Origin of the sequence: Pseudomonas sp., assembly GCF_050739935.1 — a bacterium.
Taxonomy (GTDB): Bacteria; Pseudomonadota; Gammaproteobacteria; order Pseudomonadales; family Pseudomonadaceae; genus Aquipseudomonas.
The window spans coordinates 1-111594 of the sequence record NZ_JBOICF010000013.1 but is presented as its reverse complement, the minus strand read 5'-3'; the positions used below and the strand labels follow the sequence as shown (position 1 = coordinate 111594).

The window sequence follows — 111594 nt, the reverse complement described above, 5'->3', positions numbered from 1 at the left end:
AGTGGAAAAAGCGCGCTCTGGGAGCGGTTTTCACCTTGGATATAGCGCATAAGAAAAATGCCCGTATCTTGCGATACGAGCATTTTCTTCAACCGGCCAACAGATTGCTAGGTTTTCACACAGTCTGATTAGCGCCTTTTCGAAGAAAGTCCGTTACTGAGTCAGCGCTTGTCCTTGCGCTTCTTCTCGGCCTTCTTGTGGTGCGACATCAAGCGACGCTTCTTGTTGACCTGGCGGTCGGTGAGCGTGTTCTTGTTGCCTTCGTATGGGTTGTCGCCGCCCTTGAACTCGATGCGGATCGGCGTACCGACCAGCTTGAGCACGCGACGGTAGGTGTTCTCCAGGTAACGCACGTACGACTTCGGTACTTTCTCGACCTGGTTGCCGTGGATCACGATCAGCGGCGGGTTGGCACCGCCCAGGTGGGCGTAACGCAGCTTGATCCGGCGGCTGTTGACCATCGGCGGCTGGTGCTCGGTGACGGCGTCTTCGAGGATTTGCGTCAGACGGCTGGTTGGCCAGCGCGTCACGGCCGACTTGAACGAGTTCTGCACCGATTGATACAGGTTGCCGACACCCGTGCCATGGAGTGCCGAAATGAAGTGAATGTCGGCGAAGTCGACGAAGAACAACCGGCGTTCCAGCTCGGTCTTCACATAGTCGCGCTCGCTCGGCACCATGCCATCCCACTTGTTCAGGGCGATGACCAGCGCGCGACCGGCTTCCAGGGCGAAGCCCAGCAGGTTGAGGTCATGGTCGACCACACCCTCACGGGCATCCATCACGAAGATCACTACGTTGGCGTCTTTGATCGCCTGCAGCGTTTTGACCACGGAGAATTTTTCGACTTCCTCGTGGATCTTGCCGCGCTTGCGCACACCGGCGGTGTCGATCAGCGTGTACTTCTCGTCGTTACGCTCGAACGGGATGTAGATGCTGTCGCGAGTGGTGCCGGGCTGATCGTAGACGATGACGCGGTCTTCACCGAGCATGCGGTTGACCAGGGTCGACTTGCCGACGTTCGGACGACCGATGATGGCGATCTTGATGCCGTCTTTTTCGCTCGGGCCGGGAATGCGCTTGGCTTCCTCGCCTTCGGCAACGTCTTCCTCTTCGCCTTCCTGCACTTCGTCAGCGTCTTTCGGGAATTCGCTCAGGGCGATTTCCAGCATCTGCGTGATGCCACGACCGTGAGCACCGGCGACCGGGATGGCATCGCCCATGCCCAGTGGCGCGAACTCGGCGCGTGCCATGTCAGGGTCGATGTTATCAACCTTGTTGGCGACCACGTACGAGGTCTTGTTGCGCTTGCGCAGGTGCTCGCCAATCATTTGGTCGGCGGCAGTGAAGCCCGCCTTGGCGTCTACCAGAAACAGCACGACATCGGCTTCTTCAATGGCCAACAGGGACTGCTCGGCCATCTTTTCGTCCATGCCATGTTCATCACCGGAAATACCGCCGGTGTCGATCAGGATGTAGGTACGCCCTTGCCACTTGGCCTCACCGTATTGGCGATCACGGGTCAGACCGGACAAGTCGCCGACGATGGCGTCGCGAGTCCTGGTCAGGCGATTGAACAAGGTGGACTTGCCGACGTTCGGTCGACCCACCAGGGCGATTACGGGAACCATGCGGCTCTCCACTTCGTTATTTCAGAAAATACAAAAGCCGCTGCAAGGCAGCGGCCGGAGTTCGGAGCGGCACCCGGAGTGCCGCAAGCCCCGTCAGAGCGGGGCTGCCAGAGGTACGCCGTCGAGCGGTTTCCTCAAGCATAGACAGCCATCACTTGATCGTCAGGGCTTCCAGCTTGCCGCTGTTACCGAAGACGTAAATGGTGTTGCCCGACACCAGAGGGCGTGCGCGCAGGCCATCGCTGTCGATTTTTTCACGGCCAACGAAGTGACCGTCGACTTGGCTGAGCAGATGCAGATAGCCTTCCATGTCACCCACAGCTACGTAGCTGGAGAACACTTCCGGCGAACCCAGCTGACGGCGAGCCAGCGAGTCATTGCTCCACAGCGCGGTGGACGAACGCTCGTCGACGCCCTCCACGGTGCCGCTGGCCAGCGAAACGTAGACGCTGCCAAAGCCCTGGGCGACACCCGAATAGCTCGACGCATCACGCTGCCACAAGACACGACCGCTCTGCAGTTCCAGGCCCGCGACGCGGCCTTGATAGGTCGCGACGTACAACGTGCTGCCGGACAACAGCAGACCGCCGTCGATATCGACTACACGATCCAGCTCCGAGCGACCTTGTGGAATCGCTACACGCTGCTCCCAGACTGGCACGCCGTTGGTGGTGTCCAGAGCCACGACCTTACCGGTCGACAGGCCGGCGACGGCCAGTTGACTGGTCACGATCGGCGCACCAGTGCCACGCAGCGTCAGTACCGCAGGACTGCTTTCGTAGATCCAGCGCTGATTGCCGGTGGCGGCATCGTAACCGATAACCTTGTCGTCCTGTGTCTGGGCAACGACCACATCGCCATTGGTGGCCGGCGCGGAGAGCACTTCGCTGGTCGCCTTGGCCTTCCATTTCTGCTCGCCGGTCGCTTCGTCGAGAACGATCACTTCGCCGCGCAGCGTGCCGACCATGACCATGCCGAACCCTACGCCAACAGCGCCGGAAACAGGTTGCTCGAGCTCTTTCTTCCAGACCACGTCGCCGTTTTCGCGGTTGATCGCCATGACCAGACCGCTGGCGTCGGCAGCGTAGATGTTCTCGCCGTCGATGGCCGGAACCAGCATGTTGTAGATGTCACCCTGGCCGTCGCCGACCGAGCGGCTCCACAGCTTCTGCAGGACTACTTCTTCTTTGAAGTCGGTCAGCTCGGCCGGAGGCAATTCCTTTTTGCTGTTGCTGCTGCAACCCGCGGCCAGAATGGCCAGAGCCAGCAATGCTGCATGTTTCCAACGAATCACGTCACGCATCCCCTTTCGCCAGATCGTCGAGCTTCATTTGCAGACCACCCACTGCCGATTGCTCGGACAGCGCGGCCTTGGCCTTCTTGTATGCAGCGTAGGCATCATCGGTACGACCCAGCTGAACCAGCAGGTCGCCACGCAATTCTTCACGAGCGGCTTCGAAAGACTTGTCGACCTGGCCGTCGAGCAGCTTCAGTGCGTCTTCGGCCTTGTTCTGGGCCGCGAGCACGCGAGCGAGACGCTGACGGGCGATTTCGCCAAGGGTCGGGTTGACCGGCTTGTCGCTGACGGCTTTGAGTTCATTTGCAGCGTCATCCAGCTTGCCGGTTTCGACCGCGACCTTGGCCACGAACAGGCTGCCGTACTGAGCGTAGGCAGTGCCACCGAAATCGCTTTTCAGTTTGCCGGCGATTTCGGCCACCCGGCCAGCATCCGCCTGACCGCTTGGGGTCAGCGCCGTTTCCAGCAATTGCTGGTACAGGGCCGAAGCACCTTGTGCCTGACTGTTCTGATAGCGGTGCCAGAATTGCCAGCCCAACACCACGATCACCGCGAGCAGAGCGCCGGTGACCAAGGGCTTGCCGTTACGCTGCCACCAGTCCTTTACCGCCGCCAGCTGTTCATCATCGGTACTTGACACCCCAATACTCCTATTACCAAACGGCTATTTATCTGCTTCAACCCTGCACAATGCAGGAGGCCAGGTGCTCGGAAAGAGCATCCCAGGCAATATTTTGTTGTTCGCCCTGACCACGCAGAGGCTTGACACCCACTTCCTTGCGGGCCAGCTCTTCATCACCAAGGATCAGCGCATACAGCGCGCCGCTCTTGTCGGCCTTCTTGAACTGGCTCTTGAAGCTGCCAGCGCCAGCGTTGACCTGCAGACGCAGATTCGGCGCCTGATCGCGCAGCCGCTCCGACAACGCCAGTGCAGCCAGCTCGGCGGCTTCACCGAAGGCGCAGACATAGACGTCGATGGTGCGCGAAATTTCTTCAGGAACCTGCTCCAGGGTTTCCAGCAACAGGACCAGACGCTCGATGCCCATGGCAAAGCCGACACCGGTGGTTGGCTTGCCGCCCATCTGTTCGACCAGACCGTCGTAACGACCACCTGCACAGACAGTACCCTGAGCCCCCAGTTGATCGGTGACCCACTCGAAAACGGTCTTGCTGTAGTAATCCAGCCCGCGAACCAGTTTCGGGTTGATCACATAAGGAATCCCGGCAGCATCCAGACGTGCCTTCAGGCCCTCGAAGTGAATCCGCGATTCTTCGTCCAGATAGTCCGCCAGCTTCGGCGCATCGACCAGCACGGCCTGGGTTTCAGGGTGCTTGGTGTCGAGAACGCGCAGCGGGTTGGTCTTCAGACGGCGCTGGCTGTCTTCATCCAGCTGCTCCAGGCGCGCAGACAGGTATTCGACCAGCGCTTCACGGTAGCGAGCACGCGCTTCGCTGGTGCCCAGGCTGTTCAACTCAAGCTTGACCGCATTGCGGATACCCAGCAGGCCCCAGAGGCGCCAAGTCAGCACGATCAGCTCGGCGTCGATGTCCGGGCCATCGAGATTGAAGACTTCGCAACCAATCTGGTGGAACTGGCGATAACGGCCTTTCTGCGGACGTTCGTGACGGAACATCGGGCCGATGTACCAGAGTTTCTGTACCTGACCGCCGCCGGTGATGCCATGTTCCAGCACTGCGCGCACGCAGGCCGCCGTGCCTTCGGGGCGCAGGGTCAGCGAGTCGCCGTTACGGTCGGCGAAGGTGTACATCTCTTTCTCGACGATATCGGTGACTTCGCCGATGGAGCGTTTGAACAGGTCGGTGAACTCGACGATTGGCATACGGATCTGGCGATAACCGTAGTTATCCAGCAAACGCGATACGGTGCCCTCGAAATAGCGCCAAAGCGGGGTCTGATCCGGCAGGATGTCGTTCATGCCACGAATGGCTTGCAGAGACTTACTCACAAAAATTCCTTGGAAACTGGGTTAGCCGCGAACGATCAGCGCTGCGTCGGCCTGGGCCTTTTCGGCCGCTTTCTCGCGGATCAAGCGCTCAAGCTCATCCACAAGATTGTCATTGGTCAGCTTTTGCGACGGCTTGCCATCGATGTAGATCAAGTTCGGCGTACCGCCGGTGAGGCCGATATGGGCCTCCTTGGCCTCGCCAGGACCGTTCACCACACAGCCGATCACCGCGACATCCAGCGGGACCAGCAAATCTTCGAGGCGCCCTTCCAGCTCGTTCATGGTCTTGACCACATCGAAGTTCTGCCGCGAGCAGCTCGGGCAGGCGATGAAGTTGATTCCACGGGAACGCAGGTGGAGCGACTTGAGGATGTCGTAACCGACCTTCACCTCTTCAACAGGATCGGCGGCCAGCGAGATACGAATGGTATCGCCAATTCCTTCGGCCAGCAGCATACCTAGGCCGACGGCCGATTTCACTGTGCCTGAACGCAAACCACCGGCTTCAGTGATACCCAGGTGCAGCGGCTGGACGATTTGTCTGGCCAGCAGGCGGTAGGCTTCGACGGCCATGAACACATCCGAGGCCTTTACGCTGACCTTGAAGTCCTGGAAGTCCAGGCGATCAAGGTGCTCGACGTGGCGCAAAGCCGACTCCACCAGCGCAGCCGGAGTCGGTTCGCCGTATTTCTTCTGCAGGTCCTTTTCCAGGGAGCCGGCGTTGACGCCGATGCGGATCGGGATGCCGCGATCGCGAGCTGCATCGACTACCGCGCGCACACGGTCTTCACGACCGATATTACCTGGGTTGATACGCAGGCAATCGACACCCAGCTCGGCAACGCGCAGAGCGATCCGGTAATCGAAATGGATGTCGGCGACCAGAGGCACCTTGACCACTTGCTTGATGCGACCGAACGCCTCGGCGGCGTCCATGTCGGGAACGGACACGCGAACGATGTCCACGCCTGCCGCTTCCAGACGATTGATCTGAGCGACAGTGGCTGCGACATCGTTGGTGTCGCTGTTGGTCATGCTCTGTACCGCGATCGGCGCATCACCGCCGACCGGCACCGAGCCGACCCAGATTTTACGAGATTCGCGACGTTTGATCGGAGATTCGCCGTGCATGACTTATTGCCCCAGCTTCATGCGAGCCGTCTGGCCCGATGTGAAAGGTGTAACGTCGACCGGCTGGCCGTTGTAGCTGACCTGCGCGGCTCGGGCGACACCCAGGCGCACTGCCAGAGGCGGCTTGCCGCTGACATCGACGCTATCGCCCGCACGCTTGAGCCCGCTGGTCAGCACCTTGCCGTTGCTGTCGGTAATCTGAAACCAGCAATCGGCGGTAAATTGCATTTGCACCCGACCGAAACCTGCCGGAACCGGGGCGGCTTCAGCGGCTGCCGGCGGCTGTGCCGAACTCGGCGCCGGGACTGCTCCCGTAGCCGGAGGGGTGGGCGTGGTGTGAGTTGGCGCGGCGGCCGTTGCAGGAGCAGTGGTCACAGGCGCCGGCGTGGTTGGCGCACCGGACGTTGCAGGTGCTTGTTCGGAAGAATCCGAATTGCCCAGTGGCAGCGGCGAAGTATCGTTCTGCCCTTCGGCGACAGCCTGATCTTCTGGCTCATCCAGAGGGTGAATCTGCGTCGTACCATCGGCGCTTTCGACTTCGACATGTTCCATGCCCAGATTGGTCGGTTCCTTGCCGCGCAGGGTCGCCTGATCCTGCCACCAGACAAAGCCACCGCCGATCAGTGCCACCAGAAGCAACAGGCTGACGATGCGCAGGATGTTATGGGACAGGCGCACAGGCTCTTCGATCCGACCCAGGGCGTGAACGTCGCTGCCTTTGCCATCGGTGCCGGTGTACTGGTCGAACTGGCTGACCAGTGCGGCCTGATCCAGACCCATGAGTTTGGCGTAGGCACGGATGTAGCCCCGGGCAAAGGTATGGCCCGGAAGCTTGTCAAAGTCCCCCGACTCCACGTAACCCAGGGAAGTCGCGGTGAGGTTCAGCCTCAAAGCCACATCAGGCAGCGACCAGTCTTTACTCTCGCGTGCCTGGCGCAACGTTTCGCCGGGGTTCGTACGAGTGGCTGCTACAACTTCGGGATGCGCCGCTTTCATCATTGCTCCGACAGGTATTGCTGATATTCCGGCGTACCGGGATAGAGTCTTTTTAGTTGCAGGCCATAACTGGCTGCCTTGTTGCGATCGTCATAAATCTTCGCCAGACGTGTGCCCAGCAACAGACTACGTGCATTCTGCTCGCTCAGCTGGCTAAAGCGATCGTAATAGTCACGCGCCGGCACATAATGCCTGTCTTCGTAAGACAACTCAGCCATTTCCAGCAAAGCCCGTGGTTGTTGACGATCAAGCCTCAAGGCTTTGCTGAACTGGTCCAGTGCCACATCACGATTGCCCAGCATCAACGACGTCATGCCCAGATTCTCGAAAACCCTGGCGCGTTCGGCATAGAGGTTATCATCGGCGGCCTGTTCGAAGCGTTCGTAAGCTTCCTTGTAGCGCTTCTGCTCGTATAGAAAACTACCGTAGTTGTTGAGGATGCGAGCATCCTTGGGACGCGAGGACAGCGCCTTTTTGTAGTACTGATCGGCAAGTTCCGGCTCCGCCTCGGCCTGAAATACCAGCCCTAACGCTGCGTTGGCGTCGGCGTCGGAACTGTCCAGTTCCAGTGCTTTCTTCAGCGGTGCCTTGGCACGCTCCATCTGTCCTTGCTGCAAATAGCCCAGACCCAATTGCACATAGGCCTGACGAGCTTCTTCACGTCCCTTGCCGGTGCTCAGCGGATCGACGTTGCCAGTGGAAACACAACCAACCAGCAGCATGGCAAAACACAGCAGCAGCGCAGCGCGCAGGGACATAGAGATCCTCTCAGTCAAATTCGCAGTCAGTTGCGAGCCGCAGCGACTTGAGTCCCGTCGGTCTCGGCACTGAGTTCGCGCACAGCGATGTAGCGTTCGCTGCGGCGAGTACGGTCCATTACTTGCCCGACCAACTGGCCACAGGCAGCATCGATGTCCTCACCGCGTGTGGTTCGCACGGTGACGTTGAATCCGGCCTGATGCAACAGATCCTGGAAGCGACGAATCGCGTTATTGCTGGGACGCTCGTAGCCCGAATGCGGGAACGGGTTGAACGGAATCAGGTTGACCTTGCAAGGCGTGTCCTTGAGCAGCTCGATCATTTCGACTGCGTGCTCGGGCCTGTCGTTGACGTCCTTGAGCAAGGTGTACTCGATGGTCAGAACGCGCTTCTCGCCTAGTGCCGACATGTAGTTGCGGCAGGACTCGAGGAGCATCTTCAGGGGGTACTTCTTGTTGATCGGCACCAGCTGGTTGCGCAGCGCATCGTTGGGCGCGTGCAGGGAAAGAGCCAGCGAGACATCGATGTGCTTGGCCAGCTCATCGATCATTGGCACCACGCCCGAGGTGGACAAGGTCACCCGGCGCTTGGAAATGCCATAGCCCAGGTCATCCATCATCAGATGCATGGCGGAGATGACATTGTCGAAGTTCAGCAATGGCTCGCCCATCCCCATCATCACCACATTGGTGATGGCACGGTCGATGGTGGCCGGGACACTGCCGAACGATTTGTTGGCAATCCACACCTGACCGATGACTTCGGCGGCGGTGAGGTTGCTGTTGAAGCCTTGCTTGCCGGTAGAGCAGAAACTGCAATCCAGCGCGCAGCCCGCCTGGGAGGAGACACACAAGGTGCCGCGTTTGCCCTGCGGGATGTACACGGTCTCGACGCAGCTGCCGGACTCCACGCGCACGACCCATTTACGGGTACCGTCGCTTGAAATGTCCTCGCTGACGACTTCGGGACCACGAATTTCGGCACGACGCTCGAGCTTTTCGCGCAGCGCCTTGCCAACGTTCGTCATGGCTTCGAAATTATCGACGCCATAGTGGTGAATCCACTTCATGACCTGACCGGCGCGGAAGCGTTTCTCCCCGATGGATTCGAAGAATTTTTCCATTTCCGGCTGGGTCAGACCCAGCAGGTTGATTTTGCCAGTTGTATCAGTCATGGATTCACCCTCACTCGCGGCAGCAGCTTAGCGAGTGGTTACCTCGGTAGCAGCGAAGAAGTAAGCGATTTCGCGAGCAGCGGCAGCTTCGGAATCGGAGCCATGAACAGCGTTGGCGTCGATGGACTCGGCGAAGTCAGCACGGATGGTGCCGGCAGCAGCTTCTTTAGGGTTGGTAGCGCCCATCAGCTCGCGGTTTTTCAGGATGGCGTCTTCGCCTTCCAGCACCTGAACCACAACCGGACCGGAAATCATGAAAGCAACCAGGTCACCGAAGAAACCACGGGCGCTGTGCTCAGCGTAGAAACCTTCTGCTTCGGCCTTGGACAGTTGCTTCAGTTTCGAAGCCACGACGCGCAGACCGGCTTTTTCAAAGCGGGAGGTGATCTCGCCGATTACGTTTTTAGCAACGGCATCAGGCTTGATGATCGAGAAAGTACGTTGAACAGCCATGGTGTAACTCCAGAAACGTGATTATTGCGAAAAATTAAACCCGCGAATTATACGCGGGTTCTGGTGTATTGCCTAACGTGCAAAGATGATCAGTCTGTTTCATCGGCCCAAAGGGTCTGAACGGCCTCTAGCACCTTCTCGCCGACCCTGCCGGAGGTGTCGTCGAAATCCGGCAGTTGCTTGATCATCTGCTGTAGTTTGACGAAACCTACCGAGTACGGATCGACTCCAGGGTGGGCTTCGGCCAGCTCTTCGGCGATGCGCTGGACATCATTCCAACCATAGCTCATGACAATCCCTCGATCAGTGCGGCGCTTCAGCTGCGTGGTTAAGCGAATATTTCGGGATCTCGACCGTCAGGTCTTCAGTGCCTACCTTGGCCTGACAGCCCAGACGCGATGTCGGCTCCAGCCCCCACGCACGATCAAGATAGTCCTCTTCCAGCTCGTCGGCCTCCTCAAGCGAGTTGAACCCTTCGCGGATGATGCAGTGACAAGTGGTGCAGGCACAGACACCGCCACACGCGCTTTCCATCTCGATGTGGTGTTCGTGAGCCAGTTCGAGGATCGATATGCCTGGCTCAGCCTCGACTACCAATCCGTCCGGGCAAAACTCCTTGTGGGGCAGAAAAATCACCTGCGGCATCAGTTATTCCTCAATCTCATTCAGGTTGCGTCCTGACAGGGCGGCTTTCACCGTCGAATCCAGGCGGCGGGCCGCGAACGCATCGGTCACCTGCGACAGACGCTTGGTCTGCTGCTCGATGGCCGCACCGTCGGTGCCCTTCATCAATTCACGGAGTTCCTCGACCTGCACCGCGATGACCATGCGCTCTTCGGCGTCGAGCAAACGCTCGCCATCGGCCTGCAACGCACCCTCAACGGCTTCGATCAGACGCTGGGCATCGACCTGCTGCTCGCGCAATACACGGGCGACCTTGTCGTCACCGGCGTACTGGAACGAGTCCTTGAGCATGCGAGCGACTTCGCCGTCGGTCAGGCCATAGGAGGGCTTGACCTGAATGCTGGACTCCACGCCGGACGCCAGTTCGCGAGCGGAAACGCTCAGCAGACCATCGGCATCGACCTGAAAGGTCACGCGAATCTTCGCAGCGCCAGCGACCATGGCAGGAATGCCGCGCAGGTCGAAACGGGCCAGCGAGCGGCAGTCGCTGATCAATTCACGTTCGCCTTGCAGCACGTGAATCATCATCGCCGACTGACCGTCTTTATAAGTAGTAAATTCCTGGGCGCGAGCGACGGGAATCGTGGTGTTGCGCGGGATCACCTTTTCCATCAGTCCGCCCATGGTTTCAAGCCCGAGGGACAGCGGAATCACGTCTAGCAACAACAGCTCACCACCGTCGCGCTTGTTACCAGCGAGGGTGTCAGCCTGGATCGCAGCGCCGATGGCGACCACTTGATCCGGATCGATTTCGGTCAGCGGCTGGCGGCCGAACAGATCGGCGACCGCCTCACGCACACGCAGCACGCGAGTCGAGCCACCGACCATCACGACGGCTTCCACCTCATCCAGCTCGATGCCGCAATCACGCACCGCACGACGGCAAGCCTTGAGGCTGCGGGCGATCATCGGCTCGATCAGGGCATTGAAAGCGGCACGGGTCAGCACACCTTTCCAGGCACCATGAACGACGTCGACGGAGTCGGTATCGGTCAAGGCTTCCTTGGCGGCGCAGGCAGTTTGCATCAGGCTGCGCTGGGCAGACGGGTCGAGATCGTCAGACAGGCCGGCCTCTGTGATAATCCAGCTGGCGATGGCATGGTCGAAATCGTCACCACCCAGCGCGCTGTCGCCGCCAGTGGCCATGACTTCGAAGACGCCGCCGGTCAGGCGCAGAATCGAGATATCGAAGGTGCCGCCGCCCAGGTCATAGATCGCCACAACGCCTTCGGCATTCTGATCCAGGCCATAAGCCACTGCCGCAGCTGTCGGCTCGTTGAGCAGACGCAGCACGGTCAGACCCGCCAGTCTGGCGGCGTCCTTGGTGGCTTGACGCTGAGCGTCGTCGAAATAGGCCGGAACGGTGATCACAGCCCCGACCAGTTCACCACCCAATGTAGCCTCGGCGCGCTGACGCAGCACCTTGAGGATGTCGGCGGACACCTCGACCGGGCTTTTCGCGCCTTGAACGGTATCGATGAACGGCATGTGCGACTCGCCACCGATAAAACGATAAGGCAGTTGGTCACCGAGATGCTTCACATCGGAAATGCCACGCCCCATGAGGCGCTTGACAGAGATGACGGTATTCAGGGGATCGGTAGCGGCAGCGTCCTTGGCGGACTGGCCGACTTCGACGCGATCAGCGTGATAACGCACCGCGGACGGCAAGATGATCTGCCCGTTCTGATCAGGAAGTGGCTCACTGATGCCACTGCGCAACGCAGCGACCAGCGAGTTGGTGGTGCCGAGATCTATCCCGACGGCCAGACGGCGCTGATGAGGTTGTGGACTTTGGCCGGGTTCGGCGATCTGCAGTAGAGCCATTGCTTTTCTGATATCACTGGCGCGCCGCCCAAAAGACGGCGCGGGGTTAATCGTCGAGGCGCTCTTCCAACTGGCGCACTTCGTAGGAGAGCTTGTCGAGGAACTGCATGCGGCGCATCAGCCTTTCGGCCTGCTCACGCTGTGCAGCATCGTCCCAACAGGCTGCGAAGCTTTCGTTCAGTTCTTCCTGAGCCACTTTGAGCCGACGCTTGAAGATCGCCACGCCGTCCAGATCCGCGCCATCCTGCAAGTCTTCGAGTTCTTCGCGCCATTGCATCTGCTGCATCAGGAACTCGGGGTCATGCACGGTGACTTCCAGCGGAACTTCGCCCCTGAGCGCCAGCAGGTAGCGCGCCCGTTTCGGCGCGCTCTTGAGAGTATGGTAGGCGTCGTTCAGGCTTGCCGAGCGCTCCAGCGCAACACGCTGCTCACGCTCAGGGGCGTCAGCAAAACGGTCGGGGTGCACGCTACGGGCAAGCTCGCGATAACGCGTGGCCAACAGATCCAGATCCAGGCGGAAACCCGGCTGCAGATCGAATAGAGCGAAGTGACAAGGAGTACCCACGATAAGCCTCAGACGTTGAAGCTTTCGCCGCAGCCACATTCACCGCGCGAATTGGGATTGTTGAACTTGAAACCTTCGTTCAACCCTTCCTTGACGAAATCGAGTTCGGTGCCGTCGAGGTAGACCAGGCTCTTGGGATCGATGATCACCTTGACGCCGTGGTGCTCGAACACTGTGTCTTCGCTGTCTGGCGCGTCGACGAACTCGAGTACGTACGCCAGGCCAGAACAACCTGTGGTGCGAACACCAAGACGAATGCCATCACCTTTGCCGCGCCCTTCAAGGGAGCGACGCACGTGGTTTGCGGCAGCTTCGGTCATGCTGATAGCCATCGTGACTCCTTACTTGCAAGCTGGATAAAGACTGCTCAGAGCAGGCCTTTCTTCTGCTTGTAATCGTGAACGGCGGCCTTGATGGCGTCTTCAGCGAGTACGGAGCAGTGAATTTTCACCGGCGGCAATGCCAGTTCTTCAGCCAGTTGAGTGTTCTTGATGGTCTCTGCTTCATCCAGAGTCTTGCCCTTCATCCACTCGGTTGCCAGGGAGCTGGAAGCGATTGCCGAACCGCAGCCGTAGGTCTTGAACTTGGCATCTTCGATGATGCCCTGCTCGTTTACCTTGATCTGCAGGCGCATGACGTCGCCGCAAGCCGGAGCGCCGACCATGCCGGTGCCGACATCAGGATCTTCCGCGTTCATCTTGCCGACGTTGCGCGGGTTCTCGTAGTGGTCAATGACCTTTTCACTGTAAGCCATGGTTCAAATCCTCATCGTTTACGCCTGTCGCTCTAGCGACACTTTAAAAACCCTGTTTTCAAAGCGCCGCATTTATGTGGCGACTTTAAATTAGTGTGCTGCCCATTCGATCTTCGAGATGTCGACACCGTCTTTGAACATGTCCCACAGCGGCGAAAGAGCGCGCAACTTGGTGACGGCCTCGCAGACTTTCTGCGCGGCCCAATCGATTTCTTCTTCGGTAGTGAAACGGCCGAAGGTGAAGCGGATCGAGCTGTGTGCCAGCTCGTCGTTGCGCCCCAGGGCGCGCAGCACGTAGGACGGCTCCAGGGAAGCCGAGGTGCAGGCGGAGCCGGACGAAACCGCCAGATCCTTGAGCGCCATGATCAGCGACTCGCCTTCGACGTAGTTGAAGCTCAGGTTCAGGTTGTGCGGCACACGAGCAGTCAGGCTGCCGTTGACGTACAACTCTTCGAGATGCTCGACCTGCTTGTAGAAACGGTCGCTGAGTGCCTTGATGCGCACGTTTTCAGCGGCCATGTCTTCCTTGGCGATACGGAAGGCTTCGCCCATGCCGACGATCTGGTGAGTCGCCAGAGTGCCGGAGCGCATGCCGCGCTCGTGACCGCCGCCGTGCATGGTGGCTTCGATGCGTACGCGAGGCTTGCGGCTGACGTACAATGCACCGATGCCTTTCGGACCGTAGGTCTTGTGGGCCGAGAAGGACATCATGTCTACTTTCAGGCTCGACAGATCAATGTCGACCTTGCCAGTGGACTGAGCAGCGTCGACATGGAACAGCACACCGCGCGAACGGGTCAGCTCGCCAATTGCCGCGATGTCGTTGACTGTGCCGATTTCGTTGTTGACGTGCATGATCGAGACCAGAATGGTGTCGTCGCGCAGAACAGCTTCGATCATCGCCGGAGTGATCAGACCGTCTGTGGTCGGCTCCAGATAGGTGACTTCGAAACCTTCACGCTCCAGTTGGCGCATGGTGTCGAGGACAGCCTTGTGTTCAATCTTGCTGGTGATCAGGTGTTTGCCTTTGCTGGCATAGAAATGCGCCGCGCCCTTGATCGCCAGGTTGTCGGACTCGGTGGCACCGGAGGTCCAGACGATTTCGCGCGGATCGGCATTGACCAGATCGGCGACCTGGCGACGTGCGTTCTCGACCGCTTCTTCCGCTTTCCAGCCGAAGACGTGGGAGCGCGAGGCCGGGTTACCGAAGTTGCCATCAACCAGCAGGCAATCGCTCATTTTCTGCGCAACACGCGGATCGACCGGGGTCGTCGCGGAATAATCGAGGTAAATCGGCAATCTCATTGAATATCTCCTATCGGGCAGGCGCGCCGCGCGTTCATCTGCGTTCACTCAACGGCGGATGTTTCAATCTTGTCCAGCAACTGCGTCTTGTTGTTGCAACGACGCAGATCCTGACGTTGGGCGACTTCCTGCACTTCACGGCGAGTGACGAGGTCGGCCAGGCTGATACCGCTTAGAAATTCATGAATCTGCTGGCTGAGATCGCACCACAAGTGGTGCGTCAGGCAGGTATCGCCAGCATGGCAGTCACCGAGCCCCTGGCAGCGTGTCGCGTCGACCGATTCGTTGACCGCATCGATCACCTGCGCCACCTGAATACCCTGCATGGCGCGGGACAGTTGGTAGCCACCACCGGGTCCTCGCACGCTGGACACCAGATTGCTGCGGCGCAGCTTGGCGAACAGTTGCTCGAGATAGGAAAGGGAAATCCCTTGCCGCTCGGAGATATCGGCCAGGGACACTGGCCCATGCTGCGCGTGTAACGCCAGATCGAGCATGGCGGTTACGGCGTATCGGCCCTTTGTAGTCAGTCGCATGACATGTACCGCGGAGGTTCGGAATGAGAGCGAGTATGCTATTCCCGAGTATTTAAGTCAACTATAAGACCTAGCGAAACAGTCGGAATTAACCGCAAAAGCGCGGCGGCATGATAGCAAAACCAAGGCTGAAATGGCATGTCCGGGTTTCGCTACGCGCATCGAGGCTTATTGCTGTGCGACCTTGCCCTCGCTGCGTTCCTTGATGCAGTCGAAAACTTCCTTGCGCAGTTCCGGAAGCTCCTTCTCGCGGTACTCGCAGCCGAGCCCTTTGAGCGCCTTGCCCATGTCTTCCATGCGCACGTCGACTGCCTGCAAATGATCGAGCAATTGACCAATCGCCTTGGCAACCGGGTCTGGCATGTCTTCGCTGACGCCATAGGCATCAAAGCCGATCTTCTCGGCCATGGCCTTGCGCTTGGCTTCGGCACTGCTTTCCTCGGAGCCATTTTCATCAGACTTGACGATGATCCGACCAGGAATACCCACCACGGTCGCACCCGCCGGAACGGGCTTGGTGACCACCGCGTTGGAGCCAACCTTCGCGCCTGCTCCGACCGTGAAAGGACCCAGCACCTTGGCCCCCGCCCCTACCACCACGCCTGATTCCAGCGTGGGATGGCGCTTGCCCTTGTTCCAACTGGTGCCGCCCAGGGTCACGCCCTGATAAAGGGTCACGTCGTCACCGATCTCGGCCGTCTCGCCAATGACGATGCCCATGCCGTGGTCAATGAAGAAGCGTCGGCCAACCTTGGCGCCGGGATGGATTTCGATGCCCGTCAACCAACGCCCGAAGTTGGACACCATGCGCGCCGGCCATTTCAATTCCTTGCGCCATAGCCAGCCAGACAGCCGATGCAACCAGATCGCGTGCATGCCTGGATAACAGGTCAGTACTTCGAACGCGTTTCGCGCTGCCGGGTCACGGTGAAACACGCTTTGAATATCTTCTCGCAGACGCTCGAACATCACTGATCCTTCCGCTTGTAGGGCTCACCGTTGGCCGCTTTCTGGGTCTCGGTGAGAATGCCACGCAAAATGCTCATTTCAGATCGGTTGACAGCCGAGCGTCCGTAAAGCCGACGCAGCCGAGCCATCAAATGACGAGGCTTCTCTGGATCGAGGAAGCCAATGTTCACCAGAGTGGCTTGCAGATGCTCATAGAATTTCTCCATCTCATCCATCGTTGCCAGTTCGGTACTGCGCACCGAGTTGACCTCGAACTTCTCGGCCTTGCTCGCCTGCCCTTCCCCCGCGAGCCACGCCATGCGCGTCTCGTAGCTGAGCACTTGCACGGCAGCCGCCAGATTTAGCGAACTGAACTCGGGATCGGACGGGATATGCACATGGAAGTGACAGCGCTGCAGTTCTTCGTTGGTCAGCCCTGCATATTCACGACCGAACACCAGGGCGATTTCCTCACCCAGCGCGGCGTGCTCGACGGTCTTGACGCCGGCTTCACGCGGGTCCAGCAGCGGCCAGGGAATGCGGCGGTCCCGCGCGCTGGTGCCCATCACCAGATTGCAACCGACCAGGGCATCTTCCAGAGTGGCGACAACCTGAGCGTTTTCCAAAATGTCACTGGCCCCCGAAGCACGGGCATCGGCGTCGTGATGGGGAAACATCGCCGGGTCAACCAGCACCAGACGCGAAAGCCCCATGTTCTTCATGGCACGCGCCGCACCACCGATATTTCCCGGATGGCTGGTTCCGACCAGGACAACACGAATATTTTGCAGCACTGGTGAAGTCTCGCTAGGAGGTAAAAAGGGGGTCGAATGTTACAGAAGCGCCCGGCTCAAGGCTATGAACCCTTGCCATACGTTCTACATACACCGTTAAAACGCAACCGACCAGCCACCTTCAGCCGGGGGATGAGGCGACCGGCCGCATGATAAAACGGTTTGCTTACGCTGGAAATCATCGACAAGAACCCATAGAATGCCCGGCTCTCTTTAACGACCTAGGTGATACATCCATGCAGCCCATGCTGAATATCGCGCTGCGCGCCGCCCGCAGCGCCAGCGAATTGATTTTCCGCTCCATCGAGCGCCTGGATACCATCAAGGTCGACGAAAAAGACGCGAAAGACTATGTGACCGAGATCGATCGCGCCGCGGAAAAAGTCATTATCGACGCGCTGCTCAAGGCCTATCCGACCCACGGCATCCTTGGCGAAGAAACCGGCCTGAAAGAAGGCAGCGGTGAAGGCGCGGACTATCTGTGGGTCATCGACCCGCTGGACGGCACCACCAACTTCGTTCGCGGTGTTCCGCATTTTGCGGTCAGCATTGCTTGCAAATACCGTGGTCGCCTGGAGCACGCCGTCGTCCTCGATCCGGTTCGCCAGGAAGAATTCACCGCCAGTCGTGGCCGTGGCGCTCAACTGAATGGTCGTCGCCTGCGCGTCAGCCCACGCAAGAGCCTGGATGGCGCTCTGCTCGGCACCGGTTTCCCGTTCCGCGAGAACCAGTTGGATAACCTTGAAAACTATCTGAACATGTTCCGCTCGCTGGTTGGCCAGACTGCCGGCATTCGCCGCGCTGGCGCAGCAAGCCTGGATCTGGCCTATGTGGCTGCCGGACGTTTCGACGCGTTCTGGGAATCGGGTCTGTCGGAGTGGGACATGGCTGCCGGCGCCCTGCTGATTCAGGAAGCAGGTGGTCTGGTCAGCGACTTCAACGGCGGCCACGACTTCCTCGAGAAGGGTCACATCGTTGCAGGCAACACCAAGTGTTTCAAAGCCGTCCTGACCTCGATCGCTCCATTCGTACCAGCTTCGCTGAAACGCTAAGTTTCGCAGCTGCAAAAAAACCGGCCATGTGCCGGTTTTTTTATACCTTGCGCGTCAACCGCTGCTCGAAGCCGACACCGAACCTCGGTACGACACGCCCCCCTTTAGGAGCCGGCTTGCAGGCGAACCCGTTAGCTCAGTTACAGATGAGTTGACTGACACACCGCGTTCGCCAGCTAGCCGACTCCTACAAAGACGCGCACGACGTTAGCGCTGTGTGATTTTCCGCCCACTCAATTCGCGGGACAAATCAATGAAATTCTCCAGCGGCGGCAACTGATTGAAACTACGACAGACCAGCGTGATGGGGGCGTGCAGTTGCGGCTTGGCGTTACCGATCCGGCAATAGACCACGCTTTCCTTGTGAACATCCCTCATCGACGCTGGCACGATGGAAATTCCCGCCCCCGCAGCGACCAGGCTGACGTTGGTGAGCATGCGCTCGACCTCGAAAGCGATCTTCGGGTTGAACCCCGCGTTCTGACAGGCCTTGATCAGATTGGCGTACATCCCCGGAGCCCCCGGACGACGGACAAGGATGAAATGTTCGTCGGCCAGATCCATTAACGAGATGACAGGCGCCTCACATCCTGCTTCATGCCCTGCCAACAAACGATGCCCCATTGGTAACGTCAGCAGCATTTCCTCATTGAGCAGCCGGTGAAATTCGATGCTTTGATGGCGACCGACCGGCGCTCGCAAAATACCGACATTCACGCTGCCATCAATGGTTGCATCGGTCAGTTGCTGAGCGCTGCCTTCCTTGAGCGACACGGCCACGCCCGGAAAACGTTCACGATAAGCGCGAATGATCCGCGGGATAAGCGGATGAGCCGCTGCCGAGCTGGTAAACCCGATGCTCAGTTGGCCCTCAATGCCGTGGGCTGCGCGCGAAGCCTTGAGCGAACCCTCCTTGACCCGCGCCAGAATGTCCTGCGCCTCTTGCAGGAAAACCTGACCACCAGCAGTGAGATCCACGCCCTTGGGGTGACGCTTGAACAAATCGAAACCCAGCTCATCTTCCAGCGCGCGAATCTGCTGGCTGAGCGGCGGTTGCTGCATGTTCAGCCGTGCTGCCGCGCGAGTAAAATGCCGCTCTTCGGCCACCATCACGAAATAGCGCAGATGACGGAGCTCCATGGTGGTCTATCTCGCAGCGAGGTTTTATGATTGCCGCCGATCAATGCGACATTGGCCGGCAAGCGTGCCCAATCGTCGTCGCACTGGCAAGTGCACGCACATAACAATAAGTACGCCAACTCCGGAAACCCGATGCCTACCAGGCTTCTTCGCAGCACAACTCTGCAACTTCTCCTGGCCATTGTCTGTGGCGCGCTTCTAGGCGTCTTCGATCCGAAGCTTGCGGTGGAAATGAAACCGTTGAGCGACGGATTTATCCGCATCGTCGGCTGGCTGATGCCGTTCATGATGTTTCTGCTGATCGCGTCCGGCGTCGCGGGGTTGCAGGTCAAGCAACGTGGTCTAGCGGGCAAGGTCTTGGTTTATTTTCAAAGCATGGCGCTGCTGTCTTTGTGCCTGGCTTGCCTGATTGCGGATCTTACCCACCCTGGCACCCGTGATGGATTGAGCACTTCGGACCTTGCGGCGAACCTGGCCAATGCGCCATCTTCACCGTCAGATTTCTCGTGGGATGCCGTAGGCTCAATGTTCACCCGCGCCCTCACGCAGAATCCCATCCTGCAGGTGATGCTCGCGGGCCTGCTGACAGGCGCAGCGATGGCGCGCGCCCGCGGCCATCGTCATGCCGACGCACTGCGGCTGATGCTTGAAAAGATCGTCGAGTTGCTCTTCAAGGGCCTGAGGCTAATCCTGCGATTCGCTCCCCTTGCAGCCTTTGGTGCTATCGCCTTCACCATCGGCAAGTTCGGCCCGGCTTCTGCGCTGCCGCTGGCGAAGTTCGTCGCCGTCATGTACCTGGCGTGCGGGGCGTTTGTCTTACTGGTGCTGATGCCGACGGCGCAAATATCGGGCGTGTCGCTTTGGTCGCTGGTGATGCATATCAAGGACGAGTTGCTGTTGGTCACCTTCACCGGCTCTTCTGTGGCAGCGCTTCCGGGCCTGATCGAAAAGATGCAGACGCTGGGTTGCGATCGACAATTGACGCGCCTGGTATTGACCACCGGTTACACCTTCAACCTCAGCGGCTCGAATATCTACCTGATCACGGCAGTGCTGTTTCTCGCGCAGATGTCGGGAATAGAGCTGACGGGGACCGACTTGCTGACTCTGGTGCTGATTTCTCTGGTGACCTCTTTGGGCTCGACCAGCATGGCGGGATCGGCGTTTTTTACCCTGATCGCGACGCTCAATCTGCTGCATGTGGTGCCGCTGGAAGGGGTGGGATTGCTGCTGGGCGTGGAGCGCCTGATGAAGTGCCGCGTGCTGACCAACGTGCTGGGCAATTGCGTGGCATGCCTGGCGATTGCACGGTGGCAGAACGCATTGAACCTGTGGGAGCGCATTCATTCGCAAGACGGCATCATGGACGATGAATCTCCATCGCCCGAAACACCTAATCGCGAATGAATGCGCTCCCACAGGACCTTCGTCTATCAACTAAATGGCGTTTTTTCGCTGACTGATCTCAACCTTTGGACGACAACAACTTCTCGAACGCCCGATCCAGGTTTCCTTCAGCTTGCGTCAGCTTTTCTCGGCGCTCGCGCAGCCACGCCTGATCGGCATCCAGCGTCTTGTGCGCTTCGGCCAGCATGCGCTTGACCTCCTCCGGTTGCGGGCCGCCGGTGCCTTTGCGGGTCTTGACCATGTTCTCCGGCGACAGCGAAGCGCGGAAGGTTGCCTCATCCAGCGGCAAGGTATTCTGCTTCCACTGATACTTGTCCGCAGCCTTGGTGTAGAGCTTCTGCGCATCGGCGTAAGGGAAGGTTTTCGGCGTGAGACCTTGATCGCGCGCCTGCTCTACGATCAACGACGCGAAGCTGTGACCAATACGGAACGGCACCTTCTGCGTGCGCTCCAGCGTGTCTGCCAATTCCATGGAAGTCGTCCATTCGTTCTCCAGTTCTTCGCGGGCTCGCTGGGGATTGACCTGTAGCGCATCGAGCACCGCGTCCATCGCGCCAAACATGTCCTTGGTCGAATCGAAGACGCCCAGCGAGTCGAAGGCGAACTTGTAGTCAGTCATGCCGGTGGTCACGTTGTGCGCACGCAAGGTCACGGTCTGGGTCAGGCCTACAACATCCGACGCCGTTTCACGAGCACGCATCAACAAGCCCGGATTGCGCTTCTGAGGCATAGCACTACTGGTGTAGGTTTTTTCCTCGTCCAGCAGCAGCCAGGGACGGATCTGGTGATACTGGGTGTGAATGTCACCAATCAGCGCGCCGACACGAATGGCCGACGATGAGGCAACGTTCGCCGCTTCGATCGGGATGTCATAGGTCGAAACCTGGCTGGAATCCAGCGAGTTTTCACGCACACCGTCGAAGCCCAGCAGTTCAGCCATGCGCTCGCGGTTCAGCGGATACGCCGAGTTCGCAAGTACAGCCGTCCCCATCGGGCTCTGATTCAAGCGCTGATACAGCTCACGAATGCGCTGACCGTCACGATCAAACGCCGCTTCATACGCCAGCAGATAATGCGCGTAGGTGATCGGCATCGCTTGTACGCCGTTGGTATAGGCTGGAATCAGCGTATCGACATTCTTGTCCGCGAGATCCAACAGGCGCTTGCGGGTGGCGTTCATGGCTTCGCTGTAGGCCAGAACGTCGGAGCGCAGCTTAGCCAGACGGTAGGTGGCGAGCATATCCTGACGACTGCGGCCGGAGTGAATCAGCGAGGCTTCAGGGCCGATCTTGTCGGTCATGATTTCCTCCAGCTGAAGCACGTCGCTGGGACGCTTGCCATTGGGCTGGTCAGCCTGGTCGATGGCGTAGCGCACGCCCGTAGCGATTTTCTGGCCCATCTCGGGTTTGACGATTCCCTCCTCGGTCAGCATGACGATCGAGGCCTTGTTGATCCGGTTCAACCAGGAGAACTGGCTCTCGGTCTTGCTGCCTTTGGTCTTCGACTTGTCGACAGTAGCGCCGATCTTCGCAGCCTGAGCGGCGCACTCTTCTGTGGTTTTGCACGGCAGATCGGCGGTGTTGGCCGCATAGGCCCCATAGCTGGTGCTCAGCACATAAGCGACGGCCAGATGAAGCAAGGTCTTTCTTGTTGGCATTTCAGGCTCCAATACGGCGATTGCCGAGGGTGAGCGTTGTCGGGATCTTGTTGAAAACGTGATGTATCACAGCAACGGCAGCGTGTAGCTGACGATGACGCGATTCTGGTCGATGCTGTTGCCGCCGTTGCTACGATAGCTACCGTTGCGCCATTTCAATTCGAGGTTTTTCAACGCACCGCTCTGGAACACATAGGCGATGTCGGAGTTGCGTTCCCATTCAGTGCCTTCCTTGCTGCCGCGCGCGAAGTTGTCGCCCTGAAGATAGCGGGTCATGAAGGTCAGGCCAGGCAAGCCGATGGCAGCGAAGTCGTAGTCGTAGCGGGCCTGCCATGAGCGTTCTTCGGGGCTGGCGAAGTCGGGGGAAATCATCACGTAGTTGACGAGAAAGGAGTCGGTGCCGGCTAAATGCGGGAAGCCCGTTTCGCCGCTCATCTTCTGGTAAGCCACGCCGAAACCGTGGCCACTGATGTTGTAGGTAAAACGCGCACCGACAGCGGTGTTATCGATGTTGGTGTTGCCATCCTTGAGCGAACGCGCGTAACGCAGATCGCTTTTGATCGACTGAGACTCACTCAGTGGAAAGCTGTGAAGCAAGGTGACGATGTGCTGTTTGTAGTTGTTCTCAAGGCCACCGTAGTTGTAGGACGTGGTCAGCCCCTTGGTCCAGCTGTAACTGGCACTGGCGAAGTCGAACTTGTCGCTCGGACGCCCCCCCTTTATGCCCTTGGCCTCGGCTTCGATATCTTCGTGACCGCTGTCATTGCGCTCGGTGTTGCTGGTCAGGCGGCCGACATTGAGAGTCATGTCGTTGATGTCTTTTGAAGTCAGCTGGGCGCCGCGAAAGGTCTGCGGCAGCAGGCGTCCGTCGTTGGGTACGACCGTTGGCAGCTTGGGCAGCAAAGTGCCAACCCGCAGCACACTCCTGGCGAAACGCGCCTTGGCAGTGACGCCTGAGCGGCCGTAATCATCGGGGGCTCTTTCGTCACCGACCGGCAGCAGACCGGTGTTGCGGCGATCGGGGCCTGAGTCCAGCTTCAGACCAAACAGGCCGATAGCGTCCACACCAAAACCAACCGCGCCTTCGGTAAACCCGGATTCGTAATTGAGGATCAGGCCTTGGGCCCACTCATCGCGCTTGGACTGGGTCGCGCCTTCCTGATGGTAATCGCTGTTGAAATAGAAGTTGCGAAATTCGAGATCGGCTTTGCTGTCTTCGAGAAAATCGGCCTCGGCAAAACCTGGGAAAGTCAGGCTCAAACCGAGAGCAGCAGACGTGAGGCCTAGAGATACAGGGCTTTTATGCATTTTTATGTTCCGCCTGGTGTAGCTGGTTTTTATTAGAGTTGTGCAGGTGAACCAACAGACGCGAGCGTCTGCTCTGATCACTCGGAAAAGCTTACGCGGCGGGTATTCCGATTAAAAATATATAGTTACTACCTACTCCAGACTTTTAAAGTATCGAAATAATTTTGTAGGAGCCGACTTGCCGGCGAACGCATTGAGTCAGTCAAATGATCAGCGACTGGCACACCGCCTTCGCCAGCAAGCCGGCTCCTAAAGGGCACATGGGCAGATGTTGAATCGCAGGCAAAAAAAAACACCCCTACGCGAGGGGTGTTTTTTAAGAGCCTTCGAATCAGCGCTTATTGACCCGCCTGACTCAATTCCAGCTGACCGTCCTTGTTGACCGGAATTTGACTGCCCGGATCACGATCCATCCGCACCTGGCCGACCTTGTCATTCAGTTTGTACTTCACGTTATAGCCCACGACCTTGTCGCTGATGTCATTGACGGTGTTGCAGCGCGACTCGGTGGTTGTGTAGGTATCGCGGTTCTGCATGCCTTCCTGAACCTTGTTACCGGCATAGCCGCCACCGACAGCACCTGCAACGGTCGCGATTTTCTTGCCGTTACCGCCACCTACCTGATTACCGAGCAAGCCACCCGCTACGGCACCGATGACACTGCCCACGATCTGGTGCTGGTCCTTGACCGGAGCGCGGTGAGTGACCGCGACATCCTTGCATACTTGACGAGGGGTTTTGATTTGTTCTTTCACAGGCTCGACGGCGAGTACGTCCGCGTACTCTGGACCGTTTGATTTTACGAGGCTATAGGTGGCCAAAGCACCACCGGCGGTCACACCGACAGCACCCAATACCGCACCAACTAGCAACGACTTGTTCACGTGAACCTCCTGACCATATTCAGCGCAGCTGCTCGCGCTACTCCCAGCCTTGGAGCACAAAAAAAGGCGCGAGTTCATACTCGCGCCTTTTTAACTTGATGACTGGTCAGGAAAAAATCGTTATGGACGATCGTCAACCTTCTCAGTCGTCACGGGTGGCAGCAGGTCCTCGGAACGCAGGTTCAGCCAGATCAGCACCACGTTGGCGATGTAGATCGACGAGTAAGTACCTGCCAGAACGCCGATGAACAGGGCAACCGAGAACCCGTGCAAGCTGTCGCCGCCGAAGATCCAGAGTGCGACGATTGCCAGCAGTGTGGAGATCGAGGTCGCCATGGTCCGCAGCAGGGTCTGGGTGGTCGAGATGTTGATGTTCTCGATCAGCGAAGCCTTGCGCAGCAGACGGAAGTTCTCGCGTACCCGGTCGAATACCACGATGGTGTCGTTGAGCGAGTAACCGATGATCGCCAGTACGGCCGCCAATACGGTCAGGTCGAACGTCACCTGGAAGAACGACAGGATACCCATCGTTACCACCACGTCATGGATCAGCGAAACGATGGCGCCGACCGCAAATTTCCACTGGAAGCGGAAAGCCAGGTAGATCAGAACCCCGCCCAGCGCCAGCAACATGCCGATGCCACCCTGGTCGCGCAGTTCTTCACCCACCTGCGGGCCAACGAACTCTACGCGCTTGACCGTTACCGGGTTATCGGCGCCGGTCTTGCGCAGCGCTTCGGCAACCTGAGCACCCAATTGCGGGTCTTCGCCCGGCATGCGCACCAGCAGGTCGGTGGTCGCACCGAAGCTCTGCACGATCGCTTCGTGATAGCCCGAAGAAGCCAGCTCCTCGCGCACCTTGCCCAGATCGGCAGGATGCTCGTAAGTCAGCTCGATCAGCGTACCGCCGGTGAAATCCAGACCGAAGTTGAGCCCTTTATGGAACCAGCTGAACAACGCCAGTACGGTAAGGAGCATGGTAATGGCGAACGCAATATTGCGAACGCCCATGAAGTTGATCGTACGTTTCATGTCAGCCCCTTAAATCCACAGCTTCTTGACGTCACGACCGCCATAAATCAGGTTGACCATTGCGCGGGTCACCATGATGGCTGTGAACATCGAGGTAAAGATCCCGAGGGACATGGTCACGGCGAAACCTTTGACTGGCCCTGTGCCCATGGCATAGAGAATGCCGCCGACCAGAAGCGAAGTCAGGTTGGCGTCGAGAATCGCGGTGTAGGCGCGGTCGAAACCTTCGTTGATCGCACGCTGCACACTCATGCCGTTAGCCAGTTCCTCACGAATCCGCGAGAAGATCAGCACGTTGGCGTCCACCGCCATCCCCATGGTCAACACGATACCGGCGATACCTGGCAGGGTGAGAGTTGCCCCCAGCAGCGACATCAGCGCCAGCAGCATGACCATGTTGAAGGCCAGTGCAACCGTCGCGATCAGACCGAAGAAACGGTAGATGGCGAGAATGAACAGCGAGACGAACAGCATGCCCCACAGGGATGCGTCGATACCCTTGGTGATGTTGTCGGCACCCAGGCTCGGGCCGATTGTGCGTTCTTCAGCGAAGTACATCGGTGCAGCCAGCCCACCGGCACGCAGCAGCAGCGCGAGCTCGGAGGATTCACCCTGGCCGTTCAGGCCGGTGATACGAAACTGGCTACCCAGCGGCGACTGGATGGTCGCCAGGCTGATGATTTTCTTGTCTTCCTTGAAGGTCTGCACCGGCACGTCTTTCTCGACACCGTCCACGACCTGCTTGGTGTATGTGGTCTGCGGACGCTGTTCGATGAAGATCACCGCCATGCTGCGACCTACGTTGGCGCGGGTCGCACGGCTCATCAGATCGCCACCGTGACCGTCCAGTTTGATATTCACCTGTGGACGGCCGTGCTCGTCGAAGCCAGCCTTGGCGTCGGTCACCTGGTCACCGGTGATGATCAACCCACGCTCTACCGCCGCGGCAGGACGACCGCCTTCGCGGAACTCGAACATTTCAGTGGTGGCCTTGGTGTCATCCGGGCCAGCGCCCAGACGGAACTCAAGGTTGGCAGTCTTGCCGAGAATACGCTTGGCTTCGGCAGTGTCCTGCACGCCTGGCAGCTCGACCACGATGCGATTGGCACCCTGACGCTGAACCAGTGGCTCAGCCACGCCCAGCTCGTTGACGCGGTTACGTACCGTGGTCAGGTTCTGCTTGATTGAATATTCGCGGATCTCGGCGACCTTGGCCTGAGTCATGGCCAGGCGCAGGATCGGCATCTCGCCACGATCGCTCATGGTGATATCGAAATCGCTGTAATCCTTGCGGATCAGGGCACGGGCCTGCTCGCGGGAATCGGTGTCACTGAAGCCCAACTGAATGGCATTGCCATCCTGCGGCAAGCTGCGATAGCGGAGTTTTTCCTTGCGCAGCAGGCTCTTCACTTCGCCTTCGTAGACATTCAGACGGGCGCTCAGGGCCTTGTCCATGTCGACTTCAAGCAGGAAGTGCACACCACCGGACAAGTCCAGACCCAGCTTCATCGGGGTTGCGCCTATGCCGCGCAACCACTTGGGCGTCGTCTGTGCCAGGTTCAACGCAACAACATAGTCATCGCCCAGCGCTTTGCGTGCGACATCCTTGGCTGGCAGCTGGTCTTCCTGTTTGGTCAGACGCAACAAACCGCCCTTGCCATTCTCGGCAAGAGACGCGCCCTTGACCGCGATGCCAGCATCGGTAAGCGCCTTGCTCACTCGATCCAGATCAGCCTGATTGACCTGCAACGCAGTGCTTGCGCCGCTGACCTGAATGGCCGGGTCATCAGGGTAGAGATTGGGTGCGGAATAAATAAAGCCGATCGCCAGCACTGCCAGGATCAGGATGTATTTCCACAGAGGGTATTTGTTCAACATCACGCCGCCTGCTTATAACGCGGGGCGCCTTGCGCGCCCCGTCGATTGGTAAAAGACTGGAATCAGATGGCTTTCAGGGTGCCCTTAGGCAGGGTGGCAGCGATGGCGCCCTTCTGGATCTTCAGTTCTACGGTGTCGGAAACTTCGATGACGACGAAGTCATCGGTCACTTTGTTGATCTTGCCTGCAATACCGCCGGAAGTGACGACTTCATCGCCCTTCTGCAAGTTGCCCAGCAGGTTCTTCTGCTCTTTGGCGCGCTTGGCCTGTGGGCGCCAGATCATCAGGTAGAAGATGACCAGGAAGCCGACCAGGAAGATCCACTCGAAGCCGCCACCCATAGGACCTGCAGGGGCAGGTGCAGCCGCATCCGCGAAGGCGGAAGAGATGAAAAAACTCATTTAACACTCCAGTTGCTTAATTTTAATAATAAGAAGCGGTAAGACCGGCTGTCATTCAGTCCAGCAGCGGCGTCGCAAGCCCGCGTTTGGCATAGAACGTGTCGACAAAGGCGGCCAATGTACCTTGTTGAATAGCCTCGCGCAAACCAGCCATAAGCAGCTGGTAATGCCGCAAATTGTGGATCGTATTGAGCATGCTCCCCAGCATTTCGCCGCACTTGTCCAGGTGATGCAGATAAGCGCGGGAGAAGTTCTTGCAGGTGTAGCAATCGCAGGTCGGATCCAGCGGCGAATCATCATGGCGATGAAACGCGTTACGAATCTTCAGCACACCGGTGTCGATGAACAGATGGCCGTTGCGAGCATTGCGCGTCGGCATGACGCAGTCGAACATGTCGACTCCGCGTCGCACACCTTCAACCAGGTCTTCGGGCTTGCCTACACCCATAAGGTAACGAGGTTTGTCAGCCGGCATCCGACCTGGCAGATAATCCAGGACTTTGATCATCTCGTGCTTGGGCTCACCAACCGACAGGCCGCCGATGGCCAGACCGTCAAAATCGAGTTCGTTCAAGCCTTCAAGCGAGCGCATGCGCAGGTTCTCATGCATACCGCCCTGGACGATGCCGAACAGCGCCGCCGTGTTTTCGCCATGGGCGATCTTCGAACGCTTGGCCCAACGAAGCGACAGTTCCATCGATGTACGCGCGACATCTTCATCGGCGGGATACGGCGTGCATTCGTCGAAAATCATCACGATGTCCGAACCCAAATCGCGCTGAACCTGCATCGATTCTTCAGGCCCCATGAACACTTTGGCGCCATCGACAGGAGAAGCGAAGGTCACGCCCTCCTCCTTGATCTTGCGCATCGCGCCCAGGCTGAACACCTGGAAACCGCCGGAGTCGGTCAGAATCGGCCCTTTCCACTGCATGAAATCATGCAGGTCGCCGTGACCCTTGATCACCTCAGTTCCAGGACGCAGCCACAGATGGAAAGTGTTGCCGAGGATGATCTGTGCACCCGTGGCCTCAATATCCCGAGGCAGCATGCCCTTGACCGTGCCATAGGTACCCACCGGCATGAACGCCGGGGTTTCGACCACGCCACGGGGGAAGGTCAAACGACCTCGACGAGCCTTGCCATCAGTGGCAAGCAACTCGAAAGACATACGACAGGTGCGACTCATGCTTGATCCTCTGGGGCCGAGTCCACAGGAGCTGAATCCTTGGGAGCCGTCGGCACGGGATTGCGGGTGATGAACATGGCATCCCCGTAACTGAAGAAGCGGTAACCGTTTTCCACTGCAGCCGCATAGGCCGCCATGGTTTCCGGGTAACCGGCGAATGCCGAAACCAGCATCAACAGCGTGGATTCAGGCAGATGGAAGTTGGTGATCAGGGCGTCGATCACATGAAACGGCCGCCCCGGATAAATGAAGATATCGGTGTCGCCGCTGAACGGCTTGAGCACGCCATCGCGGGCAGCGCTCTCCAGCGACCGCACGCTGGTCGTACCGACCGCGATCACTCGACCGCCGCGCGCGCGGCACGCTGACACAGCCTCGACCACATCCTCGGTGACTTCCAGCCACTCGCTGTGCATATGATGATCTTCGATACGCTCGACGCGCACTGGCTGAAACGTGCCTGCCCCCACGTGCAGCGTGACGAACGCTGTCTCGACGCCCTTCTCGGCAATCGCGTCCATCATCGGCTGATCGAAATGCAACCCCGCCGTCGGAGCCGCCACCGCACCAGCGCGCTGCGCGTACACCGTCTGATAACGCTCGCGGTCCGCATCGTCATCCGGACGATCTATATAAGGAGGCAACGGCATATGCCCGACGCGCTCCAACAGCGGTAGCACCGGCTCGGCAAAACGTAGCTCGAACAACGCCTCATGGCGCGCGACCATCTCGGCCTCGCCACCTCCATCGATGAGGATCGTCGAACCCGCTTTCGGCGACTTGCTGGAACGCACATGGGCCAGCACGCGATGCTGATCCAGCACCCGTTCCACCAGAATCTCCAGCTTGCCGCCCGAAGCCTTCTGGCCGAACAAACGCGCCGGAATTACCCGGGTATTGTTGAAAACCATGAGATCGCCAGGGCGCAAATACTCCAGCAAATCAGTGAATTGGCGATGAGCCAGCGCGCCGCTCGGCCCGTCAAGGGTCAGCAAACGGCTGCTGTGACGCTCCGCCAAAGGATGGCGAGCGATCAATGCATCAGGGAGTTCGAAGGTAAAGTCGGCGACACGCATGATGGGGTTCGTCTAGCAGGGCCGGGAAGTTTAGCCGAAAACCTGAAAATTGACCATGAAACATGATTGACCAACGGTAGGCTCGTCTCTATACTTCGCCGCCATTGAGCCCTGATGGCGGAATTGGTAGACGCGGCGGATTCAAAATCCGTTTTCGAAAGGAGTGGGAGTTCGAGTCTCCCTCGGGGCACCAAACAGTAGGACCTTCAAGGGCTGCATGACTTGGGGGAAAAAAACCGGCCAGATTTGAGCCGGTTTTTTTGTGGCTGCGAGTTGATGAAAACTGGGCAGAGACTGCTTAGATACCCTTGGAACACAGAGCGTTCAGATAGCCGGCCTGATGCCGCTCAATTTTCGCGAAGCTATAAGGGGGCATACATGTTCGAGCGTTTATCGCCTTAACAAAGTGCCGCGCCAGAGGTCCAAAAACTTATTACGCACTCCTGCACCCTTCTCAGCCATAGGCTTCGCGATCACCTCCGGCAGATCCGCTGATGAGAATTTGCTGCCGGTTCCCGGCAGATCGCGAAAGCTTGCCCCTACGGCCTTCGGCCAGAATCAAAATCGGATTAGGGTAGTAGGTGTCCTTGTGAGCCTCGCCCCCGTGCAATTCGCTATATCGACACGTCCCATTTGCGCCTCAGCCACCGCCTGCATCATTGAAAACAGATCGTCTTTCCTCACGTACCCTTTTAGTACTCGACGACACAATGGGTAGTAATTCGGACTGCTCGCACCCGAATCGCTCTGGGATAAAAAAGTAGCTCGTACCAGAAATGAATCCGATATAAGAATAGTCCCTTGCCTTCACCTTTTTTTGAAAAAGACAAAATATCCTTCTCAATGGAACAGACGGGCATTTGGTGGTGCTCGATAAATTTCACAAAACAAATTTATAAAAAAAACGAGCCCACACCGACACCCCTTTACCTTCTGAATTAAATCACTTACGGATGAAGAAACCAAAAATCACACCGATCAGCGCATCCATAAAGCCATTTCGTTTCTTATTTATCTCCTTATCTATAAGCTTCAAAACTTGATTTAAAAACTCAAACAACTCACATTGAAAGTGATATTCCACGAAACACAATTCCTGATTAAAAGGCGGATCATAATAGTCGACCGCACCCTCACTTGCGTATGCAGCCAAGTAATGCTTTATCTGCTTACGCAACAGGAATATATCGAGCCAGTAATACGCCTGAACATATGCATGCACAATATTTGCCAAGGTTTCTGGAACACCTTTTTCCTCTTCGTACGAAAATTCTCCAACACCATTGCCTACGTCGTACATGAAGCCCATAAGGTGGCCGTATGCCATATATACCTCATATCTATAATCATAAGATGCGGCGCCTCGGAGAATAAATTCACTTAAGTTAGGGTATGGGAAAAGCCGTAAAAACGTACACGGGCATATTATTGAATTCTCTGAACTCGAGGATGACCCTGACCTTACTCATCTCCAACGGAACGTCCGGCGCTGCTCGCTTTATCCCCCAGCCCACCGGGGTATTCAGGTCCATTGTTAAAACCAACCTTTGGTTTTTCAACATAAATTGGGACTTTGAATAAAACTGAATTTTCAATTTGTTGGCGCTCAGAATCTGACAGACAGCCCATTCGGCCATTTCAATAGTGCCAAACGTGGACATGACATCTGCTTTTCTCTTCCTTTTCAAACGTTTCTGCAATCCCGCGACATCCATTCCGACATGGAACTGCTTGGTGTGACCACCGATGCTGTTATTCGGGGCGTGCCGAAATCTCTCGCTTACCTCAACAGTCATCCTCCCCGCCCGCACCGAGGACACTCTAAACGCGTTATAGAGCGAGGCAGTAGAAAGGGGAACGGCAAATTCAGCGGCGAGCCCGACGACCTGGCCAGTAGTATGCGACGCTCCGATTACTTCAGCGGCGGTCATCCCTGCTTTAAAAGCATAGGAGTCCGTTGCTCTGCCCGTGACAATCTGCGAAGTCGCCGCTGACAATTGGTCGGACGCATGCACGCCCAAGGCGATGCATCCCACTTTGCTGATCATCGTCGGTTCTGGAACAGCACATAGAACACCTGCGCCTGCGAGTTCGATAATGCCGCCTACCAGGCGCAAGCTGCCAAGAATCCGATTGGACGTTATCTCGTAGGGCGATAACGATTCGTGTTCCAAGATGGCTGCCATTTGGGCGAGGCTGAGCGTGACGCGAAATTCGTCCTGATCGGGCAAAGCTTATTTCCTTATTTGGAACGAGTAAGTCCCGAGCTACCGAAGAGATCAACAAGCAATCACTGCATCGGTAGATGGGATTTCAAGTTTTGGTGTGGGGCTTGAAAACTAGCGCGGACTATTTTGTTAAACAACCCAACTGCAGAAATTCAGAATTTTCCTACACGGCAGAGCGCTTCGGTATTTATGAGGCTGTACTGGTCTTTCGCAAATGAAATCGCTCGCACAGGGGGTTTTACAGTACTCAAAATCGGCGGTTTACGGAGCTGGCGGCATTACGTGTCTTGCGCCAGGCTGACCCAGCCGCAACAACATTCACAGCATCAGAAATCCTGCGACGTCGGCCGCAATGCAATCTCGTTCATGCCCCCATCCGCTGGTCGTTCGCCGGCATAAGCAACCGCACGCGCCACAGAGGAGGACGGCTGGGCTGGTTTGCATCGCTGCGCCGTGGTGATCGGCAAGCCGTATCTGGCGGAGTTTATAAAGCCGTTGATGCTGGGGCGTCCGTAGCTGTGGACCGGGTTGAAGCTGGATGAGCACGACAGTGGCCGCCGAGGAGTTTTCCGTCCCCCTTTCTCTACAAAACCTCAGTTCTCAACTAGCCTTAAATTGACTGATCCAAAGCGACCCGGCCGTACGCTCAACCTCGCTGATCGGATAAAAATAACAATGAAAGATCCCTATGCATTCGGTTTCTATTGCGCCTTGTTCGCTTTAGCGGCGATGACCGGCGCCGTTTTCTACGAGTCCTACACAGGGGCCGGGGTTTCGGGTTCGGCGCGTGCATATGACGTCATCAATTCGTGTTCTGCTCTGGTCCAGGCATTGGCAGCGATTGGTCTGGTCGGCCTTGCGTTCAAGGCGTATCGCGCGTGGAAGAACGAGATCATTCACAACAAGGCGCTGGGTATCATCTGGGACGCCAATGTGGCCTTTCGCGAAATCGAGCTGAGCTTCAATGAATGGTTTTTCGGCCCCAATGCCGTGGACAAGGCCAATAGCCAGGGCGCGCGCATTACGTCGTTGCTGGCCGCAAGTCCGTTTGGTGCGAGTCTGCGCAATTTCAAGAAGCAGTGCATCCTCATCGATAAGGTGGTGATCAAGGACAACTGGCAGTGGGTCAATCATGCGACCGAGTTGGACATGCTGGCGCGAGTATTGAGCATGGATGCCTTTCGCCCGAGCACCAAAACCAAGGAGACCGCCAATATCATCGACTTTCTCTATTCTCGGGAAGGCGAAGCACTGAAACGCACCCAGGGTGAGTGGGAAATGTTGATGAAGGTAATCGAGAAAGACCTCGCGGCGCTGGAAGCCGAATACAGCGATTGACTGTCAACGATGAGCGGAAACGCGATAGAACTGTTCGCGCTCCCCTTTGGTCGAACGGCATGCCTTCCGCTGGGTGCACCTGCGGCTGATCCCCTATTCGAGGCCGCCGGTTCTCATGTTCGAACATCTCGACATCAATTATCTGCTCGTCAACTACGGCTATTGGGCCGTGTTCATCGGCTGCCTGCTGGAAGGCGAGACCATTCTGATCCTCGGCGGGCTGGCCGCTCACCAGACGACCTTGCGACTGATCGATGTGATCGCCGTGGCCACGCTGGGCGGAATGGTGGGCGACCAGATTCTGTTCTGGACCGGACGCTATTTTGGCCCACGAATACTGCCGCGCCTGCATCGTCAGCAAGCGACGATCGATCGCGTGTCCGGGCTGATCGACCGCTACCCCACGGCGTCGATCTTTTCCGTGCGCTTTCTTTATGGCATGCGCTTGGTGGGGCCGTTGGTGATCGGTGCGAGTCGCCTGTCGCCGATTCGCTTTTCCCTAGTGAACCTGCTGGGCGCTGTAGTGTGGGCCACGCTGTTCGTAATGGGCGGCTATTGGGCAGGCGAGGCACTGGAGAATTTGCTGGGGAATCTAAAGCCTTATCGTCTGCCGATTTTCATTGGAGTCTTGGTGATCGCGGTGGGTGTGGCGTTTTATCGGCATCGCAGGGCGAAGGTTCGGGCTGGACGGCCGGTCCAGAAATGACGTCGCGCAAGACGGCTCGTTAGCTAGTGCTTCCTTTCCTCCGTCCTCGCCTCTATAACGGCAACCGGGAACATGGATTCACAGGGATCGACACAATGAATACACGCATTGCCGCCTGTCTTTTACTGGGCTTGTTTGCCGCCTCTCAGGCGCAGGCTGTTGAGCCGTCGCATTTGGATACGGTCCAGCAGAAGGGCGTATTGGCCGTCTGCACGACCGGCGATTACAAGCCCTATACCTTTCTCAAGCCTGACGGACAGTATGAGGGCATCGATATCGAGCTGGCGCAGTCGCTCGCGCAGAGCTTGGGCGCGAAGGTGCAGTGGGTGCCGACGACCTGGAAAACTCTGATGACGGACTTCGCCTCAGGCAAATGCGATATCGCGGTGGGTGGAATTTCGGTGACGCTGGAGCGACAGAAGAAAGCGTTTTTCAGCGACACTCTGGACGTGGATGGAAAGGTGCCACTGGTGCGCTGCGAAGATGAGTCCAAGTACCAGAGCATTGCGCAGATCAACCAGCCTGGTGTGCGCCTGATCGAGCCTCAGGGCGGGACCAACGAAGCCTTCGCCAAAGCTTATTTGCCCAACGCTAAGCTCGAATTTCACGACAACAAAACCATCTTCCAGCAACTGCTGGACAAGAAGGCAGACGTGATGATCACCGACGCATCCGAAGCGCTGTACCAGCAGAAGCGCATGCCGGGGTTGTGCACGGTGAATCCGTCGCGCTACATGCAGTATGGCGAGAAGGCATATCTATTGCCCCGTGACGATGTGAGCTGGAAATCGTATGTGGATCAGTGGCTACATCTGTCGAAGGCCACTGGCGCCTATCACAAGGTTGTGGCGCAGTGGTTGGCGGTACCGACCGAGTAGAATCCCTTTCGCGAATCCCTGTAGCGGTCCGCCTGCCGGCGGTGGCGTCATTGAAAATCGACACCACCTTCGACCGGACTGCGTCAGGGGCTTGTGCAGTTCTCTGGCGATTCAGCATCATGCCCGCATGTTATCCCGGCGAAGGACACTGCCGCATCCATGAAGACCAGCAAGAGCATCACCCGCGCGTTCTGTGTCGAGTTGCAGCAGGAGCTGTCGATCGTTGCAGCACGGCGTGAGTATTTCTCTCAGGAGTCGCCTCGGGCGCGCTTCAGCTTTCTGTGTTCGACGGAGGCCTGTCGGGCGCAGGGCGTGAAGATCACCGGCGTGCGTTACGACGTGAAACCCCAGGACCATCCGACCTTTGTCGCGGCGCACTTCAGGGCCAATCCCAATTACGAACATCATGCCGATTGTGAGTGGGTCGATGAGGTTGACGCTGCCGAAGACACGCCTGCGGTACAGGAGACTGAATCGGAGACCGCGCTGCGCAAGGCCAAGCGCAAATTGGATGACTACATCGATGTGTTCGATCCCGCGCTCAAGGAGCGGGTGAAATCGCAGTCCACCCCAGCCGAAGCTGACAAGGCGCCGGACCAAAAGCCCACGCATGAGAAGCCGGCATCTGACGCCCCGAAAAACAAACAGCCTACGCAAACCCGTACCAACAACCTCGAACGACTGGTGGACAGCTTCCGCCAGGCTCAGGCACAGCTCACCAAGGAAGAATTCGCCCTGCTGCCGCTGCGCATTCCGGGTCAGGGCGAGGTTTCGCTGCGCTCGTACTTCCGCCACATCAAGTTCGCCCAGTTGGGGGACGAGCGTCGGGTGCTATACGGCGGCGGCCTGGTGGAACGCTATGGCACGGGGTTCAAATTCAAATTCTTCGACCGGCTGCAAGGCAAGCTGGTGACGCTGTATGTATCGCCCGCGCAAATGCAGGCCTATCGCTCCAGCCGCTACATCAGCGAACTGCTGAGCCATGCCGATGAGGTTCGGTTCTTTACCGTGTTTGCGTTAGGCACGCTCCAGGCCAGCCCTTCGGGCAAGAGCGTCAGCGTGGAGATCGAGGATTTGCGGCATCTGGCGATCGTGCTGGGACCGACAAAAACGCCAGAAAGCGTCGAACCGCTATAATCCGGACGCTTCATTCTGGGGCCGGTTTATTGGCGAACGCGTGGGATTCGACAATTCATCTACAACTGACCTCCGCATCGCCAGCCCGCCGGACCCCCAAAATATCTGCGCTGCTAAACCCTGAATACCTGCACCATGCCGTTCAGACCCACCGCCAACTGCGACAGCTCGCCACTGGCACCGGAGGTCTGGCTGGCCGCAGCGGCGGTCTGATTGGACAGGTCACGAATACTGGTCAGGCTGCGATCCACTTCGCGTGCCACTTGGGCCTGTTCTTCGGTAGCAGCGGCGATGCCGACATTTCGTTCGTTGATCTGCGTGATGGCCGCAGTGATTTCGGCTAACGCCTGCCCTGCTGCTTCTGCCACTTTCAAGCTCTCTTGAGCCCGATCGATGCTGTTGCTCATGGCCGTCACGGCCTTGCCCGCGCCGTTCTGGATCGAGCTGATCATGCGCTCGATTTCTGCCGTTGACTGCTGAGTGCGATGGGCCAGCGCCCGGACCTCGTCGGCGACGACTGCAAATCCACGTCCGGCCTCGCCTGCCCGCGCCGCTTCAATGGCCGCGTTGAGGGCCAACAGATTGGTCTGTTCGGCGATACCACGAATCACGTCCAGCACGCCGCTGATGTCCTTGACCTGCAGCGCCAAGCCATCGATTTCGGTAGCCGTGGTCCCAACGGCGCCGTGCAGTTCGGTGATCACGCTGACCGTTTCTTCCACACGACGACGTCCGTTTTCGGCTGACTGGCTTGAATCACGGGCAGCCTGAGAAGCCTGAGCGGCGTTGCGAGCCACTTCTTCAACAGCTGCGCTCATCTGATTGATCGCGGTGGCCGCCTGGTTGATCTCATCGTTCTGACGCTGAATGCCCTGCATCGCATCATTGGTGACTGCAGACATTTCCTCGGAGGTCGAGGCCAACTGATTGGACGAATCGCTTAGCTGCATGACCGTACGCCGCAGATTGTCTTGCATGATCGACAGCGCGTGAAGCAGGCGAGCGGGCTCATCGCGACCGTCAACTTGAACAGGCTGGCTGAAGTCGTTACCAGCGATGCGTTCGGCGACGCTAAGCGCTTTGGCAATCGGTACACTCAGGCTCCGGGTGAATATGCCAGCCAGGGCCAGGGTTGCCAGCAGCGCGACGACGATGGTGCCAATGTTGACATTGCGCGCCTGGACATAAGTCGCGTCGGCGACCTGCGCCGTCGCGGTGACTTTCTCATCGATCAGTTGATTCGCCTGCGCGATGACCTTGTTCAAAGCATCAGCGGCTACCGTCATCTCACCATCGGCAGACACCAGAGAGTTCACGACATCGTTGCGCTTCTGTTCGACCGCATCAAGGAAACGCGTGTGAACACCCAGATAAGTGGCCAGCGTTGCTTGCAAATCGGTATAGACCTTGCGCGCATCAGGCGTGGTCATTAGCGATTGCAGCTTGTTGGCGTTGCCCTGCAGCTCCTCACGGGCCTTATCGACTCGCTGGCGAGCCTGTTTTTCGGTGTCTGCGTCTGGCGCCGTCCGCGCCACCGAGTTCCACAGTCGGATGGTGGTCAGGTTGTTGCCGATTTCGCCGATGCGTTGAACGGTGGGCAACACGGTCGTCTCCACAACTTCCTGCGCCTGTTTCAAATCAGCGGATTGCCATAGCGAAAACACGCCTTGCACGATGACCAGCAGTGCAAAGAAGCCAAAACAGAGCAAGGCGCGGGGTGCGATATTGAGGGATCTGACGTTCATGGGGATACCTTTGAATCAGTGGACAGCATCAGGACTAAACGTTTCAGCTACTATGCTATAAACGATATCAAAATGATGTCACATCTCAAATTACCCGACGCAGGGTGTTCAGCGCTGCAGATGGACGATTGACTCACGTGACGCGGCGCGAATGGGTATTCGAGGCCCCAAGGCAGCGCTTGACAGTCATCGGCAGCACAGGCGTTTTGTAATGGGCCGATTAGACTCTCCTATGGAAAATCGTATTTGTCCTATCGATTTGAGCGACCTTTGCCAGAAACTGCGGCCAATCACCCAATAAAAAACCCCGCTGCTCTGGCGAGTAGCGGGGTTTTTCAATTGTTTGGTTCAGGTGATCAAGGAGCTGCGTATGTAACCAGCAGTTCCTTAGTTACCTGAAAATCCAGCGACATTGCCACGCTCAAGGCTGTGATAGTGAAGATGGAGAACACGAACAGCTTGCGTGCCCAAACAGTGTCATCTTTGGCTTTGTACCCCGTCCAGGCCATGTACAGCCAGTACATGCCCATGGCCGCAGCGACCGCCAGATAGTTGAGCCCGGCGTAACCACCGAACGTCAGCATCAGGGTCGCCAGCAGGAACGCCAGGATGTAGATCAGGATATGCCGCTTGGCGACCCGGATGCCGCGCTTGACCGGAAGAACCGGAATCGAGGCAGCCAGATAGTCGTTGAAGCGGAAGATCGCAATGGCGTATGAGTGAGGCATCTGCCACAGGCTGAACATGACCAGCAAGGTCAGTGCCGCCAGGTCGAAGCTGTCGCTCACCGCGACATAGCCGATAACCGGAGGCATCGCTCCTGACAGACTGCCGACCAGCGTGCCGTGAACGGATTTGCGTTTCAGGTACAGGCTGTAAAAGCCGACGTAAATCACGAAACCGATCACGGCGAACAATGCCGCCAGGGCGTTAGCCTTGAAGTACAGCAGGCCAACACCGATCACACCCAGCACCGTGGCGTAGGCCAGGGCCAGCTTCAGGGAAACCAACCCCTGAACCAGCACACGGTTCTTGGTGCGTTCCATCTTCAGGTCGATATCGCGGTCGATGCAGTTGTTGAAGACACAACCGGACGCTACGACCAGCGAAGTACCAATCATCGCGATGAGGAACAGGCCGAAATCGACATGCCCCTTGGACGCCAGAAAAAAGCCACCAGCCACCGAAAGCACGTTACCGAAAATGATCCCCGGTTTGGTGATTTGGATAAAGTGCTTCAGTGACATCAGGTTTTCCTCACTTCGCCATCATGGCGGTGTGAATGCTGAACATGATCCAGACGCTCAAGCCAACCAGCAGCACGATCACAAGAGTAGCGAAGGCAAACGCGACCACACTGTTGCGCTGCGCCGCAGAACGGTCCAGGTGCAGGAAGTACACCAGGTGAACCAGAACCTGCACGACCGCGAAAATCAGCACGACCCACAAAGTGGCCACTTTCGAGATCGTCGGGAACATCACCAGACCGAATGGAATCGCAGTCAGGATGATCGACAGTACGAAACCGATCATGTACGACTTGAAGCTGCCGTGGCTGCTATCGTCGTGGGAATGATGTGAATTAGCCATTTAGATGGTCCCCATCAGATAGACAACGGTGAACACACAAATCCAGACCACGTCCAGGAAGTGCCAGAACAGGCTGAGCATGCTCAGGCGAGTCTGGTTGGTGCCGGTCAGGCCGTTCTTGCTGACCTGATACATCAGGATCGCCATCCAGATCAGACCGCTGGTTACGTGCAGACCGTGGGTGCCTACCAGCGTGAAGAACGCCGACAGGAAGCCGCTGCGGTTAGGACCGTAGCCTTCGGAGATCAGCATGTGGAACTCATTGACCTCCATGCCGATGAAGCCCAGACCGAACAGGAAGGTGATGAACAACCAACCCAGCACACCACCCTTGTTGCCCTTGTGCATCGCCAGCATGGCGAAGCCGTAGGTGATCGAGCTGAGCAACAGGCAGGCGGTTTCGCCGAGCACGTATGGCAGTTCGAAGATGTCGTGGCCCGAAGGACCACCCGCAACGTTGTTAACCAGTACAGCGTAAATGGCGAAGATCGACGCAAACAGAATGCAGTCGGTCATCAGGTAGATCCAGAAGCCGTAGATCTTCATCTCGCCGGCGTCATGGTGACCGTGGTCATGCTCATGGTCATGACCGTGGTCGTGCCCCTTCGCGCCATCAAATACTAAGTTCGACATTGTTTATGCCTGCTCCAGCTTGTTGACAGGAGTGTTCGCCTGGGCGTCACGCACCGAGGCCAGGATCTTGTGTTGCTCGCCTTCGATACGCGCCACTTCCGAAGCAGGAACCATGTAGCCCTGATCGTCACGTGCAGCGTGGATGACGAAGTAAACGATGGTGCCAATCAGACTGACGGCCGCCAGCCAGAAGATGTGCCAGATCATCGCGAAACCGAAGAGCGTGAGCAGTGCGCCCATCACCAGACCGGTCGCCGTGTTGTTCGGCATGTGGATGTCGGAGTACTTGGCCGGAACCACGTACGCTTCACCATCACGCTTGGCAGCATAGAACGCGTCGATTTCTTCAGCCTTCGGCAGTTCTGCGAAGTTGTAGAACGGCGGTGGCGACGAAGTGGACCATTCCAGGGTATGGCCATTCCATGGGTCACCGGTCAGATCGCGGTTCTGCTCACGGTCACGGATACTCACGTAGATCTGGATGAGTTGGCATGCGATACCGATCGCGATCAACGCGGCGCCCCAGAAGGCAACGTGCAGATATGGAGTCCAGTCCGGGTTGTCAGTGGTGTTCAGACGACGGGTCATGCCCATGAAGCCCAGAGCGTACAGCGGCATGAATGCCACGTAGAAGCCCGAGATCCAGAACCAGAACGCTGCCTTGCCCCACTTCTCGTTCAGCTTGAAGCCGAACGCTTTAGGGAACCAGAACGCGAAACCTGCGATGTACCCGAATACGGCACCACCGATGATCACGTTATGGAAGTGCGCGATCACGAACAGGCTGTTGTGCAGAACGAAGTCGGCACCCGGGATGGCCAGCAGTACGCCGGTCATGCCACCGATGGAGAAGGTGATCATGAAGCCCAGGGTCCAGCATACTGGCGCGGTGAAGCGCAGACGGCCTTGATAAATCGTGAACAGCCAGTTGAATAGCTTCACACCCGTCGGGATGGAAATCAGCATCGTCGCCAGACCGAAGAAGGCGTTGACACTTGCACCCGAGCCCATGGTGAAGAAGTGGTGCAGCCAGACCATGAAGCCCAGTACCGAGATCGCGCCGGAAGCGTAGATCATCGAATGATGGCCGAACAGGCGCTTGCCGGTGAAGGTCGAGATGACTTCGGAGAAGACCCCGAACGCCGGCAGAATCAGGATGTATACCTCAGGGTGACCCCAAGCCCAGAACAGGTTCACGTACATCATCGGGTTACCACCCAACTCGTTCGTGAAGATGTGGAAGTCCAGGTAACGGTCGAGGGTCAGGAACGCCAGGGTGCCGGTCAGAATCGGGAACGAAGCCACGATCAGGACGTTGGCCCAGGTGCAGGTCCAGGTGAAGATCGGCATGTCCATCAGTTTCATGCCAGGGGTACGCATCTTCAGGACGGTAACCAGGAAGTTGACGCCCGTGAGTGTCGTACCCAGACCCGATAGCTGCAGTGCCCAGATGTAGTAGTCCACACCCACGCCCGGGCTATAGCCCAGCTCGGACAGCGGCGGATAGGCAACCCAACCGGTACGTGCGAACTCGCCGATGCCCAGGGACACGTTCACCAGCACCACACCGGAGATCAGCAGGTACAGGGATAGCGAGTTCAGGAACGGGAAGGCAACGTCGCGAGCGCCGATCTGCAGAGGCAGAACGATGTTCATCAGACCGGTGAAGAACGGCATCGCCATGAAGATGATCATGATCACACCGTGAGCGGTGAAGATCTGGTCATAGTGTTCAGGCGGCAGGTAGCCGGGCGAGCCTTCGGTGGCCAGGGCCAGCTGGGAACGCATCATGATGGCGTCGGCGAAACCACGCAGCAGCATGACCATGGCGATGACAATGTACATCACGCCGATTTTCTTGTGGTCGACCGAAGTCAGCCACTCGGTCCACAGGTAGGTCCACTTCTTGAAATAGGTGATCAGACCGAGTACCGCCGCACCGCCGATAGCGATCATGGCAATCGTGATCATGACTATCGGTTCGTGGAACGGTATCGCGTCCAGACTTAATTTACCAAACATCGTTTACTCCTCTGCCTGCGCAGCTGAATGCTTACCCATGTCCATCCCTTCCATACCGGCCACTTCTTTCTTCTCGTGGACAATCTTGCCCGGCTTCATACCTTCATACTTGTCGATGATGATTTGAAACAGGTTAGGAGTGACCGTGGAGTAGAGTTCAACGGGGTTACGTTCGCTAGGTTTGGCCAGAGCGGTGTACTCAGCCGTTGCCAGCTGTTTAGGTGAATTCTTGACTTCTGCGACCCAGGCGTCGAACCCAGCCTGATCGGTGGCAGTGGCCGTGAATTTCATGCCGGTGAAACCTGCGCCGCTGTAGTTCGCGGAGATACCGTCGAAATCGCCGTTTTCGTTGGCGATCAGGTGAAGCTTGGTCTGCATGCCGGCCATCGCGTAGATCTGGCCACCCAGTGCAGGGATGAAGAACGAGTTCATGACCGAATCAGAGGTGATGCGGAAATTGATCGGGGTGTGAGCTGGGAAGACGATTTTGTTGACGGTGGCGATACCCTGTTCCGGGTAGATGAACAGCCATTTCCAGTCAAGCGCGACCACTTCGATGGTCACAGGCTTCACGTCGGACTCAAGAGGACGATAAGGGTCCAGCGCGTGGGTGGACTTGTAGGTCACATAGCCCAGTACGATGATGATGGCCAACGGAACCAGCCATACAACCAGCTCGATCCTGGTCGAATGCGCCCAGTCTGGGGTGTAGGTCGCGCTCTTGTTCGACGCACGATACTTCCAGGCGAAGATGATGGTCATGAAGATGACCGGCACCACCACCAGCAGCATGAGCAAGGTTGCGGTGATGATCAGATCACGCTCTTGCACGCCGACATGGCCCTTGGGATCCAGCAGGGTGTAATCGCACCCGCTGAGCAGGAGCATGCTGAAAAGGGCCAAGAAGCCAAAAAACCTGGGGTACCTTTTTTTACTCATCTCACGACCTCTAAAAGCAGCTTTCGCATCGCAGTTGGGTTTCGACCGCCAACACTTCACCCTGCCAGGTGCTGGCAAATTTTTTGGATTGAACAGGGGCCTGTCAGGAAGCTTGCGGCCTCGTAACAAATCCGGGTTGAGCTGTGGTTTCTTATTCGAATGGTGGCAACCGCTTATGCGGTTCAAATCCCTTGGCGCAGACATTCGGAATCGACTCAAGAGGCCATCCAGACCGCGTCTACAAAGGCGTAAAAACGCTTTCCGACCTCGATTTACACCGACCATCACGTGATGGGGGCGTTAAGTGGGGGCGATTGTAGATACGTAAAGTTTTATTGACTATGAGTTTCTGCGCAACAGTTAATTTCCGAATCGGTAAGAATGCGCTGATATGCCGCACCCAGAAATCCCGCAAAGGCCCCAAACTTCCTGAGGAATTCGAGGCATTTTTTTGCGCAACACTTTGTAATCAACGCGCTTTCGTGCGATTCCGGATGACGCCGACCGGTACCAGAATTACGGTGAGAACGAAAGCGATCAATGCCCACTGCGCAAGCGACAGTCCGAAGACTGGCGGATATGGCGTCTCGCAGAAGCCTGCGACCTGAAAGCCAAGGGGAAACAGCGACGCGAGAGGCAACCCGTCGACGATCGGCTGCAGGACATCAATGCCGCAGCTTTCGGTGGGATGGGTCTGAATCCACACATGACGGCCCGCGGCAACGACTCCTCCGACGGCGCTGAGTGTGACCAGCACTTCACAGATGCTCAGGCTCAAACGACCCGGCATGGCCGCGCCGATGAAGGCGAAGATGGCAATGAACAACAGTGCGTAGCGTTGCAGGATGCACAAAGGGCAAGGTGCTTCGCCCAATACCACCTGCATGTACAGAGCTCCGCCGATCAACGCCAGGCAGATGATGCCCAGCAGGACCAGGAACTGCTTTTCGCGTCGCAGGTAAAAAATCTCGTCAGTCATTCACATGCCCTTTGAATTTGGTGTCCATCCAGATCCACAGATCTGCCTTGTCGCGTGCCCCGGGGGTGCCCGGCAAGCCGGCAATTCTACCATCGTTGCAGCTGCACGCCGGAGCAGAAGCTGAGCACACCTGCATTAGCCGAGCATTAACCGGGACAAGCGACAGTCCAAGAACGCCGAATCCAGATCCTTCTATATATATAGAAGCGTGCGACGCTTTGCCGCAGGGACTGATTGCCGCACCCTTCCTTTATATAGAGAAGGATGCGTCTATTTGTCGCAGCGGTCGCATCCCCGGAAAATCATTCCAGCGCCGATGCCGGACCGAAGAATTCGTAGCGAGCCTGCTTGTCCGGAACACCCGCTGCCTTCAGCTGGCGCCTGACCGCCGCCATGAAACCTTTCGGCCCAAGGAAGTAAGCATCCAAATCGCGATCCTCCGGCAGCCACTGTTCCAGACGCGTCTGATCCAGCAAGCCCAACGCATGGGCCGCAGGGCTGGCGCCATCATCTTCGCCGTACAGATAGAAATGTCTGAGCTGCGGGTGTTTGCTGGCCAGCTCTTCTACCCAGTCGCGAAAAGCGTGGACCGAGCCGTTGCGCGCGCAGTGGATGAAGTGGATCGGGCGTTTGGTTTCCAACGCCGCCTCCAGCATCGCCAGGGTCGGTGTGATGCCCACTCCGCCGCTGATCAGCACCAGCGGTTTGTCGCTATGTGTGAGCGTGAATTCCCCCGACGGCGTGAACAGGTTGATGCTGTCACCTACCTGCAGCTGATCGTGCAGGTAGTTGGACGCGCGACCGCCGGGTTCGCGCTTGACGCTGATGCGGTACTGGTTATTGCCCGCCAGCGCGGACAGCGAGTAGTTACGACGGATCTCTTCGCCGTCGAGGAACAACTGCATGCCGATGTACTGCCCAGGGGTGAACTCAAGAATTGGCTGATCATCGGCCGGGGCGAAGTAGAACGAGGTGATCTCCGCAGTTTCAGGTACCTTGGCCACGACCTTGAACTCACGGGCTCCACGCCAGCCGCCAGGTGCCTGCGCCTTTTCGTCGTAGATGTTCTCTTCCGCGTCGATGAGGATGTCAGCCAGTTGCTGGTAGGCGTTGCCCCAGGCGGAGATGACCTCATCGGTGGCAATCTCTGCGCCAAGCACTTCACTGATGGCTTCCAGCAAGCATTCGCCGACCAGTGGGTAGTGCTCCGGCAAAATCTGCAAAGCGACATGTTTGTTGATGATCTTGGCAACCAGATCGCCCAACTGCTCCAGTTGATCGATGTGGCGGGCATACATCAGCACGCCATTGGCCAGCGCGCGAGGTTGGGCGCCGCTGGCCTGGTGGGCCTGATTGAACAGCGGGCGAACCTGAGGGTATTTGCTGAGCAGTTTCTTGTAGAAGTGAGTGGTCAGCGCCTCACCACCGCTTTCCAATAGCGGGACGGTGGATTTGACGATGGCACGATCCGAAGAATTCAACATGATTGACTCCTGAGACTCGATTGAAGATGAATGCCAGGGCTATATCAGGAAGCATGCCAGAAAAAATATTCAATTTTATCAGATAGATATAAAGATATAGTCATTAGGACCATATGTCGTATGCAGTCATAACGACTACAAGAAAGTCCTTTCGACTACAGGTAATACCGCTTCTTTTGCGAGCAAGCGCGTTCATACAGGCTCAGCGTAGGATCAGGCGGTTTGCAGTGTCTGGCAAAAAGGTTAAAGCCTGCCTGCCGGGAGTCGATACATCGTTATCTACAGCTGTTCGCGCGTTCAGGCGCATTCAGACATTGCATGACAGAAGGTTCATATGTCCAAAAACGTCCGAGCAGATTCGCTCTCGCTTCTGCTGTTCACGTTACGCAGCGGAAAGTTGATGGCGATCAACCTGCTCAAGGTCAGTGAAATCATCCCCTGCCCGCCCCTCACCCGGCTGCCCGAATCGCATCCACATGTCAAAGGCGTGGCGACACTGCGCGGCAATTCGTTATCAGTCATCGATTTAAGCCGCGCCATCGGCGAACGTCCGCTGCTCGATCCGCACGGCGGTTGCCTGATTGTCACCGATGTCAGCCGCTCCAAGCAGGGGTTGCATGTGCAGGCCGTGAGCAAGATCGTCCATTGCCTGACCACCGACATCCGCCCGCCACCCTTCGGCTCGGGTAACAAGTCGTTCATCACCGGCGTCACACAGGTGGACGGCACACTGGTTCAGGTACTGGATATCGAAAAGGTCATTCACGGCATCGCGCCGGCCCAGATCCTCGCAGCACCGGCAGAGCTCAGCCCAGAAGAAATCGAGGTGCTGACCAAAGCGCGCATTCTGGTGGTCGATGACAGCCAGGTTGCGCTGCAGCAGTCGGTCATCACCCTGCGCAATCTGGGGATCGAATGTCACACCGCGCGCAGCGCAAGAGAGGCGATCGATCATCTGCTGGACTTGCAAGGCACCGCGCAGCAAATCAACGTGGTGGTGTCCGACATCGAGATGTCGGAGATGGACGGCTACGCATTCACTCGCACCCTGCGCGAGACGCCGGACTTCCAGGAGCTGTATGTGTTGCTGCACACTTCGCTGGACAGCGCCATGAACGCCGAAAAAGCCAAGGCGGCAGGCGCCAACGCTGTCCTGACCAAGTTTTCATCGCCCGAGCTGACACGATGCTTGATCGAAGCCGCACGTACGGTCGAAGCTCAGGGGATCTGAGACCCGCCCCCCACGACGCATCCACCAGCCACTACTGGCTGATGCGTCGTGACCTCGGCCAGCCCCTTCGAGCGGTGGCCTGGCCGCAGTCGTTGCGCCTGGTCGCATTCAGCGCCGAGAACGCCGGGGCTGTTCACCACGTGTTGATGCTGGGTACCGAGCTTGGCGGCGGTCGCGTTCCTGAGTACGAGACCTGGCTGCACGGTTTCAAGAACGACGCGGAGTTTGATCGGAGGTTGTGTTTGGTCGTGGAAGATCCATTGGGCGTGGTGGCAGTGGCGCAGTGCTGGACCAGTTCGTTCATCCGCAATCTGGTGGTTCATCCTCGGGCGCAAGGCCGTGGGGTGGGCCTTGCGCTGCTGCGTCAGGTATTCAAGGCCTTCGCCGAGCGTCACGAGGGATATGTCGATCTGAAGGTCATGGAAAGCAATCTGACAGCTCGCCGCCTGTATGAACGCGCCGGAATGCAGTACGTGCAGCGCTGCGAACTAGAACCTCGGTGAGCCAGTCAAAGTCGCTGTCATTCTGTTGATAAAGACACCGATGGAGACTCGCATGAAAAGGACCACCCTACTGCTGCTCGCCGCCGTTGCCGGGCAGGCCAGTGCCTCGAGCCCGGACGCCTGGAAGGCATTCGACAAGACGCTGGTCGACAGTTGCGTCGCTGCCAGCTCCTTGAAGAACGCCAGGCCTGCCGGGGCCTCGGCGATGTTCGATGACAGCGTGGGCTACAACGCGTTGTTGATCAGAGGGGAGTACAAACAGACGTTCATGAAGAACAAGACCGGCACCGAGTTGTGCCTGTACGACCGCAAGAACAAGAAAGCGCTGATCACCGAGTGGGATAACGTCACGACGTTACCGAAGAAATAACCCCGTTTACTCGCCGACCGCCCCGCGCGCCCCTTCAACCCCCTTTCGTGATGACAAATCGCCAATGCGGGGTTATGGTTTTTCCCCCTGGTCCGGCGGCGCCTCTTCTCTGATGAATACACAATTTTCGTGCGTCGGCTGCGGCAAATGCTGCACCGATCATCACGTCCCGCTGACACTTGCAGAAGCCGCGCAGTGGGCGGCCGACGGCGGTTCGGTGATTGTGTTGACCGAAGCGTTTCTGGCTGACGGTTATGGCGTGCCACCTGAGCAGATCATTCACGCCACTCGCCGTTCTCACCCGGTAAGCAGCGGTTCGGCGCAGGCGATGGTGGCGATCACGTTCGCCGCTTACAACGCCGGGCGCTGTCGCAATCTCGATGCCGATAACCTTTGCCGTATCTATGATCGCCGACCGCTGGTATGCCGCATCTATCCCATGGAGATCAATCCACACATTCCACTGCGTCCCCAAGCCAAGGACTGCCCGCCCGAGGCCTGGAGCCAAGGGCCGGACATGATCGTCGGCGGTCAGCTGGTGGATCGGCAATTGCTGGCGCTGATCGAACAATCCCGACAGGCCGATCGTGATGACATCGCGCGCAAACACGCCATCTGCATGGCCCTGGGCATCAAAACCACAGCCCTCAAGGGCAACGGTTTCGTTGCCTGGCTGCCCGATATGAACGCATTCGCTGCCGCCGTTTCCCGTTTCACTACCCAGGCTCCAGTGCCCGTCCACGATGGCGAGTGGAGCTTTCGCGTCATCGGCGATGTCGCGACTCAGGCGCTGCGGCAGGCAGGCGCGCGATTGGAGACGACCGAGTCGGTGAGCTATATGTTCATCCCGCTGCAAAGCGCGTGAGACTTCTCGAGCCTTCCCGGAGATGGAGTAGGTTCCAAGGCAACATCTTGTACGGCTTGCCGGGGGCGTCCTTGAGATCGCTATCGCTGGCAAGCCGTGCTGCCACAGGAATTCGCGCCGACACAGCAATTTGTGCGGCGGCCGAGGCATTTGGCAGTGATATTCGACTATCGGGCGAAGCCGATCAGCGTTTGCCCATCGAACGACGAGTACCCGAGGGAGCGGCGCCGGGGCGTTTGTCGTGGTTCGACTTGCCCGATCCCTTGTAGTAGGACCGATCCTTCTTCGCCTGCATCAACTCTCCCGGTTTGAACGGAAAACTGAAGGGCGCAATCAGCGGTTTCTTGTCGCCGGCCTCGGTACTGACGTGCGCCGATTCGGCGACCGGGTCGGGAGCTTGCGTATGTTCGGGGGCGGTCATGAAAGCTCCGTGTCGAGAAACGGTCGATGGGTGAGCAGGCTGGGCCCGCAAGCCGCGCAGCATACCTGAATCCCCATGCAACCGCCTGTAGCAACCGAGCAACGGCCTACTTGTAGAACAGATCCACCAGCACCTCAGCTGAAAACGGTCCGGGCACCGGCGTGTTGGTCTGCCACACCAGTTCGGCATTGAAATCGGCGGTGGCGGAATAGGTGTCGTCCGGCAAATCGATCACGTGAAACGGCTCATTGAAACGAATCGGTCGATGCGCCGGCGCATGGGTGATGCGGATACCGATACTGTCATTGCCCACGGGCACCAGCACGTCGCCGGACAACATCCCGGACACCGGGGTAAACCGTGCGTTGAGGCTGAACGGTGAGTCGCAGATGCGACTGGTGGCAAGGGCGAATCGCTGGAATGTCGCCACTTCGCCCACGCGAACATTCATGATCGGCACGCTGCCGAACTCGACCGTTTCCGGCAACACTCGCATCTCGGCATTACAGGCAACGAACCGCAGGCCGGCCAGGTTGTTGATAACGTAGTTGAGGTTGTTGTCCGGCAGCGGGTTCATGCCGTTCGCGCTGTCGACTTGAAACATCCGATAGTCGAGCAAATCGCTGGCCACACCCGATGGCGGTGTAGGGCCGAATTTCTCGATGAACACGGAAAACGGCAAGTTGAAGGCGACCTTTGGGCAGGCTGGAATGTTGCCAGCGCCCTCAGTGCAGGCCGGAAGCACCTGTTGCGTGGGAATCCGCCCGTTGCTTTGCACGTAATCGACGCCATTGAGCGTAAGCCCGGCACGAATTCCCTCACCAATCTGCTGGTTTTCAGGGTTCAGATACAACACCACATCTTCCGCAGGCCCGGACTGCTCTCGCGAACACTCAATGGCGAGATGATGCCGCTCCGAACGCCAGACCGCGCTACCGTCCGGCAATGTCGCGGGGATGGCCACGGTGCTGCTCAGGTCCGCGCGAATCACTGCCTCGCCCGAACCCTGAGTCTTGCAGGTCATGGCCATCGCGGAGGCAGACACCAGCATGACCAGAAGAAACGTCGGACACCAGCGTGAGAAAAACAAGGTCGTCATGGTCAGCATTTCCTTATGGATGATTGAGCGCCGGACGGACGCAAGCGGGCATTGAATGGCGTGCCAGCCTGAAATGGCGCGCAAAAGTCGCGTAGGCCGCCGTAATCTGTCAGTGCCTTGAAGCTCAGGTTTCCATCCTTGACGCCCTGGGCTAGCGTTTCCGGTATCCGCAGCGAGTGCGCGGAAAACGGTTCGAGCATCAGGTCTTCAGCGATCTCGATCTCGTTGATGGCAAGTTGATGCAGCGACACATGGAAGGGGCTCGGATTACGTACCTTGACCATGGCGTGATCCGGGGCGTCCATTTGCCAGGCGAGACTCTGCGCAGCTTCAGCCGGATCGCCAGCCAACCCGGCCGGGCGATAGAACACGTTGATGCGCTGGCGCACGGCGATGTTCAGCTGCTGCCTGGCCTGACTGCGGCGCGGTACTTCCAGCACATACAAATGCAGCAGCGACTCTCGATCTGCGGGCATGCCAACGCCTTGATAAAGCACGCGCAATGTCTGCCTGCCTTGAGCCGGTAACTGCGCTAGAGGCGGAGTGAGCACGAACGGCAAATCGTCCGACGCTGCCTGATCACCTCGGGCATCCTTGAGCCAGGACTGAATCAACACCGGCGCGTTGCCGGGATTACCGACATCGATCGTCGCCTCACTAAATCGACCATCGAATACCAGTCGCGTCCCGGCCAACGACACCACCGCTCGAGCATCGCTGCAAAAAAGCGCGGCCACCACCAATACCACTGTCGTCCACTTCATAGGCAGACCACCTTGACCCGGTCGTAGGTACGTTGCGGATCTCGGGAAGGCAAATCGAAATGCGCACGGCACTTTTGATCGGACCATTTCACCACCAACTCGCCGCTGTCCTGCTCACTCAAGACCAGGGCGCGACTGGTGGGATCGACGGCAGCCAGCAGCTTGCCATGCTCATCCTCGACCACGGCGCCCAAGGGCAAACGGCTGCCATCGTCGAGAACCAGCTCGAACTGCACGCGTCGCCCGACCTGCGCCTTGAAATTGACCACCGGTACGGCGCCGCGACGCGGGATGACTTGAGTCACGGCGTTTTCCAGTTCGATGTCGGCGCCCAGTTGGCGGGTATCGAGGCTGATCCAATTGGCGCGATAAGGCTGGGCGTAAGGAACAACGGCGTAGCCGTTGCTGGCCGTTTCGATGTTGCTGTAATTGCTCAGACGGGCACCAGGGACACCCTTGACCTGCACCAGCGTGAAGGTTTCACCCAACGGCTGTCCGAAATTCACACCCCCGGCGTGAGCGACCACCGACCCCGTGGCCCCGACACTCAAGGCGCGGTAGTCACGGCCCTGACCGTATCCGGCATCGAAGCGCCCGAACGGCGTCGTCGTGTTGATCTTGCCGAAACCGCTGGCCCCCGAGCGGCTGTCGCGTCCGGCCTGCAGGGAATAGAAAGTGTTACGGTCCTCGAAGACCTGCCCATTCAGGCCGCCCTGCATGTTGGAATCGCCCGTGCTGTCGCGCACGGCATTGAAAAATGCACGCGACGAAGACGGGCTGTCGCCCAGCGGCAGGCTCAACGTGAGCGCGATGCGGTTGTCCGACTGGCTACGGCCGTCACGCTGGAAGGTCTGATTGCGCTCCACAGAAATGCCATAGCTGAGGCTGCGCCAAGCGGCATTCCATGACAGATACAACTGTCGAGTCTTGCCTGTCGAATCCCAGTATCGCTGCTCGGAACCGGTAAGGCTCAGCGACGCTGACTGCTCGGCCAGTGCCTGCGTCAGGTTGAACTCGACGCGATCCTTGGCCCTTCCGATGACGCGCCCAATAGCGGTTCCATCATGCGCCTGCAGTTGTTCGACATGCTCATCGAAGGTGCGGTACTGATCGGTGGAGTATCGATAACCGGCCACCGCCAGCGTGGTGTTGGTCAAATCCAGCGTATTGGCGTAACGCAGGCGCAGGCTTTGCCCGGAGTAGGATTGGCGCTGCTGGCGGCTGATGGATTGGGTCAGGTCCAGCGAGACTGCGCCCAACCCGGTATTGACTCCCGCGCCGACGTTCCCTGCCTGGAAATCCTCGGCCACTTGAGCGCCACCGAAGGCGGTCAGCTGCTCCGTCAGGCCGTAAATCAGCGTCGTGCTGGTAAATGCCGGCGACGCTCCGGACTCATCATGGCTGTCGTAATGGCCAGCAGCGAGGCTGTAACGTAAAGCCCCCTTGGGCACCATGATCGGCAACGACGCGTAGGCCTGAACGAACACCCGTCTGCGCCCGTCGGCCTCGATCACGGTGATTTCCAGATCGCCATTGGAACCACTGGGATAGATGTCGGAAATCTCGAAGGGCCCCGGCGAAACGTTGCCGCTGTAAAGCATGAAACCGCCCTGCCGCACCTCCACCGTCGCGTTGGTCTCGGCGATACCACGAATGACCGGCGCATAGACCCGCTCGCTGTCGGGCAGCATGCCGTCATCCGACGCCAGCATCGCGCCGATGAAACGCACGCTGTCGAATACCTGCGAATCGGTAAAGGTTTCACCCAGGGTCAACTGGCTTTTGAGTGCAGTGATGTCGCGCTGGAGAAAGGTCCGGTTGCTACGAAAACGATACGGCTGAGCGTCGCCATAGACCAGCGAGGACTCATTGCGCAGCCGCCATGCGCCCAGGTTCAGTCCATTGCGCAGGCCGAGATAGTACTGATCCCGGGTCTGATCGGCTCGGGTACGGCGCACACCGCTGAAGCTGTAATTGACGAACGCGGCCGCTTCGCCCTCGTCCCACAGCTCAGGCGCCACGTAGCCACGGGCGCTGCGCGACATCATCGCCTGGGGGATGCTGATATTCAGCCGCAGGCTGGTGGGCTGGTACTCGACGTGGGCGAATTCGACCTTCGCCGGCAAATCGAAACACTGACTTTGCGCAGTATCGGTGCTGGCCAGGCCTGCGGTATTCATCCCGAATTGCCCCAGCATTTCCAGGGTAAGGCACGCTTCGGTCGCACCGCTGGCCGGGTTCGCGACAAAGGTAATGTCACGCCGCCCGCTCAGTGCGCGGTTGACGTAGATGTCGATGCGATAAGTGCCCGGCACCACGCTGTTACCTTGGAGAAAGTTTTCCAGATCCGCTGGCTGGTCCGTGCCCTGAATGAAAGCAGTGTTGAATTTCACCCCGGCCGATGGCGAAATCGGATTGCCCTGTCGCTGCTGCCGTCGGTCATTGCCATTGCGCTGGAGCCGACCACCCATGCGGCGGTGGCGACGATACAGATGGAAAGCGGGTGACGCCCTGACGTGACGTGCGGTCTCGATGCGGACCTGCGGCTCCACGGCAGGACGGTTTCCGAAATACATCCCTTGATGTTCTTGTCTCGCCGTTCCATTAGCTAATTTCACTCGTGCTCTGAGTGTCGATGCGCTGCAGAATCCTTTCTCACACGCGTGCGACGCAGAAGCCGGACACACATCCGGCTCAAAAAATAGGTCAACGAAAAATCCCGACCAGCGCGTCGGGTGCTAGTCAGGGCGTGAATCGGCCTTGCTGGCCTGAGTCGCTCGCTCGCCAGAAACCGTCACCCGATAGGGCTCCTGAGCACCGAAATCATTGATGCTGATGAACGCCAGATCCACAGGCCCGCGTTGCGTCAGCGGCTTCAACGGCAACTGCAACCGAGCTTTCGGCGCAAGCATTCGGCTGTCCTCCTGAAGAACCACCTTTCCCTGATGCGTGGCGCCAAGCTTGATCATCGAGACGTGATAGGGCCCGGGATTAGTGACCTCAAGCCGCCCATCGCGCAGCTGCCATTGCAGCGATTGCGCCGCCTTCAGCGGATCTTCAGCCAGCCCCTGTGGCCGGTAGAACAACTTGATGCGTTGCCGGATAGCGATCTGCAGTTCGTTCTCGCGGGCGCTCTGGGGGATCTCTTGAACATTGAGCCAGAGCACCGACTCGCGGTCGTTCGGCAGGCCTTCGCCGGAGTAGATGATTCTGATCAGTTGCTTGGCATTGCCGGCCATTCGCGCCAACGAGGGGGTGATGGCAAACAGCGGACTGTTCAACGACGGGTTCTCGCTGTCGGCCTCAAGCCAGGACTGCGCCAGGATTTCGCCGGTCCCGGTGTTGTGCACCTGCAGGCTGACCTCCTTGTCGGTCGCCGGATAGATGACTCGCGTGGTGTTCAGCACGATGCCGGCCTGTGCCTGGGCGGCGAGTATCGTTGCCAGTCCCGCGCACAACCCGCGCGCGAAGCACCGAAGAGGGAGAAAAAACATGATGGGAGCGTCTCGAAATCGGAGGGTGGCGGGACGAGCGGTGCTCACCCCGCCTGTTGCTTCACTGATAGTCCATCACAAACGGCAGGAAGCCATCCGCGTTGCCCGGGTTGGTGGCTGCAGTGTTCAACACATACACCGCGCCGAAGTTGAGTTCAGCGGTCGCGCCACCGGCTCCATCCTGAACCAGCGGGGCGGGGATAGTTTCATTACCGCTCAGATCCATCAGCTGGTACGAAGAATTCAACAGGCCGATGCCCACGCCGTCGGCCGCGCCAGTGGTGCGCAAAAGTCGCTGATCCAGGTTATCCAGGCCGCTGCCCTGACGAGCGACGAAGCGCATGTTCACCGTGTTGTACTGTGCAGCGCCGCCGGTGCAGTTGACCAGCAGCTGAATTGGCGATGCGGTTTCCAGCTTGTTATCGGCGAAGGTGCCGATTTCGACGAATGATACGTTGCCCAGATCAACGTTGATCTCGCCCGGGTTATTGCCTGCGCTCGCACCGGTGCCGGCACCGACGTCGCATGTGATATCGGTCAGGGTGCCGTTGAACACCAATCTGCCATTGTTCGCAGCGTTGGCAGTGCCCGCGACGCTGAGCCCCATTGCGGCCACGATAGCCAGAGAAAGAGAAATCTTTTTCATGTTAACGACGTTCCTTGTGTCATTTCGTGTGTGCCCCAGAGGACGATGAGAACTATAAGCGGGCGGCTCAGGACCGGATGTCAGGCTATCTACCTTGAACTTGCAGAAATGACAGTGGCGCTTGCCAGATCTTTCTGTAGGACGTTACAGACCAAAGCTGCAGCCCTCGAAAGGCGTGGCTTTGCCGGGGGTCACGAAAAAAAAGGTTTGGCCGATCTTTACTGCGACCTTGTAAGGCGTCGGCAATCGACAGGCACAAAAAAAACCGCCCGGGCCGAAATCGGCCGAGGCGGTTATTGCGCTCGGGCAGTGCGAACGTCGGCGTTATTGGTAGGTCAGGGTCACGATGCCGCTGTGTGCGCCAATGGCGACTGATGTGCGCTCAACATAAGCCATCGACACCGGCACCGCGGCGCCCTCGCATGCGTCATCATGGGCAACCAGGCCCAGGGTAAGGCTGGCATTCACTTTCAGGGATTTGAGTCCGTGCAACTGCGACGGGCCAGTGAGCACCCTGGCTTCGCATCCAGCGTTGACGAGCTGTCCGTGGAACATGAGGGCACTTTCCTTTGCCGAGGCTGCTGAAGCTACTGGTCCGAATAGTACGAAAGCCCCGATAAACGCGATCGAAAAAAACGTCGAAACGGTCTTTTTACTTTTCATCGCTACACCCCGGAGTGAAGACCCACATATCACAGTTAAGTCGAGCCGCAGACAATCGACCAGAATTCACGAACGTACTTGTAGGAATTTTCTGCGCTCCATCTTGATATCGCCTTGTTACGCCATTTCTTTATTCAACTTCATGCTCCGCCCTTATCCAACTGACAATATTGACAGGTAGCAGTCATTTTGCTGACCGGGTCGAAGGTTTATAAAGAACGCTTCCGATTATCCGCCCTCCACACTTTCGCTGGCGTTATCCCTGTATGTACAAAAAGAAAAAATCTGTGCTAGCCGTCGTTGCTCTCGCTTTGCTGATTGCGGTGGGTATCTGGTCATTCAAGCGTCCCGCCGAGAAAAAGATCAGTGCGTCTGCGGCCGTGCCGGTTCAAGTGATCAACGTGGTCAAGCAGGACGTACCTCGCTACGTAACGGGCATCGGTTCGGTGCTGTCGTTGCAAAGTGTGGTGATCCGGCCACAGGTGGATGGCATCCTGACCAAACTGATGGTCAAGGAAGGTCAACAGGTCAAGACAGGGGATCTGTTGGCGACCATCGACGACCGCTCCATTCGTGCGGCACTGGAACAGACCAAGGCGCAACTGAGCCAGAGTCAGGCGCAACTGGACGTTGCCGAAGTCGACCTCAAGCGCTACAAACTGCTCACCGTCGACAACAGCATCTCCAAGCAGCAATACGGCCAGCAGCAAGCGCTGGTCAATCAACTCAAGGCCACCGTGCTGGGGAATCAGGCGTCGATCAATGCCTCGCAGGTGCAGCTTTCCTACACTCAGATTCGCTCTCCAGTGACGGGCCGTGTGGGCATCCGCAATGTCGATGAGGGCAATTTCCTGCGAGTCAGCGACGCGATCGGCCTGTTCTCGGTGACCCAGATCGACCCGGTTTCCGTGGAGTTTTCGCTGCCGCAGCAGATGCTCCCGACGCTGCACGACCTGCTTGCCTCTCCCACTCCCGCCAAGGTCAACGCGTATGTAGGCGAAGGCACCACCGGGACGTTGTTGGGCGAAGGCAAACTGGTTCTGATCGACAACCAGGTGGCCGCGACCACGGGTACGATCCGCGCCAAAGCTGTGTTCGAGAATGCTGCCGAAAAGCTCTGGCCTGGCCAGTTGGTCACCGTGCGCATTCAGACCGCCATCGATCGCGATGCGCTGAAAGTGCCGCCGCAAGTGGTGCAACGCGGCATGGACCAGCATTACGTGTATCGCGTCAAAGGCGACAGCGTCGAAGTGGTCCCGGTCAAAGTGCTGTATCAGGACAGCGACCTGACCCTGATCAGCGGCGTGAACGCCGACGACGTGCTGGTCAGCGACGGTCAGTCGCGACTCAAGAACGGATCGCACATCGAAGTGGTCAAGGCTGAACCGGTGGACACCCTGGCCGACGCCGAGACGGCGCCTGCGGGAGTGGCCAAATGAAGGGCCACGGATCAATTTCCGCGTGGTGTGTGAATCACCCGATCGCTACCGTTCTGCTGACCTTCGCTCTGATTCTGCTGGGTTGCATTGCCTTTCCGCGCTTGCCGGTCGCGCCGTTGCCGGAAGCCGAATTCCCCACCATTCAGGTCTCCGCGACCCTGCCCGGCGCCAGCCCTGAAACCATGGCCTCGTCGGTGGCAACGCCGCTCGAAGTGCAATTCAGTGCCATTCCCGGCATGACCCAGATGACGTCGAGCAGCGCATTGGGCTCGACCAACCTGACGCTGCAATTCGTGCTGAACAAGAGCATCGACACCGCCGCCCAGGAAGTCCAGGCGGCCATCAACACCGCATCGGGGCGACTGCCCGCCGACCTGCCGACCGCGCCAACCTGGCGCAAGGTCAATCCCGCCGACAGCCCGGTACTGATTCTCAGCGTCAGCTCCAATCTAATGCCCGCCACCGAGCTGAGCGACATCACCGAATCCCTTCTGGCCCGTCAGTTGAGTCAGATCAACGGTGTCGGACAGGTCAACATCACCGGTCAGCGGCGTCCGGCCATACGTGTACAGGCGGCGCCGGAAAAGCTCGCCTCCCTCGGCCTGACCCTGGCCGACTTGCGCGGCACGTTGCAGCAGACCAGCCTTAACCTGGCCAAGGGCGCGCTGTACGGAAAGGACAACATTTCGACCCTGGCGTCCAACGACCAGTTGTTTCAGGCGCAGGACTACGAACAGCTGATCGTTTCCTACAAAGACGGCGCCCCGGTTCATCTGCGCGATGTCGCTCGCGTGATCAACGGCGCGGAAAACGCCTACGTCAACGCTTGGTCCGGGGATCAGCAGGGCGTGAACATCGTGGTCTTCCGCCAGCCCGGCGCCAACATTGTCGAGACGGTGGATCGGGTAATGGGCGAGTTGCCACGCCTGCAGGAAATGCTTCCTGCGTCGGTGGATGTCACAGTCCTCAGCGACCGCACCAAAACCATCCGCGCATCACTGCACGAAGTGGAAATGACCCTGCTGATCGCCATCGTGCTGGTCATCGCGGTGATGGCGCTATTCCTGCGCCAGCTGTCGGCGACGCTGATCGTGACCGCTGTGCTGGGGGTGTCGCTGGTGGCCAGTTTCGCCCTGATGTATGTGCTTGGCTTCAGCCTCAACAACCTGACCCTGGTGGCGATCGTGGTGGCCGTCGGCTTTGTGGTGGACGATGCGATCGTGGTGGTGGAGAACATCCACCGACATCTGGAAGCTGGCGAGAGCATGCGCGACGCGGCGATCAAGGGTGCAGGCGAGATCGGATTTACCGTGGTGTCTATAAGCTTCTCGCTGATTGCAGCGTTCATTCCGCTGCTGTTCATGGGAGGGGTGGTCGGGCGGCTGTTCAAGGAGTTCGCGCTGACCGCGACCTCGACCATTCTGATCTCGGTGATGGTGTCCCTGACCCTGGCACCGACCCTCGCCGCGCTGTTCATGCGAGCGCCGAAACACGACGCCCACGCCAACCCCGGTTTCGGCGAAAAACTGTTGGCGCACTATGCCCGAGGCGTGCGCTATGCCCTCGCCCACCAACGCACGATGCTGGGTATTTTCGGCCTGACGCTGGTGCTCGCAGTGGCGGGCTATGTGCTCATTCCCAAGGGCTTCTTCCCGGTGCAGGACACCGGCATGGTCATGGGCACCAGCGAGGCCGCCGCGGACATTTCCTACCCGGACATGGTCGAGAAACACAAACAGCTGGCCAAGATCATCGCTGCGGATCCGGCGGTCAAAGCCTTCTCGCACTCGGTGGGCGTCAGCGGCAGCAACCAGACCATCGCCAACGGCCGGGTGTGGATTGCATTGAAGGATCGCGAAGACCGCGACGTTTCCGCCAGCGAGTTCATCGACCGCATCCGCCCCAAACTGGCGAAGATCCCCGGCATCGTGTTGTACCTGCGCGCCGGTCAGGACATCAACCTGAGTTCCGGCCCCAGTCGAGCGCAATACCAGTACGTGCTTAAAAGCAACGACGGCGCGCTGCTGAACCTGTGGACGCAGAAGCTCACCGAAAAACTCAAGACCATTCCGGCGTTTCGCGACCTGTCCAATGATCTGCAACTGGGCGGCAGCGTCACCCATCTGGACATTGATCGCAGCGCCGCCGCGCGCTTCGGCCTGACCACTGCCGACGTCGATCAGGCGTTGTATGACGCTTTTGGTCAGCGGCAGATCAACGAGTACCAGACCGACATAAACCAATACAAAGTCATTCTCGAACTCGATCCGTCACAGCGTGGCAAGGCCGAGAGCCTTAATTACTTCTATCTGCGTTCGCCGCTGACCAACGAAATGGTGCCGCTGTCGGCGCTGGCCAAGGTCAGCGCGCCGACGATGGGGCCGCTGTCGATCTCCCACGACGGCATGTTCCCGGCCGCCAACCTGTCGTTCAACCTGTCGGCCGGCGTAGCGTTGGGCGATGCGGTGCAGATCCTCGATCAGGCGAAGAACGAGATCGGCATGCCTGCCTCGATCATCGGTAACTTCCAGGGGGCGGCCCAGGCGTTTCAGAGCTCACTGGCCAACCAGCCGTGGCTGATTCTGGCGGCGCTGGTGGCGGTGTACATCATTCTCGGTGTGCTTTACGAGAGCTTCGTGCACCCGCTGACCATTATCTCCACCCTGCCCTCGGCCGGTATTGGCGCGCTGTTGCTGCTGTGGTTGATGGGCCAGGATTTCTCGATCATGGGCCTGATCGGTATCGTGTTGCTGATCGGTATCGTCAAGAAGAACGGCATCCTGCTGGTGGATTTCGCGTTGGAAGGTCAGCGGCATCGCGGCCTTTCGCCGCAGGACGCCATTTATGAGGCATGTCTGACCCGTTTCCGGCCGATCATCATGACTACCCTGGCGGCATTGCTCGGTGCCCTGCCGCTGATGCTCGGCTATGGTGTCGGCGCCGAATTGCGTCAGCCGTTGGGCATCGCGGTCGTGGGCGGGCTGCTGGTGAGTCAGGCGCTGACGCTGTTCACCACGCCAGTGATTTACCTGCAGCTGGAACGAATCTTCCATCGCAGGCATCCGATAGCCACACCGACACCGCCCTCAACGGGCAAAAAAACTGCGGCAATGCTGGTTACCGAAAAGTGAGAGTGGACCAATGCGCGTCCTGATTATCGAAGACGAAGAGAAAACCGCTGATTACCTGCACCGTGGTCTGACCGAACAGGGTTACACCACGGATGTTGCCCGGGATGGCATCGAAGGTCTGCATATGGCTTTGGAGAGCGAATATGCGGTGATCATTCTCGACGTCATGCTGCCGGGCCTGGATGGCTATGGCGTGCTGCGAGCCCTGCGTGCGCGCAAGCAGACCCCGGTGATCATGCTCACTGCCCGGGAGAATGTAGATGACCGTATCCGCGGCCTGCGTGAAGGCGCGGACGATTACCTCGGTAAACCTTTTTCCTTCCTGGAACTGGTAGCACGCCTGCAGGCCCTTACTCGTCGCAGCGGCGGTCATGAGCCGGTGCAGATCAGCATCGCCGATCTCTGGATCGATTTGATCAGCCGCAAGGCCACGCGCTCAGGTTCGCGCCTGGACCTGACCGCCAAGGAGTTCTCGCTGCTCAGCGTACTGGCTCGTCGTCAGGGGGAAATCCTCTCCAAGACGTCGATTGCCGAGATGGTCTGGGACATCAATTTCGACAGTGACGCGAACGTCGTCGAAGTCGCCATCAAACGCCTGCGTGCCAAGCTCGACGGCCCGTTCGAACAGAAACTGCTGCACACCATTCGCGGCATGGGCTACGTGCTGGAGAGCCGTCGTGGCGACTAACTCCATCGCGCTGCGCCTGAGCGGCATGTTTGCGCTCGTCGCACTGCTGGTGTTCCTGCTGATCGGTTGCGCCTTGTACCTGCAAGTGGACAAGGGGCTGGGCCTGTTGCCGGCAGCAGAGGTCGACGCGCGTTACAGCGTGCTTGAGTCGGCGGTGCAGCGTTATGGCACCCCTGAGCATTGGGCCAAGATCAACGCCAAGCTCAAGCTGCTCAGTGAAGAAGACAAGCGCCTGCGCTTCTGGGTCGTCAGTGACAATTCCACCTACGAGTTCGGCAACCCCGACGCCGCAATCCGCGCATTCGCCAAGGGCCCGCTGGGCATGCGCGATCTGAGCCTGAACGATCACGACTATCCCTTCAAAGTGCTGGTCAGCGAGTTCCCGGCCAAGGATCAGCGACCACCCCTACGCTTTCTGACGGCCATCGACACCGAGACCTTCTGGCAGACCCAGCACTCATTGTTGATTGCCTTGATCAGCCTGGCCGCCATCGGTATCGCCCTGGCGTCGGCGTTGGGTTACTGGGTAGCGCGCATCGGTCTCAAGCCCCTGCTCGACCTGTCTCTGGAGGCGCGCAAACTGGCGCCGCCACGGCTGTCCGGGCGCTTGCAATTGTCATCGTTGCCACCTGAGCTGGATCAGTTCGTGACCTCGTTCAATTCGACGCTGGAGCGCGTCGAGCAGGCCTATTCGCGGCTTGAATCATTCAACGCCGATGTCGCCCACGAACTGCGATCGCCACTGACCAACCTCATCGGCCAGACCCAGGTGGCACTGACCCGCGGGCGTTCCGCCGAACATTATTTCGAAGTGCTGCAATCGAATCTGGAAGAATTGGAGCGACTGCGTTCGATCATCAACGACATGCTGTTTCTGGCCAGCGCCGATCAGGGCAGCAAGGCCACCGAGCTGACCGAGTCATCGCTGGCGGAGGAAGTGGCGACGACCCTGGATTATCTGGATTTCATCCTCGAAGACGCGCAGGTGCAGGTTCAGGTGCGCGGCGACGCGAATGCGCCAATTGAAAAAGCCCATCTGCGCCGCGCGCTGATCAACCTGTTGCACAATGCCGTGCAGCACACCAAGCCGGGCCAGATCATTCATGTGGATATCGCCGATGAAGGGGATCACGTGAGCATTGGTGTGGCCAATCCGGGCGCGCAGATTTCTGGTGAGCATTTGCCGAAATTGTTCGAGCGCTTTTACCGGGTCGACGCCTCACGCAGCAACAGCGGCGCCAATCACGGCCTGGGGCTGGCGATCGTCAAAGCCATTGCATTGATGCACGGCGGCACGGTCTTCGCCCGCAGTGAAGATGGGGTGAATACGTTCGGGATGAATTTGCCGAGTTGAACAGGTAACTCCGCGCCTACCCGCGGCAAGCCGGCTCCTACAAAGTGCACGCATCGGCCAATGAGACCGGGCATGTGCTCAGGCAAATGATCAACGTTTCTCCCTGCCCTTCCTCAACTCCCGCCTCAACCGCAAATTATCCACAGCAAACACTACAACCATGACAGTGCTTAGCACTTGAAAAGCATCCATCCCAAGGTAACGCCAGAATCCCCACGCGGCCAACGCGACGATAGCGGCTGCGATTAAAAGAATGATTGAGTCGCTCATGCTATGCGCCCGCGAAATCGGTACTGGGATTTCCCTGGGACATCGGATTGGTAGATACCGGGATACATGTATAGGCACTGGCTCAGCCAATCTGTCTGCAGGCCGTGTCGATGAGCAGTGAAAAGCATATCTGCCAATGTCGCGCCACTACCAAGCACCCTGCCCGTGGCAACGGCGATACTGCCGATCACCGCCCCAACGTAGAAGGCGGCCGAACACGCCCCAATGATTGCAAGCTGCTCGAGTTTTGTACCCGCCCGCAGCAACTCATTGATCGTTACATGCTTACCGAACTTCTCTATCTGGCCAAGAAGCGTTGTCGCTGTCGCAACCGCGCTCGTGACCGAGCTGAAAAGCGTTCGAGGCGCGGGCAGGCCCATGTTCTCCATGTTTTCATTGAAATACTGATAGAAATTCGACACGAACGCTCCTCGTAGTAACAAACGCTGATCCGTAATCAACGAGAGGCTGCAGGATTCGCGGGGAGGTTTATGCGTGGGATGCCCACTTAATCTGTGGGAAACGTCTGAAATGGAGAGGGATGGTTATGCTTGAGGGTGCACGCGGCACGGTCTTCGCCCGCCCGCAGCGAAGATGGGGTGAATACGTTCGGGATGAATTTGCCGAGTTGAACAGACAACAACTCCGCGCCTGGCTGTAGGAGCCGGCTTGCTGGCGAACTCGGCGGGTCAGTTGCAGATGAGTTTCCTGACACTCCGCGTTCGCCAGCAAGCCGGCTCTTACAATGTGCGCGCACCTGACAATGACCCTGGGCACGGCCTCAAGCCAGTCATCAGCCTTTCTTCACAAACTCGGACTTCAGTTTCATCGCGCCGATGCCGTCGATCTTGCAGTCGATGTCGTGGTCGCCGTCCACCAGGCGGATGTTCTTGACCTTGGTGCCGACCTTGACCACCAGCGATGAGCCCTTGACCTTGAGGTCTTTGATCACGGTCACGGTATCGCCGTCCTGCAGTGTATTGCCGACGGCGTCCTTGATGATTTTCACGTCATCGCTGGCCTCAACCGCGCCATCAGCGGACCACTCGTGGGCGCATTCCGGGCAGACGAGTTGGTTGCCGTCTTCATAGGTGTACTCGGAATTGCATTTTGGGCACGGCGGTAAGCTCACGGCGGATCTCGCATCAGATAGAAATAGGCGCAGGATTATAAGGGTTTTTATGGGCAGGCGCGCAACGCGCTTGAATCGGCCGGGAACCCTGCTCATCCTGGCAGTCATAAGACTTATGCGCTGCCGCTGGCGGCGCCGATGACGCGGGAGGCTCTGATGAACGATCAATACGACCTGCAACGTTTTCTGGATGCGCAGGAATCTGTCTTTGAAAAGGCCCTGTCGGAACTGCGCAACGGGCGCAAGCGCAGCCACTGGATGTGGTTCATCTTCCCGCAGCTCAAGGGCCTGGGTCACAGCGAGATGGCGCAACGCTTCGGGATTTCGGGGCGTGAGGAGGCGCTAGCGTATCTGCACCACCCTTGCCTGGGTGCCCGGTTGGAAAGCTGCAGCCGCGCCCTGTTGCAGTGGCGACACCGCAGCGCGACAGACATCATGGGTTCACCGGATGACTTGAAGCTGCGGTCAAGCATGACGTTGTTTGCCAGCGTCGCGCCGGAGAATCCGCTTTTTGCGCAGGTGATCGAAGCGTTTTTTGCTGGCAAACCGGACAGCGCGACGGTCACGAGACTCGGGCAAAGCTGAAACCTTTCGCTGCGAAAAAGGGTACAGCCAGCAGAGCTGTATCAGCCGTACCGCCGCGTCGCGAATCAATTCGCTCGCAGAGGGCACCGCGTAAACACACTGCCTGTGGGAGCGAATTGATTCGCCATTGGCCAGTACAGCCGATACATCTGGGCCAGCTATAGCGCCGCTTGGCGAACGAATTCGCTTCCACAGGTCATCCGCGTTCACGCCAACGCCGTATCCATCACCATCATCAGACAAAACCCGACCAGCAGCCCGAAACTGGCGATCTTGTCGTGCCCGTTGCGGCGGGATTCGGGGATGATTTCGTGTGTCACTACCAGCAGCATCGCCCCGGCCGCCAAGGCCAGACCAATCGGCAGCAGCCATGCGGCAATCTCCACCAGCCAGGCGCAGAGCACGGCGAATACCGGCTCAACCAGACCCGACGCAGCACCGATCAGAAAGGCATTGACCCGCGACATGCCCGCCGCAGCCAAAACCAGCGCGATTACCAGACCTTCCGGCACATCCTGTATGGCAATGCCCATCGCCAGACTGTCGGCATGGGCCAGGCCGCCGCCAGCCGAGACGCCGACCGCCATGCCTTCCGGAATGTTGTGGGCGATGATCGCGATGACGAACAACCAGATATTCGAAGGGATAGCCGGCTTTTCCGCGACGTCCGCCAGATGCGGACCTTGCGAGACAAGAGTGTCAACAATGAACAGCCCGACTGCCCCGGCAAGAATGCCGAAGCTGATCAGGGCGCCAGCGCCCCATTGCGAGAAGCCCAGGCCCTGCGCCGCGCTCAGGCCTGGCACGATCAGAGAGAAAGCGGTCGCGGCGAGCATGATCCCGGCGCCAAAGCCCAGCAATCCGTCGGATACCGCCACCGGCATCCCGCGAATCACCAATACCGGCACCGCGCCCAAGGCGGTGCCCAACGCGCATATCGCGCCGCCCTCCAGCGCTCGCAGCATCCGTGGTTCAAGACTTAACCACGACAACCCTTGAGCGATCAGCAACCCCGTGCCGGCCAGTAACAGAATCGAACCCAAGGCCAGACGAAACAACCGTCCGCTGCTGATTGTGAGAAACGCCGAGCGCATAGACCGCCTTACTTCATTATTAAGTTTGTGCGCAAAGCGAGCGGCGGTCACGCAAGCCAGCTTTTAACGCAGCATGACCGATGCGCAGCCGCTTTGCGTCAAAGTTATTCTGCGAGTGCTGCTTCATAGCGCCTGGCGACTTCGTCCCAATTCACAACGTTGTAGAACGCGGCGATGTATTCAGGGCGGCGATTCTGATAACGCAGGTAGTAGGCGTGCTCCCAGACGTCCAGACCGAGGATTGGCGTGTTGCCGCTCATCAAGGGGCTGTCCTGGTTGCCGCTGCTTTCGACCACCAGCTTCTTCTCAGGGGTCACGCTCAGCCAGGCCCAGCCGCTGCCGAAACGGGTGAGCGCGGCTTTGGTGAACGCCTCTTTGAAGGCCTCGATCCCGCCCAGTTGCTCGTCGATGGCTTTGGCCAGGTCTCCAGTTGGCAGACCGCCGCCCTTAGCGCTCATGACCTCCCAGAACAACGAGTGGTTGGCGTGACCGCCACCTTGGTTGATCACTGCCGGGCGCAGTTTTTCCGGCAGTTGACCGACACTGGCGACCAGCTTTTCGATCGGCCATTCGGCGTACTCAGTGCCTTCGACGGCAGCGTTCAGATTATTGATGTAGGTCTGGTGGTGCTTGGTGTAGTGGATTTCCATGGTTTGCGCATCGATGTGCGGCTCAAGGGCATCGTAGGCGTAGGGCAAGGCAGGCAAGGTATAGGGCATATCAATAACCTCCAGAGGACAAGTGCCGGCAGCAGCGGGGTTGCATGACACGAGGCTCATAGGGATCCAGCGCACAGCGAATCCGCAGACTCAGCGCACGCCAGTTTTCCAGATGAGAACGTTCGTACAGGACAGTGCCCACGACCTTAGGCTAATTTGACGAATGAGAGGCATTATTAAATGAGTTTAAGAATCAAAACAACCCCGGTACTTGGAGTTGGCGAAGGCAAAGGTGAAAACAATAAAGGCTGGCGCGCTTACCGGCGTTTGTCAGGAAGACAACGCGACTCCGCTCTAGGAGCCGGCTTGCTGGAAAAAATGCGGTAGATAAGTTGCGAATGGTCGTCTGACATTTCGGGGGTCAGTTCAAGAGTTCGCCGGTGGCGGGATTTGCGCGGGCGATATCCCAAGGCCCACGCATGGCAGGCCTTGGGTATGGCGTAGGTGAAGGAGATCAGCTGCCAGCAACCATCATCTTCTCGATCAGCACCGAACCGGTGCGGATGTTACTGCGCAGTTCGAGATCACTGCCCACCGCGACGATCTGCTTGAACATGTCGCGCATGTTGCCGGCAATGGTCACTTCCTGGACCGGAAACTGAATTTCGCCGTTCTCGACCCAGAACCCCGCAGCGCCGCGGGAATAGTCGCCGGTAACCATGTTCAGGCCACTGCCCATCAGTTCAGTCACCAGCAGCCCGCGGCCCATGCGCCGGATCAGCGCCGCCTGGTCTTCGGTGCCATGAGAAACGAACAGGTTGTGCACACCGCCTGCGTTCGCCGTGCTGGGCAGACCCAGCTTGCGGCCCGAATAGGTGCTGAGCATGTAAGACACTAGATCGCCGTTTTCGACGAACGGTTTGGCGTACGTCGCCAGACCGTCACCGTCGAACGCCGAGCTGCCCATGGCGCGCATCAGATGCGGCCGCTCGTCGATGGTCATCCATTCCGGGAACAGACGTTGACCGATCGCGCCTTCGAGAAACGAAGATTTACGGTACAGGTTGCCGCCGGAAATCGCGCCCAGAAAGCTGCCGAACAGACCGCCCGCCAGTTCAGCCGAAAACAGAACCGGCACTTCGCAGGTCGGCACAGGACGCGCGCCGAGACGACTTGCGGCGCGTTCGGCGGCCTTCTGGCCGATCAACCGGCCGTCCATCAACAGCTCACCCTGGCGGCTGACGTCGTACCAGTAATCGCGCTGCATCTGGCCGTCTTTCTCGGCGATCATCACGCAGCTCAGGCTGTGACGGGTCGAGGCGTAGCCGCCGATGAAACCGTGGCTGTTGCCGTACACGCGGCAGCCCTGATGCACGTTCAGTGTGGTGCCGTCGGCATTCTTGATCCTGCTGTCGGCATCGAACGCCGCCGCTTCGCAGATCAAGGCGCGCTCGATGGCTTCTTCCGGGCTGATATTCCAGGGGTGGAATAGGTCGAAGTCCGGCTGCTCTTTGGCCATCAAGGCTGCATCGGCAAGGCCCGAGCTTTCGTCTTCAGAGGTGTGTTTGGCGATGGCCAGTGCAGCTGCGACGGTTTCGCGGATCGCATCAGGACCGCTGGCCGAGGTGCTGGCCGAGCCTTTGCGCTGACCAACGTACAAGGTGATGCCGAAACCCTGGTCGCGGTTGAACTCGACGGTTTCGACTTCACGTTGACGAACCGAGGTCGACAGCCCTTGATCCACGGACACCGCGACTTCGCAGGCCGTCGCGCCCTGACGCTTGGCTTCGGCGACGATTTGCTCAACCTGCTGTTGCAGCGCTGGCAGGGCCTGCGGGCCGACGCTTTCTGATGCACTCATGACTTACTCCATCAAATTCGGATTTCGGCAGCCGGGCCGGACAATTGGCCCCTGACTGGTTATCATGGCGGCGTTTATTTGCGGACTGCCCCCATGGTTGATTCTTACGACGACTCCTTCGACGGAGAGAAAAGCAAAACCCAGATCAAAAAAGAGCTTCATGCTCTGGTGGATCTGGGCGAACGCCTGACGACATTCAAACCCGATGTGCTGGCCAAGCTGCCGCTAACCGACGAGTTGCGTCGGGCACTGGCCGATGCTCCCAAGCACACCGCGCATATCGCGCGCAAACGTCACATTTCATTCATCGGCCGGCTGATGCGCGATCAGAACCTGGACGAGATCCTGGTGCTGCTCGATCAGCTCGATGCCTCCACGCGCCAATACAACGAGCGCTTTCACAATCTGGAACGCTGGCGTGATCGCCTGGTGACGGGTACTGACGACGTACTCGAACAGTTCGTCGGCGAATACCCGGAAGCCGATCGTCAGCAGCTTCGCTCGCTGATACGTCAGGCCCAGCACGAAGCCAAGCAGAACAAGGCCCCAACCGCGACCCGCAAAATCTTCAAATACATCCGCGAACTGGACGAAACCAAGCGCGGATTGCGTTGAACCTGTCGCGCCGGGTGACACTTCGCCCGGCGCGACGCCCATCAAAACCTCAGCATCAAGCGCCAGTGCCGCCCACGGTGATCGCATCGATCTTCAGGGTAGGCTGACCGACGCCTACCGGCACCGATTGCCCATCCTTGCCGCAAGTGCCCACGCCGCTGTCCAGCGACAGGTCATTGCCGACCATCGACACCCGGCTCATGCACTCAGGGCCGTTGCCGATCAGCGTTGCGCCTTTGACCGGCACAGTGATTTTGCCGTCTTCGATCAAATAGGCTTCGCTGGTGGAGAACACGAACTTGCCGCTGGTGATATCGACCTGACCGCCGCCGAGGTTGGCGCAGTAGATGCCCTTCTTCACCGAGGCGATGATTTCCGCCGGATCGCTCTGGCCGCCGAGCATGTAGGTGTTGGTCATGCGCGGCATTGGCAGGTGCGCGTAGGACTCGCGACGACCGTTGCCGGTGCGCGCAACGCCCATCAGCCGTGCGTTGAGCTTGTCCTGCATGTAGCCCTTGAGCACGCCGTTCTCGATCAGCGTGGTGCATTCGGTCTGAGTGCCTTCATCGTCCACGCTCAGGGAGCCGCGACGACCGGCCAGGGTGCCATCATCGACAATGGTGCAGAGTTTGGAAGCGACCATTTCGCCCATGCGACCGCTGTAGGCCGAACTGCCCTTGCGGTTGAAGTCGCCTTCCAGACCATGCCCCACAGCTTCGTGCAGCAGTACGCCGGACCAGCCCGAACCGAGCACCACCGGCAGCGTGCCCGCAGGCGCCGGGATCGCTTCGAGATTGACCAGCGCCTGACGCAGGGCCTCGCGGGCATAGCTCATGGCACGGTCTTCGGTGAGGAAATAACGGTAATCGGTACGTCCGCCGCCGCCGTGACCGCCACGCTCGCGACGACCGTTCTGTTCGACGATCACGCTGACGTTGAAGCGCACCAGCGGACGGGTGTCGGCAGCGAGCCCGCCATCGGTGGAGGCCACCAGAATCCGTTCCCAGACACCGGCCATGCTCACGGTAACCTGCTGAATACGGGGGTCCAGCGCGCGGGTCGCGGCGTCGACACGCTTGAGCAGCTCGACCTTTTCGGCGCGGGTCATGACTTCCAGCGGGTTATCCGGCGCATACAGCTGCGTGACATCTTGAGTGGTAAACGCCTGCACCCGACCGTTCTGGCCGGCGCGGGAGATCGAACGGGCAGCGCGGGCAGCCTGGCTCAAGGCCTCGGGCGTGATCGCGTTGCTGTAGGCGAAGCCGGTTTTTTCACCGGACTGCGCGCGCACGCCGACGCCTTGGTCGAGATTGAAACTGCCTTCCTTGACGATGCCGTCTTCCAGCGCCCAGGACTCGGAAATCTGCCCCTGAAAATACAGGTCGGCTGCGTCGATCCCGGGACCGGCAAGCTCTCCCAGCACCGATTGCAGGCTGTCGATGCTCAGGCCGCCTGGCGCCAGAAGGTGTTCGCTGACAGAGGACAAGTCGCTCATATTCACTCCGGGGTGTTGGCAGGCCGCAAGGCGTCCTGCAAAAAAAATCGCCGGTGGTTGGTGACCGGCATTCGCGCCCGTATGGACGCTTGTTCTTCACTGTCTCGTTCGGCCAGCAGCACGGCTTGACCCCGTGCCTGCTCGGCCAACACGCGGCCCCATGGATCTATGATCGCCGCGTGTCCAAATGTTTCCCTCGGCCCTGGATGAACGCCGCCCTGCGCGGCCGCCAGCACGTAGCATTGGGTTTCGATGGCACGCGCGCGCAGCAGGATTTCCCAGTGCGCCGCACCGGTCACGGCGGTGAAGGCCGACGGAGCGGTAATCAATTCGGCCCCGGCTTCGCGCAGGGCGGTGTACAACTCGGGGAAGCGCAGGTCGTAACACACGGTCAGGCCCAGTTTTCCTACAGGCGTATCGACCACTACCACGTTGCTGCCGTGAGCATAGTCATCGGACTCACGATAACGTCCTCGCGCATCGGCCACGTCGACGTCGAACAGGTGCAGCTTGTCGTAGCGCGCCACTTGTTCGCCTTGATCGTCGACCAATAGCGAACACGCCGTGACCTTGCCCTGCGGCCTACCCTGAGGCGGCAGCGGCAATGTCCCGGCGACAATCCATAACTTGAGGTCGCGAGCGGCAAGTTTCAACCACGGCAGGATCGGTCCTTCGCCTAAAGCCTCGGCTCGGCCGATGGCGGCGATGTCGCGGCGACCCATCGCGGCAAAGTTTTCCGGCAACACCGCAAGCGCAGCGCCCGACGCCGCGGCCTGTTCCAGCAACACACGAGCCTGAGCCAGATTGCCCTCGACGTCGCTCTGGCTGACCATTTGAATCACAGCGAAGGACATACGCGCTCCTTGATCGACAGGCTTTGTACTCTACTCCAGAAGGTGCAGCAGATGAGACCTCTGTGGGAGTGAGCGTGCTCACGGCCCCGGCAGATGAGGTGGATGTACCGCCTCTTTCGTGAGCAAGCTCATTCCCATGGATCTGCATCAGCCCAACTACCGACGCAGGCCATGCATTTGGCTACTGCGGCTTTTCGAACGGCTTGTCGAAAGTGATTTTAGGTTCTTTCCAAGGGCCTTCGACCTTGTATTGCACGCTGGCGAAGCGCGCCACGCGATCGCCCAGCAGTTTGTCGACCAGAAACAGCGCGCCGCCGATGGCCGGTGCGCCCACAATCAGCGCGGCAATCGGCAAATTGTTGGTCACCGGCAACGTCACCAGCAGTTTGGCGTCGACGCGGTCGCGCACCATATCCAGCGTGCCATTGAGTTCCAGATTGCTCGACGGGCCGATCATGGTGATCGGGTCGCGGGTGACATACACACCGTCACTGGCCACTAGCAGCCCTTTTACCCGGTCATAGCTCAGCCCTTTGCTCAGCAAGTCCGAGAAATCCAGGCGCAACCGGCGACCGATGGAGTTGAAGTTCAGCAGCCCGAATACCCGAAGGGCTTGGGCGCCACCCTCCACTTCGACAAACTGCCCGTTCTTCAGCGTCGCATTGAGGCTGCCGGAATAACGCTTGAGGCCGACCCAGGCTGGCGATCCCGGCCAACGGCCATCGGCGTTCATCTCGAACTCCTGACTGGTCACTGTTGGCGCAAAACCCCACGCTTTCAATACATCCGCCAGATTCTTCCCGGCCACCTGCCCCTTGAACCAACTGCTGGTCGAACCCGGCGCGCCTTCCCAGCCGCCGTTGCCGACCAGCGATATGCCTTTTAAGCCCAGATCCATGTCAGCCAACTGAATGCCGTTGGGGGTTGGCCTTACCTTGAGCGACCAGGCACCCATCAGTTGATCGCCCTGGAACAGCTGAGTGATTTTGATGTTCAGCGCCGGGATATTACGCGGGTCAAGGTCGGCCAGTGGATCAGGGGCGTTTTCAATAACGACGGGTTTGGGGTCCGCCGCGGGCAGACGCACATAGAGCAGGTCTATATCAGCTGGCGCGGCCTTGTTGTCCGGCAGGGTTGCCGTACCCTTGATCTTGGTACTGTCCAGCGACAGGCCCCAGCTGGCATCCCTGCGCCTGAGCTGAACATTGGCCTGATCCAACGTCGTGCCCATCGCGGTCAATTTGCCGATCTGCAGATCGACGCTGTTGACCAGCTGTTTGGCGCTGCCGCCCGGATCATTACCGGCATAACGCTCGACCATCGCCTGCCACGGCGCGATATCCAGCTCCGACAACGAACCGCGAACGCGCAGGCCGTGGGCGTCGGGAACAATCGCCCCGCCCTGCCCAAGGAACAGCTCGCCACGACCGTCCGCCATCTTGCCGGCCGGGGCCGCGAACGCCAGGTTTGCGAGGTTGCCGTAACCCACTGTGATGCGCCGCTCAGCCCCTTGAAGATTCATCCGGAAATCGGTGTCGCGGGTCTCGTCGGCGGTTTTGCCGAAAGGCGCCGGCAGATCGACAGCCACACCTTTGAGGCTGGAGTTGATCAGCAACGGGCTGTCGGCACCATTGAGGGTCAGTTGCAGTTGATACGCAAGATCGCCCGAAATCGGCAGCGGCTGCGTGACGTTCAGCCAGTCGGTCAGGCGCTTGGTGGCGATCTGGCTATTGGCCGTGATGCGAGTCACTGGGGCACCGGGTTTGCCCTCGGCGAAAATCTCGGCATTAACTGGCTTGTCGAAGGCTATGGCCTTGATGTTCTTGCCGCTCAGGCCCTTGGCGTAGTCGAAACGGAAATTGCCCTTGAGCTGATTCAGGTCCAGCACCGGGTCCGCCAGTCTCAAATGCGCGCTGTCGGTGTTGAAGTCCACCGCGACCTTCGGCTCCTGACCCTTGATCAGTGGGATGTCCAGATTGATATGCCCTTGCAGCGGTCCCTCGGCCTGCCAGCCCGCGAAAGTCTGACCGGTGCCGATCGGCGCTTCCTGCAAAATTTTCATGCCGTCCTGCAGGCTGCCGTCGAAGTCGCCGTCTACCAGGAGATGACTGGTCTGGCCTGGCCCCACATGCGGCACGTCCACGGCGACATTGCGCACCTGGGTGCCCAGCAACTGGCCCTTGGTAGCGCGGACGCGTACGCCGCTGTTTTCGACGAACACATTGCCGTCCACACCGGTCAGCTGCGGCCAGCCCGGCTGGAACGCCAGATTGGCATTGCGCACCTTGAAGAACAGGCTGATGACCCGCGCCACATCCGGCGCATCGTGATTGAGCGAGCCTTGATACTGAAAAAAACTCTGATCGACGTTGCCGCTGAGTATTGCGGTGCGCAGCCACTGATCCAGCGCCGGGCTGAGGACCGATGGCAGGTATTTGGAGGTGTAGCGACCGTCGGCATCGACCAGCCCGACGCGCAGGTCCATGTAGTCTTCCTGGCTTTGATCGAAATGCAGCCGGATCAGGAAGTCGCTGGCAATCTTGCCTTCATCGCCGACCACCTTGATGTAAGGAGCGATCAAGGTGAAGCCCTTGTCATCCAGGGCCCAGGTCAGGCGCGCATCGGCGTGATGATAATTCCAGGCATTCTTGAAGATAGGGTCCAGATGCAACATGAAATCGTCCGTGTTCAGACGCAGTTCGCCCTGCCCCAGATCGCCACTAACAGCCCCACTGACATTTCCGGCGGCGGGCGCACCGTGGTAAGCGTTGAAGCCAACCTTGTCCAGATTGGCGGCGAAGCTCAGCCGCTTGGCGCCCTCGGCTTGCGGGCGGTAGTCGACCAGAACGTTGCGCATGCCACCGGTGACTTTCAGATGATCGAGCACCACCATCAGCTTGTCTGGCAGCGGCGCCAGCGAGCCGAGCAATGGCGTAACAGGTGTCAGATCCAGCCGATCGGCCTGTACGTGCCACAACTCTTCACTGTCGGAAGTCGCTGCGGTTTGCTCGAGCTGAACCTGGCTTTCCCAACGCTTGCTGGCAATGTCCATGGCCAGAGAATTCAGCGAAAGCGTGAACCCTTTGTCATCGCGCTCAAACCAGGCGTTGAGCGCAAGATTGTCAATCTTCGCGGCGTTGCGGTCGACGTAGGCACCCTCGAACTGCGGGGCGTTGAGCCGGGCCACTGCCGACTGCAGATTACCCTTGCCCCAGGTCAGCCAGAACTCGCCGCCGGCCTTGAGACTGTCGATTTTCCAGTCACGGGTCACGCTTTTCGGCAACCACTTGGCCCATTCGCTTTGAGGCAGGCTCAAATAGGCCTCGGCTTCGGCATCGCGCCAGGCGCTGGCGCGGATTCTGGAGCGGACATTCAGAGACAGCGGCTGACCGTCGGGCAGCATCACTCGCGCATCCAGACGCTGATGAAGCCGCCCGGTCCTGAGCGTCATGCTGGCGTAGGTCAGGGTCAGCGGCGACTGCTCGTAAGGTTGCAGAGTGATCTGGCTGTCGAACAATGACAGCGTCGAGATCATTTGCATCTGGGTCAGCACCTGTTCGGGATCGAAGGGCTTGTCATCCTGAACCGGCAAGCCCTGCAATGCCCAATGACCGTTTTTATCTTCCTTGAACCCCAATTGCAGGCCGTCGAGTTCGAGGCGGGCAATGCGTACCTGGCGTGCCTTGATGCTGCCCCACAGATCAGGCACCGCGCGCACATGATCCAGCCGCACCGACGCCGAGCCCTGCCCGACCATCACGTCGCGCGCGACGAATATTGGCGCAAAACCGCTCCAGCTACCCTCCAGACGGCCGATGCTGACCGGCATGCCAACGGCTGCCTGAGTCTTGCTTTCGACCTCCGCGCGGTATTCGGCGACCATCGGCGCCAACTGGCGCCCGACGCTGACGTACAACGCGATCAGCACCAGAACCAGCGCGCACAGACTCAGGCCCCAACGTGTCAGAGCGGCGATGAATCGCGTCAGACGCTCCATGTCGCCGGGCCTCCGGGCAGCGAGACTGCAAACGGCATTCGGCTTGCTCGTGCGGTAGGGGGAAAGTCCTGGAAAAGCTCGTTCGGCACGCAAAATTCTCTGTGAAGGGGGATCCCTGCCGTCGCCCTTGGGCTCATGACTGTCGGTTCATTAACCACACGATGCTCGGAGCGCTGCGTTCAAGCAACGTTTCGAGCTGAATCAGAGCAGTACGACGTCGTATTGTTCCTGGGAATACATGGTTTCAACCTGAAAACGAATGGTCCTGCCGATGAACACCTCAAGTTCGGCGACGTTGCCGGACTCTTCATCGAGCAGCCTATCGACCACTTTCTGGTTGGCCAGCACTCGATACCCCACCGCCTGATAGGCACGCGCCTCGCGCAGGATCTCGCGGAATATCTCGTAACAGATGGTTTCGGGGGTTTTTAGCTTGCCGCGGCCCTGGCAACTGTTGCACGGCTCGCACAACACCTGTTCCAGGCTTTCACGGGTACGCTTGCGGGTCATCTGCACCAGGCCCAGTTCGGTGATGCCGATGATGTTGGTCTTGGCGTGATCGCGTTCCAGCTGCTTCTCCAGCGTACGCAGGACCTGACGCTGGTGCTCGCCATCCTCCATGTCGATGAAGTCGATGATGATGATCCCGCCGATGTTGCGCAGACGCAGCTGCCGGGCAATGGCGGTGGCCGCTTCCAGATTGGTCTTGAAGATGGTCTCTTCGAGGTTGCGATGGCCGACGAATGCTCCGGTATTGACGTCGATGGTGGTCATTGCCTCGGCTGGATCGATCACCAAATAGCCGCCGGACTTGAGCGGCACCTTGCGCTCCAGCGCCTTCTGAATTTCGTCTTCGACCCCGTACAGATCGAAAATCGGCCGCTCGCCAGGATAGTGCTCGAGGCGGTCGGCGATTTCCGGCATCAGCTCGGCAACGAACTGGGTGGTCTTCTGGAAGGTTTCCCGGGAGTCGATACGGATTTTTTCGATGCGAGGACTGACCAGATCGCGCAGGGTGCGCAGGGCCAGACCGAGGTCTTCGTAAATGACGCTGGCCGGGCTGATGGTCTTGATCTGCTCGCCGATCTGATCCCATAGGCGACGCAGGTAGCGGATGTCCATCATGATCTCATCGGCTCCGGCACCCTCGGCGGCCGTGCGCAGGATGAAACCGCCCTTCTCCTTGATCCCTTCCTTGGCCACGCAGTCGCTGACGACCTGCTTGAGCCGTTCGCGCTCGGCTTCGTCCTCGATCTTGAGAGAAATGCCGACATGGGCAGTGCGTGGCATGTACACCAGATACCGCGACGGAATGGAAAGCTGGGTGGTCAGCCGCGCGCCTTTGCTGCCGATGGGGTCCTTGGTGACCTGCACCACCAGGCTCTGGCCTTCATGCACCAGCGAGCTGATGGTCTCCACCGCCGGCCCCTCGCGCATGGAAATTTCCGAGGCGTGGATGAAGGCAGCGCGATCCAGACCGATGTCGATGAAAGCGGCCTGCATGCCGGGCAGCACACGCACCACCTTGCCCTTGTAGATATTGCCGACGATCCCGCGACGCTGGGTCCGTTCGACATGCACTTCTTGCAACACCCCGTTCTCGACGACGGCCACGCGCGACTCCATCGGCGTGATGTTGATCAAAATCTCTTCACTCATGGCTTGTCACCTTCCAGGCATTGCCAACAGGGTATGCCGAAACGCTGGAGAATTTCTGCGGTTTCGCACAACGGCAGCCCGACCACGGCGGAATAACTGCCGCTGAGGTTTTCCACGAAGACGGCGCCCAGGCCTTGAATGCCGTAACCGCCCGCCTTGTCCCGCGGCTCGCCACTAGCCCAGTAAGCGCAGGCTTCTTCGGGGGAGATCGAACGGAAACGCACGCGACTGCTGACCACCCGAGTTTCACAATGCTGCTCGTCGACCACAGCGATGGCGGTCAGCACTTCATGTTCGCGGTTGGACAGCGCAGCAAGCATGGCCAGAGATTCGGCTTCGTCGGCAGGTTTGCCGAGAATACGACCGTCGAGCACCACCGCGGTGTCGGCGCCGAGCACGCATGCAGTGGGGTAGGCAGGATCGTTGGCCAACTGCAGCAGGCCGGCATCAGCCTTGCCACGGGCCAGACGCTCAACATACGTGGCCGGGGTTTCGTCCTTGAACGGGGTTTCGTCGATATCCGCGCTGAGCGTGGTGAACGGCACGCCGATCTGAGTCAGCAATTCACGACGGCGTGGGGAACCGGAGGCGAGAAGAAGTTGGGGCATGGGACGTCTCCGTGTCAGTGATCACAAGCTTAGGCGTTGCGTGAATACTGCATCGACCTTCAGATCAATCCAATTTTCACCGGTCATCTGGCAGACATCGCTTCAGCAGGCTGCCCCATATCCTGTGGAAGCGAATTCATTGGCGATACATCGTACAGTCGATACATCCCCAATCGGTTGTACCGACGTCTCGCGAATAAATTCGCTCCCACAGGGTTCGACCGCGCCTGCAACTATTCAATTTATCTTCAAACGCAACCGCAACCCGCGCAGACCGTAACTGACCCACGGCCAAAGCAACGCGCTGACCAAGGCCGGCAATACCAGCGCCAGGGTTGGCTGGCGGTTGCCGGTCAATGCGCTGAGCCACAACTGGACCAACTGCGCGAGGCCGAAGATCACCAGAATCACCAGACATTGCTGCCACATCGGGAACATGCGCAAACGCTGTTGCAGAGACAGGACCAGAAAAGTGATCAACGTCAGGATCAACGCGTTTTGCCCCAGCAACGTCCCGTAGAGCACGTCTTCGGCCAGACCCAGCATCCATGCGGTCACCATGCCGATCTTGTGCGGCAGCGCCAACGCCCAGAAGGCCAGCAGCAGCGCGAGCCACAGCGGGCGGAAGATTTCCATGAATTGCGGAAGCGGAGATACGCTGAGCAGCAGGCCGATGGCGAAGGTCAACCAGACCACCCAGCCGTTTCGTGCGGGAGCATGACGAGCCATTATTCTTCCCTCGCGCGCGACGCCGCGGGAGCAGCAGCCGGCGTGGCCGGTTTGGTCGCGGCGGGTTTGGCCGGCGGCTTGGCGGCAGGTTTGCTCGCGGCAGGCTTGGCTGGCGTCGCAGCCGGAGCGACAGCGGGCGCAGGTGCAGTGGCCGGAGCCGATGAGGCGCTGTGACTGGTCGCCGCGGGTTTGGGCACTGTAGCCGGAACCACAGGTTTGTTCGGGGTGGCCGCAGGTGTAGCGCCCGGCACCGTCGCAGAAGGCACGGCTGAAGGATCGGCGGCCTGACGATCAAGCGACTCTTGCTGCTGCGCGGCATCGGCGGCGCGCTCTTCAGGCGAACGACCGTCGGAGAACACCAGCAGCAAATAACGGCTGCGGTTCAGCGCGGCAGTCGGCACGGCACGCACGATGGCGAACGGCTGGCCGGAATCGTGAATCACTTCCTTCACCGTCGCCACCGGGTAACCCGCAGGGAAACGCTGCCCCAGACCGGAACTCACCAAAAGGTCGCCTTCCTTGATGTCGGCGGTATCGGCCACGTGGCGCAGTTCCAGACGCTCCGGGTTACCCGTGCCGCTGGCAATCGCACGCAAGCCATTGCGGTTTACCTGCACGGGAATGCTGTGGGTGGTGTCGGTGAGCAGCAGCACACGGGAGGTGTACGGCATCAGCTCGACCACCTGCCCCATCAACCCGCGCGCATCGAGTACTGGCTGACCCAGCACCACGCCGTCGCGCTCACCCTTGTTGATGATGATGCGATGGGTGAACGGGTTGGGGTCCATGCCGATCAGTTCGGCGACTTCGACCTTCTCATTGACCAGCGCGGACGAATTGAGCAATTCGCGCAGCCGCACGTTCTGCTCGGTCAGGGCGGCCAGCTTTTGCAGGCGGCCTTGCAGCAGCAGGTTCTCGGTCTTGAGTTTTTCGTTATCGGCGGCTAGCTCGGTGCGGCTGCCGAACTGGCTGGCAACACCCTGATACAAACGCTCGGGTAGATCGGCAATCCAGTAGGACTGCATCAATACCAGCGACATCTGACTGCGAACAGGCTTGAGCAGCGTGAAGCGTGCGTCCACGACCATGACGGCCACGGAGAGGACGACCAGCACCAACAGACGAACGCCCAGCGACGGGCCCTTTGAGAAAAGCGGTTTAATAGGCCGCTCCTTCCAGGGATGCTTGTGTTTGGCTGTGCTTATTCATGCGACATGAAACCGGCCTGGTGCGGATGGATGGAAATATGGAGTGCCAGCCTTGCAGCATCGAGCTTTCAATACAACAGCAGGACGTCAACAAGTCAGACACGAACAGGCAGCACCGCGAAGTGCCGCCCGTTCAGCTCAACACAGCAGCAATCCGGCGACTTATTCGCTGGAGAGCAGGTCCATGGTGTGCTTGTCCATCATTTCCAGCGCGCGACCGCCGCCACGAGCGACGCAGGTCAGCGGGTCTTCGGCGACGATCACCGGCAGACCGGTTTCCTGAGCCAGCAGCTTGTCCAGGTCACGCAACAACGCACCACCACCGGTCAGCACCAGCCCGCGCTCGGCGATGTCCGATGCCAGTTCCGGCGGCGATTGTTCCAGGGCGCTCTTGACTGCCTGAACGATGGTTGCCAGCGATTCTTGCAACGCTTCGAGCACTTCATTGGAGTTCAGGGTGAAGGCACGTGGCACGCCTTCGGCCAGGTTACGGCCGCGTACGTCGACTTCACGCACTTCGCCGCCCGGATAGGCAGTGCCGATTTCCTGCTTGATGCGCTCGGCGGTGGATTCACCGATCAGGCTGCCGTAGTTGCGACGCACATAAGTGATGATCGCTTCGTCGAAACGGTCGCCACCCACGCGTACGGATTCGGCATAGACCACACCGTTGAGCGAGATCAGAGCGATTTCAGTGGTGCCCCCACCGATGTCGACGACCATCGAGCCGCGCGCTTCTTCAACGGGCAAGCCAGCACCGATGGCAGCGGCCATTGGTTCTTCGATCAGGAATACTTCACGTGCGCCAGCACCCAGGGCCGATTCGCGAATCGCGCGACGCTCAACCTGAGTGGACTTGCACGGTACGCAGATAAGCACGCGAGGGCTTGGCTGCAGAAAACTATTTTCGTGCACTTTGTTGATGAAGTACTGGAGCATTTTTTCGCACACGCTGAAATCGGCGATCACGCCGTCTTTCATCGGACGAATGGCAGCGATGTTGCCCGGGGTACGGCCCAGCATACGCTTGGCTTCCATCCCGACAGCAACAACGCTCTTCTGATTTCCGTGGGTCCGAATGGCCACAACCGATGGCTCGTTCAGGACAATACCGCGCTCACGCACGTAAATAAGGGTGTTGGCAGTGCCCAGGTCAATGGAAAGATCGCTGGAAAACATGCCACGCAGTTTCTTGAACATGGGAAAGGGACCCTAGGGAACGCGTGGGTAAAAAAGTGCGGCAAACTCTAACAACGACAGGGATTTTGGGCAAGGAGCCAATATGCTAAATTGGCTGTTTTCCGAGCACTACCCTCGACGATCGCGGCCTTATGACCGTCTGAATAGCGTAGTGTTCCGCAATCTGACGTACGGTGCATTCCGTACGCATTCCACTGGAGAACCCCATGGCGCTTGATCGCTCCGACGTGGAAAAAATCGCTCATCTGGCCCGACTGGGGCTCAATGACGCCGATATCCCGCGTACTACTGAAGCACTGAACAGCATTCTCGGGCTGGTCGACCAGATGCAGGCGGTCGACACCACCGGTATCGAACCCCTCGCGCACCCGCTTGAAGCCTCGCAACGCCTGCGTGAAGACGTGGTCAGCGAAGCCAATCACCGCGATTCCTATCAAGCCATCGCACCAGCGGTCGAAGACGGCCTTTATCTGGTTCCGAAAGTCATCGACTAAGGGAATGAGCCTGTAATGCATCAAATGACTCTGGCAGAGATCGCTCGCGGACTCGCCGATAAAAAGTTTTCTTCCGAAGAACTGACCCGCACCCTGCTGGCGCGTATCGCGCAGCTGGACCCGCAGGTCAACAGCTTCATTTCCGTCACTGAAGATCTGGCCATTACTCAGGCTCAGGCCGCCGACGCTCGCCGTGCGGCAGGCGAAAACGGCGCTCTGCTGGGCGCCCCGCTGGCGCACAAGGATCTGTTCTGCACCAAGGGCATCCGCACCAGCTGTGCCTCGAAGATGCTCGACAACTTCAAGGCGCCGTATGATGCGACCGTAGTGGCCAAACTGGCCGCAGCCGGCACCGTGACCCTGGGCAAGACCAACATGGACGAATTCGCCATGGGCTCGGCCAACGAGTCCAGCCACTACGGCGCGGTGAAGAATCCGTGGAATCTGCAGCACGTTCCGGGGGGTTCGTCCGGCGGTTCGGCTGCCGCGGTTGCCGCGCGCCTGTTGCCTGCCGCCACCGGCACCGACACCGGCGGTTCGATTCGCCAGCCTGCCGCACTGACCAACCTGACCGGCCTGAAACCGACCTACGGTCGCGTGTCACGCTGGGGCATGATCGCCTACGCGTCGAGCCTGGATCAGGCCGGGCCGATGGCGCGCACCGCCGAAGACTGCGCGCTCCTGCTGCAAGGCATGGCCGGCTTCGACATTAACGACTCCACCAGCATCGACGAGCCCGTTCCTGACTACAGCGCCAGCCTCAACGATTCGCTACAGGGCCTGCGCATCGGCGTGCCGAAGGAATACTTCAGCGCCGGTCTGGACCCACGCATCGCCGATCTGGTCATGGCCAGCGTCGAAGAGCTGAAAAAGCTCGGCGCGGTGGTCAAGGAAGTCAGCCTGCCAAACCTGCAACACGCGATCCCTGCCTATTATGTGATCGCGCCGGCAGAGGCCTCTTCCAACCTGTCGCGTTTCGACGGCGTGCGCTTCGGCTATCGCTGCGAAGATCCGAAAGACCTGACCGACCTGTACAAGCGTTCCCGTGGTGAAGGCTTCGGCCCTGAAGTGCAGCGCCGGATCATGGTCGGTGCCTATGCGCTGTCCGCCGGTTACTACGACGCTTACTACCTGCAAGCGCAGAAGATCCGTCGCCTGATCAAGAACGACTTCATGAATGCATTCAAGGAAGTCGACGTGATCCTCGGCCCGACCACGCCGAACCCGGCCTGGAAAATCGGCGCCAAGAACGCCGACCCGATTTCCGCGTACCTGGAAGACTTCTACACCATCACCGCCAACCTCGCGGGCCTGCCGGGCCTGTCGATGCCAGCCGGTTTCGCCGACGGCTTGCCGGTTGGTGTGCAACTGCTCGCGCCGTACTTCCAGGAAGGCCGCTTGCTGAACGTTGCTCATCAGTATCAGCGAGTCACTGATTGGCACACCCGCTCACCGGCCGGCTTCTAAGGAGAAAACACATGCAATGGGAAGTCGTCATCGGGCTGGAGATTCACACCCAGCTCACCACCCAATCGAAGATTTTCTCCGGTAGCGCCACCACGTTCGGCTCCGAGCCCAACACGCAGGCCAGTCTGGTCGACCTGGGCATGCCTGGCACGTTGCCGGTGCTGAACAAGGAAGCGGTGCAGATGGCGGTCAAGTTCGGCCTGGCCATCGACGCCGAGATCGGCCAGCACAACGTGTTCGCCCGCAAGAACTACTTCTATCCGGACCTGCCCAAGGGCTATCAGATCAGCCAGATGGAATTGCCGATCGTCGGCAAGGGTCACCTGGACATCACCCTCGAAGACGGAACCATCAAGCGCATCGGTGTAACCCGCGCGCATCTTGAGGAAGACGCTGGCAAAAGCCTGCACGAAGACTACAGCGGCATGACCGGTATCGACCTGAACCGCGCAGGCACGCCACTGCTGGAAATCGTTTCCGAGCCGGATATGCGTTCGGCCAAGGAAGCGGTCGCCTACGTCAAGGCGATGCACGCGCTGGTTCGTTATCTAGGCATCTGCGACGGCAACATGGCCGAAGGTTCGCTGCGTTGCGACTGCAACGTGTCCATTCGCCCGAAAGGCCAGGTCGAGTTCGGCACCCGCTGCGAGATCAAGAACGTCAACTCGTTCCGCTTCATCGAGAAGGCGATCAACAGCGAGATCCAGCGTCAGATCGATCTGATCGAAGACGGCGGCAAGGTCATCCAGCAGACGCGCCTGTACGACCCGAACACCAACGAAACCCGGGCCATGCGCAGCAAGGAAGAAGCCAACGACTACCGTTACTTCCCCGACCCTGACCTGCTGCCGGTGATCATCGAGGATTCGTTCCTGGAGCAGACCCGCGCCACCCTGCCGGAATTGCCGCCGCAAAAGCGTGAACGCTTTCAGTCGCAATTCGGCCTGTCGCTGTACGACGCCAGCGTGCTGGCTTCCAGCCGCGAACAGGCGGATTACTTCGAGAAGGTGGTGAGCATTGCGGGCGATGCGAAGCTGGCCGCCAACTGGGTCATGGTCGAGCTGGGTTCGCTGCTGAACAAGCAAGGCGTGGAGATCGACGAATCGCCAGTCAGCGCCGAGCAACTGGGCGGCATGCTGCAGCGCATCACCGACAACACCATCTCCGGCAAGATCGCCAAGATGGTCTTCGAGGCGATGGCCAATGGTGAAGGCAGTGCCGATGAGATCATCGACAAGCGTGGCCTGAAGCAAGTAACCGACAGCGGTGCCATCGAGTCTATTCTCGATGAAATGCTGGCGGCCAACGCCGAGCAGGTCGAACAGTACCGCGCCGCTGATGAAGTCAAACGCGGCAAGATGTTCGGCTTCTTCGTCGGCCAGGCCATGAAGGCCTCCAGAGGCAAGGCCAACCCGCAGCAGGTCAACGAGTTGTTGAAGCGTAAGCTGGAAGGTTGATTGAACAGGTTTTGATGCGGAAATCCTCTGTGTCAGAACCGCCCTTTCGTCCGATGGCGGCCTCGAGCAAGGTCACTCCCACAGACCCTGCATGGCCTGTTGGGTGAGCTCGCTCGGGGCCGCCATAGGATTGTGGGAGTGAGTTTGCTCACGAAGGCGGTTTATTCGCGACTATGGCGCTTTTCGACACACCGCTATCACGAATGAACTCGCTCCCACAGGGGTTGACCCTCTGCGGACTCCGAAACCTGGCCCTCGATCTCTGTGGGAGCGAATTCATTCGCGATGACGTCATCCCAGGCGACACAGAATCGTCGGGGCAATATCCACCCAAAGGACTGTGAACCATGTGGCGGCTTCTCGGCGCCTTTGCGCTGCTCTCCCTGCTGGCCGGTTGTGCCAGTGAAGGCATCATCGATCCGCACGGTTACAACGCCACCGGCGGCGCCTCGTATTACGGCTCACGCCACCAAGGCATGCGCACCGCCAGCGGCGAACGCTTCGACCAGAACTCCCTGACTGCCGCCCACCGCCAGCTTCCTTTCGGCACCCGCGTGCAAGTCACCAACCTGGACAACGATCGCAGGGTCGTCGTCCGCATTAACGATCGCGGCCCGCATACGCGCGGACGATTGATCGACGTATCGCGTGCAGCGGCCCAACAATTGGGTATGCTGCGCAGCGGAACCGCCCAAGTGCGGGTGCAAGCCCTCGACGACTGAACCCGGCCGGCCAGAACGTGTAAACACGTTATGAGCGCAGGTCAGGCAAGGTGTAGCCTCACATGGGTAGCGCCGAAGGTGCCCAGCCCGCAATGGTCTTCATACACTCTGGATTCAAAGGTGCCCTGAATTCTCGCTCTATCGACCCTGCCACTACCCACGCTGATCGAACTGATCGGTGGCCTGCTGCTGATGATCATCGGTGCCGAACTGTCGGTGCGTGCCGCCGTGGTGCTGGCTGCCCTGCTTAATACCCGCCCGCTGTTTCTCGGCCTGACCGTGGTCGCTCTCGGCAGCAGCGCGCCGCAGATGGCCGTCGGCCTACAGGCAGCGCTGACCGACAGCACAGACATCGCCGTGGGCAGCGTCATCGGCAGCAATATCTTCAACATTCTGGTGACCCTCGGCCTGTCGGCGCTGCTCATCCCGTTGCGCGTCGCCCGGCAACTGGTGCGAGTCGACCTGCCGTTGATGATCGGTGCCACCGCCCTCGTTGCCGGGCTGGCCTGGAATGGCGTGTTGAGTGTGCTGGACGGGATGATTCTGCTGATCGCCATGGCCTGCTACCTGGCGGTCGTGGTGAGGCAGTTCGCCCATGGCGTGCGGCATTTCGGCGGCAACGATGCAACACCACGGCGCAGGGTCTGGCCCATTCTTGGCCGTCTGACGTTGATGGCTTGCGGGTTGGCGCTGTTGATCCTCGGCAGCCATCTGCTGGTGGGTGCTGCGGTGGTGGTCGCGCAGGATCTGGGATTGTCCGAGCGGGTCATCGGCCTGACCGTGATCGCCGTCGCCACTTCCCTGCCCGCTTTGATGACCTCACTGATCGCCGCACTGCGTGGCGAGCGGGATATCGCGGTGGGCAACATCATCGGCAGCAACCTGTTCAATCTGCTCGGCGTGCTTGGGGTCACTTCGCTGATCGCTTCCGGACCGCTGTCGATCTCACCCAACGCGCTGGATTTCGACCTGCCAGTGATGCTTGGCGTCGCGGTATTGTGTCTGCCGCTGTTCTACTCGGGCTATCGGATTACCCGCCTGGAGGGGTTGCTGCTGCTTGGGCTGTACGCGGTATACGGGCTGCACATCGTTTCGTTCACCACCGGCATGCCACTGGCGGATCGGCTGGAACGGTTGATGATTCACTATGCGTTGCCGTTGTTGGGAGTGGGGGTTCTGGTCAGCACCGTGCGCGCTTGGCGGCGGCAGCATTGACACTGCGCAACATCGAACGATGCGCGTGTTTGCCGCGACATCAAACTGTAGGGGCCGGCTGCTGGCGAACCCGGTTGTGTCAGACAACGCATTTGTGACTGATCCATCGGGTTCGCCAGCAAGCCGGCTCCTACAGGTGTGCTGAACCGGGATCGCGTCCAGCCGGATGATCTAAATCCATCCACCCCACTGCAATATGAAAATCCCGATATTGGTCGTCACCGCCGCCGCCAGCGTGGTCATGACGATGATCGATGCGGCCAGTTCGTGATTGCCCTGGGCGGCGCGAGCCATGACGAAGCTGGAGGATGCGGTCGGCGCGCCGAAATACAGGAACAGAATGCCCAGTTCGGCGTGACGGAAGCCCAGCAACCACGCAGCCAAGGTGCAGACCAGCGGCAACCAGACCATTTTCATCATGCTCGCGCTGATCGCCATCCCACCGCTTTCTCGCAACGACTTCAACGACAGCGTACCGCCGATGCACATCAGCGCCAGCGGCAGGGTCATCTGCGCCAGGTAGCTGCCGGAAGTGTCGAGCCATTTCGGCAGGCCGATGCCGAAGTAGGCGAACGGCGTGGCCGCGACGATGCTGATGATCAAGGGGTTGGCCACCACGCTTTTGCAGATACTCCATGGGTCAGACTTGAGCACCGGGCTATAGACCGCCAGCACCACGGTTGAGAGGGTGTTGTAGAGAAGGATCACCAGCGCGGCGAGGATGGCGCCGAGCGAAATGCCATAGTCGCCGTACATGCTCGCCGCCAGCGCGAGACCGATGACCCCGTTATTGCCGCGAAACGCCCCCTGCACATAAATGCCGCGCTCGACGAAGGGCACGCGATAAATCGCCCAGCCCCAGACCAGCGCGAAGCCCACCAGCGTGGCGATGATGAAGTAGATGAGTACGCCCGGTTGCAGCGCCGCATGCAGGTCGGCGTGAATGATGCCGAGAAACAGCAGCGCGGGCATCGTGCAGTTGAACACCAGCGAGGATGCGGTGTGAATGAAGCTGTCGTTAATCCAGCCAACACGTTTGAGCACCACGCCCAGAAACAACATGGCGAATACCGGTGCGGTGATGTTCAGGGTTTCCCAAAAAATTGCCAGCATGCACGCCAAACCCTGAGCCGTCGTTAGGTGGCTAATGATAGGCCAGCGGCGGGACAAGTGTTACTGGAATTGCATGGTTATCGTACAACTGCAATAAGCGGCCTGGCGAAAGTCCCCTGTGGGAGCGATTCATTCGCACCGGGCATTGCAGAGGACATAGCCATTGCCTGGAACATCGCATCACAAATGAATTCGCTCCCATGTGGTTAGGTGTTGAATGCGAGTTTCTGAGGCATTCAAACCTGCGCAGGTACCAGCTTCTTCTCAAACACCGACACCCCATCCAGATCCCGGAGGGTCACGGTCATTTCTCCGCTCTGCCCGTCGATGTTCACCTCACCAAAAAACTGAAACCCGGCAAAGGGCGAGGTGTTCTGTGCAGGCGGGGCTTTCTGGAACACCAGCTCCGGGCCGAAGGTCTTGTCCAGGGTGTTGGGGCCGAAGCTGCCGGCATTCAAAGGCCCTGCGACGAATTCCCAGAACGGGTCGAAATCCTGGAACACCGCCTGATCCGGGTGATAGTGATGAGCCGCGCAGTAATGCACGTCGGCGGTCAGCCATACCGTGTCGCGAACCTTCTGCTGGCGCAGGAAACTTAACAACTCAGCGGTCTCCAGCTCACGGCCTTTCGGCACCCCATTGTCGGTGTTGGCAATGGCCTCCCAGCGCATCACCCCCGGGCTGACCTCGCCATCAGGCACCCCCAGGCTGATCGGCATGTCGGCGGCGATCACCTTCCACTGCGCCCCCGAGGCCTGCAATTCACGCTTGAGCCAGTCCAGTTGTTCGCGCCCGAGAAACGCCGTGGTCGGGCCCGGTTTGTCAGCCAGGTTGGCATCGTTGCCATCGCGGTAACTGCGCATGTCGAGCACGAACACATCCAGCATTGGCCCGTAGCTGAGCTTGCGGTACACCCGACCGCCATTGTCAGCACTTTGCAGACGCATCGGCGCGTACTCGAGAAACGCCTGCCGCCCACGGGAGGCCAACAGCTGGATGTCCTTGACCTTGTAGCGTTCGTCCAGCTGCTTGCTCGGCGACCAATTGTTGCTCACCTCGTGGTCGTCCCACTGCCAGATCTGCGGGACCTCGGCGTTGAAGCGGCGCAGGTTTTCATCCATCAGGTTGTAGCGATAGGCGCCGCGATATTCGTCGAGGGTTTCGGCGACCTTGCTCTTCTCTTCGGTGGTGATGTTGCGCCAAATGCGCCCGCCTTCGGTGACCACTTCGGCAGGCACCGGACCGTCGGCGTAGATGGTATCGCCGCTGTGGATGAAGAAGTCCGGCAGGCGCAGGCGCATGGCCTCGTAGATGCGCATACCCCCGATGTCCGGGTTAATGCCAAAGCCCTGCCCGACCGTGTCGCCGCTCCAGACGAAACGGATGTCCCGGCGGGTTTGCGGCACGCTGCGCAGATGGCCGAACCAGGGCTCGCTGGCAACGCCGGTTTGCGCGTCTTCGAAGAACACCCGGTAGAAGATGGCTTGATCGGTGGGCAGGCCAGTGAGTTCGATGCGGGCGGTGAAGTCGGTGCGTTGATCGGCGAGCAGCGACACCGCTCGGCGCGGGTTGGTGAACATGCTGCGGGTGTCCCATTCCACGACCATGCGCGAAGGCCGATCGCTACGGCTCCAGATCATCGCGCGATCACCCAGAAGGTCGCCGGACTGCACGCCGTCGGTCATTTTCGGGCGGTCCTTGACCGATGCGATAACCGCTGGCGCCAGGCCCGGCAGAAGCAATCCAGCGCCGGCGGCCTGAATGATGCGGCGGCGTGTCAGGTCGAACTGAGTCATTTCTATCCCCCTCAAGCGAATGCCAGAGAAGGGAAGCTAACAATCGATTGTTGGGGGAATGTGACAGGACGCAGGTCAAAGAACCTGCGCGAGACCTGTTGGAGCGGATTCAGTGGCGAAGCGCCGTTCCAGACGGCATATCTTTGTTGCCTGGAAACCCGTTTTCGCGAATGAATTCGCTCCCACAGTGGACCCTACCTGGCAGGACGATTTGTGAAGGGTCTGGCTCACGCAGTGGATCGTCTCGCGCAGGACGATTTGTGGCGGGTCAGGCTCCCGCAGGCACTGCATCCAGTTCGACGACTTCAGGCCGTTTCAACAGCGCATACAGCACGCCGGTCACCACGCTGCCGATGACGATCGCCAGCAGGTACAACAACGCGTGGTTGATCGCATTGGGGATCAGCAGCACGAACAATCCGCCGTGGGGCGCCATGAGTTTGCAGCCGAAGAACATTGACAAGGCTCCAGTCAATGCGCCGCCGACAATGCTGGCCGGGATTACCCGCAACGGGTCTTTCGCGGCAAACGGAATCGCGCCTTCGGAGATGAAGCACAGCCCCAGCACAAACGCGGCCTTCCCCGCTTCGCGCTCGCTTTGGGCAAACTTGTGGCGGGCGATCAGAGCGGCGATGCCCATCCCGATCGGCGGCACCATCCCCGCCGCCATGGTCGCCGCCATCGGTGCGTAACTCTGAGACGCCAACAGACCTACCGAGAACGCATAGGACGCCTTGTTGATCGGCCCGCCGAGATCCACACACATCATCGCCCCGAGCAACACGCCCAGCAGAACCGCATTGGTAGTGCCCATGCTGTCGAGAAAATGAGTCAACCCTTCGAGCATCCCGGCGACCGGCTTGCCGACTACGTAGATCATCACCAGACCGGTGAACAGGCTCGCCAGCAGCGGGATGATCAGAATCGGTTTCAGCGCCTCTACACTGGCAGGTAACCTGGCGTAGCGGTTGATGGCGGCAGCGCTGTATCCCGCGAGAAAGCCTGCGACGATACCGCCGATGAAGCCCGCACCCAGAGTGCTCGCCAGCAGCCCACCGATCATTCCCGGCGCAAGCCCAGGGCGATCTGCAATGGAATAGGCGATGTAACCGGCCAGCAACGGCACCATCAGTTTGAAGGCCGCATCACCGCCAATCTGCATCAGGGCGGCGGCCAATGTGCCCTGCTCCTTGAACGCGGTGATGCCGAACACGAACGACAGCGCGATCAACAGCCCGCCCGCGACAACCATTGGCAGCATGAATGACACGCCGGTCAGCAGATGCTTGTAGACGCCGGTCTTGTCTTTCTTCGGCGGAGCAATCGAGGCCGCCGCAGACGACTCGACTTCAGCTTCGGCCAACGCTTTATTCAACGTCGCTTCTGGCTGCTTGAGCGCGATCCCGGTGCCGCAACGGTAAATGCGCTTGCCGGCGAAACGCTCGGTGGCGACTTCGATATCGGCGGCCAGCAACACCACGTCGGCATCGGCAATTGCCTTGGCGCTGAGCGGGTTGCGCGCGCCGACCGAACCTTGGGTTTCCACTTGCAGATCATAGCCGAGTTTTTGTGCTGCCTGCTGGATCGCCTCGGCGGCCATGAAGGTGTGCGCAACGCCGGTGGGACAGGCTGTCACCGCCACCAGACGGGGTACTTTGGCGGCGACTGCATCGGCTATCGGTTCAGCGCTTTCACTGGCGATATACGGTTTCGCCAGCTCGTTCGCCGAGTGCAAGAAGCCGTCGATATCCTGCAATGCCCGGGAAGGCGTCGCCTGATACAGACGCTTGCCCGAGAACCGGGTCAGATCCAGTGGCCCGGTGTTGACCACCAGCACCCAGTCGGCGCTGGAGATCTCTGCAGCCGACAGCTGCTTTTCCGGACGACGCGGGTCATGCACTTCAACGCTGGTGCTCCAACCCTGACGCTGGGCGGCCGCATCGAGCAAGCGGGCGCTGAGGACACTGCTGATCTTGCCGTTCGGACATGCCGTGACAATGGCTAACTTCATCGCTCTTTCTCTCTTGTTATTCGGTCCGACGCTATAGGGTCATGGCGCGCACGTTGACGCCGCCTTCCAGCCGCTTGAGTTGCACAGTGTCACTGATGCCAAAACCAATCTGGGTCACCGCCATGGCGGCAATCGCCGTAGCCGTGCGCAAGGTCTGCTCGGGTTTGTGCCTGCTGAGCAAACCGTGAACCATACCCGCCAGCAACGAATCCCCCGCGCCCACCGTGCTTGCCACGCTGACCTTGGGCGGCATTGCCTGCAACGCCACCTCGGCGCTGAACCAATGCACGCCTTCCGAACCTTGGGAAATCACCACATGCTCGATCCCGCGCTGACGCAGGTGAGCGGCGGCCTGCGCCTGGGCAGCGATGGAAATAATCGGCGCATCCAGCGCGTCGGCCAGCTCTTCAGTGTTGGGTTTGATCAACCAGGGCGAGGCTTCAAGGCCCGCGCGCAGGGCTTCACCGCTGGTGTCCAACGCGACTTTCAGGCCCATTGCGTTGAGCCGTAGCAGCAACGTCTTGAGCCACTGCGCATCGACACCACGAGGCAGACTGCCTGCCACGATCACGGCATCGAAGTCGCCGGCGATCTGTTCGACCCGCGTCGCCAGCGCCTGTTGCGCCTGAAGGCTGACCTGAGGGCCGGGACCGTTAAGATCAGTGATGCGACCGCTGCTTTCCGCCAGCTTGATGTTGCTGCGGGTTTCCCCCGGCACGCGGACGAACTCATCGATGAAGCCACGTTTGGCGAACAACGACTCGAATGGCTGTTGATTGTCGACGCCGAGAAAGCCCGCCACGGTCAGGGTATGCCCAAGATCCGCCAGCACCTGAGCAACGTTGATCCCCTTGCCCGCCGCATGGCTGAGCATCGCTTCGCTGCGGTTGACCTGTCCTACCTGCAACGGCCCCAACTGCACGGTCAGGTCCAGTGCCGGGTTAGTAGTCAATGTCAGAATTTTCGCCATTACAGCCCCTCCACGAGGGCACGCACTTCAGCGGCACTTCCCACAGCCAGCGCGGCCTGCGCGAGCTGTCGAGCACCGATCACATTCAACTCACGCACGCAGGCTTTAACTTCGCCAACACTGCGTGCCGCGACACTCAATTCATCCACACCCAGCCCCACCAGCACTGGTACCGCCAACGGGTCGGCCGCCAACTCGCCGCAAACACCGACCCATTTGCCGTGGGCATGGGCGGCGCGCACGGTGATGTCGATCAACTGCAGAACCGCTGGATGCAAGCCGTCGGCCTGGGCTGACAAGGTCGGGTGACCACGGTCGATGGCCAGGGTGTACTGCGTCAGGTCGTTGGTGCCGATGCTGAAGAAGTCCACCTCTTTGGCCAGCACCGGCGCCAGCAACGCCGCCGACGGCACCTCGATCATGATCCCCAGTTGCAGGTCTGCTACCGGGATCTGCGCACGCAGGCGCTCGGTCATGTCCCGCGCCAGACGCCACTCCTCGACGGTGCCGACCATGGGGAACATGATCCGCAATGGACGGTTGTCAGCCGCCCGCAACAGTGCACGCAGCTGGCTCTCCATCACATCGGGCCGTTGCAGGGTCAGACGAATGCCGCGCACGCCGAGGAAAGGGTTTTCCTCCTTGTCGATCGGCCAGTACGGCAGGGGCTTATCGCCGCCGACATCGAGGGTCCGCACCACCAGCGGGCGGCCTTGGAGATCGTCCAGCACGCGGCGGTATTCGGCCTCTTGCGTGGTTTCGTCAGGGCCCGAGCTGTGCGCCATGAACAGCAGCTCGGTGCGCAACAGGCCGATACCTTCAGCGCCCTGCTCTACCGCTGCGGGCGTCCCGGCGCTGTCGCCGATGTTGGCGAACACCTCGACGGCGTGGCCGTCCCTGGTAATCGCCGGTTCCATGCGCAAGGCGGCCGCGGCTTTAAGGCGATGCTCGCGAGTGTCGCGATCGAGCAATGCGCGTTGCAGGGTCGGCTCGTCCGGTGCTACGTCAAGGCGGCCGCGCTGGCCATCGATCAGCAACACGGTGCCGGACTTGATCAACAGCACCGCGTCACCGGCTCCCACCAACGCCGGAATACCCAAGGCACGCGCGACAATTGCGCTGTGTGCGGTGGCGCCTCCGCGTGCGGTGAGTATCCCGGCGACGCGCACCGGATCGAGCCGAGCCACGTCGGAGGGGCCGACTTCATCCATCACCAGAATGTAGGGTTCTTGCGGTTCGACCAGATCGTCGACGCCGCAGATCTGCGCCAGCACGCGACGACCGATGTCACGCAGATCGGCGGCGCGCTCGGCCAGCAGTGCGTCCTCGAGTTGTTCCTGTTGCCGGGCTGCGGTGTCGATTACATGCGCCCACGCGGCAGCAGCGCTCTCGCCTTGCTTGAGGCGCAGAACGACTTCGTCCAGCAGCTCGGGGTCGTCGAGCATTTCTTGGTGAGTGATGAAAATTTCGCGTATGGCCTTGGCGGTGCTGCGCTGGATCAGCCCATCGATGTCATCGCGCACTTGCGCCAGCGCTGAATGCAGACGCTGGTGTTCGGCGTCATGGGATTCGCCCATCAGGGCGTAGTCGAACACTGGCAGAACGTGCACATGGGCCGGGCCGATGGCGATGCCGGGGGCGGCAGGCACCGCCTGGATCCGCGCCCCTGCGGCGGGGGCACTCAGGTGTTTTTCCAGGGCAGCGGCAATCGGCGTCGGCGCCGCTTCGGTCGGCAACGGTTCGATCTCTTCACCCAGGCCGTCGCGCACTGCGGCGACCAACGCGGGTAATGCGTCGCTGGCGACAGCGGGCTCGGCAATGAACTCCAGCACCTGACCACGACGAACACCCAGGCTCAGCAGCTTGCTCAGGCTTTTGACCGACACAGGATTCTCGGCGCTATCAACGATGCGCACGCGCACCTCGCCTTCGAAATTCTTCGCCAACTGCGCAAGGATTTTGGCGGGACGCGCATGCAGTCCGTGGGCGTTGGCGAGCGGGACACGTTCGCTCGGCCAGTCAGGCGGCACATCACCCCCCAGCGCCTGCAGCACCGCGCGACTGCTGGTGGCCTGCCCGAGTTCCTGGCCCCGGCCCTCGATCAGCAGCGCGCAAAGACGCTCGAGCAATGCCTGATGGGATTCACCCAGACTGGCCAGACAGAACAACCCGCTGAGCGGCTGTCCCAGATGACGCATCGGTTTGTCCGGCGTGACGAAAGCCAGGCCCGGCTTGTTGACCATCTGCTCGCTGTGCAGCCACCACAGGCCATCGCCCAGCGGCAGCGGCTCGACCTGTTGCAGTACGGCGGCAAAACCGTTGTTCACGCATTCGGCGCGGCGCAACAGCCGCGCACCACGCCAGACCAGCTCTTCGAAATCATCGACCGACGCGCCGAGGCTGATCATCTGCGCATCCAGCGCCAACTCCTGCGGCGCGCCTTGCAGCAACTTGAGCAACGACTCGGGATCGCTGGCCTGACGCAACGCTTGCCCCAAATCGGTTTCGCCCAGGGCGCGGGTCAGCAGTTGCAGCAGGCGCAAGTGTTCGTCGGATTTGGCAGCGATACCGATGGCGAGATACACCATCTGCCCATCTCCCCAATCCACGCCCTGCGGAAATTGCATCAAACGCACGCCAGTGGCATACACCTGATCGCGGGTTTGCGGGGTGCCGTGGGGAATCGCGATGCCCTGCCCGAGAAAGGTCGAGCCCTGCTGCTCACGCGCTTGAAGACCTTGCAGATAACCGGGGGCCACTAGACCATCGGCCACCAGCATATCGGCGAGCAACCGCAGTGCGGCAGATTTATCCAGAGCCACTTGGTCCATGGAAATTTGCTCAATGGTCAGCTCGAGCATCGCTTTCTCCTGATTCTTGTTTTCAGGCCGTAAATAGCCAATTTCTGCGTTGCCAGCGCCAGATTTCAGACCAGCGTTCTCGCCAGATCACAGCGATAAACAGGCGTGCTGAATCGTTTAATCTACATCGGCGGGCACGTTACTCGATATTCTTCGGCGATTGAAGCACTCTCGGTCGATTGATTCAGAAAGCGTCCACAAACTCCCACCTGACAGTGGTCTGCTGTAATGATGACGCCGAATCGGTGAAAATCCGTCCGCATTCCGTCCGAGTTAAAGAATAAAAGGAACGTCCGCTTGAAACTCAGTGATATTGCGCGTCTGGCCGGTGTGTCCGTCACCACCGCCAGTTACGTGATCAACGGCAAGGCCGAGCAGCAGCGCATCAGCAACGCAACCGTCGAGCGTGTACGCGCGGTGGTCGAGGCCCATGGTTTTCGGCCAAACCCACAAGCCGCCGGCCTGCGCAGCCGCCACACCCGCACATTGGGCTTCATCTTGCCGGACCTGGAAAACCCCAGTTACGCGCGCATCGCCAAGCAGCTCGAACAAGGTGCCCGCGCTCGCGGTTATCAGTTGCTCATTGCCAGCTCCGACGATGATCCCATCAGCGAGTTGCAGTTGTTGCAGCTGTTCCGCGCTCGTCGCTGTGATGCTCTGTTTGTCGCCAGTTGCCTGCCCGCCAGTGATGACAGCTATCGCGAGCTGCAAAAGCACGGCATTCCGGTCATCGCCATCGACCGCGAAATGGACCCCGCGCACTTTTGCTCGGTGGTCAGCGACGACCACGACGCCAGCCAGCAATTGACTCGCAGCCTGCTGGAAATCCAGCCCCGGCATATCGCGCTGATCGGCGCTCGCCCGGAGCTTAGCGTGAGTAAAGCCCGTGCCAGCGGCTTCGAAGATGCGCTGGACGATTTCAAGGGCTCAGTCATTGTCGAACACGGTGAATCCTTCAGCCGCGAATGTGGGCTGCGAATTGCCGGTGAAATGCTGGATCGTCTGGGCTACTTTCCCGACGCGCTGATCACCACTTCCTATGTGTTGCTGCAGGGTGTATTCGATCTGCTGCACGCACGCAGCCTTAATCCCGACCAGTTGCATCTTGGCACCTTTGGCGACACGCAATTGCTGGACTTTTTGCCGCTGCCAGTCAATGCCATGGCCCAGCAACATCCTTTGATTGCCGAAAAAGCACTGTCCCTGGCACTCTCGGCCATCGAGCAGGATCAGTATGAACCTGGCGTTCACGCCATCGTGCGTACCTTCAAGCAGCGCATTCACGAGGCCTGAGCGTGACCTTGATCGACACCCACACGCATCTGGATTTCGAAGATTTCGATGCCGATCGCCAAGCTGTGCTCAGCCATTGTCGAGCGCTGCAAGTAGAGCGCGTCGTAGTGTTGGGGGTCTATCAGCGCAATCTGCAGCGGGTGTGGGATCTGGCGCTCAGCGAGCCTTCCGTTTACGCCGCGCTGGGTCTGCACCCCATCTATGTAGATGAGCACCGCCCTGAGCATCTGCAGGACTTGCGTGACCGGCTCGCAGCGCTGGCGGGGCATCCCAAGCTTTGTGCGGTGGGTGAAATCGGCCTCGATTATTACGTCGAGTCGCTGGACAGAGCGCAGCAACACGCGATATTCGAAAGCCAACTGCAGATGGCTGCCGATTTCAATCTGCCCGTCCTGCTCCACGTCCGACGCAGCCACGCCGACACCATCGCCGCGCTCAAGCGCTTCAAGCTCAAGCGCAGCGGAATCGTGCATGCCTTCGCGGGCAGTCGTGAGGAGGCGAAGGAGTACATCAAACTGGGGTTCAAACTCGGACTCGGCGGTGCCGCCACTTGGCCCCAGGCGTCACGCATGCATCGGGTTCTCGCGGAGCTTGCGCTGGAGAGCGTGGTCCTGGAAACAGACTCGCCAGACATGGCACCAGCGATGTTTCCCGGTCGGCGCAACAGCCCGGAGCACTTACCGGAAATCTGCGCGGCACTGGCTGGCCTCATGAGCGTTTCCGCCGAGCGACTGGCTCGGGCCAGCACCGAAAATGCCTGCGAAGTGTTCGGCTGGACATAACGCCACCACAAAATTAATTTTGTAAAAAGAAATTTCAAACCTTCCCAGCGGTCCCTTGCTTATCCACCCCCGATAGCTAAGGACACTGGCAATGAAATTCTCCAAATTCGCACAAGCGCTGTCGAAATGGACCGGCAGTCCGCGGACCTTTCTTGTCGCGATTATTTTGATTTGTGCGTGGGCCGCAACCGGGCCGTTGTTCCATTACAACGACACCTGGCAACTGATCATCAACACCTCGACCACCATCATCACGTTTCTCATGGTGTTCCTTATCCAGAACACCCAGAACCGCGATACCGATCAGCTGCATATCAAGATCGACGAACTGTTGCGCGTGACCAAGGATGCGCAGAACGCAGTGTTGAGTCTGGATAACCTGGATCAGAAAGAACTGCATGACCTGCGCAAAAAATACAGGGCAATGGGGGAGAAGGAAGAGACCGATCACACTCTGCCATTTCCCGAATGTGAGGCAGACGAAGCCAATAAAACTTCAGGCCAGACCGCGAACCATTGATCACCCGTCGAGGAACTACGCCGCTTTGCGCTCTTCTTACCTGTTAAGCCCCGGCATTCGGGGACTTTTCAGCATTGTATTTGGGAGACAGAAAATGCCCACTCAAAACAAAGACAAGTACACCGCCGAGCAGAAGAAAAAGGCCGCGCACATCGAAGACAGTTACGAGTCCAAAGGCGTGTCCAAGGGCGAGGCCGAAGCACGTGCCTGGGCGACGGTGAACAAGCAGTCCGGCGGCGGTGAGAAGAAAGGTGGCTCGGGAGCCAAGAAGCCCGCAAGCGCTAAATCCCATGATCGCAAGGATTCGGCCAAAACCGCCGTTGCCACCAAACACGGTGCCCCGCGCCGCAGCGGTGAGTCGCTGGATGCGCAAACCAAGGTCGATCTCATGCAACGGGCGCGAGGACTGAACATTCATGGCCGCTCGACGATGAGCAAGCAGGAGTTGATCAGCGCGATTCGCAAGGCCGCCTGACGCGTCGGCGAGATGTGCCTAGGCTTCGGTGGGGGCGAATTCATTCGCGATTAATCAATCAGCCGACGCAAGTGTGTCGGCTGTGCTGGCCATTCGCGAACGAATTCGCTCCCACACTAAGTCGAAGACTGCTCTGCCGAGCCTGATAAACAGGGAGTTCGCCCATGAGCGGATCACGCAGCACTGCAAAGTCTGAAGTCGTTCTGCTGACCACCCACAAGAAACTGGCCACCCACGAAACGGTCGTGCAGCAGGCGCTGGCAGAGAGAATCGCCAGATTACTGGGGGCAAAGTTCGTCGGCGCTTATGACCCCGCGCTGCACAAGGGGCACGCCCTGTATTACATCCCGTCCGACACCCTGATCGGAAAGAAAGAAGGTGATGCGCTGAATATTCTCAGCGTCGACGATTTCTTCGGTGGGCTGATCGATCATCCGTTCATGGCGACCAAAGCCATTTCTCACCCACTCCTGAAAGACGCGACGGCCAAGCCAGCGGGCTGGTCGGAGCGATTTTTCGAGCACGCTGCCGACGCGGTTTTGCACGGGTTCAGCGTGTTCAACGCAGATGACGCAAGACGCGCGGGCGTTCAGTTGCTCAAGGACGGTCCCATTCGGGTAAAACCCGTGCTGGCAACCGCAGGTCGAGGGCAGGTCGTGGTGGCCTCCGAGCAAGAGCTGGACAAGGCCTTGGCGCACCAGAACATGGCCGAGGTCGAGGAATGGGGCCTGGTCCTTGAAGAGGATTTGCGCGATGTCATCACGTACAGCGTCGGCCAGGTTCGGGTTGCCGGGATCGTGGTCAGCTATCACGGCACTCAGAGCCTGACCGAGGACAATCGCGGGGAAACCGTATATGGCGGCTCTCAGCTGTGGCTGGTACGTGGTGACTATGATCAATTGCTCAAGCTCGATCTTGGGGACGACGTGCGGCGCTCGGTGACTCAAGCCATGAGCTATGAAAAGGCCGCGCTGAATTGCTTCCCGGATTTCCTGGCCTCGCGACGAAACTACGACATCGCCCACGGCACCAACGCCCGTGGCCAGATCTGTTCCGGAGTGCTGGAGCAGTCTTGGCGAATCGGTGGCGCCAGCCCTGCCGAAGTCGAGGCGCTGATGGCGTTTGCTGCCGATCCCGGCCTGCAGCGCATCGGCGCTTCCAGTCATGAAATCTACGGGCAGACCACCCTGCCCGCCGACGCTCATGTTCTCTACGAAGGCGACGATCCAGACGTTGGCCTTATCAGTAAATTCACACAGGTCCAGCCTTATGACCGTACGCAGTGAAAACATCGAGATTAATGTCAGCGATGAGACCATCTCCGGCACCATTCTCACACCCGGCGCGAAGATGCCCGGCATCCTCTTCGTTCACGGTTGGGGGGGGAGTCAGCAGCGCGACCTTGCACGGGCCAAGAACATCACGGGCCTTGGCTGCGTATGCCTGACCTTCGATTTACGCGGCCACGAGCGGACTCACGAAATGCGCGCCTCGGTGTCCCGCGAACACAGCATGGAAGACCTGCTGGCGGCGTACGATAGACTGGCGAGCCATCCGGCTGTGGATAACAATGCGATCGCGATCATCGGTAGCAGCTACGGTGGCTATCTGGCAACGATCCTCAGCGGCGTGCGGCCGGTGCGCTGGCTGGCATTACGTGTCCCGGCGCTGTATTGGGACGCCGACTGGGATATGCCCAAGCAGGCGCTGGACCGGGATAAACTGGCGCACTATCGACGCTCGGCGGTGACCGCCGCCGATAACCGCGCCTTGGCGGCATGCAAGGATTTCAAGGGGGATGTGCTGCTGGTCGAGTCCGAGCAGGACGACTACGTGCCCCACGCAACTTTGATGAGCTATCGCACGGCGTTCGACCTCGCGCACTCGCTGACCTATCGTTTGCTGGACGGCGCCGATCATGGGCTGAGCAGCGATACGAGTCAGCATGCCTACACGACGTTGCTGACCAACTGGATCAGCGAAATGGTCATCGGCTCGCGGCTTGTGGATTATCCGCATCATTCGGCGGCGTATTCTTGATTCCACGCCGCGGTGGTGAGGAACAAACGAACCCCTGTAGGAGCTGCTGGAGTTGTGCGACGGTGGCGAAAGCGGTGTGTCAGTCGACATAAATGTATGTGACCCACCGCGTTCGCCAGCAAGCCGGCTCCTACAGTGATGGAGGTGTGTCAGGCAAAATGGCGTTGCATCCACCCGGCCATCAAATACTTGGCAAATCCGCATCATTGGCCGAAGCATCCACCCGGCTGTCGAACCCCGGGGTGAGGATGATCTTGCGGCAGTCCTCTTCGCGCTTGTCAAAAATCCTATAGCCCTCTGCCGCCTCTTCCAGGGATAGCCGATGGGTGATGATCGCCTCGGGTTTCAGCGTCCCCTCTTCGATCAGCGTCAGCAGCTCGGGCAGATAACGATGTACGTGGGTCTGGCCCATCTTGAAGGTCAGGCCCTTGTCGAAGGCATCGCCAAACATGAAGCCATGAATGAAACCCGCATACACACCCGGCACACTGACGGTTCCTCCGCGCCGCACAGCGGCGATGCACTGGCGCAACGCCTTGCCGCTGCTGCCTTCGAGCTTGAGCGTCGCGAGGATGGTTTCGGTGGCGCTGCCCTTGGCTTCGAAGCCCACCGCGTCAATCACCGCGTCAACGCCGCGCATGCCCGAAGTCTGACGAATGATGGTATCGGCCGGATCGTCATCTGCGTCGAAATTGATCGGCACTGCGCCGTAGGTGAATTGGGCGTAGGCAAGACGATAGGCGTGATGGTCGACCATGAAGATTTTCTCGGCGCCCAGCATCTTCGCGCACGCGGCACTCAAAAGCCCTACAGGCCCTGCGCCATAAATCGCAACGCTTGAGCCCGGCTTGACCCCGGCGTTGAGTACCGCTTGCCAGGCGGTGGGCAGGATGTCCGACAGAAACAGCACCTTCTCGTCCGCCAACGTTCCCGGCACTTTGAATGGCCCGACATTGCCCTTCGGCACGCGTACATATTCGGCCTGCCCACCCGGAACGCCGCCGTACAAATGGCTGTAGCCAAACAAAGCCGCGCCTGGGGCAATCGACTTTTTATTCAGAATCGAGCCACGCCCGATATTGGTTGTCTCGCAGGCAGCGAAGGCGTCCATCTGACAGAAGAAGCAGCTGCCGCAGGCGATGACGAAAGGGATCACCACGCGGTCGCCCGGTTTGACTGCGCTGACCTCCGGCCCGACTTCTTCGACGATGCCCATGAACTCATGGCCAAAAATATCGCCGTGCTCGGTGGCCGGAATCTTGCCGCGATACAGGTGCAGGTCCGAGCCGCAGATAGCCGTCGCGGTAACCTTGAGCAGCACGTCATCGGCTTCCTGAATGATGGGGTCGGCAACGGTTTCCACTCGCACCTCGTGGGCGCCGTGATAAGTCAGTGCACGCATGAACGTCTCCTTGCCTTGCAGGCAAACCGCTGTCGTAGACGGGTTCTGAGAGGGGCATTCAATAAGGATAGGTCGGGCCGTGGTGAAGTTCAGGAGCCAGGCGCACAGGTGACAAGCGGGTGGCACACCAGACAGTTCCCTGTAGCTGCCCTGCTGGCGGAGGTGGCGCCTCCTTCAAACCGCACCCGGTGAGCGGCGCTGCTGCAGAAAGCCCGGACCGTCGCCGATTTAGTGGTGAGAGACCATTGGCGCTGACGCCGTTTCAGGCGATATTGAGTAACGATTTGAAACATATCCGCCGTTCTGGAGCCATCATGAGTTCATCGCCCTCCCGCATCTGCATTGCCGGCGCAGGCGCCATCGGTTGTACGCTGGCCGTCCGCATCGGGCTCACGGGACGCAGGGTCAATGTCTTCGCACGTGGCCAAACACTGACCGCCTTGCAAAGCAACGGCGTCCAGCTTCGCGACCTGCAAGGCCATCATCATGTGCAGGTCAATGCCAGCGACAGCGCCGAAGCATTGGGCGAGCAGGACATTGTCTTTCTCTGCACCAAAGCGCCGTCGCTGAGCGGTCTGTTGCCGAACATCGCTCCTTTGATCGGCCCGAATACGGTCGTGGTGCCGGTGATCAATGGCGTGCCCTGGTGGTACTTCCACGGTGAAGGTGGACGCTTCGACGGCAACCGGGTGGAGACGGTCGATCCGGACAGCCGCATCACCGACACACTGGATCTGCACAAGGTCATCGGTTGCGTCGTATTCATCACCGCGCAAAGCTCGGCGCCTGGTGTGGTCAAGACTCACAACCCCTATCGCATCATCTTCGGCGAGTTGGACAATCGGCTGACGCCGCGGCTGGAAAGCCTGCGAGCGTTGATCGAAAGCGCCGGTATCGAAGCTCAGGGCACCGATCGTATTCGCGACCAGCTGTGGACCAAGATTATCGCCAACCTGACGTCCAACCCGGTTTCGGTGGTGACTGGCGCGACACTGGAGCAGATTTACGGCCTGCCGGACATGCGCGAGCTGGCGCTGGCGATGTTCAATGAGGCGATGCAGGTGGCCGCTGCGTATGACGCGAAGCTGAGTATGGAGCCTACGACTTTCATGCGGTTCGGCGCGAGCATGGGACCGGTGCGGACCTCGATGCTTCAGGATTTCGACAAGGGATTGCCGCTGGAACTGGCAGCGATTGGCGACGCGGTGGTGGAGTTGGCGGCGAAGGTAAATATCCCGATGCCGATCACCAACAGCGTGCTGACGTTGGCGCGCTTTTGCGGGGAGCATGCGCACCAAAAGGAGCATGGGCGGCATTGAGGAAGATCGATGGCGTTCCCACCTCTGCGTGGGTATGCATCCTGTAACGCTCCGTGTCATCCATGTCGCCTGCACGGCATTCCCACGCGGAGCGTGGGAACGATCAACGCATCAGCGCGTACCAGAAATTTCTGGCGAACACCTATCTCTGTGGGAGCGAATTCATTCGCGATTGTCCGGCACATCCGACAGAGATTTGTCAGCTGTACCACAGCATCGTCGGAATGCCGTCCAGAATGAATTCGTTTCCACAGGTTAGTCCCACGGCATCTTTACGTAATCGGCGCCGGATTGAACAGGGTGATGTCGTTGTGCAAACGATAGTGCTCGGTCCAGGTCTTCTTCTTGCCGCTGGCGACATCGAGATAGAAATGGAACAGCTCCCAACCGAGGTCCTCGATGCTGGCGCGACCGGTGGCGATACGTCCGGCATCGATATCGATCAGATCCGGCCAGCGCTGGGCCAGTTCGGTTCGGGTCGACACCTTGACCACCGGTGACATCGCCAGACCGTAAGGCGTACCGCGACCAGTGGTGAACACATGCAAGTTCATCCCTGCCGCCAGTTGCAGCGTTCCACAGACGAAATCGCTGGCTGGCGTCGCGCAGAAAATCAGCCCCTTACGATTAACCCGCTCGCCAGGGCCCAGCACCCCGTTGATCGCGCTGTTCCCGGACTTGACGATCGAGCCCAGGGACTTCTCGACAATGTTCGACAAACCACCCTTTTTATTGCCGGGCGTAGTATTGGCGCTGCGATCCGCCTCGCCCTTGGCCAGATAACGGTCGTACCAGTCCATCTCGCGCACCAGTTCCTCGGCCACTTGCGTGGTTTCGGCGCGGGACGTCAGCAGGTAGATCGCATCACGCACTTCGGTGACTTCGGAAAACATCACCGTGGCGCCTGCGCGCAGCAGCAGGTCCGAGGCATAGCCCAACGCAGGGTTGGCGGTGATGCCGGAAAACGCATCGCTGCCGCCACACTGCATGCCCAGGATCAGCTCGGAGGCCGGCACGGTTTCGCGACGACGCTGATCGAGCTTCTTCAGACGGGCTTCGGCCAACTCCATGATCTGCTCGATCATTTCGTTGAAGCCGTGTTTGGAATCCTGCAGACGATACATCCACTCTTCGCTCAGATCGACCGACGGGTCGTTCTGGTGCATCACCTGATCGGCCTGCAGCTTTTCACAGCCCAGACCAATCACCAACGCCTCGCCGCCCAGGTTCGGGTTGCGCGCCAGGTTGCGCACGGTACGGATCGGGATGTACGCGTCCTTGGCAGTGATCGCGACGCCACAACCATAGGTGTGGGTGATGGCCACCACGTCATCGACATTCGGGTATTTGGGCAGCAGTTCATCGCGAATCCGCTTGACCGCAAAATCCAGCACGCCGGTGACGCATTGCACGGTGGTGGTGATGCCGAGAATGTTGCGCGTGCCGACAGTGCCGTCGGCGTTGCGATAACCCTCAAAGGTGAAGCCTTCCAGCGGTTCGCCCTTGCCCGGCACTTCGGTGGACAACGGCAGGCTGTCCAGCGGCGGCGCGCTTGGCATGCGCAATTGATCCTCCTTGACCCAACTGCCGCGGGGAATCGGTTGCAGGGCATAACCGATGGTCTGCCCGTAACGAATTACCGCCCCGCCTTCGGGGATATCCACAGTGTTGACCTTGTGGCTTTGCGGCACGTTATCGATGGTCACCAGACCATTGTCGAACTCCGTTCCCGCCGGTACGCCCTGGTCATTGACCACGACGACAACGTTATCGCGCTCGTGCAGGCGGATGTAACGTGGCGAGTCGGCATGTTGAATCAAGTTCATCACGGTTTTCCTCAGATTTTTGCCTGGGCTCAGCTTTTGGCTTGAGAGATTTCGCCTACTTCGCTGGCCCGCAAATCACCCTGCGTTGGGGTGTCTTTCAATTCCACTCGTTTGATCTCGCCGACGATGAAGACGTAGCTGATCACGGCCACCAGCGCGTTGGCGCCGACGAACACCAGCGCCCATTTGAACGAGCCGGTGGAGCTGATGATGTAACCAATCACGATTGGCGTGGTGATCGATGCGATGTTACCGAACATGTTGAACAATGCACCGCTCAGACCGGCGATCTGTTTAGGCGATGCGTCGGACATCACGGCCCAGCCCAGCGCGCCCACGCCCTTGCCGAAGAAGGCCAGTGCCATGAAGCCAACGACGATCCATTCGATGTCGACGTAGTTGCAGGTGACGATGGAGGTCGACAGCAGCAGACCGCCAATGATCGGCGCTTTGCGCGAGAACGTCAGCGAATGGCCGCGACGCAGCAGGTAGTCGGAAATGACCCCGCCCAGCACGCCACCGATGAAGCCGCAAATGGCCGGCAACGAGGCGATGAAACCGGCCTTGAGGATGGTCATGCCGCGTTCCTGGACCAGGTACACCGGGAACCACGTCAGGAAGAAATAGGTGATGCCGTTGATGCAGTACTGAGCCAGATAAATACCCAGCATCATGCGATTGGTCAGTAACTGACGAACGTAGTCCCATTTCGGACCGCCCGCGGAGCCTTTGCCCTTGTCCTGATCCATGTCGACCATGCCGCCATTGTCGGCAATGTGATCCAGCTCGGCCTTGTTGATCATCGGGTGGTTGCGCGGGCTGTGGATAATCTTGAGCCAGATCAGCGAGAACACCACGCCGACGCCGCCCATGACCACGAACACGTGCTGCCAGCCGAAGGTGAAGACGATCCAGCCCATGATCGGAGCGAACAGAACGGTGGCGAAGTATTGCGCCGAGTTGAAGATCGCCGAGGCAGTGCCACGCTCGGAGGTCGGGAACCACGCCGCCACGATGCGCGCGTTGCCGGGGAAGGACGGCGCCTCGGCCAGACCTACCAGGAAGCGCAGCATGAACAGCGCGACGATGGCGGTGGAGAGACCGAATTCACCGACATAGCCTTGCAGCACGGTGAACAGCGACCAGGTAAAGATGCTCAGTGCGTAGATCTTCTTCGAACCGAAGCGATCGAGCAGCCAGCCGCCCGGGATCTGACCGGCCACGTAGGCCCAGCCAAAGGCGGAGAAGATATAACCGAGGGTAACGGCGTCGATGCCGAGGCTTTTTTGCAGACTGGAGCCAGCGATGGCGATGGTTGCACGGTCGGCATAGTTGATCGTGGTCACCAGAAACAGCATGAGCAGGATCAAATAGCGGACATGAGTCGGCTTGGTTTTTTGCATGTTCGAAAACTCCCACTAATTATTTTTTTGCGCGGGTTAAACGATTTTGTATGTGTGTGCTGCTCGCCTCTGCCCCTAAATTCAGATGCGATTGAAGCCCCTGCTTTCACGATGTAGCCAAGGTAGCGCCTGGGGGAAACTCACACGCCGGCCGCCCTGCCGACGCGAATTGCCTGAAACGTAAATGGTGATGCTCGCCAATCTGCAGAAGAACAAAGACCCATTGGCAAAAAACCGCTGATCTCTCAGCGGCTTTGCGGCAGGTCGGCGATTACTGCTGGCCTTGCTTGTCCATCAGTGCAGCGAGCATTTCGAACTCTTCCGCAGTCAGGTCGGTCAGTGGCGCGCGAACCGGACCTGCGTCGTAGCCAGCGATTTTCGCGCCCGCCTTGACGATGCTGACGGCATAGCCGGCTTTGCGGTTACGGATATCCAGGTAGGGCAGGAAGAAATCGTCGATCAGCTTGCCGACAGTGGCGTGATCGTCTTTGGCGATTGCATGGTAGAAGTCCATCGCCAGCTTCGGCACGAAGTTGAAGACAGCCGAGGAGTAAACCGGCACACCCAGCGCCTTGTAGGCGGCGGCGTAGACTTCAGCAGTCGGCAGGCCACCCAGGTAGGAGAAGCGATCACCCAAGCGGCGACGAATCGAAACCATCAACTCGATATCGCCCAGGCCGTCTTTGTAACCGATCAGGTTAGGGCAACGTTCAGCCAGACGCTCCAGCAGAACCGGGGTCAGGCGGCAAACGTTACGGTTATAGACGACAACACCGATCTTGACCGATTTGCAGACCGCTTCAACGTGGGCGGCAACGCCGTCCTGGCTGGCTTCGGTCAGATAGTGCGGCAACAACAGCAGGCCCTTGGCACCCAGACGTTCGGCTTCCTGAGCCATCTCGATGGCTTGACGGGTAGGACCACCGACGCCAGCCAGAATCGGCACGGTCTTTTCGCAAGTGTCGACGGCGGTCTTGATGATTTCGGAGTATTCACGGCCGGTCAGGGAGAAGAATTCACCTGTACCGCCAGCAGCGAACAATGCGGAAGCGCCGTACGGTGCCAGCCACTCCAGGCGTTTGATGTAACCAGCGCGGTGGAAATCGCCCTGGGCATTGAAGTCGGTTACCGGAAAGGACAGCAGACCGTGGGAGAGGATGGACTTCAGTTCTTGTGGATTCATTATTCGAACACCCTGGGAAGCTAATTGTGTGAATGGATCACCAGACCTGCGCTGATGTCGTAAGTCATCGTACAACTCAGAATGACATCTCTCAATAGGGGGTGTGAATTATTTATGCAGGGAGGGATGAGTGGTGATGTGGCGAGCCAAACCGGCGCCGGCGTTATTGCTGTAGATAGCTAGGGCTTGTGAACACTGGCAACAGCGGGAGTGCGCTGGCTCACGAAGCGGGGGTAAAGGCATGAGATATCTTGCGGCTGAAACCCGCCTTCGTGAGCAGGCTCACTCCACAGGTGATGTATCAGCCGCTAAATCGAGGAGATCCAGTCAGCTTTTAGCCTCGTCGCATTACGTCATACGACTTCAAGCCCGCTGCGATTCCGCTTCTTCATGAGCATGGCGTAACCGCTCGCGGCTGTTGGTCAGGTGCAGGCGCATGGCGGCCCGGGCGGCATCGGAGTCCTGGCGGGCGATGGCGTCATAGATTTCTTCGTGTTCGCGGCTCAGACGGTTCATGTAATGCTGATGATCGTCGTGGGCCAGACGGGCGGAGTTCAACCGGGTGCGCGGAATGATGCTGGTGCCCAGATGATTCATGATGTCGGTGAAGTAGCGGTTGCCGGTGGACAGCGCAATCGCCATGTGAAACTGGAAGTCTGCGCCGACGGCGTCGCTGGCATGGGACGCGCCTTCATTGAGCGCGTCGAGGGCGGCGCGCATGTCAGCCAGTTGCTCGGGCGAACGGCGCTGCGCGGCCAGACCTGCAGATTCGACCTCAAGGCTGATCCGCAACTCCAGAATCGCCAGCACATCGCGCAACGTAACGATGGTCGCCGGATCGATGCGAAACCCGCTGGCGCTCGGCGTGTCGAGCACGAAGGTGCCAATGCCGTGCCGTGTCTCGACCAGACCGGACGCCTGCAAGCGCGAAATGGCTTCACGGACCACCGTGCGGCTCACGCCCTGCTCTTCCATGATCGCGGACTCGGTGGGCAGCTTATCGCCGCGCTTGAGCCCGCCGTTGCGAATTCGCTCGGAGAGTTCGGTTACCAGTTCCTGCGCGAGGCTGCGGTGCTTTCTACGGGCGCGAGGCGGAGCACTCTGATTTTCCATATCCAACAGGCATCTCTAAATACGGTGAAAGGCTAATCATAGCTCACCGAGTTGTACGATCACATAACAAACCCGGCGAGTTCATAGGTTTTTGCGGCACTTTGCCCGGTTTATCCTTAGATCACCGTTTCAGGATGCGGTTGCTCCTGCAACTGGCCGTCCTCGATGCGCAGATGACGACGATGGAAACGCTTGAGACTGCTGCGATGGCCGATGCTAAGCAGCGTGACGCTTGGCAATTCGTCGAGCAGGGCTTGATAAAGCGCAGCTTCGTCTTCCTCGTCCATCGCCGACGTCGCTTCGTCCAGATACAACCAGTCCGGCGCGAACAGAAGAGCCCGGGCGAACGCCACCCGCTGCTGCTCTCCCGGCGACAGCATGCGCTGCCAGTGATTGCTTTCGTCCAGACGCGGCACCAGGTGACCCAGGCGGCAAGTCTCCAGAACCTGGGCAAAACGCTCGGCCGGGTACACTTCGGGCGCTTGTGGATAACTCAGGGCTTCGCGCAGCGTGCCGATGGGCAGATAGGGTTTCTGCGGCAGGAAGAAGGCACGCTTGGCCGGTAATTTCACCGCGCCATGCCCCTCGCTCCATAACCCGCCCATCGCTCGCAGCAAGGTACTCTTGCCGCTGCCGGAACGTCCGCTGAGCATGACTTTCTCGCCTGGAACGATGTCGATGCTGGCGTTTTTCAGTAGCTGACGACCGCCGATCAACGAAAGATCCAGCCCCTGCACATGCAGCGCATTACTTTCATGACTGACCTTGATCGCTGGCACGCGGGCCTCGTTTTCATCCATGGCCTGACGGAAGCTGAGCAGACGATCACAGGTCGCACGCCACGACGCCAGTTGGGTGTACGCATCGATGAACCAACTGAAGTTCTCCTGCACATTGCCGAACGCGGAGTTGATCTGCATCAGCTCGCCCAGTTCGATCTTGCCGGCGAAGTAACGCGGTGCCGCAACGACGAAGGCGAAGACGATGGCGATCTGCGAGTAGCCTGCGGTGAAGAATGTCAGACGCTTCTGCACTTTCATGATGGTCCAGAAATTACTCCAGACCATGCCGAAACGTGCGCTCAGCCGCTGATTCTCGTTGGCTTCGCCGTCGGACAGAGCAATGCTTTCAGCATTTTCGCGAACCCGGACCAGGGAGAAACGCATGTCCGCTTCGTAACGCTGTTGCTGGTTGCTGAGCAGGATCAGCCGTTTGCCGATCAGGTGGGTCAGCCAGCTGCCAACGGCGGCGTACAGCAGCGCGGCCCAGAACATGTACCCGGGAATGGTGATGCCATATAGCTCGATGCTGCCGGACACGCCCCACAGGATTACCGAGAACGACACCAGACTGACCACCGTGCGCAACAGGCCAAGGCTCAGGCTGAGGGTGTCGGAGGTGAAGTTGTTGAGGTCTTCGGACAGACGTTGGTCAGGGTTGTCGGTGTAACCGCCCTGCTCCAGCCGGTAGTAATTCTTGTGCGCGAGCCATTTGGCGAAGTGCTTTTCGGTGAGCCAGCGACGCCAGCGGATGGTCAGCATTTGCGTGAGATAAAGCCGATACACCGCGCCGAGGATGGCGATCGTGGCAATCCCGCAAAAATACAGGATCAAGTGGGTGAAGGCGCCCAGATCCTTGTTTTGCAGGGCGTTGTAGAAATCCCGGTACCAGCTGTTGACCAGTACGGAGATGAAAACGCTGAACAGCGAAAGCGCGATCACAGCAACCAGCAGGACCCAGGCCATGCCTTTTTCTTCGCTGCGCCAGTACGGCGTAACCAGCTTCCAGACCCGGGAGAAAAAGCTCCCGGTCACAGCGTCATTGACCCTGGATTCATCGATATCAAAATTCATGGTGAAGGCTCGGCGACAGGCATTTAATGGCGTTGGCACCAATGTGCCAGACGCCACACACGGTCTTCCATGAAGAAATCTTTATGGCGATCCCTGCTTAACGACGGACCGGTCGCTTCTGCAGCTTGCGCTGCAGGGTACGTCGATGCATCCCCAACGCCCGCGCCGTGGCCGAAATATTGCCCTCATGCTCGGTCAGTACCCGCTGAATGTGTTCCCACTGCAAGCGGTCCACGGACATCGGGTTTTCCGGGACCAGGGTGTCCAGATCGGCGTGCTCGGACAGCAGCGCTGCCAACACATCATCGGCGTCGGCGGGCTTGCACAGGTAATTGCAGGCGCCGCGCTTGATGGCTTCGACAGCGGTGGCGATGCTCGAATAACCGGTCAGTATCAGGACACGCATTTCCGGGTCCAGTTCCAGCAGCTTGGGCAACAGCACCAGACCGGAGTCGCCTTCCATCTTCAGATCGACCGTGGCGTAGTCAGGAAGATCCTCCTGGGCCAACTTCAAACCTTCCTCCGCGGAGCTGGCGGTGCTGACACGAAAGCCGCGACGGGCCATGGCGCGCGCCATCACGCGGGTGAAGGTGGCATCGTCGTCCACCAGCAACAGGTGCGGCAGCTCTTCGCCTTCGACCTGGATCTCATCAGTCATGCTTCATCTCCTGGTGCATTACGGGGCAGGCGCAGTTCGGTGAGCGTGCCGCCTTCCTCGTGAGGATAGAGTTTTACCGAGCCGCCCGCGCGGGTCACGCTGGCCTTGCTCAAGAACAGGCCCAGGCCGAAGCCTTTGCCCTTGGTGGTGAAAAAGGGTTTGCCGATCTGTTCGGCCACCGCCAGCGGCACACCTGCGCCGTGATCGCGAATGGTGATGCTGATCTCCACGGCGCTCCAGTCCACGTTCACTTCAAGCCCTTCCGGGCAAGCGTCGGCCGCATTGTTCAGCAAGTTCAGCAGGGCCTGGGTCAGATCGGGCGGCGGCGCGACCATCGGTACATCGCCCTGCCCCAGACGCTGGAAGCGGTAACTGGCTTCGGGGCGCATCAGGTGCCAGCGATTGAGCGCCTGATCGAGCCAGTGGGTGACGGTCTGCTCCTGCACGGCCAGACGGCGATTGGCTTCGGCGGCACGAACCAGTTGCTGCAGGGTTTCCTTGCACAGCTTGACCTGATCCTGCAGCACCGACAGATCTTCCTGCAGCGCAGGGTCTTTGTGATCCTGTTGCATCTCCTTGAGCAACACGCTCATGGTCGCCAGCGGCGTGCCGAGTTCGTGGGCCGCACCTGCGGCTTCGGTGGCCACGGCCAGTAGTTGCTGATCCCGGGCGCCCTCTTCACGGCGCAAGGCGCGCATCTGCTCCTGGCGACGCAGCTCCTCGGCCATACGCGCGGCAAAGAAGGTGATCACCCCGGCGGCCAGCGCGAAACTCAGCCACATCCCGTAGATCTGCATCTTCTCGCGAGCGATGGCGAAGGCTTCCACGGGATAGAAGTTGGCAAGCATCAGGGTGTACAGCGCCAGGGCGATGCCGGACAGGATCAGTGAATAGCGCCAGGGCAGTGTCACCGCGGCGATGGTCAGTGGCACCAGATAATAGGAAACGAACGGGTTGGTCGATCCGCCCGAGAAATACAGCAGCGCGCTGTGGATAAACAGGTCGAACGCCAGTTGCACGGCGTATTCAAGCTCGGTCACCGGCCATGAGGTGCGCAGCCTGATAGCTGTCAGCATGCAGACAATGGCGGAAAATCCTAGGGTGATGTCCAGTTGCAGCCAGGGCAGCGGCAGCAGATTGAACAGATAGGCAAAACCGACCGAGCCGGCTTGCGCACCCAGCACCAGAATGCGGATGAACGTCAGTCGCCAGAGGTTCTGGCGGGTGGCAGAGAGAAGTTGTACGGGGGCGAGCATGAGCTCTCCTGATGAGCGCTCCAGGCGGACCGGAGCGAGTATAACCAATGCGGCGTTGCTTTCCGTCAAAGTGCGTCAAAGCGCCACAGCGATGGCTCATCCGAGCGATTGATTTGCCCAAACCTGCGGGGGGCACAACCTTTGTATAAGCCGGCTTGCTGGCGAAAGCGGGGTGTCAGACGACGGATCTGCACCTGACCCACCGCG

Annotated in this window: 99 protein-coding genes, 1 tRNA gene and 2 pseudogenes; 29 read left to right on the top strand and 73 right to left on the bottom strand. The window is 59.2% G+C overall.

Translation table 11 applies throughout. The annotated features are described in order from the left end of the window. Positions 1-161: 161 nt before the first annotated feature. The 19 genes from der to trmJ all read right to left on the bottom strand — a co-directional run bounded on the left by der (position 162) and on the right by trmJ (position 16821). Positions 162-1631: a ribosome biogenesis GTPase Der gene (gene der, locus ACRER8_RS01835; protein WP_431744651.1), complete on the bottom strand. Its 1470-nt coding sequence runs from the start codon at positions 1629-1631 to the stop codon at positions 162-164. A gap of 151 nt (positions 1632-1782) precedes the next feature. Continuing rightward, positions 1783-2934: an outer membrane protein assembly factor BamB gene (gene bamB, locus ACRER8_RS01830; RefSeq protein ID WP_431744650.1), complete on the bottom strand. Its 1152-nt coding sequence runs from the start codon at positions 2932-2934 to the stop codon at positions 1783-1785. Continuing rightward, entirely contained in the window at positions 2927-3568 is a 642-nt protein-coding gene (locus ACRER8_RS01825) for a YfgM family protein (protein WP_431744649.1), read from the bottom strand. Before ACRER8_RS01825 ends, bamB begins: the two co-directional genes overlap by 8 nt. A 37-nt stretch (positions 3569-3605) precedes the next feature. Beyond that, complete coding sequence (hisS, locus tag ACRER8_RS01820) at positions 3606-4895, bottom strand: histidine--tRNA ligase (protein WP_431744648.1); 1290 nt, start codon at positions 4893-4895, stop codon at positions 3606-3608. A 21-nt stretch (positions 4896-4916) separates the two neighbouring features. After that, on the bottom strand, positions 4917-6026 hold the full coding sequence (gene ispG, locus ACRER8_RS01815) for a flavodoxin-dependent (E)-4-hydroxy-3-methylbut-2-enyl-diphosphate synthase (RefSeq protein ID WP_431744647.1): 1110 nt from the start codon (positions 6024-6026) through the stop codon (positions 4917-4919). 3 nt (positions 6027-6029) lie between these two features. After that, positions 6030-7022 (bottom strand): RodZ domain-containing protein, encoded by a 993-nt coding sequence (locus ACRER8_RS01810; protein WP_431744646.1) that lies wholly within the window; start codon positions 7020-7022, stop codon positions 6030-6032. Continuing rightward, positions 7022-7780: a type IV pilus biogenesis/stability protein PilW gene (pilW, locus tag ACRER8_RS01805; protein WP_431744645.1), complete on the bottom strand. Its 759-nt coding sequence runs from the start codon at positions 7778-7780 to the stop codon at positions 7022-7024. The genes ACRER8_RS01810 and pilW overlap by 1 nt, the downstream gene beginning before the upstream one ends. Positions 7781-7806: 26 nt before the next feature. Next, on the bottom strand, positions 7807-8955 hold the full coding sequence (rlmN, locus tag ACRER8_RS01800; RefSeq protein ID WP_431744644.1) for a 23S rRNA (adenine(2503)-C(2))-methyltransferase RlmN: 1149 nt from the start codon (positions 8953-8955) through the stop codon (positions 7807-7809). Positions 8956-8982: 27 nt separating this feature from the next. Next, positions 8983-9408: a nucleoside-diphosphate kinase gene (ndk, locus tag ACRER8_RS01795; RefSeq protein WP_431744643.1), complete on the bottom strand. Its 426-nt coding sequence runs from the start codon at positions 9406-9408 to the stop codon at positions 8983-8985. Between the two features lie 89 nt (positions 9409-9497). Further along, complete coding sequence (gene iscX, locus ACRER8_RS01790) at positions 9498-9698, bottom strand: Fe-S cluster assembly protein IscX (RefSeq protein ID WP_431744642.1); 201 nt, start codon at positions 9696-9698, stop codon at positions 9498-9500. A 13-nt stretch (positions 9699-9711) separates the two neighbouring features. Beyond that, positions 9712-10053 (bottom strand): ISC system 2Fe-2S type ferredoxin, encoded by a 342-nt coding sequence (fdx, locus tag ACRER8_RS01785; protein WP_110949993.1) that lies wholly within the window; start codon positions 10051-10053, stop codon positions 9712-9714. Between the two features lie 3 nt (positions 10054-10056). Then, positions 10057-11919, bottom strand: a complete 1863-nt coding sequence (hscA, locus tag ACRER8_RS01780) for a Fe-S protein assembly chaperone HscA (RefSeq protein WP_431744641.1) — start codon at positions 11917-11919, stop codon at positions 10057-10059. Between the two features lie 46 nt (positions 11920-11965). Further along, complete coding sequence (hscB, locus tag ACRER8_RS01775) at positions 11966-12484, bottom strand: co-chaperone HscB (RefSeq protein ID WP_431744640.1); 519 nt, start codon at positions 12482-12484, stop codon at positions 11966-11968. Between the two features lie 8 nt (positions 12485-12492). After that, entirely contained in the window at positions 12493-12816 is a 324-nt protein-coding gene (gene iscA, locus ACRER8_RS01770) for an iron-sulfur cluster assembly protein IscA (protein WP_110949996.1), read from the bottom strand. Positions 12817-12851: 35 nt separating this feature from the next. Beyond that, the gene (iscU, locus tag ACRER8_RS01765; protein WP_093463004.1) at positions 12852-13238 is read right to left on the bottom strand and encodes a Fe-S cluster assembly scaffold IscU; all 387 of its coding nucleotides are present in this window, start codon (positions 13236-13238) and stop codon (positions 12852-12854) included. Between the two features lie 90 nt (positions 13239-13328). Continuing rightward, positions 13329-14543 (bottom strand): IscS subfamily cysteine desulfurase, encoded by a 1215-nt coding sequence (locus ACRER8_RS01760; protein WP_431744639.1) that lies wholly within the window; start codon positions 14541-14543, stop codon positions 13329-13331. A gap of 44 nt (positions 14544-14587) precedes the next feature. Further along, positions 14588-15079 (bottom strand): Fe-S cluster assembly transcriptional regulator IscR, encoded by a 492-nt coding sequence (iscR, locus tag ACRER8_RS01755; RefSeq protein WP_431744638.1) that lies wholly within the window; start codon positions 15077-15079, stop codon positions 14588-14590. A 168-nt stretch (positions 15080-15247) separates the two neighbouring features. Then, on the bottom strand, positions 15248-16048 hold the full coding sequence (gene cysE, locus ACRER8_RS01750; protein ID WP_431744637.1) for a serine O-acetyltransferase: 801 nt from the start codon (positions 16046-16048) through the stop codon (positions 15248-15250). Continuing rightward, positions 16048-16821 carry a tRNA (cytosine(32)/uridine(32)-2'-O)-methyltransferase TrmJ gene (gene trmJ, locus ACRER8_RS01745; RefSeq protein WP_431744636.1) on the bottom strand — a complete coding sequence of 258 codons (774 nt, stop codon included), beginning with the start codon at positions 16819-16821 and terminating at the stop codon, positions 16048-16050. The genes cysE and trmJ overlap by 1 nt, the downstream gene beginning before the upstream one ends. Before the next feature lie 236 nt (positions 16822-17057). Here trmJ and suhB point away from each other — a divergent pair, with 236 nt between their 5' ends. Continuing rightward, positions 17058-17873: a type III secretion system regulator SuhB gene (suhB, locus tag ACRER8_RS01740; protein WP_431744635.1), complete on the top strand. Its 816-nt coding sequence runs from the start codon at positions 17058-17060 to the stop codon at positions 17871-17873. 207 nt (positions 17874-18080) lie between these two features. On the opposite strand, the gene ACRER8_RS01735 is transcribed toward suhB, so the two are convergent. Beyond that, positions 18081-19013, bottom strand: coding sequence for a LysR family transcriptional regulator (locus ACRER8_RS01735; protein WP_431744634.1), 933 nt, complete (start codon positions 19011-19013; stop codon positions 18081-18083). A 132-nt stretch (positions 19014-19145) separates the two neighbouring features. Between ACRER8_RS01735 and ACRER8_RS01730 the strand changes: the two genes are divergently transcribed. Then, positions 19146-20420, top strand: a complete 1275-nt coding sequence (locus tag ACRER8_RS01730) for a cation:dicarboxylate symporter family transporter (RefSeq protein WP_431744633.1) — start codon at positions 19146-19148, stop codon at positions 20418-20420. A 58-nt stretch (positions 20421-20478) separates the two neighbouring features. Here ACRER8_RS01730 and ACRER8_RS01725 read toward each other — a convergent pair whose 3' ends face one another. The 8 genes from ACRER8_RS01725 to queA form a co-directional block, all read right to left on the bottom strand. Continuing rightward, positions 20479-22077, bottom strand: a complete 1599-nt coding sequence (locus tag ACRER8_RS01725) for an argininosuccinate lyase (RefSeq protein ID WP_431744632.1) — start codon at positions 22075-22077, stop codon at positions 20479-20481. 66 nt (positions 22078-22143) lie between these two features. After that, positions 22144-23385 (bottom strand): OprD family porin, encoded by a 1242-nt coding sequence (locus ACRER8_RS01720; RefSeq protein ID WP_431744631.1) that lies wholly within the window; start codon positions 23383-23385, stop codon positions 22144-22146. Between the two features lie 338 nt (positions 23386-23723). Then, the gene (locus ACRER8_RS01715) at positions 23724-24269 is read right to left on the bottom strand and encodes a glycine zipper 2TM domain-containing protein (protein ID WP_431744630.1); all 546 of its coding nucleotides are present in this window, start codon (positions 24267-24269) and stop codon (positions 23724-23726) included. A gap of 120 nt (positions 24270-24389) precedes the next feature. Next, positions 24390-25301 (bottom strand): protein translocase subunit SecF, encoded by a 912-nt coding sequence (gene secF / locus ACRER8_RS01710; protein ID WP_431744629.1) that lies wholly within the window; start codon positions 25299-25301, stop codon positions 24390-24392. 9 nt (positions 25302-25310) lie between these two features. After that, positions 25311-27179: a protein translocase subunit SecD gene (secD, locus tag ACRER8_RS01705; RefSeq protein ID WP_431744628.1), complete on the bottom strand. Its 1869-nt coding sequence runs from the start codon at positions 27177-27179 to the stop codon at positions 25311-25313. Positions 27180-27241: 62 nt separating this feature from the next. Further along, entirely contained in the window at positions 27242-27580 is a 339-nt protein-coding gene (gene yajC / locus ACRER8_RS01700; RefSeq protein ID WP_110950009.1) for a preprotein translocase subunit YajC, read from the bottom strand. A gap of 55 nt (positions 27581-27635) precedes the next feature. Beyond that, positions 27636-28751 (bottom strand): tRNA guanosine(34) transglycosylase Tgt, encoded by a 1116-nt coding sequence (tgt, locus tag ACRER8_RS01695; protein WP_431744657.1) that lies wholly within the window; start codon positions 28749-28751, stop codon positions 27636-27638. A 14-nt stretch (positions 28752-28765) separates the two neighbouring features. Next, entirely contained in the window at positions 28766-29845 is a 1080-nt protein-coding gene (queA, locus tag ACRER8_RS01690; RefSeq protein WP_431744627.1) for a tRNA preQ1(34) S-adenosylmethionine ribosyltransferase-isomerase QueA, read from the bottom strand. 108 nt (positions 29846-29953) lie between these two features. Here queA and ACRER8_RS01685 point away from each other — a divergent pair. After that, a tRNA-Leu gene (locus ACRER8_RS01685) sits at positions 29954-30038 on the top strand. 750 nt (positions 30039-30788) lie between these two features. On the opposite strand, the gene ACRER8_RS01680 is transcribed toward ACRER8_RS01685, so the two are convergent. The 3 genes and pseudogenes from ACRER8_RS01680 to ACRER8_RS01670 form a co-directional block, all read right to left on the bottom strand. Continuing rightward, a complete protein-coding gene (locus ACRER8_RS01680) occupies positions 30789-31172 on the bottom strand; it encodes a hypothetical protein (RefSeq protein WP_431744626.1) in 384 nt (127 codons plus the stop codon). 58 nt (positions 31173-31230) lie between these two features. Beyond that, positions 31231-32076 carry an RNase A-like domain-containing protein gene (locus ACRER8_RS01675; RefSeq protein WP_431744625.1) on the bottom strand — a complete coding sequence of 282 codons (846 nt, stop codon included), beginning with the start codon at positions 32074-32076 and terminating at the stop codon, positions 31231-31233. A 323-nt stretch (positions 32077-32399) separates the two neighbouring features. Further along, positions 32400-32501 (bottom strand): annotated as a pseudogene (locus tag ACRER8_RS01670) (oxidoreductase); the annotation flags it as partial. Positions 32502-32748: 247 nt separating this feature from the next. On the opposite strand from ACRER8_RS01670, the gene ACRER8_RS01665 reads away from it, so the two are divergent. The 4 genes from ACRER8_RS01665 (at position 32749) to ACRER8_RS01650 (ending at position 36132) form a co-directional block, all read left to right on the top strand. Continuing rightward, positions 32749-33411 carry a hypothetical protein gene (locus tag ACRER8_RS01665; RefSeq protein WP_431744624.1) on the top strand — a complete coding sequence of 221 codons (663 nt, stop codon included), beginning with the start codon at positions 32749-32751 and terminating at the stop codon, positions 33409-33411. Positions 33412-33526: 115 nt separating this feature from the next. Further along, the gene (locus ACRER8_RS01660; RefSeq protein ID WP_431744623.1) at positions 33527-34117 is read left to right on the top strand and encodes a DedA family protein; all 591 of its coding nucleotides are present in this window, start codon (positions 33527-33529) and stop codon (positions 34115-34117) included. 86 nt (positions 34118-34203) lie between these two features. Further along, positions 34204-34995: a transporter substrate-binding domain-containing protein gene (locus ACRER8_RS01655; protein ID WP_431744656.1), complete on the top strand. Its 792-nt coding sequence runs from the start codon at positions 34204-34206 to the stop codon at positions 34993-34995. A gap of 159 nt (positions 34996-35154) precedes the next feature. Continuing rightward, on the top strand, positions 35155-36132 hold the full coding sequence (locus tag ACRER8_RS01650) for an ATPase (protein ID WP_431744622.1): 978 nt from the start codon (positions 35155-35157) through the stop codon (positions 36130-36132). Positions 36133-36245: 113 nt separating this feature from the next. Here the strand turns inward: ACRER8_RS01650 and ACRER8_RS01645 are convergent, their stop codons facing one another. From ACRER8_RS01645 to hmpA, 8 genes are all read right to left on the bottom strand, one after another. Then, positions 36246-37877 (bottom strand): methyl-accepting chemotaxis protein, encoded by a 1632-nt coding sequence (locus ACRER8_RS01645; protein WP_431744621.1) that lies wholly within the window; start codon positions 37875-37877, stop codon positions 36246-36248. A gap of 356 nt (positions 37878-38233) precedes the next feature. Further along, on the bottom strand, positions 38234-39124 hold the full coding sequence (cyoE, locus tag ACRER8_RS01640) for a heme o synthase (RefSeq protein ID WP_431744620.1): 891 nt from the start codon (positions 39122-39124) through the stop codon (positions 38234-38236). 10 nt (positions 39125-39134) lie between these two features. After that, on the bottom strand, positions 39135-39467 hold the full coding sequence (cyoD, locus tag ACRER8_RS01635) for a cytochrome o ubiquinol oxidase subunit IV (protein ID WP_431744619.1): 333 nt from the start codon (positions 39465-39467) through the stop codon (positions 39135-39137). Then, positions 39468-40100, bottom strand: a complete 633-nt coding sequence (locus ACRER8_RS01630) for a cytochrome o ubiquinol oxidase subunit III (protein WP_431744618.1) — start codon at positions 40098-40100, stop codon at positions 39468-39470. 3 nt (positions 40101-40103) lie between these two features. Beyond that, a complete protein-coding gene (gene cyoB, locus ACRER8_RS01625; RefSeq protein WP_431744617.1) occupies positions 40104-42122 on the bottom strand; it encodes a cytochrome o ubiquinol oxidase subunit I in 2019 nt (672 codons plus the stop codon). Positions 42123-42125: 3 nt separating this feature from the next. Continuing rightward, positions 42126-43061 (bottom strand): ubiquinol oxidase subunit II, encoded by a 936-nt coding sequence (cyoA, locus tag ACRER8_RS01620; RefSeq protein ID WP_431744616.1) that lies wholly within the window; start codon positions 43059-43061, stop codon positions 42126-42128. A gap of 469 nt (positions 43062-43530) precedes the next feature. Then, the gene (locus ACRER8_RS01615; RefSeq protein ID WP_431744615.1) at positions 43531-44040 is read right to left on the bottom strand and encodes a disulfide bond formation protein B; all 510 of its coding nucleotides are present in this window, start codon (positions 44038-44040) and stop codon (positions 43531-43533) included. 302 nt (positions 44041-44342) lie between these two features. Continuing rightward, on the bottom strand, positions 44343-45524 hold the full coding sequence (hmpA, locus tag ACRER8_RS01610; protein WP_431744614.1) for an NO-inducible flavohemoprotein: 1182 nt from the start codon (positions 45522-45524) through the stop codon (positions 44343-44345). A gap of 334 nt (positions 45525-45858) precedes the next feature. Between hmpA and ACRER8_RS01605 the strand changes: the two genes are divergently transcribed. From ACRER8_RS01605 to ACRER8_RS01590, 4 genes are all read left to right on the top strand, one after another. After that, positions 45859-46755, top strand: coding sequence for a chemotaxis protein CheV (locus tag ACRER8_RS01605; protein ID WP_431744613.1), 897 nt, complete (start codon positions 45859-45861; stop codon positions 46753-46755). A 41-nt stretch (positions 46756-46796) separates the two neighbouring features. After that, positions 46797-47258 carry a GNAT family N-acetyltransferase gene (locus tag ACRER8_RS01600; RefSeq protein ID WP_431744655.1) on the top strand — a complete coding sequence of 154 codons (462 nt, stop codon included), beginning with the start codon at positions 46797-46799 and terminating at the stop codon, positions 47256-47258. A gap of 52 nt (positions 47259-47310) precedes the next feature. Beyond that, positions 47311-47628 (top strand): hypothetical protein, encoded by a 318-nt coding sequence (locus ACRER8_RS01595; RefSeq protein ID WP_431744612.1) that lies wholly within the window; start codon positions 47311-47313, stop codon positions 47626-47628. Between the two features lie 112 nt (positions 47629-47740). After that, positions 47741-48493, top strand: a complete 753-nt coding sequence (locus ACRER8_RS01590) for a YkgJ family cysteine cluster protein (RefSeq protein ID WP_431744611.1) — start codon at positions 47741-47743, stop codon at positions 48491-48493. A gap of 184 nt (positions 48494-48677) precedes the next feature. Here ACRER8_RS01590 and ACRER8_RS01585 read toward each other — a convergent pair whose 3' ends face one another. The 7 genes from ACRER8_RS01585 to ACRER8_RS01555 all read right to left on the bottom strand — a co-directional run bounded on the left by ACRER8_RS01585 (position 48678) and on the right by ACRER8_RS01555 (position 55472). Further along, positions 48678-48914, bottom strand: a complete 237-nt coding sequence (locus tag ACRER8_RS01585) for a hypothetical protein (RefSeq protein WP_431744610.1) — start codon at positions 48912-48914, stop codon at positions 48678-48680. 106 nt (positions 48915-49020) lie between these two features. Continuing rightward, positions 49021-50013 carry a fimbrial protein gene (locus ACRER8_RS01580; protein WP_431744609.1) on the bottom strand — a complete coding sequence of 331 codons (993 nt, stop codon included), beginning with the start codon at positions 50011-50013 and terminating at the stop codon, positions 49021-49023. Between the two features lie 2 nt (positions 50014-50015). Then, positions 50016-50777 (bottom strand): fimbrial biogenesis chaperone, encoded by a 762-nt coding sequence (locus ACRER8_RS01575; RefSeq protein WP_431744608.1) that lies wholly within the window; start codon positions 50775-50777, stop codon positions 50016-50018. Then, positions 50774-53353 carry a fimbria/pilus outer membrane usher protein gene (locus tag ACRER8_RS01570; RefSeq protein WP_431744607.1) on the bottom strand — a complete coding sequence of 860 codons (2580 nt, stop codon included), beginning with the start codon at positions 53351-53353 and terminating at the stop codon, positions 50774-50776. The genes ACRER8_RS01575 and ACRER8_RS01570 overlap by 4 nt, the downstream gene beginning before the upstream one ends. Before the next feature lie 162 nt (positions 53354-53515). Next, positions 53516-54271, bottom strand: coding sequence for a fimbrial biogenesis chaperone (locus tag ACRER8_RS01565; RefSeq protein WP_431744606.1), 756 nt, complete (start codon positions 54269-54271; stop codon positions 53516-53518). Between the two features lie 61 nt (positions 54272-54332). Further along, complete coding sequence (locus ACRER8_RS01560) at positions 54333-54917, bottom strand: fimbrial protein (RefSeq protein ID WP_431744605.1); 585 nt, start codon at positions 54915-54917, stop codon at positions 54333-54335. A gap of 324 nt (positions 54918-55241) precedes the next feature. Further along, positions 55242-55472 carry a hypothetical protein gene (locus ACRER8_RS01555; RefSeq protein WP_431744604.1) on the bottom strand — a complete coding sequence of 77 codons (231 nt, stop codon included), beginning with the start codon at positions 55470-55472 and terminating at the stop codon, positions 55242-55244. A 374-nt stretch (positions 55473-55846) separates the two neighbouring features. Between ACRER8_RS01555 and ACRER8_RS01550 the strand changes: the two genes are divergently transcribed. From ACRER8_RS01550 to ACRER8_RS01535, 4 genes are read left to right on the top strand one after another with little or no spacing between them, the layout of a single operon-like run. Then, positions 55847-57019 (top strand): efflux RND transporter periplasmic adaptor subunit, encoded by a 1173-nt coding sequence (locus tag ACRER8_RS01550; RefSeq protein ID WP_431744603.1) that lies wholly within the window; start codon positions 55847-55849, stop codon positions 57017-57019. Further along, on the top strand, positions 57016-60150 hold the full coding sequence (locus ACRER8_RS01545) for a multidrug efflux RND transporter permease subunit (protein WP_431744602.1): 3135 nt from the start codon (positions 57016-57018) through the stop codon (positions 60148-60150). Before ACRER8_RS01550 ends, ACRER8_RS01545 begins: the two co-directional genes overlap by 4 nt. A 10-nt stretch (positions 60151-60160) precedes the next feature. Next, positions 60161-60838 (top strand): heavy metal response regulator transcription factor, encoded by a 678-nt coding sequence (locus ACRER8_RS01540; RefSeq protein ID WP_431744601.1) that lies wholly within the window; start codon positions 60161-60163, stop codon positions 60836-60838. After that, on the top strand, positions 60828-62192 hold the full coding sequence (locus tag ACRER8_RS01535; RefSeq protein WP_431744600.1) for a heavy metal sensor histidine kinase: 1365 nt from the start codon (positions 60828-60830) through the stop codon (positions 62190-62192). Before ACRER8_RS01540 ends, ACRER8_RS01535 begins: the two co-directional genes overlap by 11 nt. 266 nt (positions 62193-62458) lie before the next feature. On the opposite strand, the gene ACRER8_RS01530 is transcribed toward ACRER8_RS01535, so the two are convergent. Beyond that, positions 62459-62884 carry a hypothetical protein gene (locus ACRER8_RS01530; protein WP_431744599.1) on the bottom strand — a complete coding sequence of 142 codons (426 nt, stop codon included), beginning with the start codon at positions 62882-62884 and terminating at the stop codon, positions 62459-62461. A 371-nt stretch (positions 62885-63255) separates the two neighbouring features. After that, positions 63256-63594 carry a zinc ribbon domain-containing protein YjdM gene (locus ACRER8_RS01525; RefSeq protein ID WP_431744598.1) on the bottom strand — a complete coding sequence of 113 codons (339 nt, stop codon included), beginning with the start codon at positions 63592-63594 and terminating at the stop codon, positions 63256-63258. A gap of 156 nt (positions 63595-63750) precedes the next feature. Here ACRER8_RS01525 and ACRER8_RS01520 point away from each other — a divergent pair, with 156 nt between their 5' ends. Next, the gene (locus ACRER8_RS01520; protein WP_431744597.1) at positions 63751-64179 is read left to right on the top strand and encodes a DUF1810 domain-containing protein; all 429 of its coding nucleotides are present in this window, start codon (positions 63751-63753) and stop codon (positions 64177-64179) included. 206 nt (positions 64180-64385) lie between these two features. Here ACRER8_RS01520 and ACRER8_RS01515 read toward each other — a convergent pair whose 3' ends face one another. From ACRER8_RS01515 to pmbA, 4 genes and pseudogenes are all read right to left on the bottom strand, one after another. Then, positions 64386-65273, bottom strand: coding sequence for a ZIP family metal transporter (locus tag ACRER8_RS01515; protein ID WP_431744596.1), 888 nt, complete (start codon positions 65271-65273; stop codon positions 64386-64388). 104 nt (positions 65274-65377) lie between these two features. Next, a complete protein-coding gene (locus tag ACRER8_RS01510) occupies positions 65378-65992 on the bottom strand; it encodes a superoxide dismutase (protein WP_431744595.1) in 615 nt (204 codons plus the stop codon). Between the two features lie 4 nt (positions 65993-65996). Next, positions 65997-66134 (bottom strand): annotated as a pseudogene (locus ACRER8_RS01505) (FagA protein); the annotation flags it as partial. A 312-nt stretch (positions 66135-66446) separates the two neighbouring features. Continuing rightward, positions 66447-67793, bottom strand: coding sequence for a metalloprotease PmbA (pmbA, locus tag ACRER8_RS01500; RefSeq protein WP_431744594.1), 1347 nt, complete (start codon positions 67791-67793; stop codon positions 66447-66449). Positions 67794-67886: 93 nt separating this feature from the next. Between pmbA and yjgA the strand changes: the two genes are divergently transcribed. Next, complete coding sequence (gene yjgA / locus ACRER8_RS01495) at positions 67887-68408, top strand: ribosome biogenesis factor YjgA (protein ID WP_431744593.1); 522 nt, start codon at positions 67887-67889, stop codon at positions 68406-68408. A 55-nt stretch (positions 68409-68463) separates the two neighbouring features. Here yjgA and tldD read toward each other — a convergent pair whose 3' ends face one another. From tldD to mreB, 8 genes are all read right to left on the bottom strand, one after another. Further along, positions 68464-69903, bottom strand: a complete 1440-nt coding sequence (gene tldD / locus ACRER8_RS01490) for a metalloprotease TldD (RefSeq protein WP_431744592.1) — start codon at positions 69901-69903, stop codon at positions 68464-68466. A 2-nt stretch (positions 69904-69905) separates the two neighbouring features. Beyond that, a complete protein-coding gene (locus ACRER8_RS01485) occupies positions 69906-70757 on the bottom strand; it encodes a carbon-nitrogen hydrolase family protein (protein ID WP_431744591.1) in 852 nt (283 codons plus the stop codon). Between the two features lie 181 nt (positions 70758-70938). Continuing rightward, entirely contained in the window at positions 70939-74754 is a 3816-nt protein-coding gene (locus tag ACRER8_RS01480; protein ID WP_431744590.1) for a YhdP family protein, read from the bottom strand. Between the two features lie 201 nt (positions 74755-74955). Further along, positions 74956-76413, bottom strand: coding sequence for a ribonuclease G (rng, locus tag ACRER8_RS01475; RefSeq protein ID WP_431744589.1), 1458 nt, complete (start codon positions 76411-76413; stop codon positions 74956-74958). Next, entirely contained in the window at positions 76410-77021 is a 612-nt protein-coding gene (locus ACRER8_RS01470) for a Maf family protein (protein ID WP_431744588.1), read from the bottom strand. The genes rng and ACRER8_RS01470 overlap by 4 nt, the downstream gene beginning before the upstream one ends. Positions 77022-77258: 237 nt before the next feature. Continuing rightward, positions 77259-77750, bottom strand: coding sequence for a rod shape-determining protein MreD (gene mreD, locus ACRER8_RS01465; RefSeq protein ID WP_065990112.1), 492 nt, complete (start codon positions 77748-77750; stop codon positions 77259-77261). Continuing rightward, complete coding sequence (gene mreC, locus ACRER8_RS01460; protein WP_431744654.1) at positions 77750-78883, bottom strand: rod shape-determining protein MreC; 1134 nt, start codon at positions 78881-78883, stop codon at positions 77750-77752. Before mreC ends, mreD begins: the two co-directional genes overlap by 1 nt. A 237-nt stretch (positions 78884-79120) precedes the next feature. Next, positions 79121-80158 carry a rod shape-determining protein MreB gene (gene mreB / locus ACRER8_RS01455; RefSeq protein WP_020292894.1) on the bottom strand — a complete coding sequence of 346 codons (1038 nt, stop codon included), beginning with the start codon at positions 80156-80158 and terminating at the stop codon, positions 79121-79123. Positions 80159-80364: 206 nt separating this feature from the next. On the opposite strand from mreB, the gene gatC reads away from it, so the two are divergent. From gatC to ACRER8_RS01430, 5 genes are all read left to right on the top strand, one after another. Beyond that, complete coding sequence (gene gatC / locus ACRER8_RS01450) at positions 80365-80652, top strand: Asp-tRNA(Asn)/Glu-tRNA(Gln) amidotransferase subunit GatC (protein ID WP_074755999.1); 288 nt, start codon at positions 80365-80367, stop codon at positions 80650-80652. Between the two features lie 15 nt (positions 80653-80667). Beyond that, entirely contained in the window at positions 80668-82119 is a 1452-nt protein-coding gene (gene gatA / locus ACRER8_RS01445; RefSeq protein WP_431744587.1) for an Asp-tRNA(Asn)/Glu-tRNA(Gln) amidotransferase subunit GatA, read from the top strand. Positions 82120-82130: 11 nt separating this feature from the next. After that, positions 82131-83576, top strand: a complete 1446-nt coding sequence (gene gatB, locus ACRER8_RS01440) for an Asp-tRNA(Asn)/Glu-tRNA(Gln) amidotransferase subunit GatB (RefSeq protein ID WP_431744586.1) — start codon at positions 82131-82133, stop codon at positions 83574-83576. Positions 83577-83923: 347 nt separating this feature from the next. After that, on the top strand, positions 83924-84298 hold the full coding sequence (locus tag ACRER8_RS01435) for a septal ring lytic transglycosylase RlpA family protein (RefSeq protein ID WP_431744585.1): 375 nt from the start codon (positions 83924-83926) through the stop codon (positions 84296-84298). A 162-nt stretch (positions 84299-84460) separates the two neighbouring features. After that, positions 84461-85513, top strand: coding sequence for a calcium/sodium antiporter (locus tag ACRER8_RS01430; protein ID WP_431744653.1), 1053 nt, complete (start codon positions 84461-84463; stop codon positions 85511-85513). Between the two features lie 171 nt (positions 85514-85684). On the opposite strand, the gene ACRER8_RS01425 is transcribed toward ACRER8_RS01430, so the two are convergent. From ACRER8_RS01425 to ptsP, 5 genes are all read right to left on the bottom strand, one after another. Next, positions 85685-86626: an AEC family transporter gene (locus tag ACRER8_RS01425; protein ID WP_431744584.1), complete on the bottom strand. Its 942-nt coding sequence runs from the start codon at positions 86624-86626 to the stop codon at positions 85685-85687. A gap of 236 nt (positions 86627-86862) precedes the next feature. Further along, on the bottom strand, positions 86863-88422 hold the full coding sequence (locus ACRER8_RS01420; protein ID WP_431744583.1) for an alkaline phosphatase D family protein: 1560 nt from the start codon (positions 88420-88422) through the stop codon (positions 86863-86865). A 268-nt stretch (positions 88423-88690) separates the two neighbouring features. Then, entirely contained in the window at positions 88691-90433 is a 1743-nt protein-coding gene (locus ACRER8_RS01415; protein ID WP_431744582.1) for a PTS fructose-like transporter subunit IIB, read from the bottom strand. Between the two features lie 31 nt (positions 90434-90464). After that, complete coding sequence (gene pfkB / locus ACRER8_RS01410) at positions 90465-91403, bottom strand: 1-phosphofructokinase (RefSeq protein WP_431744581.1); 939 nt, start codon at positions 91401-91403, stop codon at positions 90465-90467. Continuing rightward, entirely contained in the window at positions 91403-94264 is a 2862-nt protein-coding gene (ptsP, locus tag ACRER8_RS01405) for a phosphoenolpyruvate--protein phosphotransferase (RefSeq protein WP_431744580.1), read from the bottom strand. Before ptsP ends, pfkB begins: the two co-directional genes overlap by 1 nt. 297 nt (positions 94265-94561) lie before the next feature. Here ptsP and cra point away from each other — a divergent pair, with 297 nt between their 5' ends. The 6 genes from cra to ACRER8_RS01375 all read left to right on the top strand — a co-directional run bounded on the left by cra (position 94562) and on the right by ACRER8_RS01375 (position 99374). Beyond that, on the top strand, positions 94562-95557 hold the full coding sequence (cra, locus tag ACRER8_RS01400; RefSeq protein WP_431744579.1) for a catabolite repressor/activator: 996 nt from the start codon (positions 94562-94564) through the stop codon (positions 95555-95557). Then, positions 95554-96339, top strand: a complete 786-nt coding sequence (locus ACRER8_RS01395) for a TatD family hydrolase (RefSeq protein ID WP_431744652.1) — start codon at positions 95554-95556, stop codon at positions 96337-96339. The genes cra and ACRER8_RS01395 overlap by 4 nt, the downstream gene beginning before the upstream one ends. A 91-nt stretch (positions 96340-96430) precedes the next feature. Further along, positions 96431-96859 (top strand): low affinity iron permease family protein, encoded by a 429-nt coding sequence (locus ACRER8_RS01390; RefSeq protein WP_431744578.1) that lies wholly within the window; start codon positions 96431-96433, stop codon positions 96857-96859. Between the two features lie 94 nt (positions 96860-96953). Then, positions 96954-97334, top strand: a complete 381-nt coding sequence (locus ACRER8_RS01385; protein ID WP_431744577.1) for a Rho termination factor N-terminal domain-containing protein — start codon at positions 96954-96956, stop codon at positions 97332-97334. Between the two features lie 164 nt (positions 97335-97498). Further along, a complete protein-coding gene (locus ACRER8_RS01380) occupies positions 97499-98620 on the top strand; it encodes a DUF3182 family protein (protein ID WP_431744576.1) in 1122 nt (373 codons plus the stop codon). Continuing rightward, the gene (locus ACRER8_RS01375) at positions 98604-99374 is read left to right on the top strand and encodes an alpha/beta hydrolase family protein (protein WP_431744575.1); all 771 of its coding nucleotides are present in this window, start codon (positions 98604-98606) and stop codon (positions 99372-99374) included. Before ACRER8_RS01380 ends, ACRER8_RS01375 begins: the two co-directional genes overlap by 17 nt. A gap of 181 nt (positions 99375-99555) precedes the next feature. Here the strand turns inward: ACRER8_RS01375 and ACRER8_RS01370 are convergent, their stop codons facing one another. After that, positions 99556-100776 (bottom strand): zinc-dependent alcohol dehydrogenase, encoded by a 1221-nt coding sequence (locus ACRER8_RS01370; RefSeq protein WP_431744574.1) that lies wholly within the window; start codon positions 100774-100776, stop codon positions 99556-99558. Between the two features lie 314 nt (positions 100777-101090). Between ACRER8_RS01370 and ACRER8_RS01365 the strand changes: the two genes are divergently transcribed. Further along, positions 101091-102095, top strand: coding sequence for a ketopantoate reductase family protein (locus ACRER8_RS01365; RefSeq protein WP_431744573.1), 1005 nt, complete (start codon positions 101091-101093; stop codon positions 102093-102095). A 272-nt stretch (positions 102096-102367) separates the two neighbouring features. Here ACRER8_RS01365 and garD read toward each other — a convergent pair whose 3' ends face one another. The 7 genes from garD to ACRER8_RS01330 form a co-directional block, all read right to left on the bottom strand. After that, a complete protein-coding gene (gene garD / locus ACRER8_RS01360; RefSeq protein WP_431744572.1) occupies positions 102368-103921 on the bottom strand; it encodes a galactarate dehydratase in 1554 nt (517 codons plus the stop codon). Between the two features lie 29 nt (positions 103922-103950). Then, positions 103951-105324 carry an MFS transporter gene (locus ACRER8_RS01355; RefSeq protein WP_431744571.1) on the bottom strand — a complete coding sequence of 458 codons (1374 nt, stop codon included), beginning with the start codon at positions 105322-105324 and terminating at the stop codon, positions 103951-103953. A 271-nt stretch (positions 105325-105595) separates the two neighbouring features. After that, positions 105596-106507, bottom strand: coding sequence for a 5-dehydro-4-deoxyglucarate dehydratase (gene kdgD, locus ACRER8_RS01350; protein WP_431744570.1), 912 nt, complete (start codon positions 106505-106507; stop codon positions 105596-105598). 363 nt (positions 106508-106870) lie between these two features. Further along, positions 106871-107620 carry a FadR/GntR family transcriptional regulator gene (locus ACRER8_RS01345; RefSeq protein WP_431744569.1) on the bottom strand — a complete coding sequence of 250 codons (750 nt, stop codon included), beginning with the start codon at positions 107618-107620 and terminating at the stop codon, positions 106871-106873. Between the two features lie 116 nt (positions 107621-107736). Next, positions 107737-109473, bottom strand: a complete 1737-nt coding sequence (locus tag ACRER8_RS01340; protein WP_431744568.1) for an ABC transporter ATP-binding protein/permease — start codon at positions 109471-109473, stop codon at positions 107737-107739. A 97-nt stretch (positions 109474-109570) separates the two neighbouring features. Continuing rightward, positions 109571-110131 carry a response regulator transcription factor gene (locus tag ACRER8_RS01335; RefSeq protein ID WP_431744567.1) on the bottom strand — a complete coding sequence of 187 codons (561 nt, stop codon included), beginning with the start codon at positions 110129-110131 and terminating at the stop codon, positions 109571-109573. Beyond that, positions 110128-111387 (bottom strand): ATP-binding protein, encoded by a 1260-nt coding sequence (locus tag ACRER8_RS01330; RefSeq protein WP_431744566.1) that lies wholly within the window; start codon positions 111385-111387, stop codon positions 110128-110130. Before ACRER8_RS01330 ends, ACRER8_RS01335 begins: the two co-directional genes overlap by 4 nt. Positions 111388-111594: the final 207 nt, after the last annotated feature.

Bases quoted from the DNA above. Each gene is read 5' to 3' on its own strand.
- ACRER8_RS01415 (WP_431744582.1), bottom strand. From the start codon at position 90,433: ATGAAGTTAGCCATTGTCACGGCATGTCCGAACGGCAAGATCAGCAGT.
- cyoE (WP_431744620.1), bottom strand. From the start codon at position 39,124: ATGTCACTGAAGCACTTTATCCAAATCACCAAACCGGGGATCATTTTC.
- ACRER8_RS01545 (WP_431744602.1), top strand. From the start codon at position 57,016: ATGAAGGGCCACGGATCAATTTCCGCGTGGTGTGTGAATCACCCGATC.
- ACRER8_RS01510 (WP_431744595.1), bottom strand. From the start codon at position 65,992: ATGCCCTATACCTTGCCTGCCTTGCCCTACGCCTACGATGCCCTTGAG.
- yjgA (WP_431744593.1), top strand. From the start codon at position 67,887: ATGGTTGATTCTTACGACGACTCCTTCGACGGAGAGAAAAGCAAAACC.
- ACRER8_RS01390 (WP_431744578.1), top strand. From the start codon at position 96,431: ATGAAATTCTCCAAATTCGCACAAGCGCTGTCGAAATGGACCGGCAGT.
- ACRER8_RS01735 (WP_431744634.1), bottom strand. From the start codon at position 19,013: ATGGAGCTCCGTCATCTGCGCTATTTCGTGATGGTGGCCGAAGAGCGG.
- iscU (WP_093463004.1), bottom strand. From the start codon at position 13,238: ATGGCTTACAGTGAAAAGGTCATTGACCACTACGAGAACCCGCGCAAC.
- ACRER8_RS01425 (WP_431744584.1), bottom strand. From the start codon at position 86,626: ATGCTGGCAATTTTTTGGGAAACCCTGAACATCACCGCACCGGTATTC.
- ACRER8_RS01330 (WP_431744566.1), bottom strand. From the start codon at position 111,387: ATGCTCGCCCCCGTACAACTTCTCTCTGCCACCCGCCAGAACCTCTGG.
- hmpA (WP_431744614.1), bottom strand. From the start codon at position 45,524: ATGTTGAATTCTTCGGATCGTGCCATCGTCAAATCCACCGTCCCGCTA.
- ptsP (WP_431744580.1), bottom strand. From the start codon at position 94,264: ATGCTCGAGCTGACCATTGAGCAAATTTCCATGGACCAAGTGGCTCTG.
- ACRER8_RS01720 (WP_431744631.1), bottom strand. From the start codon at position 23,385: ATGCATAAAAGCCCTGTATCTCTAGGCCTCACGTCTGCTGCTCTCGGT.
- secF (WP_431744629.1), bottom strand. From the start codon at position 25,301: ATGAAACGTACGATCAACTTCATGGGCGTTCGCAATATTGCGTTCGCC.
- suhB (WP_431744635.1), top strand. From the start codon at position 17,058: ATGCAGCCCATGCTGAATATCGCGCTGCGCGCCGCCCGCAGCGCCAGC.
- ndk (WP_431744643.1), bottom strand. From the start codon at position 9,408: ATGGCTGTTCAACGTACTTTCTCGATCATCAAGCCTGATGCCGTTGCT.
- der (WP_431744651.1), bottom strand. From the start codon at position 1,631: ATGGTTCCCGTAATCGCCCTGGTGGGTCGACCGAACGTCGGCAAGTCC.
- pilW (WP_431744645.1), bottom strand. From the start codon at position 7,780: ATGTCCCTGCGCGCTGCGCTGCTGCTGTGTTTTGCCATGCTGCTGGTT.
- ispG (WP_431744647.1), bottom strand. From the start codon at position 6,026: ATGCACGGCGAATCTCCGATCAAACGTCGCGAATCTCGTAAAATCTGG.
- ACRER8_RS01540 (WP_431744601.1), top strand. From the start codon at position 60,161: ATGCGCGTCCTGATTATCGAAGACGAAGAGAAAACCGCTGATTACCTG.
- ACRER8_RS01345 (WP_431744569.1), bottom strand. From the start codon at position 107,620: ATGGAAAATCAGAGTGCTCCGCCTCGCGCCCGTAGAAAGCACCGCAGC.
- iscX (WP_431744642.1), bottom strand. From the start codon at position 9,698: ATGAGCTATGGTTGGAATGATGTCCAGCGCATCGCCGAAGAGCTGGCC.
- cyoB (WP_431744617.1), bottom strand. From the start codon at position 42,122: ATGTTTGGTAAATTAAGTCTGGACGCGATACCGTTCCACGAACCGATA.
- ACRER8_RS01590 (WP_431744611.1), top strand. From the start codon at position 47,741: ATGAATACACAATTTTCGTGCGTCGGCTGCGGCAAATGCTGCACCGAT.
- ACRER8_RS01650 (WP_431744622.1), top strand. From the start codon at position 35,155: ATGAAGACCAGCAAGAGCATCACCCGCGCGTTCTGTGTCGAGTTGCAG.
- ACRER8_RS01725 (WP_431744632.1), bottom strand. From the start codon at position 22,077: ATGCCAACAAGAAAGACCTTGCTTCATCTGGCCGTCGCTTATGTGCTG.
- mreD (WP_065990112.1), bottom strand. From the start codon at position 77,750: ATGGCTCGTCATGCTCCCGCACGAAACGGCTGGGTGGTCTGGTTGACC.
- ACRER8_RS01515 (WP_431744596.1), bottom strand. From the start codon at position 65,273: ATGCGCTCGGCGTTTCTCACAATCAGCAGCGGACGGTTGTTTCGTCTG.
- ACRER8_RS01600 (WP_431744655.1), top strand. From the start codon at position 46,797: ATGCGTCGTGACCTCGGCCAGCCCCTTCGAGCGGTGGCCTGGCCGCAG.
- ACRER8_RS01560 (WP_431744605.1), bottom strand. From the start codon at position 54,917: ATGAAAAAGATTTCTCTTTCTCTGGCTATCGTGGCCGCAATGGGGCTC.
- queA (WP_431744627.1), bottom strand. From the start codon at position 29,845: ATGCGTGTCGCCGACTTTACCTTCGAACTCCCTGATGCATTGATCGCT.
- cyoA (WP_431744616.1), bottom strand. From the start codon at position 43,061: ATGAGTAAAAAAAGGTACCCCAGGTTTTTTGGCTTCTTGGCCCTTTTC.
- ACRER8_RS01665 (WP_431744624.1), top strand. From the start codon at position 32,749: ATGAAAGATCCCTATGCATTCGGTTTCTATTGCGCCTTGTTCGCTTTA.
- iscA (WP_110949996.1), bottom strand. From the start codon at position 12,816: ATGGCTATCAGCATGACCGAAGCTGCCGCAAACCACGTGCGTCGCTCC.
- ACRER8_RS01580 (WP_431744609.1), bottom strand. From the start codon at position 50,013: ATGACGACCTTGTTTTTCTCACGCTGGTGTCCGACGTTTCTTCTGGTC.
- ACRER8_RS01615 (WP_431744615.1), bottom strand. From the start codon at position 44,040: ATGACTGACGAGATTTTTTACCTGCGACGCGAAAAGCAGTTCCTGGTC.
- ACRER8_RS01605 (WP_431744613.1), top strand. From the start codon at position 45,859: ATGTCCAAAAACGTCCGAGCAGATTCGCTCTCGCTTCTGCTGTTCACG.
- ACRER8_RS01480 (WP_431744590.1), bottom strand. From the start codon at position 74,754: ATGGAGCGTCTGACGCGATTCATCGCCGCTCTGACACGTTGGGGCCTG.
- ACRER8_RS01550 (WP_431744603.1), top strand. From the start codon at position 55,847: ATGTACAAAAAGAAAAAATCTGTGCTAGCCGTCGTTGCTCTCGCTTTG.
- ACRER8_RS01485 (WP_431744591.1), bottom strand. From the start codon at position 70,757: ATGTCCTTCGCTGTGATTCAAATGGTCAGCCAGAGCGACGTCGAGGGC.
- ACRER8_RS01470 (WP_431744588.1), bottom strand. From the start codon at position 77,021: ATGCCCCAACTTCTTCTCGCCTCCGGTTCCCCACGCCGTCGTGAATTG.
- hscA (WP_431744641.1), bottom strand. From the start codon at position 11,919: ATGGCTCTACTGCAGATCGCCGAACCCGGCCAAAGTCCACAACCTCAT.
- ACRER8_RS01585 (WP_431744610.1), bottom strand. From the start codon at position 48,914: ATGACCGCCCCCGAACATACGCAAGCTCCCGACCCGGTCGCCGAATCG.
- tldD (WP_431744592.1), bottom strand. From the start codon at position 69,903: ATGAGCGACTTGTCCTCTGTCAGCGAACACCTTCTGGCGCCAGGCGGC.
- ACRER8_RS01570 (WP_431744607.1), bottom strand. From the start codon at position 53,353: ATGTATTTCGGAAACCGTCCTGCCGTGGAGCCGCAGGTCCGCATCGAG.
- gatB (WP_431744586.1), top strand. From the start codon at position 82,131: ATGCAATGGGAAGTCGTCATCGGGCTGGAGATTCACACCCAGCTCACC.
- bamB (WP_431744650.1), bottom strand. From the start codon at position 2,934: ATGCGTGACGTGATTCGTTGGAAACATGCAGCATTGCTGGCTCTGGCC.
- rlmN (WP_431744644.1), bottom strand. From the start codon at position 8,955: ATGACTGATACAACTGGCAAAATCAACCTGCTGGGTCTGACCCAGCCG.
- tgt (WP_431744657.1), bottom strand. From the start codon at position 28,751: ATGTCTTTCGAGTTGCTTGCCACTGATGGCAAGGCTCGTCGAGGTCGT.
- garD (WP_431744572.1), bottom strand. From the start codon at position 103,921: ATGAACTTGATTCAACATGCCGACTCGCCACGTTACATCCGCCTGCAC.
- ACRER8_RS01385 (WP_431744577.1), top strand. From the start codon at position 96,954: ATGCCCACTCAAAACAAAGACAAGTACACCGCCGAGCAGAAGAAAAAG.
- ACRER8_RS01730 (WP_431744633.1), top strand. From the start codon at position 19,146: ATGCCTACCAGGCTTCTTCGCAGCACAACTCTGCAACTTCTCCTGGCC.
- cyoD (WP_431744619.1), bottom strand. From the start codon at position 39,467: ATGGCTAATTCACATCATTCCCACGACGATAGCAGCCACGGCAGCTTC.
- ACRER8_RS01575 (WP_431744608.1), bottom strand. From the start codon at position 50,777: ATGAAGTGGACGACAGTGGTATTGGTGGTGGCCGCGCTTTTTTGCAGC.
- cysE (WP_431744637.1), bottom strand. From the start codon at position 16,048: ATGTTCGAGCGTCTGCGAGAAGATATTCAAAGCGTGTTTCACCGTGAC.
- fdx (WP_110949993.1), bottom strand. From the start codon at position 10,053: ATGCCGCAGGTGATTTTTCTGCCCCACAAGGAGTTTTGCCCGGACGGA.
- ACRER8_RS01355 (WP_431744571.1), bottom strand. From the start codon at position 105,324: ATGCAAAAAACCAAGCCGACTCATGTCCGCTATTTGATCCTGCTCATG.
- kdgD (WP_431744570.1), bottom strand. From the start codon at position 106,507: ATGAATCCACAAGAACTGAAGTCCATCCTCTCCCACGGTCTGCTGTCC.
- ACRER8_RS01630 (WP_431744618.1), bottom strand. From the start codon at position 40,100: ATGTCGAACTTAGTATTTGATGGCGCGAAGGGGCACGACCACGGTCAT.
- ACRER8_RS01645 (WP_431744621.1), bottom strand. From the start codon at position 37,877: ATGAACGTCAGATCCCTCAATATCGCACCCCGCGCCTTGCTCTGTTTT.
- rng (WP_431744589.1), bottom strand. From the start codon at position 76,413: ATGAGTGAAGAGATTTTGATCAACATCACGCCGATGGAGTCGCGCGTG.
- ACRER8_RS01435 (WP_431744585.1), top strand. From the start codon at position 83,924: ATGTGGCGGCTTCTCGGCGCCTTTGCGCTGCTCTCCCTGCTGGCCGGT.
- ACRER8_RS01555 (WP_431744604.1), bottom strand. From the start codon at position 55,472: ATGTTCCACGGACAGCTCGTCAACGCTGGATGCGAAGCCAGGGTGCTC.
- ACRER8_RS01335 (WP_431744567.1), bottom strand. From the start codon at position 110,131: ATGACTGATGAGATCCAGGTCGAAGGCGAAGAGCTGCCGCACCTGTTG.
- ACRER8_RS01595 (WP_431744612.1), top strand. From the start codon at position 47,311: ATGAAAAGGACCACCCTACTGCTGCTCGCCGCCGTTGCCGGGCAGGCC.
- yajC (WP_110950009.1), bottom strand. From the start codon at position 27,580: ATGAGTTTTTTCATCTCTTCCGCCTTCGCGGATGCGGCTGCACCTGCC.
- ACRER8_RS01680 (WP_431744626.1), bottom strand. From the start codon at position 31,172: ATGGCATACGGCCACCTTATGGGCTTCATGTACGACGTAGGCAATGGT.
- gatA (WP_431744587.1), top strand. From the start codon at position 80,668: ATGCATCAAATGACTCTGGCAGAGATCGCTCGCGGACTCGCCGATAAA.
- ACRER8_RS01520 (WP_431744597.1), top strand. From the start codon at position 63,751: ATGAACGATCAATACGACCTGCAACGTTTTCTGGATGCGCAGGAATCT.
- ACRER8_RS01365 (WP_431744573.1), top strand. From the start codon at position 101,091: ATGAGTTCATCGCCCTCCCGCATCTGCATTGCCGGCGCAGGCGCCATC.
- ACRER8_RS01380 (WP_431744576.1), top strand. From the start codon at position 97,499: ATGAGCGGATCACGCAGCACTGCAAAGTCTGAAGTCGTTCTGCTGACC.
- ACRER8_RS01370 (WP_431744574.1), bottom strand. From the start codon at position 100,776: ATGCGTGCACTGACTTATCACGGCGCCCACGAGGTGCGAGTGGAAACC.
- ACRER8_RS01810 (WP_431744646.1), bottom strand. From the start codon at position 7,022: ATGAAAGCGGCGCATCCCGAAGTTGTAGCAGCCACTCGTACGAACCCC.
- secD (WP_431744628.1), bottom strand. From the start codon at position 27,179: ATGTTGAACAAATACCCTCTGTGGAAATACATCCTGATCCTGGCAGTG.
- mreB (WP_020292894.1), bottom strand. From the start codon at position 80,158: ATGTTCAAGAAACTGCGTGGCATGTTTTCCAGCGATCTTTCCATTGAC.
- pmbA (WP_431744594.1), bottom strand. From the start codon at position 67,793: ATGAGTGCATCAGAAAGCGTCGGCCCGCAGGCCCTGCCAGCGCTGCAA.
- gatC (WP_074755999.1), top strand. From the start codon at position 80,365: ATGGCGCTTGATCGCTCCGACGTGGAAAAAATCGCTCATCTGGCCCGA.
- ACRER8_RS01660 (WP_431744623.1), top strand. From the start codon at position 33,527: ATGTTCGAACATCTCGACATCAATTATCTGCTCGTCAACTACGGCTAT.
- ACRER8_RS01760 (WP_431744639.1), bottom strand. From the start codon at position 14,543: ATGAGATTGCCGATTTACCTCGATTATTCCGCGACGACCCCGGTCGAT.
- ACRER8_RS01565 (WP_431744606.1), bottom strand. From the start codon at position 54,271: ATGTTTTTTCTCCCTCTTCGGTGCTTCGCGCGCGGGTTGTGCGCGGGA.
- ACRER8_RS01420 (WP_431744583.1), bottom strand. From the start codon at position 88,422: ATGACTCAGTTCGACCTGACACGCCGCCGCATCATTCAGGCCGCCGGC.
- pfkB (WP_431744581.1), bottom strand. From the start codon at position 91,403: ATGGCGAAAATTCTGACATTGACTACTAACCCGGCACTGGACCTGACC.
- ACRER8_RS01375 (WP_431744575.1), top strand. From the start codon at position 98,604: ATGACCGTACGCAGTGAAAACATCGAGATTAATGTCAGCGATGAGACC.
- ACRER8_RS01340 (WP_431744568.1), bottom strand. From the start codon at position 109,473: ATGAATTTTGATATCGATGAATCCAGGGTCAATGACGCTGTGACCGGG.
- iscR (WP_431744638.1), bottom strand. From the start codon at position 15,079: ATGCGACTGACTACAAAGGGCCGATACGCCGTAACCGCCATGCTCGAT.